The organism is Modestobacter sp. SYSU DS0290, assembly GCF_054050955.1.
This window is the reverse complement of the sequence record NZ_JBJHAI010000016.1, coordinates 1-96,930: the sequence shown is the minus strand read 5'-3', so window position 1 is coordinate 96,930 and position 96,930 is coordinate 1. Positions and strand designations below refer to the sequence as shown.

Annotated in this window: 91 protein-coding genes, 1 rRNA gene and 1 pseudogene; 46 read left to right on the top strand and 47 right to left on the bottom strand. The window is 75.0% G+C overall.

All coding sequences use genetic code 11. From position 1 onward, the window contains the following. Window positions 1–70: 70 nt before the first annotated feature. Together ACI795_RS14150 and ACI795_RS14145 are read right to left on the bottom strand one after the other, a co-directional pair. Window positions 71–610, bottom strand: a complete 540-nt coding sequence (locus ACI795_RS14150; RefSeq protein WP_457076175.1) for a DinB family protein — start codon at window positions 608–610, stop codon at window positions 71–73. A 30-nt stretch (window positions 611–640) separates the two neighbouring features. Next, on the bottom strand, window positions 641–1,189 hold the full coding sequence (locus tag ACI795_RS14145) for a DinB family protein (RefSeq protein ID WP_457076174.1): 549 nt from the start codon (window positions 1,187–1,189) through the stop codon (window positions 641–643). A 25-nt stretch (window positions 1,190–1,214) separates the two neighbouring features. On the opposite strand from ACI795_RS14145, the gene folP reads away from it, so the two are divergent. The 6 genes from folP to ACI795_RS14115 all read left to right on the top strand — a co-directional run bounded on the left by folP (window position 1,215) and on the right by ACI795_RS14115 (window position 7,761). Further along, window positions 1,215–2,075 carry a dihydropteroate synthase gene (gene folP, locus ACI795_RS14140; RefSeq protein ID WP_457076173.1) on the top strand — a complete coding sequence of 287 codons (861 nt, stop codon included), beginning with the start codon at window positions 1,215–1,217 and terminating at the stop codon, window positions 2,073–2,075. A 124-nt stretch (window positions 2,076–2,199) separates the two neighbouring features. Beyond that, entirely contained in the window at window positions 2,200–2,628 is a 429-nt protein-coding gene (locus ACI795_RS14135; protein ID WP_457076172.1) for a PaaI family thioesterase, read from the top strand. A gap of 84 nt (window positions 2,629–2,712) precedes the next feature. After that, complete coding sequence (locus ACI795_RS14130; protein ID WP_457076171.1) at window positions 2,713–4,308, top strand: 4-coumarate--CoA ligase family protein; 1,596 nt, start codon at window positions 2,713–2,715, stop codon at window positions 4,306–4,308. A gap of 226 nt (window positions 4,309–4,534) precedes the next feature. Next, window positions 4,535–6,004, top strand: a complete 1,470-nt coding sequence (locus ACI795_RS14125) for an ABC transporter permease (protein WP_457076170.1) — start codon at window positions 4,535–4,537, stop codon at window positions 6,002–6,004. 29 nt (window positions 6,005–6,033) lie between these two features. After that, window positions 6,034–6,723, top strand: a complete 690-nt coding sequence (locus ACI795_RS14120) for an ABC transporter ATP-binding protein (RefSeq protein ID WP_457076169.1) — start codon at window positions 6,034–6,036, stop codon at window positions 6,721–6,723. 45 nt (window positions 6,724–6,768) lie between these two features. Next, window positions 6,769–7,761, top strand: a complete 993-nt coding sequence (locus ACI795_RS14115) for an NAD(P)H-quinone oxidoreductase (RefSeq protein WP_457076168.1) — start codon at window positions 6,769–6,771, stop codon at window positions 7,759–7,761. Between the two features lie 6 nt (window positions 7,762–7,767). On the opposite strand, the gene ACI795_RS14110 is transcribed toward ACI795_RS14115, so the two are convergent. The 3 genes from ACI795_RS14110 to ACI795_RS14100 all read right to left on the bottom strand — a co-directional run bounded on the left by ACI795_RS14110 (window position 7,768) and on the right by ACI795_RS14100 (window position 12,279). After that, the gene (locus ACI795_RS14110; protein ID WP_457076167.1) at window positions 7,768–9,831 is read right to left on the bottom strand and encodes a SpoIIE family protein phosphatase; all 2,064 of its coding nucleotides are present in this window, start codon (window positions 9,829–9,831) and stop codon (window positions 7,768–7,770) included. Next, entirely contained in the window at window positions 9,828–10,991 is a 1,164-nt protein-coding gene (locus ACI795_RS14105; RefSeq protein WP_457076166.1) for an acyl-CoA dehydrogenase family protein, read from the bottom strand. Before ACI795_RS14105 ends, ACI795_RS14110 begins: the two co-directional genes overlap by 4 nt. A 70-nt stretch (window positions 10,992–11,061) precedes the next feature. After that, window positions 11,062–12,279, bottom strand: a complete 1,218-nt coding sequence (locus ACI795_RS14100) for a cysteine desulfurase-like protein (RefSeq protein WP_457076165.1) — start codon at window positions 12,277–12,279, stop codon at window positions 11,062–11,064. A gap of 87 nt (window positions 12,280–12,366) precedes the next feature. On the opposite strand from ACI795_RS14100, the gene ACI795_RS14095 reads away from it, so the two are divergent. Beyond that, complete coding sequence (locus ACI795_RS14095) at window positions 12,367–12,903, top strand: bacterial proteasome activator family protein (RefSeq protein ID WP_457076164.1); 537 nt, start codon at window positions 12,367–12,369, stop codon at window positions 12,901–12,903. Between the two features lie 98 nt (window positions 12,904–13,001). On the opposite strand, the gene ACI795_RS14090 is transcribed toward ACI795_RS14095, so the two are convergent. The 5 genes from ACI795_RS14090 to serS form a co-directional block, all read right to left on the bottom strand. After that, window positions 13,002–14,570 carry a methyl-accepting chemotaxis protein gene (locus tag ACI795_RS14090; protein WP_457076163.1) on the bottom strand — a complete coding sequence of 523 codons (1,569 nt, stop codon included), beginning with the start codon at window positions 14,568–14,570 and terminating at the stop codon, window positions 13,002–13,004. Between the two features lie 236 nt (window positions 14,571–14,806). Then, a complete protein-coding gene (locus ACI795_RS14085) occupies window positions 14,807–16,438 on the bottom strand; it encodes a methyl-accepting chemotaxis protein (protein ID WP_457076162.1) in 1,632 nt (543 codons plus the stop codon). A gap of 159 nt (window positions 16,439–16,597) precedes the next feature. Then, window positions 16,598–17,404 (bottom strand): HAD family hydrolase, encoded by an 807-nt coding sequence (locus tag ACI795_RS14080; RefSeq protein ID WP_457076161.1) that lies wholly within the window; start codon window positions 17,402–17,404, stop codon window positions 16,598–16,600. Beyond that, entirely contained in the window at window positions 17,397–18,350 is a 954-nt protein-coding gene (locus ACI795_RS14075; RefSeq protein WP_457076160.1) for an HAD family hydrolase, read from the bottom strand. Before ACI795_RS14075 ends, ACI795_RS14080 begins: the two co-directional genes overlap by 8 nt. Further along, window positions 18,347–19,648, bottom strand: a complete 1,302-nt coding sequence (serS, locus tag ACI795_RS14070) for a serine--tRNA ligase (protein WP_457076159.1) — start codon at window positions 19,646–19,648, stop codon at window positions 18,347–18,349. Before serS ends, ACI795_RS14075 begins: the two co-directional genes overlap by 4 nt. Window positions 19,649–19,744: 96 nt before the next feature. On the opposite strand from serS, the gene ACI795_RS14065 reads away from it, so the two are divergent. From ACI795_RS14065 to ACI795_RS14055, 3 genes are all read left to right on the top strand, one after another. Further along, a complete protein-coding gene (locus ACI795_RS14065; RefSeq protein WP_457076158.1) occupies window positions 19,745–21,178 on the top strand; it encodes a GuaB1 family IMP dehydrogenase-related protein in 1,434 nt (477 codons plus the stop codon). Further along, window positions 21,175–21,522 (top strand): metallopeptidase family protein, encoded by a 348-nt coding sequence (locus ACI795_RS14060; protein ID WP_457076157.1) that lies wholly within the window; start codon window positions 21,175–21,177, stop codon window positions 21,520–21,522. The genes ACI795_RS14065 and ACI795_RS14060 overlap by 4 nt, the downstream gene beginning before the upstream one ends. A 94-nt stretch (window positions 21,523–21,616) precedes the next feature. Continuing rightward, window positions 21,617–21,955, top strand: coding sequence for a GroES family chaperonin (locus ACI795_RS14055; RefSeq protein ID WP_457076156.1), 339 nt, complete (start codon window positions 21,617–21,619; stop codon window positions 21,953–21,955). A gap of 199 nt (window positions 21,956–22,154) precedes the next feature. Here the strand turns inward: ACI795_RS14055 and pheA are convergent, their stop codons facing one another. Then, on the bottom strand, window positions 22,155–23,111 hold the full coding sequence (gene pheA / locus ACI795_RS14050) for a prephenate dehydratase (protein WP_457076155.1): 957 nt from the start codon (window positions 23,109–23,111) through the stop codon (window positions 22,155–22,157). A 113-nt stretch (window positions 23,112–23,224) separates the two neighbouring features. On the opposite strand from pheA, the gene ACI795_RS14045 reads away from it, so the two are divergent. The 6 genes from ACI795_RS14045 to ACI795_RS14020 all read left to right on the top strand — a co-directional run bounded on the left by ACI795_RS14045 (window position 23,225) and on the right by ACI795_RS14020 (window position 31,369). Next, the gene (locus ACI795_RS14045) at window positions 23,225–25,030 is read left to right on the top strand and encodes a diguanylate cyclase (protein ID WP_457076154.1); all 1,806 of its coding nucleotides are present in this window, start codon (window positions 23,225–23,227) and stop codon (window positions 25,028–25,030) included. Further along, complete coding sequence (locus ACI795_RS14040; RefSeq protein WP_457076153.1) at window positions 25,027–27,846, top strand: diguanylate cyclase domain-containing protein; 2,820 nt, start codon at window positions 25,027–25,029, stop codon at window positions 27,844–27,846. The genes ACI795_RS14045 and ACI795_RS14040 overlap by 4 nt, the downstream gene beginning before the upstream one ends. Window positions 27,847–27,979: 133 nt before the next feature. Then, entirely contained in the window at window positions 27,980–29,194 is a 1,215-nt protein-coding gene (gene larC, locus ACI795_RS14035; RefSeq protein ID WP_457076152.1) for a nickel pincer cofactor biosynthesis protein LarC, read from the top strand. A 167-nt stretch (window positions 29,195–29,361) separates the two neighbouring features. Continuing rightward, window positions 29,362–29,958, top strand: a complete 597-nt coding sequence (locus ACI795_RS14030; protein WP_457076151.1) for a TMEM165/GDT1 family protein — start codon at window positions 29,362–29,364, stop codon at window positions 29,956–29,958. 47 nt (window positions 29,959–30,005) lie between these two features. Beyond that, window positions 30,006–30,650: a LysE family translocator gene (locus ACI795_RS14025; RefSeq protein WP_457076150.1), complete on the top strand. Its 645-nt coding sequence runs from the start codon at window positions 30,006–30,008 to the stop codon at window positions 30,648–30,650. Between the two features lie 131 nt (window positions 30,651–30,781). Beyond that, window positions 30,782–31,369 (top strand): GGDEF domain-containing protein, encoded by a 588-nt coding sequence (locus tag ACI795_RS14020; protein WP_457076149.1) that lies wholly within the window; start codon window positions 30,782–30,784, stop codon window positions 31,367–31,369. Between the two features lie 24 nt (window positions 31,370–31,393). On the opposite strand, the gene ACI795_RS14015 is transcribed toward ACI795_RS14020, so the two are convergent. Beyond that, entirely contained in the window at window positions 31,394–32,308 is a 915-nt protein-coding gene (locus ACI795_RS14015; protein WP_457076148.1) for a haloalkane dehalogenase, read from the bottom strand. A gap of 119 nt (window positions 32,309–32,427) precedes the next feature. Here ACI795_RS14015 and ACI795_RS14010 point away from each other — a divergent pair, with 119 nt between their 5' ends. From ACI795_RS14010 to ACI795_RS14000, 3 genes are all read left to right on the top strand, one after another. After that, a complete protein-coding gene (locus ACI795_RS14010) occupies window positions 32,428–33,186 on the top strand; it encodes a MerR family transcriptional regulator (protein ID WP_457076146.1) in 759 nt (252 codons plus the stop codon). A gap of 74 nt (window positions 33,187–33,260) precedes the next feature. Continuing rightward, entirely contained in the window at window positions 33,261–34,388 is a 1,128-nt protein-coding gene (locus ACI795_RS14005) for an FUSC family protein (RefSeq protein ID WP_457076145.1), read from the top strand. 82 nt (window positions 34,389–34,470) lie between these two features. Then, window positions 34,471–35,718: an MFS transporter gene (locus ACI795_RS14000; protein ID WP_457076144.1), complete on the top strand. Its 1,248-nt coding sequence runs from the start codon at window positions 34,471–34,473 to the stop codon at window positions 35,716–35,718. A 124-nt stretch (window positions 35,719–35,842) separates the two neighbouring features. Here the strand turns inward: ACI795_RS14000 and ACI795_RS13995 are convergent, their stop codons facing one another. Next, window positions 35,843–36,472: a hypothetical protein gene (locus ACI795_RS13995; protein WP_457076143.1), complete on the bottom strand. Its 630-nt coding sequence runs from the start codon at window positions 36,470–36,472 to the stop codon at window positions 35,843–35,845. Window positions 36,473–36,663: 191 nt separating this feature from the next. Then, window positions 36,664–37,587 (bottom strand): aldose 1-epimerase family protein, encoded by a 924-nt coding sequence (locus ACI795_RS13990; protein WP_457076141.1) that lies wholly within the window; start codon window positions 37,585–37,587, stop codon window positions 36,664–36,666. A 270-nt stretch (window positions 37,588–37,857) separates the two neighbouring features. On the opposite strand from ACI795_RS13990, the gene ACI795_RS13985 reads away from it, so the two are divergent. Together ACI795_RS13985 and ACI795_RS13980 are read left to right on the top strand one after the other, a co-directional pair. Continuing rightward, window positions 37,858–38,199, top strand: coding sequence for an STAS domain-containing protein (locus tag ACI795_RS13985; RefSeq protein ID WP_457076140.1), 342 nt, complete (start codon window positions 37,858–37,860; stop codon window positions 38,197–38,199). 68 nt (window positions 38,200–38,267) lie between these two features. Beyond that, on the top strand, window positions 38,268–38,696 hold the full coding sequence (locus ACI795_RS13980) for a hypothetical protein (protein ID WP_457076139.1): 429 nt from the start codon (window positions 38,268–38,270) through the stop codon (window positions 38,694–38,696). Window positions 38,697–38,712: 16 nt separating this feature from the next. Here the strand turns inward: ACI795_RS13980 and ACI795_RS13975 are convergent, their stop codons facing one another. Next, window positions 38,713–39,003 carry a DUF1540 domain-containing protein gene (locus ACI795_RS13975; protein WP_457076137.1) on the bottom strand — a complete coding sequence of 97 codons (291 nt, stop codon included), beginning with the start codon at window positions 39,001–39,003 and terminating at the stop codon, window positions 38,713–38,715. A 109-nt stretch (window positions 39,004–39,112) separates the two neighbouring features. After that, window positions 39,113–39,367, bottom strand: coding sequence for a hypothetical protein (locus tag ACI795_RS13970; protein ID WP_457076136.1), 255 nt, complete (start codon window positions 39,365–39,367; stop codon window positions 39,113–39,115). Between the two features lie 77 nt (window positions 39,368–39,444). On the opposite strand from ACI795_RS13970, the gene ACI795_RS13965 reads away from it, so the two are divergent. Continuing rightward, window positions 39,445–40,662, top strand: coding sequence for an arginine deiminase (locus tag ACI795_RS13965; RefSeq protein ID WP_457076135.1), 1,218 nt, complete (start codon window positions 39,445–39,447; stop codon window positions 40,660–40,662). A 12-nt stretch (window positions 40,663–40,674) separates the two neighbouring features. Here ACI795_RS13965 and ACI795_RS13960 read toward each other — a convergent pair whose 3' ends face one another. The 3 genes from ACI795_RS13960 to ACI795_RS13950 form a co-directional block, all read right to left on the bottom strand. After that, window positions 40,675–42,606 carry an alpha/beta hydrolase gene (locus tag ACI795_RS13960; protein ID WP_457076134.1) on the bottom strand — a complete coding sequence of 644 codons (1,932 nt, stop codon included), beginning with the start codon at window positions 42,604–42,606 and terminating at the stop codon, window positions 40,675–40,677. 32 nt (window positions 42,607–42,638) lie between these two features. After that, entirely contained in the window at window positions 42,639–43,895 is a 1,257-nt protein-coding gene (locus ACI795_RS13955) for an APC family permease (RefSeq protein ID WP_457076133.1), read from the bottom strand. Window positions 43,896–44,235: 340 nt separating this feature from the next. Then, entirely contained in the window at window positions 44,236–44,967 is a 732-nt protein-coding gene (locus ACI795_RS13950; protein WP_457076132.1) for a zf-HC2 domain-containing protein, read from the bottom strand. A gap of 39 nt (window positions 44,968–45,006) precedes the next feature. Between ACI795_RS13950 and ACI795_RS13945 the strand changes: the two genes are divergently transcribed. Next, window positions 45,007–45,561, top strand: a complete 555-nt coding sequence (locus ACI795_RS13945; RefSeq protein ID WP_457076131.1) for a sigma-70 family RNA polymerase sigma factor — start codon at window positions 45,007–45,009, stop codon at window positions 45,559–45,561. Between the two features lie 4 nt (window positions 45,562–45,565). Here the strand turns inward: ACI795_RS13945 and ACI795_RS13940 are convergent, their stop codons facing one another. From ACI795_RS13940 to ACI795_RS13930, 3 genes are all read right to left on the bottom strand, one after another. Next, a complete protein-coding gene (locus ACI795_RS13940) occupies window positions 45,566–46,354 on the bottom strand; it encodes a DUF4184 family protein (RefSeq protein ID WP_457076130.1) in 789 nt (262 codons plus the stop codon). A 49-nt stretch (window positions 46,355–46,403) separates the two neighbouring features. Beyond that, complete coding sequence (locus tag ACI795_RS13935; RefSeq protein ID WP_457076129.1) at window positions 46,404–47,381, bottom strand: cytochrome c oxidase assembly protein; 978 nt, start codon at window positions 47,379–47,381, stop codon at window positions 46,404–46,406. 86 nt (window positions 47,382–47,467) lie between these two features. Beyond that, entirely contained in the window at window positions 47,468–48,409 is a 942-nt protein-coding gene (locus tag ACI795_RS13930; protein WP_457076128.1) for a DUF5926 family protein, read from the bottom strand. Between the two features lie 51 nt (window positions 48,410–48,460). On the opposite strand from ACI795_RS13930, the gene ACI795_RS13925 reads away from it, so the two are divergent. Beyond that, window positions 48,461–49,669, top strand: coding sequence for a cytochrome P450 (locus ACI795_RS13925; protein ID WP_457076127.1), 1,209 nt, complete (start codon window positions 48,461–48,463; stop codon window positions 49,667–49,669). 92 nt (window positions 49,670–49,761) lie between these two features. Continuing rightward, complete coding sequence (locus ACI795_RS13920; RefSeq protein ID WP_457076126.1) at window positions 49,762–50,040, top strand: DUF1905 domain-containing protein; 279 nt, start codon at window positions 49,762–49,764, stop codon at window positions 50,038–50,040. A 99-nt stretch (window positions 50,041–50,139) separates the two neighbouring features. Here the strand turns inward: ACI795_RS13920 and araA are convergent, their stop codons facing one another. From araA to ACI795_RS13870, 10 genes are all read right to left on the bottom strand, one after another. Beyond that, window positions 50,140–51,642, bottom strand: a complete 1,503-nt coding sequence (gene araA / locus ACI795_RS13915) for an L-arabinose isomerase (protein ID WP_457076125.1) — start codon at window positions 51,640–51,642, stop codon at window positions 50,140–50,142. Between the two features lie 29 nt (window positions 51,643–51,671). Then, window positions 51,672–52,364, bottom strand: a complete 693-nt coding sequence (locus ACI795_RS13910) for an L-ribulose-5-phosphate 4-epimerase (protein ID WP_457076124.1) — start codon at window positions 52,362–52,364, stop codon at window positions 51,672–51,674. Next, window positions 52,361–54,025, bottom strand: a complete 1,665-nt coding sequence (locus ACI795_RS13905) for a xylulokinase (RefSeq protein WP_457076123.1) — start codon at window positions 54,023–54,025, stop codon at window positions 52,361–52,363. Before ACI795_RS13905 ends, ACI795_RS13910 begins: the two co-directional genes overlap by 4 nt. Window positions 54,026–54,152: 127 nt before the next feature. Then, window positions 54,153–55,148, bottom strand: coding sequence for a LacI family DNA-binding transcriptional regulator (locus ACI795_RS13900; RefSeq protein ID WP_457076122.1), 996 nt, complete (start codon window positions 55,146–55,148; stop codon window positions 54,153–54,155). A gap of 120 nt (window positions 55,149–55,268) precedes the next feature. Beyond that, on the bottom strand, window positions 55,269–56,534 hold the full coding sequence (gene mmsB / locus ACI795_RS13895; protein WP_457076120.1) for a multiple monosaccharide ABC transporter permease: 1,266 nt from the start codon (window positions 56,532–56,534) through the stop codon (window positions 55,269–55,271). Further along, window positions 56,531–58,069 (bottom strand): multiple monosaccharide ABC transporter ATP-binding protein, encoded by a 1,539-nt coding sequence (mmsA, locus tag ACI795_RS13890; RefSeq protein ID WP_457076119.1) that lies wholly within the window; start codon window positions 58,067–58,069, stop codon window positions 56,531–56,533. The genes mmsB and mmsA overlap by 4 nt, the downstream gene beginning before the upstream one ends. Window positions 58,070–58,236: 167 nt before the next feature. Then, window positions 58,237–59,376 carry a multiple monosaccharide ABC transporter substrate-binding protein gene (gene chvE / locus ACI795_RS13885; RefSeq protein WP_457076117.1) on the bottom strand — a complete coding sequence of 380 codons (1,140 nt, stop codon included), beginning with the start codon at window positions 59,374–59,376 and terminating at the stop codon, window positions 58,237–58,239. Window positions 59,377–59,595: 219 nt separating this feature from the next. Then, window positions 59,596–62,130, bottom strand: a complete 2,535-nt coding sequence (locus ACI795_RS13880; protein WP_457076116.1) for an ABC transporter permease — start codon at window positions 62,128–62,130, stop codon at window positions 59,596–59,598. Beyond that, window positions 62,127–62,948 (bottom strand): ABC transporter ATP-binding protein, encoded by an 822-nt coding sequence (locus ACI795_RS13875; protein ID WP_457076115.1) that lies wholly within the window; start codon window positions 62,946–62,948, stop codon window positions 62,127–62,129. Before ACI795_RS13875 ends, ACI795_RS13880 begins: the two co-directional genes overlap by 4 nt. Window positions 62,949–63,141: 193 nt before the next feature. Continuing rightward, window positions 63,142–64,530, bottom strand: a complete 1,389-nt coding sequence (locus tag ACI795_RS13870) for a glycoside hydrolase family 5 protein (protein WP_457076114.1) — start codon at window positions 64,528–64,530, stop codon at window positions 63,142–63,144. Between the two features lie 53 nt (window positions 64,531–64,583). Here ACI795_RS13870 and ACI795_RS13865 point away from each other — a divergent pair, with 53 nt between their 5' ends. Continuing rightward, complete coding sequence (locus tag ACI795_RS13865) at window positions 64,584–66,200, top strand: long-chain fatty acid--CoA ligase (protein WP_457076112.1); 1,617 nt, start codon at window positions 64,584–64,586, stop codon at window positions 66,198–66,200. A gap of 30 nt (window positions 66,201–66,230) precedes the next feature. Here the strand turns inward: ACI795_RS13865 and ACI795_RS13860 are convergent, their stop codons facing one another. After that, complete coding sequence (locus ACI795_RS13860) at window positions 66,231–66,560, bottom strand: rhodanese-like domain-containing protein (RefSeq protein WP_457076111.1); 330 nt, start codon at window positions 66,558–66,560, stop codon at window positions 66,231–66,233. Window positions 66,561–66,657: 97 nt separating this feature from the next. Between ACI795_RS13860 and ACI795_RS13855 the strand changes: the two genes are divergently transcribed. Both ACI795_RS13855 and ACI795_RS13850 read left to right on the top strand, forming a co-directional pair. Then, window positions 66,658–67,167, top strand: coding sequence for a PH domain-containing protein (locus ACI795_RS13855; protein WP_457076110.1), 510 nt, complete (start codon window positions 66,658–66,660; stop codon window positions 67,165–67,167). Continuing rightward, window positions 67,164–68,648, top strand: a complete 1,485-nt coding sequence (locus tag ACI795_RS13850; protein ID WP_457076108.1) for a PH domain-containing protein — start codon at window positions 67,164–67,166, stop codon at window positions 68,646–68,648. Before ACI795_RS13855 ends, ACI795_RS13850 begins: the two co-directional genes overlap by 4 nt. A gap of 7 nt (window positions 68,649–68,655) precedes the next feature. On the opposite strand, the gene ACI795_RS13845 is transcribed toward ACI795_RS13850, so the two are convergent. The 3 genes from ACI795_RS13845 to ACI795_RS13835 all read right to left on the bottom strand — a co-directional run bounded on the left by ACI795_RS13845 (window position 68,656) and on the right by ACI795_RS13835 (window position 71,840). Continuing rightward, the gene (locus ACI795_RS13845; protein ID WP_457076107.1) at window positions 68,656–69,960 is read right to left on the bottom strand and encodes a glutamate mutase L; all 1,305 of its coding nucleotides are present in this window, start codon (window positions 69,958–69,960) and stop codon (window positions 68,656–68,658) included. Then, complete coding sequence (locus ACI795_RS13840; RefSeq protein ID WP_457076106.1) at window positions 69,957–71,063, bottom strand: NAD(P)H-binding protein; 1,107 nt, start codon at window positions 71,061–71,063, stop codon at window positions 69,957–69,959. Before ACI795_RS13840 ends, ACI795_RS13845 begins: the two co-directional genes overlap by 4 nt. A 129-nt stretch (window positions 71,064–71,192) precedes the next feature. Then, the gene (locus ACI795_RS13835) at window positions 71,193–71,840 is read right to left on the bottom strand and encodes a response regulator (protein ID WP_457076105.1); all 648 of its coding nucleotides are present in this window, start codon (window positions 71,838–71,840) and stop codon (window positions 71,193–71,195) included. 101 nt (window positions 71,841–71,941) lie between these two features. On the opposite strand from ACI795_RS13835, the gene ACI795_RS13830 reads away from it, so the two are divergent. The 3 genes from ACI795_RS13830 (at window position 71,942) to ACI795_RS13820 (ending at window position 74,037) form a co-directional block, all read left to right on the top strand. Then, window positions 71,942–72,655, top strand: a complete 714-nt coding sequence (locus ACI795_RS13830) for a sensor histidine kinase (protein ID WP_457076104.1) — start codon at window positions 71,942–71,944, stop codon at window positions 72,653–72,655. A 117-nt stretch (window positions 72,656–72,772) separates the two neighbouring features. Next, on the top strand, window positions 72,773–73,636 hold the full coding sequence (locus ACI795_RS13825) for a manganese catalase family protein (protein ID WP_457076103.1): 864 nt from the start codon (window positions 72,773–72,775) through the stop codon (window positions 73,634–73,636). A gap of 47 nt (window positions 73,637–73,683) precedes the next feature. Further along, complete coding sequence (locus tag ACI795_RS13820; RefSeq protein ID WP_457076102.1) at window positions 73,684–74,037, top strand: hypothetical protein; 354 nt, start codon at window positions 73,684–73,686, stop codon at window positions 74,035–74,037. Window positions 74,038–74,257: 220 nt separating this feature from the next. On the opposite strand, the gene ACI795_RS13815 is transcribed toward ACI795_RS13820, so the two are convergent. Together ACI795_RS13815 and ACI795_RS13810 are read right to left on the bottom strand one after the other, a co-directional pair. Continuing rightward, window positions 74,258–75,871, bottom strand: coding sequence for a solute symporter family protein (locus ACI795_RS13815; RefSeq protein WP_457076101.1), 1,614 nt, complete (start codon window positions 75,869–75,871; stop codon window positions 74,258–74,260). Continuing rightward, complete coding sequence (locus ACI795_RS13810; RefSeq protein WP_457076100.1) at window positions 75,864–76,241, bottom strand: DUF485 domain-containing protein; 378 nt, start codon at window positions 76,239–76,241, stop codon at window positions 75,864–75,866. The genes ACI795_RS13815 and ACI795_RS13810 overlap by 8 nt, the downstream gene beginning before the upstream one ends. A gap of 266 nt (window positions 76,242–76,507) precedes the next feature. On the opposite strand from ACI795_RS13810, the gene ACI795_RS13805 reads away from it, so the two are divergent. From ACI795_RS13805 to ACI795_RS13785, 5 genes are all read left to right on the top strand, one after another. Continuing rightward, window positions 76,508–77,764 (top strand): Rieske 2Fe-2S domain-containing protein, encoded by a 1,257-nt coding sequence (locus tag ACI795_RS13805; RefSeq protein WP_457076099.1) that lies wholly within the window; start codon window positions 76,508–76,510, stop codon window positions 77,762–77,764. A gap of 36 nt (window positions 77,765–77,800) precedes the next feature. Then, entirely contained in the window at window positions 77,801–78,256 is a 456-nt protein-coding gene (locus ACI795_RS13800; protein WP_457076098.1) for a universal stress protein, read from the top strand. Further along, window positions 78,253–78,423 carry a hypothetical protein gene (locus tag ACI795_RS13795; RefSeq protein WP_457076097.1) on the top strand — a complete coding sequence of 57 codons (171 nt, stop codon included), beginning with the start codon at window positions 78,253–78,255 and terminating at the stop codon, window positions 78,421–78,423. Before ACI795_RS13800 ends, ACI795_RS13795 begins: the two co-directional genes overlap by 4 nt. Window positions 78,424–78,505: 82 nt before the next feature. Next, entirely contained in the window at window positions 78,506–79,687 is a 1,182-nt protein-coding gene (locus ACI795_RS13790; protein WP_457076096.1) for a sensor histidine kinase, read from the top strand. After that, window positions 79,684–80,406, top strand: coding sequence for a response regulator (locus ACI795_RS13785; protein ID WP_457076095.1), 723 nt, complete (start codon window positions 79,684–79,686; stop codon window positions 80,404–80,406). Before ACI795_RS13790 ends, ACI795_RS13785 begins: the two co-directional genes overlap by 4 nt. Before the next feature lies 1 nt (window position 80,407). On the opposite strand, the gene ACI795_RS13780 is transcribed toward ACI795_RS13785, so the two are convergent. Together ACI795_RS13780 and ACI795_RS13775 are read right to left on the bottom strand one after the other, a co-directional pair. Further along, a complete protein-coding gene (locus tag ACI795_RS13780) occupies window positions 80,408–80,884 on the bottom strand; it encodes a hypothetical protein (RefSeq protein WP_457076093.1) in 477 nt (158 codons plus the stop codon). Next, complete coding sequence (locus tag ACI795_RS13775; protein ID WP_457076092.1) at window positions 80,877–81,179, bottom strand: hypothetical protein; 303 nt, start codon at window positions 81,177–81,179, stop codon at window positions 80,877–80,879. The genes ACI795_RS13780 and ACI795_RS13775 overlap by 8 nt, the downstream gene beginning before the upstream one ends. A gap of 201 nt (window positions 81,180–81,380) precedes the next feature. Here ACI795_RS13775 and ACI795_RS13770 point away from each other — a divergent pair, with 201 nt between their 5' ends. The 3 genes from ACI795_RS13770 (at window position 81,381) to ACI795_RS13760 (ending at window position 85,942) form a co-directional block, all read left to right on the top strand. After that, a complete protein-coding gene (locus ACI795_RS13770; RefSeq protein WP_457076091.1) occupies window positions 81,381–82,154 on the top strand; it encodes an ABC transporter ATP-binding protein in 774 nt (257 codons plus the stop codon). A gap of 18 nt (window positions 82,155–82,172) precedes the next feature. Beyond that, complete coding sequence (locus ACI795_RS13765; RefSeq protein WP_457076089.1) at window positions 82,173–84,635, top strand: FtsX-like permease family protein; 2,463 nt, start codon at window positions 82,173–82,175, stop codon at window positions 84,633–84,635. 104 nt (window positions 84,636–84,739) lie between these two features. Further along, a complete protein-coding gene (locus tag ACI795_RS13760; RefSeq protein ID WP_457076088.1) occupies window positions 84,740–85,942 on the top strand; it encodes an MBL fold metallo-hydrolase in 1,203 nt (400 codons plus the stop codon). On the opposite strand, the gene ACI795_RS13755 is transcribed toward ACI795_RS13760, so the two are convergent. Both ACI795_RS13755 and ACI795_RS13750 read right to left on the bottom strand, forming a co-directional pair. After that, window positions 85,926–86,594 carry a haloacid dehalogenase gene (locus ACI795_RS13755; RefSeq protein ID WP_457076087.1) on the bottom strand — a complete coding sequence of 223 codons (669 nt, stop codon included), beginning with the start codon at window positions 86,592–86,594 and terminating at the stop codon, window positions 85,926–85,928. The genes ACI795_RS13760 and ACI795_RS13755 overlap by 17 nt on opposite strands. A 15-nt stretch (window positions 86,595–86,609) precedes the next feature. After that, window positions 86,610–87,482, bottom strand: a complete 873-nt coding sequence (locus ACI795_RS13750) for an Fpg/Nei family DNA glycosylase (protein ID WP_457076086.1) — start codon at window positions 87,480–87,482, stop codon at window positions 86,610–86,612. A gap of 136 nt (window positions 87,483–87,618) precedes the next feature. Here ACI795_RS13750 and ACI795_RS13745 point away from each other — a divergent pair, with 136 nt between their 5' ends. Next, entirely contained in the window at window positions 87,619–87,747 is a 129-nt protein-coding gene (locus ACI795_RS13745; RefSeq protein WP_457076085.1) for a hypothetical protein, read from the top strand. 15 nt (window positions 87,748–87,762) lie between these two features. Here the strand turns inward: ACI795_RS13745 and ACI795_RS13740 are convergent, their stop codons facing one another. The 3 genes from ACI795_RS13740 to ACI795_RS13730 are packed head-to-tail and all read right to left on the bottom strand — an operon-like array spanning window position 87,763 to window position 90,399. After that, complete coding sequence (locus ACI795_RS13740; protein WP_457076084.1) at window positions 87,763–88,944, bottom strand: MalY/PatB family protein; 1,182 nt, start codon at window positions 88,942–88,944, stop codon at window positions 87,763–87,765. Window positions 88,945–88,954: 10 nt separating this feature from the next. Beyond that, window positions 88,955–89,431, bottom strand: coding sequence for a DUF309 domain-containing protein (locus ACI795_RS13735; protein WP_457076083.1), 477 nt, complete (start codon window positions 89,429–89,431; stop codon window positions 88,955–88,957). Next, window positions 89,428–90,399 (bottom strand): anti-sigma factor RsbA family regulatory protein, encoded by a 972-nt coding sequence (locus tag ACI795_RS13730; protein WP_457076082.1) that lies wholly within the window; start codon window positions 90,397–90,399, stop codon window positions 89,428–89,430. The genes ACI795_RS13735 and ACI795_RS13730 overlap by 4 nt, the downstream gene beginning before the upstream one ends. 253 nt (window positions 90,400–90,652) lie before the next feature. Here ACI795_RS13730 and egtE point away from each other — a divergent pair, with 253 nt between their 5' ends. Then, a complete protein-coding gene (gene egtE / locus ACI795_RS13725) occupies window positions 90,653–91,807 on the top strand; it encodes an ergothioneine biosynthesis PLP-dependent enzyme EgtE (RefSeq protein WP_457076081.1) in 1,155 nt (384 codons plus the stop codon). Next, window positions 91,723–92,058 (top strand): annotated as a pseudogene (locus ACI795_RS13720) (anti-sigma factor); the annotation flags it as partial. The gene egtE and the pseudogene ACI795_RS13720, both read left to right, overlap by 85 nt. 46 nt (window positions 92,059–92,104) lie before the next feature. Here the strand turns inward: ACI795_RS13720 and ACI795_RS13715 are convergent. Further along, a complete protein-coding gene (locus ACI795_RS13715; RefSeq protein ID WP_457076080.1) occupies window positions 92,105–93,703 on the bottom strand; it encodes a methyl-accepting chemotaxis protein in 1,599 nt (532 codons plus the stop codon). 167 nt (window positions 93,704–93,870) lie between these two features. Here ACI795_RS13715 and ACI795_RS13710 point away from each other — a divergent pair, with 167 nt between their 5' ends. From ACI795_RS13710 to ACI795_RS13695, 4 genes are all read left to right on the top strand, one after another. Further along, window positions 93,871–94,032 (top strand): hypothetical protein, encoded by a 162-nt coding sequence (locus ACI795_RS13710; RefSeq protein ID WP_457076079.1) that lies wholly within the window; start codon window positions 93,871–93,873, stop codon window positions 94,030–94,032. A gap of 215 nt (window positions 94,033–94,247) precedes the next feature. Next, a complete protein-coding gene (locus ACI795_RS13705; protein WP_457076078.1) occupies window positions 94,248–94,610 on the top strand; it encodes a GntR family transcriptional regulator in 363 nt (120 codons plus the stop codon). Continuing rightward, a complete protein-coding gene (locus ACI795_RS13700) occupies window positions 94,607–95,521 on the top strand; it encodes an ABC transporter ATP-binding protein (RefSeq protein WP_457076077.1) in 915 nt (304 codons plus the stop codon). Before ACI795_RS13705 ends, ACI795_RS13700 begins: the two co-directional genes overlap by 4 nt. Beyond that, complete coding sequence (locus ACI795_RS13695; protein WP_457076076.1) at window positions 95,518–96,219, top strand: hypothetical protein; 702 nt, start codon at window positions 95,518–95,520, stop codon at window positions 96,217–96,219. The genes ACI795_RS13700 and ACI795_RS13695 overlap by 4 nt, the downstream gene beginning before the upstream one ends. Window positions 96,220–96,665: 446 nt before the next feature. On the opposite strand, the gene rrf is transcribed toward ACI795_RS13695, so the two are convergent. After that, window positions 96,666–96,782: ribosomal RNA gene (gene rrf, locus ACI795_RS13690) — 5S ribosomal RNA — on the bottom strand. Between the last annotated feature and the right edge of the window lie 148 nt (window positions 96,783–96,930).

Sequence of the window (96,930 nt, the reverse complement as noted above, 5' to 3'; positions counted from 1 at the left end):
GTGCGTGCTCCTGGCTCAGGGCAGGAGGTGAGCCAGGAGCACGCACGGTGAGCCAGGACGCCGGGGCACGTCAGTCGCCGGTGGCGCCGTCGATGCGCTCGCGGAGCAGGTCGGCGTGGCCGTTGTGCCGCGCGTACTCCTCGATCATGTGCAGGTACACCCAGCGCAGCGACACCCGCTCCCCATGGCGCAGCCCGGCGCTCAGCTCGTCCAGCGAGTGGTGCTGGGCGGCGACGGCGCGACTGGCCTCCAGCTCGGCGGTGAACGCGGCCAGCTCGGCGGGGACGGCGGTCACCGGGTCGTCGCCGTCGGCGCCCACCCCGTCGAAGTCGACCTCCCCGTCGGCCTCCCAGTAGATGGTTGGCGCCTCCCGGCCGGCGACCACGCGGGTGAACCAGTACCGCTCGACGTCCGTCAGGTGGCGCAGCAGGCCGCGCAGGCTCAGCCCCGACGGCGGCACCGAGCGCTCCCCCAGCTGCTCGGGAGTGAGGCCGGCGCACTTGTGCAGCAGCGTCGCGCGGTGGAACTCCAGCCAGGCCTCGACGGCGGCGCGCTCACCGTCCAGGAACGGCGGGTCGACGCGGCCGGGGGCGGGCGGGAACTCACTCACCCGGCACAGTCTGCCGGGCCGGCACGCGCCTCAGTCGCCGGTGGCGCCGTCGATGCGTTCGCGCAGCAGGTCGGCGTGGCCGTTGTGCCGGGCGTACTCCTCGATCATGTGCAGGTACACCCAGCGCAGCGACACCTGCTCGCCGCGGCGCAGGGTGCGCCCCACGCTCAGCGCGTCGAGCGACTCCCGGGCCGCGGCCACCTCCCGGCTCGCCTCGAGCGCGGCGGTGAACGCAGCGAGCTCCCCCGGAACGGCGGCCGCTGGGTCGTCGCCGTCCCGGCCCACCCCGTCGAAGTCGCCGTCCGGGTCGTCCGGGGAGCAGTAGAGGTCCTCGGCGTCCCGGCCGTCGATGACCCGCTGGAACCAGCTGCGCTCGACCTCGGTCATGTGCCGGAGCAGGCCGCGCAGGCTCAGGCTCGACGGCGGCACCGACCGCTCGCCGAGCTGCTCGGGGGTGAGGCCGGCGCACTTGCGCAGCAGCGTGGCGCGGTGGAACTCCAGCCAGGCGTCCAGGGCGGCGCGCTCGCCGTCCAGGTACGGCGGGTCGATGCGGTCGGGGGCGGGTGGGAACTCGATCACCCCGACAGTCTGCTGGGATGAGCTCGTGCTGCGCATCGGTGCCCTCGACGTGCCGGACGGCGGACTGGTCGTGATGGCGATCGTGAACCGCACCCCCGACTCCTTCTACGACCGCGGCTCGACCTACGAGCTGGACGCCGCCCTGGCCCGGGTCGAGCGGGTGGTGGCCGAGGGCGCGGACATGGTCGACGTCGGTGGGGTGAAGGCCGCGCCCGGCGAGGCGGTGTCCGCGGCGGAGGAGGTCCGGCGCACCGTCGACCTGGTCGCCGCGATCCGCGCCGCCCACCCGCAGCTGCCGATCTCCATCGACACCTGGCGCGCCGAGGTGGCCCGGGAGGCCCTGGCCGCGGGCGCCGACGTCGTCAACGACGCCTGGGGTGGGGTCGATCCGCAGCTCGCGCACGTCGCCGCCGCGGCCGGCGCCGGGATCGTCTGCACGCACGCGGGCGGACTGCCGCCGCGCACCCGGCCGCACCGGGTGGTCTACGACGACGTGCTGGCCGACGTCGTCGCGCGGACGACGGCGCTGGCCGAGGCGGCGGTTGCGGCGGGGGTGGACCCCGAGCGGGTGCTGGTCGACCCCGGGCACGACTTCGGCAAGAACACCCGGCACTCGCTGGAGGCCACCCGGCGGCTGGACGAGCTGGTGGCGACCGGGTGGCCGGTGCTGGTGGCGCTGTCGAACAAGGACTTCATCGGGGAGACCCTCGACGTCCCGGTCGACCAGCGGCTGACCGGCACGCTCGCGGCGACGGCGGTGAGCGCCTGGCTGGGCGCCCGGGTGTTCCGCGCGCACGACGTCGCCGCCACCCGGCAGGCCCTGGACATGGTCGCGTCGATCAAGGGCGACCGACCCCCGGTGCGCAGCATCCGCGGACTCGCCTGAGCGGCAGCAGCGCGGCGTCCTGGCTCACCGTGCGTGCTCCTGGCTCACCTCCTGCCGTGAGCCAGGAGCACGCATGATCAGGTGACCTGATCCCGGCGCCACCCAGGTGGATAGGTTCGCCGGCATGGCCGCCACCGGGTTCCACTCCGCCGCCGAGCTGAACGACCTGCTGCCGGGCACGCTGCCCGGGCTGCTCGGCATCGTCATCGACGACCACGAGCCGGGCCGGCTCGCCGCGCACCTCGACGTCCGGCCCGACCTGCTCGCGCCCAACGGCTACCTGCACGCGGCCAGCGTCGTCGCGCTGGCCGACACCGCCTGCGGGCTGGCCACCCGGGCGCTGCTGCCCGAGGGCGCCGGCGGGTTCACCACGATCGAGCTGAAGAGCAACCACCTGGGCACCGCGCGCGAGGGGCGGGTCGAGGTGGTCGCCACCAACGCGCACGCCGGGCGGACGACGCAGGTGTGGGACGCCGTGGTCACCGCGCCGGCCAGCGGGAAGACCCTCGCGCTGTTCCGCTGCACCCAGTCGGTGCTCTGGCCGCGGAGCTGACCGGTACCCACGGGTAACCCCGGGTGTGACGCGCGACACGCCCGGTGTGAGACTGGCGCCACACCCCGAGTCGAGGAGGACCCCGTGGCGCTGAGCAGTCGTTACCCGGACGTCGAGATCCCCGAGCTGTCCGTACCGGAGTTCGTGCTGGCCGGCACCGCCGAGCGCCGGGAGTCCCCGGCCCTGGTCGACGGCCTCTCCGGCGAGACGATCACCCACGGCGAGCTGACCTTCTACGTCCAGCGGATGGCCGCCGCGCTCGCCGCCCGCGGGCTGCGCAAGGGCGACGTCGTCGCCGTGTTCAGCCCGAACACCATCTGGTACCCGGTGGTCTTCCACGGCATCGCCGCGGCCGGCTGCGTCGTCTCCCCGATCAACGCGCTCTACACGCCCGACGAGATCGCCTTCCAGCTGAAGGACTCCGGCGCGAAGGTGCTGATCACCATCTCCGCGTTCCTGGACCGGGCGCAGGCCGCGGTGGCGCAGGCGCCGGTCGACGAGGTCGTGGTGATGGACGGCGCCGAGGGGCACGCCTCGCTGCGCGACCTGCTCACCACCGACGCCCCCGCCGTCGACGTGCAGATCGACCCGGCCACCGACCTGGTCACGCTGCCCTACTCCAGCGGCACGACCGGGCTGCCCAAGGGCGTCATGCTCACCCACCGCAACCTGGTGGCCAACGTGACCCAGTCGCGCCCGCTGGCCGGGGTCGAGGAGGGCAACGAACGGATCATCGCCGTCCTGCCGTTCTTCCACATCTACGGGCTGACGGTGCTGATGAACCAGGGCCTGCAGTGGGGCGGCACCGTGGTCACCCTGCCCCGGTTCGACCTCGAGCAGTTCCTGCGCGCGATCCAGGACCACCGGATCACCCGCGCGTTCGTCGCCCCGCCGATCGTGCTGGCGCTGGCCAAGCACCCGCTGGTCGACTCCTTCGACCTGTCCTCGCTGCGCAGCATCACCTCCGGCGCGGCGCCGCTGGACGAGTCGCTGGCCCAGGCCGCCCAGGACCGGCTGCGCAAGGGCGCGCCGGACGGGGTCAGCGTCGGGCAGGGCTACGGGATGACCGAGCTGTCCCCGGTCTCGCACACCACGCCCGAACCGGGGCTGGAGCCCGCGGGCGCCGGCCCCACCCCGAAGGGGACCGTGGGGTACGCGCTGCCCAACACCGAGTGCCGGCTGGTCGACCCGGCCACGGGCGAGGACTGCGCGCCCGGCGAGCGCGGTGAGCTGTGGGTGCGGGGCCCGCAGGTGATGGCCGGTTACCTGAACAACCCGCAGGCCACCGCCGACACCCTGGACGCCGAGGGCTGGCTGCACACCGGCGACGTCGCGATCGTCGACGAGCAGGGCCGCTACACCGTCGTCGACCGGGTCAAGGAGCTGATCAAGTACAAGGGCTACCAGGTCGCGCCGGCGGAGCTGGAGGCGGTGCTGCTGGGCCACCCGGAGGTCACCGACGCCGCGGTGATCGGCGTGCTGGACCGGGAGAGCGGCGACGAGCTGCCCAAGGCGTTCGTCGTCCGGGCGCCCGGCTCGGCGCTGAGCGAGGACGACGTCATGGCGTTCGTCGCCGACCGGGTGGCGCCGCACAAGAAGGTGCGCCTGGTGGAGTTCATCGAGCAGGTGCCCAAGTCGATGGCCGGCAAGATCCTGCGCAAGGAGCTCAAGGCGCGCTGACGCGGCTCCCCACCCCGGCGGGCAGCCCGGGGTGGGGGCGGAGGTGACACAGCCCACCCCCGGTCCCGCCCCTCACAGCGCAGCCCGCAGCGCGTGCACAGGTCTTCCTCAGGCCCGACCGGACGATGGCGTGCGGACCACATCCCGCACCCGTCGACCGCCCGGTCGGCGGGCATCACCCTGCCCGCCCCGGCTCCCACGAGCCGGCGGGAGCTGGAGGACGAGCATGCTGCTGACCTACGTGCGCCGCGAACTGAGAGGGCGGTTGCGGCAGACCGTCATCGTGGCCGTGGGCCTGGCCTTGGCCATCGCCCTCGTCCTCGTCGTCAACGCCGCCTCCGCGGGCGTCCGGAACGCCCAGGACGCCGTCCTGGAGTCCGTCTACGGCGTCGGCACCGACATCAAGGTCACCCAGGCCGCCGAGCCCGGAGCCGGCGGCGGCCGCGGGCAGTTCTCCTTCGGCGCCGACGACGGCACCACCAGCGACGACGGGTCGACCACCGTCGCCACCGACCAACTGACCATCGCCCGGGGCACCACGGCCATGAGCAGCGACGTCGTGAGCACCATCTCGGCCGCGGACGGCGTCTCCGACGTGACCGCCACCCTGGTGCTGACCGACCAGACCTTCAGCGGTGAGCTCCCCGACCCGGGCTCCACTCCGGCGGGCCCGCCGACCGGCGGTGGAGGGGGCGGCGGCGGCTTCGGCGGCGGCAACTTCGACGTCGACAGCTTCAGCGTCGAGGGCATCACCCCCGGCGCCACCGCGCTCGGCCCGCTGGCGGGCGCCGCCGTCGCCGACGGTCGCGGCTTCACCACCGCCGACGTGGGCGCGGACGTCGCGCTCATCTCGCAGAGCCACGCCGACAGCGCGGATCTGTCCGTCGGCAGCACGATCACCCTGACCGGGACCGCCGTCACCGTGGTGGGCATCCTGGCCAGCGACGACTCGGCCACCACGCTGTCCGACGTGTACCTGCCGATCGACGTGGCGCAGGAGCTGTCCGGGCTGACCGACCAGATCACCACCGTGTACGTGCAGGCCACCAGCGCGGACACCGTCGACACCGCCGCCGCCGCGATCACCGCCGCGCTGCCCGACGCCACCGTGACCACCCAGTCCGACCTGGCCGCCGGCGTCACCGGCTCGCTGTCCTCTGCGTCGTCGCTGGTGCAGAACCTGGGCAGGTGGCTGTCGATCGCGGTGCTGGCCGCCGCCTTCGGCCTCGCGGTGCTGTTCACCATCTCCGGCGTCACCCGCCGCACCCGCGACTTCGGCACCCTGAAGGCGCTGGGCTGGAGCAACGGCCGGATCGTCCGGCAGGTGGGCACCGAGTCCCTCGTGCAGGGCCTCATCGGCGGCGTCGCCGGCCTGGCCATCGGCGTCGGCGGGATCCTCGCCCTCAACGCGGCCGGGATCAGCCTGTCCGGCACGACCGGTGGCGGCACGGCGACGGCAGCGGCCGGAGGAGGGGCCGGGGGCCCCGGAGCCGGCGCGTTCGGCGGCAACATGCCCGGCGGGCTCGGCCAGGCGGCGAGCAGCACCGTCGAGACGGTCCTGCACGCGCCGATCGACGTGGCGTTCATCGCCACCGGGGTCGGCATCGCCCTGATCGGCGGCCTGCTCGCCGGGGTGATCGGTGGCTGGCGCGCTGCCCGCCTGCGCCCCGCCGCGGCCCTGCGCAGCCTCGACTGACCACCCCCGACAGACAGGAAGACACCGCCGTGTACACGCTCACCGACGTCAGCAAGACCTACCGGAACGGCAAGAAGGAGGTCGAGGCGCTCTCGCACGTCTCGCTGACCATCCCCGACGGGCAGATGGTCGCCATCCAGGGCCCCACCGGCGGCGGCAAGTCGACGCTGCTGCAGATGCTGGGGGCGCTCGACCGGCCCACCTCGGGCTCGGTGCTGCTCGGCACCGATGACCTGGCAGAGGTCTCCAACCAGCGGCTGACCCAGCTCCGGGCCCGGGAGATCGGCATCGTGTTCCAGGCGTTCAACCTCATCCCGACGCTCACCGCTCAGCAGAACGTGGAGACCGCGCTCGTCCCGCTCGGCGTGAAGGCGCGGGAGCGGGCCGAGCGGGCGGCCGCGGCGCTGGACTCCGTGGGTCTGGCCGAGCGCAGTGGCCACCTGCCGGCAGAGCTCTCCGGTGGTCAGCAGCAGCGCGTGGCGATCGCCCGGGCACTGGTCCGCCGGCCGAAGGTGCTGCTGGCCGACGAGCCCACCGGCAACCTGGACGAAGCCACCCGTGACGAGATCGTGGCGCTGCTGGAGCAGCTGTGGCGCGACCAGGGGCTGACGCTCATCATGGTCACCCACGACTCGTGGGTCGCGCGCCGCGCGCAACGGCGGCTGCGGATCGCCCGCGGCACGATCACCGACTCGGGGGTGCAGACCCCGGCCGCCTGACGCGGCGCGTGGTCCCGGGCCTGCCGCGCGCCTAGGGTCGGGGGCATGCGCGCGGTGACGATCAGCGAGCCCGGCGGCCCCGAGGTGCTCGGCTGGGGTGAGGTCCCCGACCCGGTGTGCGGGCCGGGTGAGGTCGTCGTCGACGTGGTCGCGGCCGCGGTCAACCGGGCCGACCTGATGCAGCGGCAGGGCTTCTACCCGCCCCCGCCGGGCGCAAGCGAGGTGCTGGGCCTGGAGTGCAGCGGCGTCGTCAGCGAGGTCGGGGACGGCGTCGAGGGCTGGTCGGTCGGCGACGAGGTCTGCGCGCTGCTGGCCGGCGGCGGGTACGCCGAGCGGGTCGCCGTCCCCGCCGGGCAGCTGCTGCCCCGGCCCGCGGGCGTCGAGCTCGCAAGCGCCGCCGCGCTGCCGGAGGTCACCTGCACGGTCTGGTCCAACGTCTTCCTGCTCGCCGGGCTGCGCGCCGGCGACGTCTTCCTGGTGCACGGCGGCTCCAGCGGCATCGGCACCATGGCGATCCAGCTCGCGGTGCGCGCCGGGGCCCGGGTGGCCACCACCGCCGGCAGCGAGCAGAAGCTCGCCGTCTGCCGGGAGCTGGGCGCCGACATCGTGGTCAACTACCGGGAGGAGGACTTCGTCGAGCGGGTGCGCGAGGCCACCGGGGGGCACGGCGCCGACGTCGTCCTGGACAACATGGGCGCCGCCTACCTGGCCCGCAACGTCGACGTCCTCGCCGACGGCGGCCGGCTGGTGGTCATCGGCATGCAGGGCGGTCGCAAGGCCGAGCTCGACCTGAGCCGGCTGCTCGCCAAGCGGGGCAGCGTGCACGCCACCGCGCTGCGCTCGCGGCCGGCCACCGGCCGCGGCGGCAAGGCGGAGATCGTCGCGGCGGTCCGGCACGAGGTGTGGCCCGACGTCGAGCGCGGCGTGGTGCGCCCGGTCATCGACCGCCGGCTGCCGATGTCCCGCGCCGCCGAGGCGCACGCCCTGCTGGAGGAGAGCACGCACATCGGCAAGGTGCTGCTGCTCCCCGACGCCTGAGCGGGCTCAGGGTTCCCCGGGGCGGTCACGCACCGCGGGCCGGACGGCGAGCATCGCGACGTCGTCTCCTCCCGGCTCGGGCACCATGCCGCTCAGCACCTGGTCGCAGAACGCGTCCAGGTCCGCGCCCGCGTGCTGCTCGACGGTGGCCACCAGCCGGTCCGTCCCCTCGTCCAGCGACTCCCCGCGGCGCTCGACCAGCCCGTCGGTGTAGAGCAGCAGCGTGGCGCCGGCCGGCAAGGTGGCCCACGCCGACGATCGCGGCGCAGCGGCATCCACCCCCAGCAGCAGGTCGGCCCTGCCGTCCCCCGAGGTGAGCAGGCGGGCCCGCCCCGAGGCGTCCAGCAGCACCGGCGGTGGGTGCCCGGCGTTGGACCACTGCAGCTCGAGCCCGCCAGCGCCCTCCCGGCCCGGCGTGCGCAGCTGGGCGACGACAGCCGTGGCGATCGTCGCGAGCTCCAGACCCTCGATCGCCTGGTCGACGCCGGTGAGCACCGAGCCGGGCGGGTCGGCGGTGCCGTGGCCGATGCCCCGCAGGACCCCGCGCAGCTGGCCCATCGCTGCCGCTGCACGCGTGTCGTGCCCCGCCACGTCCCCGATCACCACCATCAGGTCACCGTTGCGGCGGCGGAAGGCGTCGTACCAGTCACCCCCCACCTGCGCCTGCCGTCCGGCCGCGAGGTAGCGGACGGCGATGTCGGCGAAGGACGTGGCCGGCGGCGCCGTGAGCAGGCTCCGCTGCAGTTCGCTGGCGACGTGCCGCTGGCCGGCGTAGAGGAGCGCGTTGTCCAGCGCCACGCCGGCCCGGCGACCGACCTCCTCCGCGAGCGCGAGCTCCGGTGCCCCGAGGCGGTCCCGCCCGGGGGCGTCGACGAGCAGGATCGAGCCGAGGAACCGGTCCCGGCCGGTGATCGGGACGGCGACCGCGCTGCCCATGCCCAGCTGGGCGACGAGCGCGCGCAGTCCGGGGTCGGGGACCTGGCGGTCCAGCTCCTCCCGGGTGATCCGGGGCAGCAGGACCCGCTCCCCCGCCGCGGCCCGCCGGCTGGGCTGGGTGAAGCACTGGCGGGCCTCCTTCAGCTCCTCCGCCGCTCGGGCCACCGGGGCGAGCGCCGGGTCGCGGTGGCGCATGGCGACGTTGCGCAGCTGACCGTGCTCGTCGAGGACCTGGACGCTGATCCAGTCGGCCAACCCCGGGACGAGCACCTCCGCCAGCCGGGTCAGCGGCTCGCTGACGTCCAGCGGGCCCATCAGCGAGTCGGAGACGCGGGCCAGCAGCTGCACGTGGCCGGCCAGGCGGTCCCGGTCCCGCTCGGCCCGACGCTGGGCCGTCACGTCGGTGGCGAACACCAGCACCACCGACCGGCCGGCGTCGGTCTGGGTGGTCGCCGAGGTGAGCTCGAGCACCTTGCCCCCGAGGACCACGTGCGCCGGCCGGGAGCGGCCCGGGCGGGACAGGGTCGCCCGGGCACCGGGGGCGGCCTCGTCGATCGGGCGCCCCAGCACGGCCGGCCCGAGGCCGAGGAGGTCCTCGGCCTGGCGGTTCCAGCCCAGCAGCTCACCCGTCGGCTCGGCCACCAGGACCGGGATCGGCACGTGCTCCAGGAGAGCACCGACGGCCGTCGCCCCCGGCGCCCCCGGCCGGCCGGGCTCGGCCTGGTGCCGCGCGATCGCGGCCAGCACCCCGGCGTGCCGTCGCCGCTCCCGGCTGGCCTCGCTCAGCTCGCGCACCCGTGCGGGCAGGTCGGGGTCGTCCACCCCGGCCACCAGCAGGTCCACCGGCACCTCCGGCGCGAAGGCCGCCTGCCGGCGCACCGCGACCGGGTCCGTCGCCAGGACGACGACCGCGGCGCCCGGCGCCAGCCGGTGCGCGCGCTGGACCAGGGAGATCCCCGCTGCCGCGCGGGTGCCCACGACGACGAGGTCGACCGGCTCCCCGGCGGCGCCCAGGACCGCCTCGAGGTCGACGGCGGACACCTGCTCCAGACCGGGCACGCCCCCCAGCCGGTCCAGGTCCTGGGGCGTCCCGCCGACCAGCAGGCTGCGCCCGAGGGGACGCGCCGCGCTCACTCGCCCAGGAGCGGCAGGCCGAGCACCGCCCGGCCGGTCCAGGTGCGCAGGATGTCCGTCGTCGGGCTCATCACGTCCGCCGCCCGCGCGTCGCGCAGGTGCCGTTCCAGCGGGGAGCGGTCCCGGTAGCCGATGCCCCCGACCAGCGTCATCGCCTCGTTGGTCACCTGGACCGCGCACTGGGCGACCTCGGCCTTGGCCGCGGCGAGGCCGGGGAGGGCGTCCGGGCCACCGGCGTCCGCCTCCTCGGCGGCCCAGTGCACCAGCCGGCGGGTGCGCTGGACCTGGGCCCAGAGCTCGCCCAGCCGGTGCTGGAGCAGCGGCTCGGCCGCCAGCCGCCGGCCGGTGTGCGCGTGGGCCCGCCGGCCCAGGTGCGCCGCGGCCTCGTCCAGGGACGCCTGGGCGACCCCCAGGTAGGACCCGGCCATCGCCATCAGGAAGTAGGGGGCGACGACCTCGAAGACGTACCAGAGCTGGTCGCCCTCCGCCCCGAGGAGGTGGTCCGCGCCGAGACGCACCCCGGCCAGCCGCGCCCGCCGCGAGGAGTTGCCCCGCATGCCGATCCCGTCCCACCGGTCCGTCCAGCTGAGGCCCGGGGTGTCCCCGGGGACCAGCACGCAGGAGAACTGCCCCACCGGCGCACCGGGGTCGGCGGCGACCGTGCTGACCACGTACGAGTCGGCCTGGCCCCCGTTGGTCACGAACGACTTCTCGCCGTCCAGCCGGAGCTCCGCGCCGTCGCGCGTCATCCGCGTCTGCGGCAACCAGAAGTGCGCACCGGTGCCGGGCTCCGACAGGGCCAGCGTCGTCAGGTGCTCCCCGGCGACGATCGCGTCGAGGAACGCCTGGCGCTGCCGCGACGTCGGCTTGGCCGCGACCACCGCCGTCCCCACGCAGTGCATCCCGAAGCAGAGCGCCGTCGAGGCGCACACCCGGCCGAGTGCCTCGCAGACCGCGACGACCCCGCGCAGCCCCAGCCCGGACCCACCCAGTGGGCGGGCCGCGGCGAGGCCTCCGAGCCCGGCGGCCTGGAGAGCCCGCAGCGCCTCGGCGGGCCACACCCCCGAGTCGGTCCGGTCGACCAGCGGGCCGGCGACGCTGTCGGCCACCTCGGCGGCCCGCGCGGCGGCCTCCGCGACGCTCACCGGGGCCGCAGTCATGGCCAGAGCATAGGCAGGCCCGGCTCCGTCGGTGATCACGTGGGACACCTTCGGGCGCCGGGTCCGCTCCTCAGCGCAGGTCGTCGATGCACTCGACGAGCCGCTCGACCTCCTCGGCCGTGTTGTAGTGCATCAACCCGAGGCGGACGGCACCCCCGGCCTCGTTGACGCCGATCGCGTCGAACAGCTCGCGGGCGAAGAAGTCGCCGTCCCAGGCGCAGATCCCGCGGCGGGCCAGTTCACCGGCGGCCTGCCGCGGGCGCATGCCGGAGACGGTGAACGACAGCGTCGGGGTGCGCGGCCACGGCTCCCCGAGCACCTGCACGTGCGGCATCCGCCGCAGCGCGGTGTCCAGCCGGTCGAACAGCTCGCCCTCGTACCGGCCGACGGCGGCCATCGCGGTGACCAGCCGCTGGCGCCGCGTCCCGGTCGCCTCCGGGCACAGCGCGGCGAAGTGGTCGACGGCGGCCGCGACCCCGGCGTACAGCTCGAACGGCGGGGTGCCCGGCTCGAACCGGTCGGGCACCCGGTCCGACGCCGGCAGCAGCTTGTCCGGCCAGAGCTCCTCCCACAGGCCGGGGTGGGCGACGACGGCGCCCACGTGCGGACCGCACCACTTGTAGGCCGACACGGCGAGGAAGTCCGCGCCCTGCTGCTCGACGTCCAGCAGCAGGTGCGGGGCAGCGTGCGCGGCGTCGACGAAGACCAGCGCACCCACCTGGTGGGCGCGGCGGGTGATCGCGGCGACGTCCGGGCAGGTGCCGATGGCGTTGCTGGCCGCGGTGACCGCCACCAGGCGGGTGCGGTTGGTCAGCAGCTCGTCGTACTGCCAGTCCGGCAGCTCGCCGGTCTCGATGTCGACCTCGGCCCAGCGCACGACCATGCCCACCTGCTCGGCCACCTGCAGCCACGGGCGGACGTTGGCGTCGTGGTCCAGCCGGCTCACCACCAGCTCGTCCCCGGCCCGCCAGTGCTTGGCCAGGGCCCGGGCCACGGCGTAGGTCAGCGAGGTCACGTTCGGGCCCAGCACCACCCCGGCCGGCAGGCCGCCCACCAGGTCGGCGACGGCCGACCGCGCCCCGGAGACCAGTTGCTCGGCGCGCGCCGAGGAGGGGAACACCCCACCGCGGTTGGCGATCGGCACCCGCATCGCCTGGGAGACCGCGCGGACGACGCTCTCCGGCACCAGCGTGCCGCCCGGCCCGTCGGCGTGCACGAAGCCGTCGGACAGGCCCGGGAACAGGCCCCGGACGCGGGCGACGTCCAGCCGCCCGGCACCCGAAGACATGCCCGGAGCCTATGCGGGCGGAGGTGGCGGCGGTCACCTCGGGCGGCCCCGGGCACACGCCGCGCGGACGCGGGGCAGGATGGGGGCATGACTGCTCCTGGCACCGGTGAGCCCCACCCCCAGCAGGTCCTCGTCGTGGGTCCCGACGGTCAGCCGGTCGGCGCGATGGCGATGCCGCAGGACGGCGACGACGGCGCAACCGGCGTCGGCGACCTGGTCGAGCAGCCGGCCAAGGTGATGCGGATCGGCACGATGATCAAGCAGCTGCTCGAGGAGGTCCGGGCCGCGCCCCTGGACGACGCCAGCCGCAACCGGCTGCGCGACATCCACGCCTCCTCCATCCGCGAACTCGAGCAGGGCCTCGCGCCCGAGCTGCGGGAGGAGCTGGAGCGGATCACGCTGCCCTTCACCGAGGGCGAGACCCCCTCCGACGCCGAGCTGCGGATCGCCCAGGCCCAGCTGGTCGGCTGGCTGGAGGGCGTCTTCCACGGCATCCAGACCGCGCTGTTCGCCCAGCAGATGGCCGCCCGCGCACAGCTGGAGGAGATGCGCCGCAAGGCGCTCCCCGGCGGCGCCGGGGAGCGCGGTCCCGAGCCCCGGCACGGCGGCGGGCAGTACCTCTGACATCGCTGCCCTGCCGGGCAGCACCGCGGCCAGGAGCCGTACCCGGCCGGCGTTGAGCCGTCGCCCCAGCTCTCGCCGTCCGGGTACGGCCGTCCTGCCTACAGGATGAAGCGGCGGACGGCGGACTGGAGCTCGTCGCTCATCCGGGAGAGCTCGGCCGCCGACCGCTGGGTCTCGTCGACCCGCTGGTTGGTCTCCGCGGTGCCCGCGGCCAGCCCGCTGATCGCCGAGGCGATGCTCTGCGAGGACGACGCCGCCTCGAGCACGTTGCGGTTCATCTCGTTCGTGGTCGCCGTCTGCTCCTCCACCGCCGCGGCGATGGTGGCCTGGAAGTCGTTGATCTGCGCGATCACCGCGCCGATCTCGCCGATCGCCCCGACCGCGCCCGCGGTGTCGGCCTGGATGGCCTCCACGCGGCGGGCGATGTCCTCGGTGGCCCGCGCGGTCTCCTGCGCCAGCTCCTTGACCTCGGTGGCCACGACGGCGAAGCCCTTGCCCAGCTCCCCCGCCCGAGCGGCCTCGATCGTGGCGTTGAGCGCCAGCAGGTTGGTCTGCTCCGCGATCCCGGTGATCACCTTGATCACGTTGCCGATCTCCTGGGAGGAGTCGCCCAGCTTGCCGACCATCCGGTTGGTCTCCTCGGCGACCCCGACCGCCTGGTTGGCCACCCGGGACGCCTCGCTGGCGTTCTGGCTGATCTCCCGGATCGCCGCCTCCATCTGCTGCGAGCCGGTCGACACGGTGTCGACGCTGGTGGCCACCTCGCCGGCCGCGCCGACCACGACGTCGGCCTGACCGGCCGCGGTGCGGGCGTTCTCCGCCATCGCACCGGCGCTGGCGTTCAGCTGCTGGGAGGCAGCAGCCAGCTGCCCGGCCGAGTCGCTCACCAGTCGCAGCACGCCGCCCAGGGAGTCCAGGGTGCGGTCCAGCGACGCGGCGACCTCACCGATCTCCGCACCGCCGGTCTCCCCGGCACGAACGCTGAGGTCGCCGGCGGCGACCCGGTCCAGGACCTCGCGGACCCGCTGCACCGGTCGCATCACCGAGCGGACCACCAGCAGCGCCAGCGCGAAGGAGACGACCAGGCCGACCCCGACGATCAGCAGGGTGAGGGTGCGCGCGGAGGTGTAGGCCGCCCGCGCCTCCGCGGCGGTCGCCTTGGCGGCGGCGGCCTGGGTGTCGGCGGCGGCGGTGATCGACTCGGAGATCCCGCTCTCCTGCTCGTTCATCTGCCCGATGAGGGCCAGGGTCTCCTGCGGCGTCCGGGTCCCCTGGCCGCCGCTCAGCTGCTGGAGGAGCGCCAGGTACTGCTGGGTCCCCGCGGCGAAGCCCTCGAACGCGGTCCGCGCATCCGCGGCCAGCGGCAGGTCCGTGGTCGTCTCGGTGTGCTCCTGCAGGGCCTGCAGGTTCTCCCGGGACGCCTCCGCGAAGGCGGCCAGCGTCGCAGGGGGCAGGCCGGCCACGCTGGCCCGCGCGTTGTTCGCGGAGAACTGCCACCAGTCGGCCTGCAGCTGGCGCAGCGCGTCGAGCGGCACGGCGCCCTCGGCGTAGACCTGCTCGGCCTTGTCGCTGAGCACCGACATCCGCTGGACGCCGAACAGGCCGACCGACACGGTGGCCAGGGCCACCAGCGCCAGGGCCACGACCAGCCGTCCCCGCAGGCCCACGCGAGCAGCGAGCTGCCCGCCTCCTCGTGCACCATCCCCGGAAACCGGGGTCCCCACCGCAGCCATGTCCTGCCCTCTCCGCCTGCGGGGACCGTCCCGGCCCGCGCTCTCACACCCCCTATCGGCAGGTCACGGGATCGATTGAGCACAACGGATCGCGATGGTCCGGATCTCCCCCCCAAACGGAGGAGGGCCCGCCCGGCACGCGCCGGACGGGCCCCCTCCGTCGGGGTCGGCTACACGGTGAAGCGGTTGACGGCGGCCTGCAGCTCGCTGCTCATCCGGGACAGCTCCTCCGCCGAGCGCTGGGCCTCCTCGACCCGCTGGTTGGTCTCCGCCGTCCCCGCGGCCAGCCCGCTGATCGCCGAGGCGATGCCCTGCGACGACGAGGCCGCCTCGGACACGTTGCGGTTCATCTCGTTGGTCGTGGCGGTCTGCTCCTCCACGGCCGCGGCGATGGTCGCCTGGAAGTCGTTGATCTGGGCGATGACCGAGGAGATCTCGCCGATCGCGTCCACGGCGCCGGCGGTGTCGGCCTGGATGGCGTCCACCCGGCGGGCGATGTCCTCGGTGGCCCGCGCGGTCTCCTGGGCCAGCTCCTTGACCTCGTTGGCAACGACGGCGAAGCCCTTGCCTGCCTCACCGGCCCGCGCCGCCTCGATCGTGGCGTTCAGCGCCAGCAGGTTCGTCTGCTCCGCGATCGAGGTGATCGTCTTCACCACGTTGCCGATCTCCTGCGAGGAGTCACCCAGCTTCCCGACCGTGCGCGTCGTCGTCTCCGCCACGCTCACCGCCTGGTTCGCCACCCGCGACGCCTCGCTGGCGTTCTGGCTGATCTCCCGGATCGCCGCCTCCATCTGCTGCGAACCCGTCGACACCGTGTCCACGCTGGACGCGACCTCACCGGCGTTGGCCACCACCACGTCGGCCTGACCCGCCGCCGTCCGCGCGTTCGCCGACATCGCCTCAGCGCCCGCCGTCAGCTGCTGCGACGCCGCACCCAGCCGACCGGCCGAGTCACTCACCAGCGTGAGCACACCACCGAGGGAGTCCAGCGTCTGGTCCAGCGAACGGGCGACGTCGCCCAGCTCGGCACCGCCGACGTCCCCGGCGCGCACCCGCAGGTCGCCGGCGGCGACCTGCTCGAGGGTCTCCCGGATCCGCTGAACCGGGCGGGTGACGCTGCGCGCCATCAGCACGGCGAGGGCGACGGAGACGACCAGGCCGATCACGACGCCGATGATCGTGAGGGTGCGGGCGCCGGCGTAGGCGTCGCGGGCCTCCTGCACGGTGGCCGAGGTGACGGCGATCTGCGCGTCGCTGGCCGCGGTGAGCGCGTCGACGGCGTTGGTCTCCGCCTCGACCAGCGTGGGCAGCACCGAGAGCGGGTCACCACCGGCGGCGGCGATCTCGCCCATCTGGACGCTGGTGTCGTCGTAGAGCTGGATCGCGGCCTGAAAGTCCTGGAAGGCGCTCTCCGTGGCCGGGCCGAGGTCGACCTCGGTCAGGTCGGCACGCAGCTCGTCCAGCGTCTCGCGGATGGCGACCGTCTGCTCCTGCAGGCCGGCCACGAGGTCCGGCGCGAGGCCCGGGCTCATGCCCCGGGAGACCGTCGCCTGGTACTGCCAGTAGCTGGAGCGCAGCAGCAGGATGTCGCGCAGCGGGACCGCACCCTCGGTGTACACGTCCTCGGCCTGCTCGCTGAGCTCGCTCATGCGCGTCACGCCGAGCGTGCCGACGGCGAGCGTGGCCAGGGCGACCAGCAGGAAGGCCGCGAGCAGCCGGGCGCGCAGGCCCGTGCGCTGGACGAGACCCGGACGTCGGTCCGGGTCGGTGGGCGTGGCCTGGTGGGCCCGAGTGTCGGTCATGGCGTCCCTCTCCTGCGATGGACGCACCCTGGGCGCCCTTGTCAGCCGGAGATCGGCAGCGCACGACCGGTTCTGGAGCACAGCGCAGATGCGAAACCAGGAAGTCCGCTGGATCGGGTGACATCGTTCCCACGACGGGCCGGCGCGGCCGACCCGACCTCAGCTGCGCAGCGTGGCCAGGAAGGCCGCCACCCCGTCCGCGTCGTTGGCCACCGTGACGTCGGTGGCCACGGCGAGGACGTCGGGGTGCGCGTGGGCCATCGCCACCGCCCGGCCGCCGCCGTCCCGCACCCACTCGAAGGCGGCGATGTCGTTGGGCATGTCACCGAAGTAGACGACGTCGGCCGGCGTGAGCCCCCGCTCGGCGGACAGCCGGGCGAGTCCGGTCGCCTTCGTCACGCCGGGCGCCGAGATCTCCGCCATCGCGTCGGAGGAGGAGGTGGTGACGGTGGCGGTGTCCCCCACGACCTCGGCGACCAGCGCGACGAACTCGTCGCGGGACAGTCGCTCGTGCCGGGCGAGCAGCTTGGCCACCGGCTGGGCGACCATCTCCTCCAGCGTCGCCTCCGCGACGCCCGGCGCGTCCTTGTCCCAGCGTGGCCGGTAGATCGGCTCGTGCCGGAACTGGTCGCCGTACTCGACGGCGAACCAGGTGTCGGGCTGGCGCGCACGGAGCTGCCGGGTGATCTCCCGCAGCGCCTCGGGCTGCACGGGGTGCTCCTCGAGCACGACGAAGTCGGTGAGGTCGAGCAGCACGGCGCCGTTGCAGCAGATCGCCGTCCCCCCGCCCAGCCGGTCGCGCACCCCGAGCATCCAGCGCGGCGGCCGCCCGGTGGCGAGCACCAGCGGCACGCCCTCGGCATCCCACCAGCGCAGCTCGGCCAGCGTCGCGTCGCTGATCGTCTCGTCGCTGCGCAGCAGCGTGCCGTCCAGGTCGCTGACGATCAGCCGCGGCCGGTCAGCCACCGGTTCCCTCCAACTGCAGCAGGGTCTCCAGGTACTGCGCCACGCCGTCGGCCTCGTGGCCGCTGGTCCGGTCACCGGCGGCAGCCCGGACGGCGGGGTGGGCGTTGGCGACGGCGACCGCCCGGCCACCGCCGACCTGCACCGCCTCGATCATCGGCAGGTCGTTGGGCATGTCGCCGAAGACGAGCACGTCGCCGAAGCCCAGACCCAGGTCGCCCAGCACGACCGCCAACCCCGTTGCCTTGGTCACCCCGGGTGGCAGCACCTCGATGAAGCCCAGGCCGGCGTGGGTGAGCTCGGCCACCGAGGGGTCGACGACGGTGCGGGCCAGCTCGACCAGCTGGTCCTCGCCCAGGTGGGGGGAGCGCAGGAAGACCTTCAGCACCGCGCCGACCGGCAGCACCTGGTGCCGCGGCAGCAGGTGCGCGGGCTCGGGGTAGGGCCAGTCGAAGCCGTGCTGCACCCGCAGCGGCGCCATCGCCTCGGCCTGCTCGGCGGCGTCCTCGACCGCGACGATCAGCTCACCGGCGACGCCCTCGATCGCGGCGATGACCTCGGTGGCCACCTCACGGGTCATGCCGACCGTGCGAAGGACCTCGTCGGGCGCGCCGTCGGAGCCGAACCGGACCACGTAGCCGCCCTGGGCGAGGACCGCGATCCCCTGCCCGGCGAGGGCGGCGCGCACGCTCTCCAGCAGCCGCGGCCCCCGGCCGGTGGCGCCGACCACCGGGAGCCCGGCGGCCCGGCAGGCGGCGATGGCCGCCGCGGTGCGCGGGCTGACCTCGCCGTGCGCACCCAGCAGGGTGCCGTCCAGGTCGCTGACCACCAGGCGCGGGCGCCACCCACCCAGGCGCGCACCCAGGTCCCCGAGGTCGACCACCTCCCGGGCGGCCGCCGCGGCCGCGGGCGCGGTCAGCCCGCCGCCGTCGGGCCGGCCACCGCTCATGCGGCGGGGCCAGGGGCGACCGCCGTCAGCGCCATGCCGGGGGCGAGCACCGCGTGCCCGCCCAGCCACGGGCGCAGCGCCGCCGGCACGTGCACCGAGCCGTCGGCGCGCTGGTGCACCTCCAGCAGGCAGGCGATGGTGCGGGCGATCGCGCAGAGCGTGCCGTTGAGCGTCGCCGCGGGCTGCGGCCGGCCGTCGGCGTCCCGGTGCCGGATCTGCAGTCGGCGGGCCTGGAAGGTGGTGCAGTCCGAGGTGCTGGTCAGCTCCCGGTAGGTGCCCTGGCTGGGGAACCACGCCTCGATGTCGAACTTGCGGGCGGCGCTGGTGCCCAGGTCGCCGGCGGCGATGTCGACCACCCGGTAGGGCAGCTCCAGGGCCTGGAGGAACTCCTCCTCCCACTGCAGCAGCCGGCGGTGCTCGGCGGCGGCCTCCTCGGGCGCGCAGAAGCTGAACATCTCGACCTTGTCGAACCAGTGCACCCGGATGATGCCGCGGGTGTCCTTGCCGTAGGAGCCGGCCTCCCGGCGGAAGCAGGAGGACCAGCCCGCGTACCGCTTCGGGCCCGCGGAGAGGTCGAGCACCTCCTTGCTGTGCATGCCGGCCAGCGCGACCTCCGAGGTGCCGACCAGGTACAGGTCGTCGCGCTCGACCCGGTAGACCTCCTCGTCGTGCTCGCCGAGGAAACCGGTGCCCTCCATCGCCTCGGGCTTGACCAGCGCGGGGGCGACGACCGGGGTGAACCCGGCGGCGACGGCGCGGGTGATCGCCAGCTGGGCGAGGGCGAACTCCAGCAGCGCGCCCGGGCCGGTGAGGAAGTAGAAGCGGGCGCCGGAGACCTTGGCGCCGCGCTCCATGTCGATGGCGCCGAGGGCCTCCCCGATCTGCAGGTGGTCACGCACCTCGAAGTCGTAGGTCGGCACCTCGCCGACGGTCCGGATCTCCACCGCGTCGTCCTCGCCGCCGGGCGGGACGTCGTCGTGCACCAGGTTCGGGATGCGCAGGTGCAGCTCGTGCAGCGCGGCGTCCGCGGTGCGCTCGGCCTCCTCGGCCTCCTTCACCTGCGCGGCCAGCGCCTTCGCCCGCTCCAGGACGGCGGGGCGCTCCTCCTTGGAGGCGCCGCGGACCGCCTGCGACGCGGCCTTCTGCTCCGCGCGCAGGTCGTCGGCGGCCTTCACGGCGGCGCGCCGGTCGGCATCGGCGGCCAGCAGCCGGTCGACGAGGGACTCGTCGGCGCCCCGGGCGCGCTGGCTGGCCTTGACCCGCTCGGGGTCCTCACGCACGAGTCGCAGGTCGATCACACCGCTGATCGTAGGTGCCGGGTCCTGGCGCCACCGCACGGTTGCGGCCGCGCCGGACACGGGACGCCGCACCCCGAGGTGCGGGACACTGGGGTCATGCGCTTCCTCGGCGACCGCCGCCCGGACCACGACCTGACCTACAGCGACGTCTTCATGGTGCCGGCGCACTCCACGGTCGGTTCCCGCCTCGAGGTCGACCTGACCACCCCGGACGGGGTCGGCACGACCATCCCGCTCGTCGTCGCCAACATGACGGCGATCTCCGGCCGGCGGATGGCCGAGACCGTGGCCCGCCGCGGTGGCCTGGCGGTCCTGCCGCAGGACATCCCGATCGACGTCGTCGGCGAGGTCGTCTCCTGGGTCAAGGCCCGGCACACCGTCTACGACACCCCGATCACCCTGTCCCCCACCTCCACGGTGGCCGAGGCGCTCTCGCTGATGGGCAAGCGGGCGCACGGCGTCGTCGTGGTCGTGCAGGGCGGGCGGCCGGTCGGCGTCGTCACCGACGGCGCCTGCCAGGGCGTCGACCGGTTCACCCAGCTGTCGCAGGTGATGACCCCCGAGCCGCTGACCATCCCCGCCGGCACCGACCTGCCCAAGGTCTTCGACGTGCTCTCCGCCGAGCGGATCAGCGCCGCCCCGGTCGTCGACGGCGACCAGCTGGTCGGCCTGATCACCCGCAAGGGCGCCCTGCGCTCGGCCATCTACGCCCCGGCGCTCGACGCCGACGGCCGGTTGCTCACCTCCGCCGCCGTCGGCATCAACGGCGACGTCGCGGGCAAGGCCGAGGCGCTGCTCGCGCACGGGGTGGACGTGCTCGTCGTGGACACCGCCCACGGCCACCAGGAGAAGGCGGTCGAGGCGGTGCGCGCCGTCCGCGCCGTCGCCGGCACGACCCCGGTGGTCGCCGGCAACGTGGTGACCGCCGAGGGCACCCGTGAGCTGGTCCAGGCCGGGGCCGACGTCGTCAAGGTCGGCGTGGGGCCCGGCGCCATGTGCACCACCCGGATGATGACCGGCGTCGGCCGCCCGCAGTTCTCCGCCGTCGAGGAGTGCGCGGCCGCGGCACGGGCGCTGGGCAAGCACGTCTGGGCCGACGGCGGGGTGCGCCACCCCCGGGACATCGCGCTGGCGCTGGCCGCGGGTGCGGCGAACGTGATGATCGGCTCCTGGTTCGCCGGCACCTACGAGAGCGCGGGCGACCTCTACGACGACGGCACCGGCCGCCGCTACAAGGAGAGCTTCGGCATGGCGTCGGCGCGGGCGGTGAAGGCCCGCACCGCCACGCAGAGCGGCTTCGACCGGGCCCGGGCCGGGCTGTTCGAGGAGGGCATCAGCTCCTCCCGGATGTACCTGGACCCGGCCCGCCCCGGCGTCGAGGACCTCATCGACCAGATCGTCGCCGGCGTCCGCTCCTCGGCCACCTACGCCGGCGCGCGCACCGTGGACGAGCTGCACGAGCGGGCCGTGCTGGGCGTGCAGAGCGCGGCCGGCTACGAGGAGGGGCGCCCGCAGCCCACCAGCTGGTGACGCCGCTGCCGCTCGAGCGGTTCGAGGAGCTGGTCGCCGACGCACTGGACCAGGTGCCCGCCGAGCTGATGGCGCTGCTGGACAACGTCGTCGTCCTGGTCGAGGACCGCAACCCCGACGAGCCGGACCTGCTCGGGCTCTACGAGGGGTACGCGCTCACCGAGCGCGGCTGGGACTACGGCGGGGCACTGCCGGACCGGATCATGATCTACCGGCTGGCGATCTGCGACGTCTGCGAGGACGAGGAGCAGGTCGTCGAGGAGGTCACGATCACCGTCGTGCACGAGATCGCGCACCACTTCGGCATCGAGGAGGAGCGCCTGCACGCCCTCGGCTGGGGCTGAGGGAGGACCCCGTCCCCCGAACGCCTCGCACGCTCGGCGCGAGCCTCCGGGCAGGGCCGTTCCAGCGCGTCGCCTGCGGGTAGCGTTGTCCGACGTGCCCGAGGACGCCGACCGCACCGCCCCCCGCCTGCCGATCCAGATGCTGCACGACCGGCTGCTGGTCGCCCTCCGCAAGGAGGACGGCGACCGGCGCTCCACCGGCGGCATCCTGATCCCGGCCACCGCCCAGGTCGCCAAGCGGCTGGTGTGGGGCGAGGCCAAGGGCATCGGCCCCAACGTCCGGCAGATCAAGGTCGGCGACCAGGTGCTCTTCTCCCCCGAGGACCAGCACGAGGTCGAGGTGCACGGCGAGGACCTGATCATCCTGCGCGAGCGCGACGTGCACGCCGTCGCCGCTGCCCGGATCGACGAGAACACCGGTCTCTACCTGTAGCGGCAGGGCAGGCGGGCGCGGCGACCACCTCGGCGCTGCACTCCAGCGCAGGCGCCGGGCCGCACGCCCGGCGGGTACGACGACGGGCGCACCACGGCGGACGAGACGGAACGGTCCGGTTCCAAGGGGTGTGCAGCGCGTCCCTGAGCGCGCACACTGGGCGATCATGACGGCCGCGGTGAGTGCCCGGGGGGCGGGCTCACCCCTGCCCGGCGGTCCCGTTGCGCACCCGGGCCAGCCACTCCTCGGCAGCGGCGAACGCCGCGTCCGACACCCGTTGCTCCACCGGCTTGCCGGGCTGGCTGTCCGCGCGCGGGTACGAGCCCAGGAACCGCACCTCCTCGGCCTGCCGGTGCAGCGCGGCCAGCGCGTCGCCCACCCGGTGGTCGGCGACGTGCCCCTCGCAGTCGATGGAGAAGGAGTAGACGCCCAGCCGCTCGCGGGTGGGCCGGGACTCGATCCGGGTGAGGCTGATCCCCCGTACGGCGAACTCGGCCAGCAGGTCCAGCAGCGCACCGGTGCGGTCGGCCACCACGGCGGTGACCGTGGTCTTGTCCGCCCCGGTGGACGGCGGCAGCGCCCCCGGCCGCTCGACCAGCACGAACCGGGTGACCGCACCGGGGTGGTCGGCGACGTCGGTGGCCAGCGGCACCAGCCCGTACCGCTGGGCGGCGATCGCCGCGCAGACCGCGGCGTCGAACTCGCCGCCGGCGACCCGGCGGGCGGCGTCGGCGGTCGACCCGGCCGGGACGACGTCGGCCCCGGGCACCAGCTCGGCGATCCGGGCCCGGCACTGGGCGAGCGCGTGCGGGTGGCTGGCCACCGACCGCACCGCGGCGGCGTCGGTCCCCGGGCGCACCGCCAGCACGAAGGCCACCGGCAGGAACACCTCGCGGGTGATCACCAGCGGCGCCCCGTCGACCAGCCCGTCCATGGTGGCCGGCACCGAGCCCTCGACCGAGTTCTCCAGCGGCACCAGGGCCGCGTCGCGCTCCCCGGCGCGCACCGCGGCGAGCGCGGCGGCGACGCTGGGGGCGGGGCGGGCCGGCACGTCTGCGCCGGAGGTCAGCACGGCGAGGGCGGCCTCGGCGAAGGTACCCTCGGGTCCCAGATAGGCGAACCTCGTCGGCGCTGTGCGGGAGTCTGCGCGCGGCATCCGGTGAGGGTAGTGCGGCCGCGCCGGATCCAGGTCCCGGCGCGGGGGGAGCTGCCTCGTCACCGGCCGGGTACGTGCTCGTCACGTCCCCCGACAGCTGACAGGAGGTGCACGTGACCGCCGGGCCCGAGCCCCTCGAGCCGATGCTCGACACGGTCCGCTGGCGCCTCCTGGCGGCCAGCAGCGCCGAGGACGCCCGCGCCTTCACCGAGGAGCTGGCCGGTGCCGCCGTCGTCCTGGCCGCCACCCGGCAGCCCGCGTGGAACGCCTGGTCGCACGCCTTCGCCGCCCGGGCCCGCCTGCTGGACGGCGACACCGACGCCGCCGCCGACGCGGTGGCCGCCGCGCGCACCGCGCTGGAGCTCTGCCCGGCGTCCGCCGAACGGGCGCTGACCCTGGCCTACCTCGCACACGTCGAGGTGACCGCCGACCGGTACGACGCCGCCCTGCACCTGGCCGTCGACGCGAGCCTGCTGGCCGACCAGGCCGGCGAGCCCGGCAGCGCCACCCCTGGCCGGGCGCTGCACCAGGCCCACCACTGGCTGTCCCTGGCGCTGACCCGGCTGGACCTGGAGGAGCTCGCGGTCAGCCAGGCCCGGCGCGGCGCCTCCGTGGCCGAGCAGCTGCCCGACCTGGGCGACCGCTGGCAACTGCTGCGCCTGTGCGCCCAGCAGCACGCCGAGCTGGCCCAGACGGTGCACCGGCGGGGCGACCTCGCCCGCTCCCGGGAGCTGGCCGAGACGGCGCTGCGGTACGCCACCACCGCCCGCGAGCTCGCGTGGGAGCCCACCGACGCCGACGTCGACCTGCTCGACGTCGTCCAGGCCTGGGCGCTGGCGCTCACCGGTGACCTGGACTCCGCGCTCGGCCCGCTGCGACGGGTCCGCCGCCACCTCGCCGCGGGGGACGCCGGCCCCTGGCTCGCCGGCTACGCCGACCTGGCGCTGGCGCGGGTGCTGGCTCGGCTCTGCGGCCTGGAGGCCGCCGCCCGGCCGGTGCCCAGCGGCGCGGCCCCGCCCCCGGCGTCGGGCGAGGACTCGCTGCAGCTGCTGGTCTCGGCCACCGGCGCCTTCGCCGCCGCCGGGGACCGTCGCCGCTACCGCCAGTGCCTGCTGGAGCTGGGCCAGTCGACCGCGGGCATGGGCCTCACCGGCGAGGCGCTGCACTGGCTGGAGGCCTACCGGTCCGAGACCAGCCGGGCGCACCTGCGCAGCCGGGAGCTGTGGGCGGAGATGTTCGTCCGGCGCAGCCGGCTGCGGGAGGCCAAGCGACAGACCGCGGTGCTGCGGCGGCACGCGATGGAGGACACCCTGACCGGGCTGGGCAACCGGCGCAGCGCCGAGCGGCGGATGGCCGAGCTGCCCTTCGACCGCCAGCCGGTGTCGCTGGCCGTGGTCGACGTCGACGGCTTCAAGTCGATCAACGACGAGCACTCCCACCTGCACGGCGACGCGGTGCTGCGCACGGTCGCGGCGCTGCTGGAGGAGCACAGCCGCACCGGGGACGAGGTGTTCCGCTGGGCCGGCGACGAGTTCGTGGTGCTGCTGCCGGACACCACCGAGACGCAGGCGGTGGTCGCCATGGAGCGCCTGCGCGTCGCCGTCGCCGAGGCCGACTGGGCCGCGCTCGACGTCCCGGTGCCGCTGACGGTCAGCATCGGCGTGGCCACCACCCCGGCGGCCGGCGTCCCCGGGCCCCGGACCTGGCGCGAGCTCTTCGACTGCGCCGACCTGAACCTGTTCGCCGCCAAGCGCGGCGGCCGCAACCGGGTGCGCGCTCCCGCGAGCGGCGAGCTGGCGGCCGCGCCGACCCGTTCCCCCGCGGCCGGCTCCTCGGTCGACGACCTGGTCTCCCAGGTGCTCGGCAGCGCACCACGCCGACCCGGCTGGGCGTTCGAGGACGGCGAGGTGGCCCGGTGACGCTGCGCGTGGGCAGCGCCCGCGGCGACGACACCGCGCCCCGGGCCGACACCCCGGTGCGTGACACGCCCGGGGTCACCGTGCAGAGTGCCCTCGTGCCGCCCGGACTCCTGCACCAGCGGGTCAGCTCCGCGTTGGCCAACTGGGAGCTCGACCGGGCCGAGTCGCTCCTCGCCGAGGTCGAGGGCGAGCTGCCCGCCGCCCCGGCCGACGAGCGGAGTGCGGCACGGGCCTCGCTGGCCCGCGCCTGGGCCGACACGCTGCGCGCCGAGCTGCTGGTCCGCCGGCTGCGGCTGGCCGGCTGGTCGCTGCTGGGCGAGCCGCTCGTCGACGGCGGTCCCGAGCAGGAGCAGCCGCTGGACCTGCAGGGCACGGCTCCGGGCGACGACGAGCCGGTCGACCGGGAGACGCGCTCGGAGTCCGCCGAACGGGCCGCGCAGGCGATCGCGCTGGTGCGCTCGGCGCGCGCCGCGTTCGACGCCCAGGACGACGACCTGCAGCGGGCCGCCGGCCTGGTCCGGCACGCGCGGATCGAGCTGCTCTCCCGCCGGGTGGACGCCGCGATGGACGAGGCGGTGGAGGCGGCCAGCCTGCTGGACCCCGCGCTGCCCGCCGGCCCGCTGCTGGTGCACACGCTCAGCGCGCTGGCCGGGGTGCTCGCCGACCTGGAGCTGATGCCGCTGGCGCTGGACTACCAGCGCCGCGCCGCGGAGAGCGCCGCCGCGGCGGCCGCCGGAGCCGAGGACGGCGACGTCGCCCGGGCACTGGTGGGCGAGACCGCCACCCGGCTGGCCGCGCTGTGCGCCGAGCTCGGCGAGGGCGTGCTCGAGGACGGCGGCCTGGAGTCCGCGCACGCCTCCTTCGCCGAGGCCCGCCGGCTGGCCGAGCGCGCCCTGGAGGAGCTGCCCGCCGACGACCCCGCCGTGCTGGACGCGCAGGTCGTGCACGGCTGGGCGCTGGTGGGGCTGGGCGAGCACGCCGAGGCGCTGCCGCTGCTGCGCGCCGTCGCCGGCGCCGCCGAGCAGACCGGCGACCGGTCGCTGCTGGCGTCGGCGGAGCTGGGGCTGGGCCGGGCGCTGCGCCGGTCCGGCGAGCCGCGCCGCGCCGACGACCACCTGGCCTCCGCGCTGACCGTGGCCACCGAGCACGGGCTGGCCCGGCTGCGCCGGGCGGCGCTGCGGGAGCTGTGCACGCTGCACGCCGACCTCGACGACGCCGCGCGCGCGCTGCCCTACCTGCAGGCCTACCTCGCCGACGAGCTGGACCGGGTCGACGAGCGGCGCACCCGCTGGGTGGAGCTGTTCGGCCGGCGCAAGAGCCTGCTGGAGACCGAGCGGGCCGCCGGCCAGCTGCGCCGCCAGGCCTACGAGGACCCGCTGACCCACCTGCCCAACCGCCGGTACGCCGAGGCGCGGCTCGACGGTCTGCTCACCTCGGGTGCCGCCCCGGCCCTCGCGGTGGTCGACATCGACCGGTTCAAGGCGATCAACGACGCCGCCGGCCACCCCGGGGGCGACGCGGTGCTGCGGGCGGTCGGTCAGCTGCTGGTCGACGGCTGCCGGGACACCGACGAGGTGTGCCGCTGGGCCGGCGACGAGTTCGTGATCCTGCTGCCGGAGACCACGGCCGAGCAGGCGGAGCGGGCGATGGAGCGGATCCGCCGCTCGATCGCCACCCACGACTGGTCGGCGCTCGGCGTCGAGGTGCCGGTGCGGATCAGCGTGGGCATCGCCCAGGCCGCCCGCGGCGACGACCGCCGCACGCTGTTCGCCGCCGCTGACGGCGTCCTCTACGACGCCAAGCGAACCGGCCGCGACCGGGTCGTGCGGCTGTCCGGGGTGACCCAGACCCGGGCCGACGACGGGACCGATGGGGCCGGTGTGACGGCACCCGGCACGGCCTCCGGCGAGGTCCCGGGAGCGGGCGACGTGGCGCTTATCGTCGAGGACGTGAGCACCTCCCCGCTGGCCGACCACCCCGCCGACGACCAGCCGGAGAACGACCTCGACGGCTTCGCCTCCCTGCTGCTGGAGCCCCCGGTGCAGCCGGCCCGGCCGCGCAGCCCGCTGGACGAGCTCTTCGGCCCCGCACCGCGGGCCCGCCGTCCCCGGCCCGAGCCGCCGGCGGTCCAGGAGCCGGAGCCCGAGCCCGCTCCCACCCCCGCCCCCGCGCCGGCCGCCCGCGAGGTCGTGGCCCCCTCGGGGCCGGACGTCATCTGGGCCACCGGCCGCAGCACCGAGCAGGTGCTGACGCTGGTCCGCGAGGCCCGCCGCGAGCACCCCGACCACCCGGCCGTGGTGGTGCGGGCCAGCGCCGAGACCCTCGTCGCGCTGGCCAGCGAGCACGACGCGTACACGACGATGGACGGCGTGGCGATGGCCGCCGCCGTCGGCCCGGTCCCCGAGGCGGTGGGCCGGGTGGGCGTGCTGTGCGCCAGCAGCGGCGACACCCCGATCGCCGCCGAGGCGGCCTTCGTCGCCCGGGTCACCGGCACCGAGGTGGTGCGGGTGGAGGACGTCGGCGGCAGCCGGATCCGCCCGCTGCTGGCCGACCCGTCCCTGCTCTCCGACGTCGACTGCCTGGTCGTCGTCGCCGGCCTGGACGCGGCGCTGGCCAGCGTCGTCAGCGGGCTGACCGAGGTGCCGGTGGTCGCCGTCCCCACCTCGGCCGGGCAGGCCAACTCCTTCGGCGGGTTCAGCGCGCTGCTGACCATGCTGAACTCCGCGGCGCCCGGCGTCGTGGTGAGCAACATCGACAACGGCTGGTCCGCCGGCGTCTTCGCCGCCCGCATCGCCCGGCGCACCGCCCGCAGCTGACCCGGCCGGCCTGCGCGGCACCCCCCGATCGCGCGGTCCAGGGGGTGTCCGCAGGACGGGGAGCCCCGATGCGCGCGCACGGGGCATCGGGCGACCACTTGCCGGTGATCACCGGGGTCGGGTCTGATCGGGCGTGACCATCGGCTGGCTGGACCTGTCCGCGGGGGCGAGCGGGGACATGCTGCTCGGCGCCCTGGTCGACGCCGGGGTGCCGCTGCAGGTGCTCTCCGCGGCGGTCGCCGCGCTGCCGGTCGAGGCGGTGACCCTGACCGAGGAGTCCGTCACCCGGCACGGGCTGGGCGCCACCCGGGTGCACGTGCACACCTCTGCCAGCGACGTGCACCGCACCTGGGCCGACGTCCGCGCCCTGCTGACCACCGCCGCGCTGCCCGACCCGGTGCGCGACGGTGCCCTGGCGGTGTTCGAGCGGCTCGCGGTCGCCGAGGGGCGGGTGCACCGGGTGGCGCCCGACCGCGTGCACTTCCACGAGGTCGGGGCGCTGGACGCGCTCGCCGACGTCGTCGGGGTGGTCGCCGGGTTCGAGCACCTGGGGCTCACCGAGGTCACCGCCTCCCCCGTCGCCCTGGGCAGCGGCTCGGCCCGGGGCTCCCACGGCGTCGTACCGGTGCCCGGGCCCGCCGTCCTGGAGCTGCTGGCCGGGGTGCCGGTGCACGCGGGTCCGGTGCCGACGGAGTCCTGCACCCCCACGGGGGCGGCACTGCTGGCCGCCCGGGTGCACCGCTGGACGACGCTCCCGCCGATGCGGGTGACCCGGGTGGGCAGCGGCGCCGGTGGCCGTGACCCGGTCGAGCTGCCGAACGTCGTCCGGCTGGTGCTGGGCGAGCCGGCCGGGGCGCCGGCGGACCCCGGGACCGACGGGCTGCTGCTGGAGACCAACGTCGACGACCTGGACCCCCGGCTGTGGCCCGGGGTGCTGGCCGACCTGCTCGCCGCCGGGGCGTCGGACGCGTGGCTCACCCCGATCCTGATGAAGAAGGGCCGGCCCGCGCACACCCTGTCGGTGCTGTGCCGGCCCCCCGTGGTCGCCGCCGTGCAGGGCGTGGTGTTCGCGAGCACCTCCACCATCGGGCTGCGCGTGCAGCCGGTGGGCAAGGTGGTGCTGCAGCGGGTGTCCGGCAGCGTCGAGGTGCTGGGCGGCCGGGTCGGGGTGAAGGTCGCCGGCGGGGGTGGCCGGGTGCTCAACGTGAGCGTCGAGTTCGAGGACGTCGCCGCCCTGGCCCGCCGCACCGGGCTGCCGGTGAAGGAGGTGCTGCGGGCCGCCACCGCGGCCGCGCACGCCGCCCACCCGGGGGCATCGGCTACTGTCCTGGGCCGAGAAGGGGAGTAGCCCCCCGACCGCTGGTCGACATGCTGGCGCGTTCGCGCGCCCGGTCAGCGGGCCCGCGCCCGGCGCGGGTGGGCGAGACCTTCGGCCTCGCGGCCACCTGATGGTGCGCCGCTGGTCGAGGGCTGCCCCGCACCCCCGGCCGGCGGTGCTGAGCGGAAGAGAGCACTGTGGTCCCCTCGGTCGTCCTGGCCGCCTTCGTCCTGGTCCTCCCGGTCGAGCTGCCCGACAAGACGCTGTTCGCCACCCTGGTGCTGGCCACCCGCTTCCCCGCGCTGCCGGTGTTCGTCGGCGTCGGGACGGCGTTCGGCCTGCAGGTGGCGATCGCGGTCACCGCCGGCTCGCTGCTGTCGCTGCTGCCCGAGGCCCTGGTGAGCGCCGTCGTCGCCGTCCTGTTCGTGGTCGGCGCGGTGCTGCTGTGGCGCAGCGCGAGCGAGGGCCCCGAGGACGAGGAGTCCGCGCAGACCGCGGAGCAGACCTCGTTCCTGCGCGCGGCGGCGATCTCCTTCGGCGTGCTGTTCGCCGCCGAGTGGGGCGACCTCTCCCAGCTGGCCACCGCCGGGCTCGCCGCCCGCTACGACGAGCCGGTGTCGGTGTTCCTCGGCGCCTGGGCCGCGCTGCTGGTCGTCTCCGGCCTGGCCGCCTTCCTGGGCCGGAAGCTCGCCGACCGGCTGCCGGTGGCGCTGATCCGCCGAGTGGCTGCGGTGCTGTTCGCGGTGTTCGCCGTCGTCGCGGTGGTCGAGACCGTCCGCACCCTGGCCGGCTGAACGGCGCGCGCTAGGGTCACGGCCGGACCCGGGCGGAGGAGGACGACGTGGTCACCACCGCTGCCGTCGTCGGCGTCGCGCTCGTGGAACTGGGCCTGGTGCTGACGCCGGGGCCCAACATGATCTACCTGGTCTCCCGGTCGGTCACCCAGGGCCGCCGGGCCGGGCTGGTCTCCCTCCTGGGCGTCGCCGCCGGGTTCCTGGTCTACCTGGCTGCGGCCACGGCCGGCCTGGCGACCGTCTTCGTGGCGGTCCCGGCGGCGTACACGGTGCTCAAGCTCGCCGGCGCGGCCTACCTGCTGTACCTGGCGTGGCAGGCGCTCCGCCCGGGCGGCGTCAGCGCCTTCGCCCCGCGGGACCTCGAGCCCGACCGTCCTCGGACGTTGTTCCTGATGGGGCTGGTCACCAACCTGCTCAACCCCAAGATCGCCGTGCTCTACGTGTCGCTGCTGCCCCAGTTCATCGACCCGGAGCGCGGCTCGGTGGCGGTGCAGAGCCTGGTGCTCGGGCTGGTCCAGATCGCCATCGCACTCACCGTGAACGGGCTCATCGTCGTCTTCGCCGGGTCGCTAGCCGGCTTCCTCTCGACCCGGCCCACCTGGCTGCGCGTCCAGCGGTGGGTGATGGGTGGGGTCCTCGGGGCCCTCGCCGTCCGGCTCGCGCTGACCGGGCGGCCGCAGACCGCAGGCTGACCGGTCGGCGCACGGAGCCGCACTCCTCCGGGGGACCCCCGGGTCAGCCGGCCCTCAAGCCGGCGGGCACTCCTGCCGACTCCTGGGGTGACGGCCGAGACGCGGCCGCCCAGCGAACGGGAGCACCGACCATGGAGACCATCCGCTTCGAGCAGTCGCAGGACGTGCTGGTGCAGACGGCCGCCGTCGTGGCCGCGCAGCGGCAGTTCGCGCAGCGGCTGCGGCAGCGGACCGTCCCCGACCCGCTGACCGGCCTGCCGGTGCGCAGCCTGCTCATCGACCGGCTCGAGCTGGCGCTGGCCGCCGCCGGGCCGGACACCGGCCGGCTGGCGGTGCTCTCCTGCAACCTCGACGGCATCACCGCCGTGGAGGACACCCACGGCGGGCTGGTCGCCGACGCAGCACGCGCCGAGGCCGCGGGCCGGCTGGTCACCGCCGTCCGCCAGGGTGACGTCGTCGCCCGGATCAGCGCGCAGACCTTCGTGCTGCTGTGCCCCGGCATCACCGACCCCGCCGACGCGGAGGGGATCGCCCGCCGGGTCGCGACGGCCTTCGACGCACCGCTGCAGCCCACTCCCGAGGTGGCGCACCGGGTCCGGCTCAGCGTCGGCGTGGCGCTGTCCGGGCGGGCGTCGACCCCCGAGTCGCTGATCGCCGCGGCCAACGAGGCGATGACCCAGATCCGGCACGAGCGCCAGGGCAGCGGCCGGCACGGCTGAGCCGGCAGGCACAGGAGGCGGGGCTCAGCGCAGGGTCGGGATCCACTCGGCCAGCGCCCGGCCCAGCTCGTCGGGTGCGTCCTCCGGCACGAAGTGCGATGCGCGCACCGTCACCTCGGTCAACGCCGGCCAGCGCTTGCGGACCAGGTCGCGCAGCCGGCCGACCAGGATCGACCCGGGCTCGGCGTTGACGAACAGCTTGGGCACCTCGCTGGAGGCCAGCCACTGGCCGTACCGGTCGACGATGTCGTGCACGTCCGGCGGCTCGTGCGCGATCGGCAGCTGCCGCGGCCACTCCAGCGTCGGCCAGCGGTCGGCCCGGGCCCGGAACGGCGCCCGGTACCGCTCGTGCGCCTCCGGGGAGAGCCCGCGCAGCACCGAGGCGGGCAGGACCCGCTCGACGAACACGTTCTCGTCCAGCACCCGCTGCTCGCCGTCGGCGCCGCGCATCGCCTGGAAGACCCGCCGGGCGTCCTCGGGCCAGTCGGCCCACAGCATCGGGTTGACGATGGTCTCGGTGAAGGCGATGCCGTTGACCTTCTCCGGGTTCTTCCGGGCCCAGTCGAAGCCCAGCGCCCCGCCCCAGTCGTGGCCCACGATCGTGACCTGCTCGGCCACGCCGATCTCCCCGAGGAACGCGGCGAGGAACTGGGAGTGCCGGTCGAAGGAGTAGCTGCCCGGCCGCTGCACGGGCAGCTTGGTCGACTCCCCCATCCCGATCAGGTCCGGGGCGACCACGCGCCCCAGGTGCCGCACGTGCGGGATGACGTTGCGCCACAGGTAGGACGACGTCGGGTTGCCGTGCAGGAAGACGATCGGGTGGCCCTGACCGACGTCGACGTAGGCCATCTCCAGCTCGCGGTCACCCTCCCGCCCGAGGCGGACCCGGGAGCGCGGGAACGGGTCGTCGGCAGGGACGGGGCTGTGGTCGTCGGCCATGCCCTCAGGTCTCCCCGCCGACCCGCCGTCCGAACCGCCGAAGTGGCCATTTCGCCGATCCCGCTTGACCCTGACCCGACGTCAGGCTGTTCCGTCGTCGACGTCAGAGAGGAGGGGCGATGCGCTGGACGGTGGGAGAGCTGGCCCGGCTGGCCGGGGTCACGGTGCGCACGCTGCACCACTACGACCGGATCGGGCTGGTCCGGCCCAGCGAGCGGACGGCGGCGGGCTACCGCAGCTACGACGTCCGCGACCTGGACCGCCTGCAGCAGGTGCTGGTCTACCGCGAGCTCGGGTTCCCCCTCGAGGAGGTCGCGACCCTGCTGGACGACCCCGACGCCGACCCCGCGGCGCACCTGCGCCGGCAGCACCGGCTGCTGCGGGACCGGCTCGAGCGAACCCGGGCGATGGTCGCGGCCGTGGAGAAGGAGATGGAGGCACGGCAGATGGGGATCTCCCTGACCCCGGAGGAACGGTTCGAGGTGTTCGGCGACTGGCTCCCCGAGGAGTACGCCGCCGAGGCCGAGGAGCGGTGGGGCGACACCGAGGCGTGGGCGCAGTCCCAGCGCCGGACGACGGCGATGAGCAAGGAGGACTGGCTGCGGGTCAAGGCGGAGACCGACGACCTGGAACGCCGGTTCGCCGAGGCGCTGGCCGGCGGGGTGCCCGCCGACTCGACCGCGGCGATGGACCTCGCCGAGGAGCACCGACAGGCGATCACCCGGGACTTCTACGACTGCTCCCCGGAGGTGCACGCCGGGCTCGGCCGGATGTACGTCGAGGACGCGCGGTTCACCGCCCACTACGACCGGATCGCCCCCGGCCTGGCGCGGTACGTGAGCACCGCCGTCCAGGCCAACGCCGCCCGCCAGGGCTGAGCCGGCCGGGGTCGAGCCGGCCGGGGTCGAGCCGGCACCCCTCCCCCGGGAGGTGGACGTCACCGTCGATCCGCGTGCGCACCGCCGTGGGCGGCCCGCATGCTGACGGGGTGGGGTGGGCGATCGCGCGGCTGCAGCAGCCGTGGGTGCAACGGGCGGTACGGGCGGCGCTGGCCGCAGGGCTGGCCTGGCAGGCGGCGTTGCTGTTGCCGCCGTCGCTGGCCGCCTACGCCTACTACGCCCCGCTGGGCGCGGTCATCGCCGTCAGCCCGACGATCGCGGACTCCGCGTCGGCGGCCTGGCGCAGCATCGTCGCGATCCTGGTCGGCTTCGCCCTGGCCGTGGTCGTGTTCGAGGTGACCCGCGGGGTCTCGAACGCGATCACCATCGCGCTGATCGTCGCGATCGCGGTCGTGGTCGAGCAGTGGCGGTGGCTGTTCCGCGAGCAGGCCAGCTGGGTCAGCTTCGCCGCCGTCCTCATGCTCACCGTGGGGACGGCGGACCCGGCCGAGTACGCGGTGCGCTACGCCGGGCTGACCCTGCTGGGCGCCGCGATCGGCGTCCTGGTGACCAGCTTGCTGTTCCCGCCGCTGCAGCTGACCACCGCCGAGCAGCGGATCGCGCGGACCAGGACACTGCTGGCCGAGCACCTGGAGACGATCGCGGCGTCGCTGCGCAGCGGGCAGGTGCCCGAGCTCGGCGAGTGGGAGGTCCGCGGCGACGAGCTGGACCGCGCGCTGGACCGGATGCGCAGCGCCGAGGCGCAGGTGGAGCGCGCGCGGCGGGCCAACCCGCGGGCGCGGCGCTGGCAGGGCACCGCGACCAGCATCCGCGAGCAGTCCCGTGCGCTGGACCGGGTCGCGGTCCTGGTCGACGACCTCACCACGCTGGTCGTGGAGTTCCAGCCGCACCGGCGGGGCCTGGACCGGGTGGACGACGGCACGGGCTGGGTGCTCGCCGACGCGCTGGACGGCCTCGCCGGCGTCGTCCGCATCCCGTACCACGCCACCGACACCGAGCCCGACGAGCGGGACGCGGCCATCGCGACGGCGGTGACGGCAGCCGACCGGCTGACCGCACTGCTGCGCGGCTCGGGGATCGGCGACGACGAGGGCTTCTTCGCTCTCGCCGCGGTGACGATCGGGATGCACCGCTCGCTGCGGACCCTGGAGGCCCACGTCCGCTTCTCGCAGCCCGCGTGACCCGGGCCGGTTGCACGTGGAACGTCCGCCCTGGGAGAAACCCGACGACGCCGCTCCTGAGCACGGCTAAGGTCCGGTCCTCGTGAGCCGCATCGGTGAGGTCCTGGTCCCGGCGCGGCTCGGCTCCGGGTTCCGCTGGCTGCTGGCGTCGAGCTGGACCTCGAACCTGGGCGACGGGATCGCGCTGGCCGCCGGTCCCCTGCTGGTCGCCTCGCTCACCGCCGACCCGTTCCTCGTCGCCCTCGCCGCGACCGTGCAGTGGCTGCCGCCGCTGCTGTTCGGCCTGGTCGCCGGGGCACTGACCGACCGGCTGGACCGGCGGCTCATCGTCGTCGCCGTCGACCTCGCCCGCGCCGTCGTGCTGACCGTGCTGACCCTGGCGGTGGTCACCGACCGGGTGTCCATCGGCGCGGTCCTCGCCGCCCTGTTCCTGCTGGCCACCGCCGAGGTGTTCGCCGACAACAGCGCGCAGACGCTGGTGCCGGCACTGGTCGCCCGGGACGACCTGGCGGTGGCGAACTCCCGGCTGCAGACCGGCTTCATCACCGTCAACCAGCTCGCCGGCCCGCCGCTGGGTGCGGCCCTGTTCACCGCCGGCGCGGCCTGGGCACTGGGTGCACAGGCGGTGCTCGTGGCGCTCGGGGCGGTGCTGATCACCCGGGTCGTCCTCGCGGACCGGGGGCCGCGTGCGGAACGGCGGACGGCGATGCGGCAGGAGATCGCCGAGGGGCTGCGCTGGGTGCGGCACCACGCCGCCGTCCGCACCCTCGTGCTGACGATCACGATCTTCAACGTCACCTTCGGCGCCGCCTGGTCGGTGCTGGTGCTCTACGCCACCGAGCGGATCGGGCTCGGCGAGATCGGCTTCGGTCTGGTGACCACCGTCGGCGCCGCGGGTGGCATCGCCGGGGGCCTGGCCTACGGGTGGATCACCCGCCGGGTGAGCCTGGGCGACCTGATGCGGATCGGCCTGGTCGTCGAGACCCTCACCCACCTGGCGCTGGCGCTCACCTCCAGCCCCTGGGTCGCCCTGCCGGTCTTCTTCGCCTTCGGCGCGCACGCCTTCATCTGGGGGACGACGTCGGTCGCCGTCCGGCAGCGGGCGGTGCCGGACGCGCTGCAGGGCCGGGTGGGCAGCGTCAACACGGTCGGCGTCTTCGGCGGGCTGGTGCTCGGCTCAGGGATCGGCGGGGTGCTCGCCCAGCACTGGGGCGTGACCGCCCCGTTCTGGTTCGCCTTCGCCGGGTCGGCGGTCTTCGTGGTGCTCATCTGGCGCTCGCTCCGGCACATCGCGCACGCCGACGCGCAACCGGTGCCGGCAACCGCCTGAGGACGGCGCCCACCCGGCTTGCTGCCCGCACGACCCACGCCCGGGAGCTGGCCGACCGGGTACGCGCGGCGCGGTGACCGGAGGGGCAGCGCACCGTGCCGCACGCCGCCCGGTCAGTGGGGCGTCATTCCCAGGTGGTGGGGTTGTCAGCGGCGCGGACGACGGCGACCGCACCGAGGGCCTCCACCAGGAAACCCGACGCGGACAGCACCCCGGCCAGCGCGGCGTTCATCGTCTCCTGCACCGCGGCGTCGGTCTCCGGGCCGCGCACCCGCCCCACCGTCGTCCGGTCGTGCTGGGTCCAGGAGACCACCACACCGTCCCGCTCCGGGCTGGGCGTCAGGCAGACCCCGCCCAGCGCCCGGTCCGCCGTCCGGCCGGCGCAGTCGTGCAGCGGCAACCCCGCCTCGGCGACCGCAGCGGTGATCTCGCAGACCAGGCCGGTGAGCGGGTCGGCGTCGGAGATCAGCGGGTCCCAGTCGTCGGCCAGCCGGTCCAGCTGCGCGGAGAGGTACGCCAGCCAGGACCGGTCCTCCGGGGAGAACTGCCGCGTCAGCGTCCCGTCGGCCCGGCACGAGCCGTAGCCGGGCTCGGTGAACCAGCCGTCCGCCGACAGCCCGGCGACGGCGGCGTCCAGCTGACTGGGGAACGGCCCGGCCAGGACCACGGCGTCCTCGTCGACCAGCCACCAGGCGGCGGCGTCGGCACCCCGCTCCACCGCCGTCCTGGGCTGCTGCCCGTTCGACGCGCTCACAAAGAGACCCCCCGTGCTCGACCGACCGCGCCGGGGAAGTCGGCGCGCTCTGCAACTTCCATCGGCAGCCCCGGCACCGGACCGGTCGGCGATCGCCCGGGCTCCCTCCACGCGCACCGCGGACCCCAGCTCCCCCACCGTCTCCGGGCGTCCCGCCACCACCGGGTCGGCGTCGACCGAGCGCCGGGACCTCAGGCCGGGAGCAGCTCGATCCGCCACCAGGCGGAGTGCCGCTCGCCCGGGCCGAGGGTGACCAGGTCCTGCCCCGTGCGCAACGCGTCCGGTGGGCAGGTCATCGGCTCGACGGCGAGCCCCGCCCGGTCCAGCTCGGGCTCGGGACGGTCGGCGGTGTGCACCTGCACCCACGGCAGCGCGACCGGGTCCCACTCCACGGCGACGCCGGCGCCGTCGGCGGCGCGCAGCTCCGCCCGTGCCGTGCCGCCCACGCCGGCGCGGACGCCGGTGAAGGCGTGGTCCACCTGCACGTCCCCCAGACGGCGGCCGGCCCGGAAGTCGAAGGGCGTGCCCTCGACGGGGCGCTCGCCGATCGGCAGCAGCTGCTCGTCGTCGACCGCCAGCCAGCGCTCGGCGTCCAGACCGAACGTCCAGTCGTCCACCCGGCCGGGGCCGGCCACCAGGTAGGGGTGCACGGAGCAGCCGTAGGGCGCCGGCTCGGCGCCGGTGTTCACCGCGTCGATCTGCCAGCGCAGCCCCCCGGCCTCCACCGTGTAGCCGACCTGCACGTCCAGCCGGTGCGGGTAACCGGGCTGGGGCCAGACGCGCGCGGCGAGCACCACCGACCGCGGGGTGCGCTCCACCAGGGTCCAGGGCGTCCAGCACAGCAGACCGTGCAGTGCGGTGCGGCGGTCCGGCTCGGTGAGGGCCAGCTGCTGGTCCCGGCCCTGCCACCGGTAGCGGCCGTCGCCGACCCGGTTGGGCCACGGCACGAGCACCGAGCCCCGGTAGACCGGGCGCAGCTGGTCCGGACCGAACCCGGCCACCAGGTCCCGCCCGTCGACGCGGAGGGACCGCAGCCCGCCGCCCACCTCGGTGACGACGGCGTGGACCCCGTCGGCACGGAGGTCGTACTGCACGCCTGTCGGCTCGACGGACATCCCGCCCCCGCTCCCTGCCGCCGTCCACCCGCGGGCCCGGACGGGCCCGCCACCCACCGGCACGGACGGCGGCATCGGGGTGCCCTCCTGGTGGCGCGGCAGCATGGTAGCCACGACGGCCGGTCGCGCGGCCGGCGTCCCCAGGCCCGGCACCCCGCGGACACCGGGCCCGCGGCGACGGCGCACCGGTCCGGGCGTGTCACACCCGACTGACCTGCGCGTTGACCCCGGGCCACGTTTCAGCGACGGTCAGCGGGTACCCAGGTCGCCGTGACCACCGGCCCTGATCCCAGCGGATCGGGCGCCGTCGTCCTGGCGGAGGACGGCGCCGGCCCGCTGCTCCGATTCAGCGGGCAGATCGACCGGGAGACCGTGCGCCGGTTCCGCCGCGAGGTGCCTCCGGCGTCCTGGCCCGAGCGGGCCGACCTCGAGGCCGTGAGCACGCTGGAGGCGGCCGGCCTGGAGCTGCTGGTGCACCTGGCCCGCAAGCCACGCCGCCGGGGGGCCGAGCTGCGGCTGGTGCACCTGCCCGACCACCTGCACCCCGTCCTGGAGCGCGCCGGGCTGTCCTGGCTGCTGCCCCGCCCCGGCGATCGGACCGCACCCGCCTGACCGGTGCGCCTGGCGCCCGGGCCACCGGTCAGGTTAGCCTCGCCTCACTCGACGTGAGATGGGGTTCGATGGGTCTGCGACTGCCGGTCGGCGCCGTCACCGTGCTGCTGGGGCCGGTGCGGGCGCGCGCGGCCACCATGACCGCCCTGGACCCGGGCAGCGCCCGGTGCGCCGCGGGGCACGCCACCCTGCCGGTGGTGCGCCTGACCGCCGCGCCCGGCGACGACGTGCAGCACCGGCTGGACGCCGTCGAGCAGGCACGCACCGGAGCGGCCGCCGTCGTCCTGGCCGACCACCTCACCGACGGTCTGGCCGCACGGGACCGGCACGCGGTGCTCGCCGCGCTGCGAGAGGTCGCGTCGCCGGGCCGCGCCGTCCTGGTCGACGACGGCGACCCGGTCGCCGCGCTGTCGGTGGCCGACGGCGCGCTGCGCACGCCGGGCCTGGACCTCGAGCCGGTGCCCGACCTCGACCAGCTGGAGCAGCTGGTCGGCTGAGCGGGCCCGGCTGGGGTCAGCGCGCCGTGTAGGTGAGGCAGTCGGCCGCGTCGGCGCCCGAACCCACCTGCACGGCGGACGCGCGGCACTCCAGCGACTCGTTGTGCACGCAGTCCGAGCGGTGGCAGGCGCCGACGACGCCGGTGCGCTCGAGCCCCGCGCGGAACGAGATCTCCACGAAGGTGCCGCAGTGGGCGTGGTCGCCGCCGACGGTGATCGCGCCGGCGTGGCAGGTGTGCTCGGCGTTGTACGAACAGCTGTCGACCGAGCAGTCCTGCACCTGGGGCATGTCCAGCATCTGGGTCATGCCCCGAGGCTGACAGCCTCCGCCTGCACCCGCCAGCCAGGAGAGGCTGCCCTGACCCGGGGGCAGGCGGCTGATCTGCGGCTTCGTGCAGGGGTGGGCGACACGCCGGTCAGCTGCGCGGGCGCCGGCCCACCGGCGGCAGCCGGGTCGCCAGTGCCCGGGTGGCGTAGCCGCCGGCGACGGCGGCCGCGATCAGCACCAGCAGCAGCCCGAGCAGGCCGATCTCCTCGACGCCGACCAGCTGCAGCAGGAGCAGCAGCACTGCACCCACGAGCAGGGACAGCCCCGCGGCGAGCAGCACGACCAGCCAGCGGGGCTGGCCCCCGGGCGTGGGCGGCGGCGGGGGTGGGTCGACCGGCGTCACACCGGTAGTGGACCACGACGGGTGGATCACCCGTTCCGGGCTGGCCGCGGGCGGCCCGATCGGCGAGGCTCGACCGCATGACCGCCCCCTGCTCGGTGACCAGCGAGGTCGGCCGGCTGCGCACCGTGCTGCTGCACCGGCCGGGCGCGGAGCTGCGCCGGCTCACCCCGCGCAACAACGACGAGCTGCTCTTCGACGGAGTGCCGTGGGTGGCCCGCGCGCAGGAGGAGCACGACGCGTTCGCCGCGGCGCTGACCGAGCGCGGGGTGGAGGTGCTGCACCTGCACCGGTTGCTCACCGAGGTGATGGCGCTGCCCGCCGCGCGCGAGGAGGTGATCGCCGCCGCCGTCGACGACCCGCGGCTGGGCGCCACGCTGCAGCACGCGACCACCGCCCACCTCGCCGGGTTGGCTCCCGAGGACCTGGCGCAGGCGCTGATCGCCGGGGTGGCGCACGACGAGCTGCACGGCCGGGGCCTGGCCTACCAGCTGATGGGCCGCGGGGACTTCGTCGTGCCGCCGCTGCCCAACCTGATGTTCACCCGCGACTCGTCGGTGTGGGTGGGTGGCCAGGTGGCCGTGACCTCCCTGGCCATGCCGGCCCGGGCCCGGGAGAGCGCGCTGACCACGGCGCTCTACACCCACCACCCGCGCTTCGCCGGGGCAGAGCAGCTCTACGGCGCGCACCTGGAGCACCTGGAGGGCGGCGACGTGCTGCTGCTGGCCCCCGGGGTGCTGGCCGTCGGCGTCGGCGAGCGGACGACGCCGGGCGGGGCGGAGCGGCTGGCGCGGCGGGTGTTCGCCCGGGGGCTGGCGCACACCGTCCTCGTCGTCCCGATCGCCCAGGAGCGGGCGACGATGCACCTGGACACCATCGCCACGATGGTCGACGTCGACGCCATGGTCATGTACCCGGCGGTCGCCGACTCGCTGCAGGCCTGGACGGTGACCAGCGACGAGCTCCCGGACGACGCGGACACGGTGGAGCTGTCGGTGCGCGGGCCACGCCCGTTCCTGGAGGCCGCGGCCGAGGCGATGGGCATCGACCGGCTGCGGGTGATCGACACCGGGCTCGACCCGGTCACCGCCGAGCGCGAGCAGTGGGACGACGGCAACAACACCCTGGCGCTGGCGCCGCGGCTGGCGGTGGCCTACGAGCGGAACACCGTCACCAACGCCGCGCTGGAGAAGGCCGGCATCGAGGTGCTGGCGATCGCCGGGTCGGAGCTGGGCAGCGGCCGCGGCGGCCCGCGGTGCATGTCCTGCCCGGTGCTCCGCGACCCCGTCCCGGCGTAGGACGGGCGGCGGTCAGGAGCCCGGGTCGAACGCCTCGACGGCCGGGAGGAAGACCTGCTCCCGGTAGACGTCGCTGCGCTCCGGGCTCGCGGTCAGCTGCACCACGGCGAGGCCGGCCGGTGTCTCGGCCAGCGCCAGGTCGACCCGCTGGCCGAGGTCGTCGAGCCGGTACAGGTCCCAGGTGAGCGCCCCGCTCTCGAGCCGGTCCGCCGGCTCCAGCGGCTCGCCGGTGCCCAGCTGCGCGGCCAGCTGCTGGAGCACCTGGTCGGCCGTGGCCCCGGGGGCCACCTGCTGCACCAGCGTGACCAGCGGGGACTGCTGGAACGCCCCCGGGAGCACCTCGGGCCACCCCTCGGGGCGGACGCCGCTGGTGCCGAGCTCATCGCTCTCCCAGTCCGCCATCTCCACCTGCACGCCCTCGGCGGTGAACGCCGGCACCTCGACGTCGTCGACGCAGGAGGTGTCCGGCTCGCTGTCCGGGTCGGCGAGGAAGTCGCGGGTCAGCTGCGCCGCGCACTCGTGCGTGCCCACCGAGCCGTGCCCGGTGGCGGGGAACTCGACGAGCACGCTGCTGCTGAGCCCCTCGGCGACCTGCTCGCCCCACCGGGGCGGGGTGATCGGGTCCAACTCACCGGCGAGCACCAGGGTGGGCAGGTCGCTGGTCAGCGCCTCGTCCTCCCCCTCGCCGGGCTCCCCGGCACCCCAGGTGGCGCAGACGTCGAAGATGCCCGGCCCCATCGTGGGCGTGCTGGCGAAGAAGCTCTCGACCAGCGGGTGCTCGGCGGCCGCGTCCGCCACCGCGTCCGGGTCGCTGAAGCTGACCTCCTCCTCGCACTGCACGGCCAGCTGCTGGCCGACGCTGACCAGGTCCAGCTGCTGGGTGAAGGCGCTGAGCAGCAGGCCGATGGTGCCGAACTCGCCGTTCGCCGCGGCCTCGACCACCTCCGGGAGGAACGGGATCAGCTCTGTCGAGTACATGCTCTGGAACAGGAACCCGGCGAAGCCGGCGCCGTCGAGCGGGCTCTGCACCCGCTCGCCGGTCGTCGGGTCGAGCACCGTGACCGAGGCGGGGGCGGCGTCCAGCTGCGCGACGAGGTCGGTGACGGTCTGCTCGAGGTCGGGGTGCCGCTCGGCGCACCCGGCGTCGGCCGCGCAGGCGGCGAACAGCGCCTCGATCGCCCGGGCGGCGTTGCCGGGCGTCTCCTCGTAGAGGTCGACGTCGATCGGGTAGGAGGCGTCGAGCACCACCGCCCGGATGCCCTCGGGGTGGTCACGCATGGCGGTCTGCGCCAGCCGGGTGCCGTAGGAGACCCCGTAGAGGTTCCACTGCTCGTGGCCCAGCGCCCGGCGCAGGTCGTCGAGGTCGGCGGCGGAGGCCGCGCTGTCGTAGTCGGCGAAGTCGACCCCCTCGTCGACCAGCCGCTGCCGGCACTCCTCCAACGCGGCGGCGGCCTGGTCGGCCAGCTCCTCGACCGGCTCCGCCGACCCCAGCGACTCCCGCACCCAGGAGCTGTACTCGGCGCAGGCCAGCGACGGTTCGGTGAGCCCGGTCCCGCGCTGGTCGAGGACGATCAGGTCGCGGTCCTGGGCGAGCGGCTCGTACAGCTGCCCGAACGCCGCGGGCACCAGCTCCAGCGCGCCCTGGCCCGGCCCGCCGGAGAGGTAGACGAGCGGGTCCTCGGCCGGGTCGTCGTCCGCGGCGGCGACCACGCCGAAGGCCAGGCTGATCGTGCCCGAGTCCGGGTCCGCCCGGTCCGCCGGTACCTCGAGCGTGCCGCACTCGAGGTCGACCCCGGCCGGCACGTCGAAGTCGCAGGCCCCCCACTCGACCTCCCGGGCCGGGGCACCCGACGCCGCCGTGGCGTCCTCGTCCTCCCCGGAGCCGGTGCAGCCGGCCAGCAGGAGCAGGAGCGCGAGCGGCACGGCGGCCGGACGACTGTTCACGGGGTCACCCAACCAGGTCCGGCCGGTCGGGATCATGCGGCGCGTCGTGCCCGGGACAGCCGCACCAGCCGGCCGAGGACGCCGACGGCGAGGACCGCGACCCCGACGGCGACGGCGCTCGGCGGCAGCGTGGCCACCAGGACGACGCAGCCCACGGCGCCGAAGACCTGCAGCGCGCGGGGGAACCGGCGGTGCGCGCGGTCCTGGGTGAACGCCGAGACGTTGGCGACCAGGTAGTAGAGCAGGACGCCGAACGAGGAGAACCCGATCGCGCCGCGCAGGTCGACGGTGAGCACCAGCACGCAGACCATGACGGCCAGCGCCACCTCGGCCCGGTGCGGGACCGCGAACCGCGGGTGCACGGCGGCCAGCCAGCCCGGCAGGTCCCGCTCGCGGGCCATCGCCAGGCTGGTGCGGCCGATGCCGGCGATCAGCGCGAGCAGGGCACCCAGCGCCGCGGCCGCACCGCCGATCCGGACCACCGGCGCCGCCTCCGACCAGCTCCCGGCGTCGACCGCGGCCGCCAGTGGTTCCGCCGTCGCCGCCGTCCCGTCCGGGCCGAGCACCGCGAGCAGGGTGACGGCGACGACCGCGTAGACGGCGACGGCCAGGCCCAGGGCCAGCTGGATCGCCCGCGGGATGGTGCGCGCGGGATCGCGCACCTCCTCCCCCATCGTCGCGATCCGCGCGTAGCCGGCGAAGGCGAAGAACAGCAGCCCGGCCGACTGCAGCACGCCGTACCAACCGCCGTCCGCGCCGTTCCACGGGCTGACCTGCGACCACGTCGGCGACCCACCGGCCAGGCTGGCCAGGACGACGACGGTCAGCGCGGCGAGCACCACGGCGACGATGACCCGGGTCAGCCGGGCGGTGCGGGTGACGCCGCGGTAGTTGACCGCGGCCAGCGCGGCGACCGCGGCCACCCCGACCGGGCGCTCCCAGCCGTCGGGCGCCGCGTAGGCGGCGAAGGTCAGCGCCATCGCCGCGCAGCTCGCCGTCTTGCCGATGACGAAGCCCCACCCGGCGAGGAACCCGGGCCAGGGACCGAGCCGCTCCCGGCCGTAGACGTAGGTGCCGCCCGAGGCCGGGTACTGGGCGGCGAGCTGCGCCGAGGCGGTGGCGTTGGCGTAGGCGACCAGCGCGGCGATCAGCAGCCCGACCAGCAGCCCGGCGCCGGCGGCCTGCGCGGCGGGGGCGAACGCGGCGAAGACCCCGGCGCCGATCATCGAGCCCAGGCCGATGACGACGGCGTCGCCGGTGCCGAGCCGGCGGGCGAGCGCACCGGTCACCGGCGGGGCTCGATCCGGGTCAGCCACATGGTCCGGGGATCGTAGGGACGCCGGGTGAACCGCCGGTGTCGCGCCGCCCGGTGATCAGTCCGGCGAAGACGGGGCCGGTGATCACCACGGGCTCAGCGCGGTCTCCACGCCGTCATGACCTCGCCCAGCCCGCGGTGATCATGGCCAGCAGCCGACCCGACTGAGGCCGCCAGGTCGACGATCCCGACCGCGACGAGCCAGGACGGCCAGGACGACCAGTAGGACAGCCCGCCACGGGCGCACCCATCCACCCTCTCGAGCGGCCCTCCGTGCCGTGCCCCCTGCCTGTGCTGATCACCGCACCGCGGGATCAGGCGGCGCGCTGCTCGGCGACCGGGTCGGCCGGCAGGGGACGCGCGGGGGCGCGGTGCACCGTCGTCCCCACCCCCTCGGCACCGGCGCGGGAGGTGAGCCGGCCGGTCCACGCGCGGACCGCCCCCAGCGGCCCGCGGCCCGGGGTGCGGCCGCGCAGCGCCAGTGCACTGACCAGGACGGCGCCGCCGACCAGCACCAGGTGCGCCCCGGCCCGGGCCGCGTGCACGTGCCCGGCGCCCAGGTCGGCGAGGGTCACCCAGCCGAGCACCGCGGTGAAGGACAGCAGGAAGGGCAGCGCCCCGGCGGCCAGCCGGGGGCGGGCGGCGACCACCAGGAAACAGGCGGCCAGCCCGAGGTTCCAGGCACCGGTCTCGTGCGCCAGGTGCACCGGGGCGGTGCCACCCGCGCCCAGGAACGCCGGCAGGCTCACCGCCAGCTGCCCGGCGCCGACGGCGAGCAGCGCCAGCCGCAGCGCGGCGTCCACCCAGCCCCGGCGCACCCGGGCCGCCGGCAGCCGGCCGAGCACCGCCGCCGTCACGTCGGGCACCGCGGCGGCGGGCACCAGCCGGGCCCGCCGGGTCACCTCCGCAGCCGCCTCCGCCCAGCCGCGGCACGCCGCGCAGCCGGCCAGGTGCTCGTCGACCCAGGCCTGGGGCATGCCGGGGTCCTCGCCGTCCAGACCCGCCGAGATCGCCTCGCGAAAGGGAACGCACCGCACGACTGGCATAGTCGTCGCCGGCAGTCGCAGGGTTCCCGGAGGGTGGTCGTGGAGCAGCTGGAACGGCTCGCGGCCCGGGCGGCCGCGGGCGACGGCGCCGCGCAGGCCGCGTTCGTGCGCGAGACGCAGGCCGAGGTGTGGCGGCTGTGCGCCCACCTCGCCGACCGGCAGGTCGCCGAGGACCTCACCCAGGAGACCTACCTGCGGGCGCTGCCGGCGCTGGCCCGGTTCGAGGGCCGCTCGAGCGTGCGCACCTGGCTGCTGTCGATCGCCCGCCGGGTCTGCGCCGACCACCTGCGCTCCAAGAAGCGCCGCCGGCTGGTGCTGGTCGACGACGACGCCGACCTGGGCGACCTGGCGCGCGACGCCCCGGCCGACGAGGTGGGCGGCACGGTCGCCGCGCAGGACGTGCTCGACCGGCTCGACCCCGAGCGGCGCGAGGCGTTCGTCCTCACCCAGCTGATCGGGCTGCCCTACGCCGAGGCCGCCGAGGTCGTCGGCTGCCCGGTGGGCACCATCCGCTCCCGGGTCGCGCGGGCCCGCGCCGACCTGGTCGAGGCGCTGGTCGCCGCCGACCACCCGCGCACCCGCCGCCCCTCCTGACCGCTCAGGAGTCCTGGGCGGCGGGCTCGGGAGCGGAGCGCAGCCGGCACAGGTGCCAGGCGACGGCGTACAGCACCAGCGCCACCAGGAGCGCCGTCCCGCCGTCGACGAGGAACGTCCGCAGCTCCGCCTCGGCCACCCCGGCCCAGTCCACAGCGCCCTCCAGCCGGTAGGCCTCCCGGAACTCCGGCAGCATCCGGAACCCCGAGACCGCCCCGGCCAGCACCGCCACCACCCCGAGCAGCGCCGGGACGACGACGCGCACCCTCCGGGGCAGCAGCACGGCGGCCGGGACGGGCGACGGCCGGGCCGCGCGCCACCAGCGGACCAGCCACCACAGCAGCGCCCCGCCGCCGAGCACGGTGAACGCGACCTCCAGTCGCAGCGACCACGGGGCCCCGGGGGCGCGGGTCACGTCGTCCCACAGCACGTGGCTGGCCGCCCCGACCACGAGCGAGACGGCGATCGAGGCCAGCGCCACCGGGCTGCGCCAGCGGAACCCGCGTGCGGCGGGGACGGCACGTCCCGCGGCGGCCGGCGGCAGCAGCGCCAGGAGCGGGCGCTTCACCACCACCTGGAACGCGGCGAGCAGCACCAGCCCGATCAGCGGGTCGAGCCACAGCACCGAGGACAGCTCGTGGGTCAGCGTGAGGTTGTAGTCCCCGCCGAGCCACTGCAGGGACGCGTAGTAGGGCAGGTCCGGCGCCACCGACCCGGCGACCAGCGCGGAGGGCACCAGCGGGGTGCGCAGCAGCGGCAGGACGACGGCGGGGTGGGCCAGGGTGAACGGCACACGCGCACCCTAGGGTCGGCGCCACCCGGCGGCCCGCAAGCGGACGGGCTCAGGGACGCTGGGCGGCGAGCCGGCGCAGGCGCTCGTTGTAGGCGACCAGCTCCGGGTCGTCGCCGCTCTCCCCGCGGGCGATGGCCCGGTCCCGGGCCCGGTCGGCGGCACGGTTGGACCGCTCCTCCGACTTCGTCCACTGGAAGAACACGACGGCGAGCACCAGCACGGTCGGGAACTCCCCGAACGACCAGGCGATGCCGCCGGCCGCGCCCTGGTCGTAGAGCGGGTCGACGCCCCAGGACTCCGGCGGGTTCGCGTAGCTGGTCAGCAGCAGGCCGCTGCTCATCATCACGATCACGCCGAAGAAGGCGTGGAACGGCGCGGGCAGCAGCAGCTCCAGCATCCGGCCGCCGTGCCCGGAGCGGCGCGGCCACGGGTCGATCGCGAGGATCGGCCCGAAGAACAGCAGCCCGGTGACCAGGAAGTGCAGCAGCATGAAGGTGTGCCCGACCGTGGTCGCCATGAGGTCGTCGAACAGCGGGGTGAAGTAGACGCCGTAGAGGCTGGCGATGAACAGCGGCACGGTGAACAGCGGGTGCGAGACCGCCTGCCCGAGCCGGCTGTGCAGCGCGGTCAGCAGCAGCCGCCGCGGCATCCCGGCGGTGCCCGGGGACGCCGGCAGGGCGCGCAATGCGAGGGTGACCGGCGCGCCCAGCAGGAGGAACAGCGGGCTGATCATGCTGAGCACCATGTGCTGGACCATGTGCAGGCTGAACAGCCCCATGCCGTAGGTCTGCAGCCCGCTGGCGCAGACGTGGAAGGTGACGGCGCAGCCGGCCAACCAGGACGCCGTGCGCAGCGGCGACCACCGGACGCCGCGGGCGTGCAGCCGCCACAGCCCGACGCCGTAGGCCACCGCGAGCAGGACGGCCAGCCAGGCCAGCGGGGAGGCCGCCCCCAGGTCCAGCGCCAGCACCCGGCCGACGGTCGGCGGCAGCTCCGGCAGGTGCATGCCGCCGTGCTCGTGTCCCACGTCCAGTCCTCCTCAGCCCTACAGTGCGGACACCACGGTAGGCCCCTCGGATGCCGCCACGGTCGCGGGCCGCGGCGGCACCCGGGTCAACGGAGGGTGACCTGGCGGGAGAGGAGCCCCGCCCGGGCGCGCCGCTCGTCGGCGGTCAGCGGGGTGTCGACGGCGAGCGCCGCCTCCAGCCGCGCCTGCAGCTCGGCGGCCGGGGCCGCCCAGTCGGCGCCGGGGACGTCGGCAGGGACGTCCCACACCGGGACGACGAGGCCGAGCGCGCGGAAGGCACCGGCGTACCGGGTGTCCTCCCCCAGACCCAGCTCACCCGCCGCCGAGAGCCGGGCGAGCGCGTCCAGCAGCGGCTCCTCGGCCTCCGGGCGGACCCAGCGCACGTGCGCCCGGTCGACCGAGGGGCGGCACCAGTAGGCGGCCTCCAGCCCCTCGAGCCGGACGGTCGGCATGAGCATCTCGTTGGCCTGCTGCAGACCGGCCTGCGCGGCCGGGTTGGGCTGGGCGCCCTCCAGCCAGAAGCCGAAGTCGTCCTGGACGGTGACCTCCAGGGGTGCGCTGGTGTCCAGCAGCTCCTGCAGCCGCGGGCCGGCGGAACCCGCGGCGCCGATCGGGCCCGGGTCGACCGGGGCGCCCGCGGGGGCCTCCAGCGCGGCGGCCAGCGCCGTCCCCAGGTCGCGGCTGACGTCGTCGGAGGAGGTGGGCAGCTGGACGCCGAGCATGATCTCGCCGTTGGCGCGCACCAGCGCGGGCGTGCCGCCGGGCAGCACGCTGGCCAGCGTCACGTCCTGGCCGCCGGTGGTGCGCAGCTTCGCCGTCGCGGCGGGCACCAGCTCACGCAGCGCGACCCAGTCGGCCTCGCCCGCCAGCCCCTCGAAGGGACGGCGCACCGGCGCGGCGTAGCCGGAGCCGTGGCAGTGCTTGTAGCGGCGGCCCGAGCCGCACGGGCAGGGGGCCTTCGGGTTGATCTCGCCGTCGGTGGCCGGGGTGGTGGCGGCAGGACGGCGGCGGGATGCGGAACGGGCCATGGGTGCGAGGGTAGGAGACTCGCTCGACGACATCTCGCTAGAGTCGTTCCAGTGACGCTGGCTGCTGCTCCCCTCGACCTGACCGACCCCGCGGTGGTCGCCGACCCGTACCCCACCTTCGCGCGGGCGCGGGCCGAGGCGCCGGTGCAGTGGGACGCCGGCCTGGGCATGTGGCTGGCGTTCAGCCACGCCGAGGCCAACGCGGTGCTGCGGGACCGCCGGCTGGGCCGGATCTGGCGGGACAAGGAGCCGGCCGAGCGGTTCGGCCAGTTCAACCTGATCCACCGCAACGCGATCCTGGAGATGGAGCCGCCGGAGCACACCCGGCTGCGCCGGCTGATCAGCGCCGCGTTCGCCCGCGGGCACGTCGAGCGGCTCCGCCCGTGGGTGCAGGAGCTCGCGGACTCCCTCGTCGACGGGCTGGTCGAGCGCTCCGGCGGGACGGCCCCGGTCGACGTCCTGTCCGGGATGAGCGAGGAGCTGCCGGTCGCGGTGATCGCCGAGCTGCTCGGCGTCCCGGCCGCCGACCGGCCGCTGCTGCGGCCGTGGTCGAACGCGATCGTGAAGATGTACGAGTACGGCCGGACCGCGGCCGTCGAGGACGACGCCGAGCGGGCCGCCGCCGAGTTCGTCGCCTACCTGCGCGAGCTGGCCGCCGAGCGCCGCCGCGCTCCGGGCGAGGACCTGCTCACCCACCTGGTCACCGTGCGCGACTCCGAGGGCGACCGGCTCACCGAGGACGAGCTGGTCACCACCTGCATCCTGCTGCTCAACGCCGGCCACGAGGCGACGGTGAACGTCAGCGGCAACGGCCTGCTGGCCCTGCTGGAGCACCCGGCGCAGCTGGCGCGGCTGCGGACGGACCCGGCGCTGCTGCCCACCGCGATCGAGGAGCTGATGCGCTTCGACTCGCCGCTGCAGCTGTTCGAGCGCACCGCCACCGCCGACGTCGAGATCGGCGGGGTCACCGTCGAGCAGGGGCAGAGGATCGCCGCCCTGCTGGGCAGCGCCAACCGTGACCCCGCCGTCTTCGCCGACCCGGACACCCTCGACGTCGGGCGCACCGACAACCCGCACATCTCCTTCGGCGCCGGCGTCCACTTCTGCATCGGCGCACCGCTGGCCCGGGTCGAGCTGCAGGCCTCCTTCGGTGCGCTGCTGTCCCGCACCTCGTCGCTGGAGCTGGGCGCGCGGCCGCAGCGCCGTCCGGAGTTCGTGATGCGCGGGCTGGCCGACCTGCCCGTCGTGCTCACCGCCTGACCGCTCCGCCCGCGGTGCCGTGGCTGCCGCGATGAGTTCCGGCGCCGCTCCCGGTCTCCCCTGCTGACCCGACCGCCCGCTGGAGGAGAGCCATGCCCGCAGGACCGCTCGACCACTCGTTCACCGCGCCGCTGGAGAAGGACGGCGCCTTCCCCACGTTCGTGACGGTGCCGGACTCCGCCGAGCTGCTCGGCACCCGACGGGCGGTCAAGGTCGCCGGGACCATCGACGGCCACCCGTTCACCGCCACGCTGATGCCGTCCGGCGCCGGCCCGCACTGGCTGCCGGTGCGCCGGGAACTGTGCCGGGCCATCGGCAGGTCGGAGGCCGGCGCCGAGGTGAGCTTCCACCTGACCGAGCGGTTCAGCTGACGCGACGACGCCCCACCCGGTCTCGCCGGGTGGGGCGTCGGTCGTGGAGCCCGGCCACCCGCCGCCGCACGGGGGAACGGCGACGAGCGGCCGGGGGTCTCAGAGGCGCTGGTTCAGCCGGTGGTAGGCCGCGCTCCAGCGCAGCTCCTTGGCCAGCGAGCGCCGGGTGGTGTCGGCGTCGATGAGCACCAGCTCGGTGCCGAACACCTCCGCCAGGTCGGTCAGCTCGTCGGCGCCCAGCTGGGTGGTGAGCACCGTGTGGTGCGGTCCACCCGCGGTGAGCCAGCCCTCGGTCGCCGTCTCGAAGTCCGGCCGCGGTGCCCAGACGGCCCGGGCGACGGGCAGGTTGGGCAGCGCCTCCGCGGGCTCGACGACGTCGATCTCGTTGGCCACCCAGCGGAACCGGTCGCCCAGGTCCGACCAGCCGATGGTGACCCCGGCGCCGGGAGCGGCGGTGAACACCAGGCGGGCCGGGTCCTCGCGGCCGCCGATGCCCAGCGGGTGCACCTCCAGCCGCGGCTTCTCCCCGGAGATCGTCGGGCAGACCTCGAGCATGTGCGCCCCGAGGATGGTGGGCCGGTCGGCCGCCAGGTCGTAGGTGTAGTCCTCCATGAAGGAGGTCCCACCGGGCAGCCCGGCGCCGGCGACCTTGAGCACCCGCAGCAGGGCCGAGGTCTTCCAGTCGCCCTCACCGCCGAAGCCGTACCCGTCGGCCATCAGCCGCTGGACGGCGAGGCCGGGGAGCTGGCGCAGCCCGCCGAGGTCCTCGAAGTTGGTGGTGAACGCCCCGAAGCCGCCCTCGGTGAGGAACTGCCGCAGTGCCACCTCGATCCGGGCCTGGTAGCGGACGCTGTGGTGCCGGTCGCCACCGGGGCGCAGGTCGGCGTCCATCTCGTACAGGTCGGCGTACTCGGCGATCACCGCGTCCACGGCCGGCTCGGCCACCCGCTCGACGGCCGCCACCAGGTCGTTGACGCCCCAGGTGTTCACCGACATGCCGAAGCGGATCTCCGCCTCGACCTTGTCGCCCTCGGTCACCGCGACGTTCCGCATGTTGTCGCCGAACCGGGCGAGCTTGAGTCCGCGGGCCTCGGCCGCACCGGCAGCGGCGCGCGCCCAGGAGCCCACCCGGCGGGCGACCCGGGGGTTGCTGACGTGCCCGGCGACGGTGGTCCGCGGCGTGCGCAACCGGGTGAGCATGAACCCGTACTCCCGGTCGCCGTGGGCGGCCTGGTTGAGGTTCATGAAGTCCATGTCGATCGTCGCCCACGGCAGGGCGGCGTCGGCCTGGGTGTGCAGGTGCAGCAGCGGCTTGCGCAGCGCGTCCAGCCCGGAGATCCACATCTTCGCCGGGGAGAAGGTGTGCATCCAGGTGATGACGCCGATGCAGGACGGCGTCTCGTTGGCCTCGCCCATCACCCGGCGGATGGCGCCGGCGTCGGTGAGCACCGGCTTCCAGACCACCCGGACCGGGACGTCGGACGACCCGTCGAGGGCGGCCGCCACCCGCTGGGACTGCTCGGCCACCTGCTGCAGGGTCTCCTCGCCGTACAGCCCCTGGCTGCCGGTGAGGAACCAGACCTCGTTGTCCTCGAATGCCACGTACAGGTCCTTACCTCGGGGCCGGCGCGTCAGCGCTGGCCGTAGACGTTCTGGTAGCGCGCGTACAGCGAGTCGATGTCCGCCTGCGCGATCGGGACGGGCTCACCCAGCTGGCGGGAGAGGTGCACGGTGCGGGCGACGTCCTCGGTCATGACCGCCGCCTTCACCGCGGCCTTCGCCGAGGGGCCGATGGTGAAGACGCCGTGGTTCTTCATCAGCACCGCCGGCGAGCGGTGCCCCTGCAGCGTCGCGACGATGCCCTGGCCGATGGAGTCGTCGCCGATCAGCGCGAACGGCCCGACCGGGATCGGTCCGCCGAACTCGTCGGCCATCGCGGTGAGCACGCAGGGGATCTCCTCGTGCCGCGCCGCCCAGGCCGCGGCGTAGGTGCTGTGCGTGTGCACCTGGCCGTTGACCTCGGGCATGTTGCGGTAGACGTAGGCGTGCGCGTCGGTGTCCGACGACGGCGCCTTCACCCCGTCGACGGCGTTGCCGTCGAGGTCGCAGACGGTGATGCCCTCCCAGGTCAGCTCGTCGTACTCCACCCCGCTGCCCTTGATCACGAACAGGTCCTCACCCGGCACCCGCTCGGAGACGTTGCCCGAGGTCCAGGTGACCAGCTCGTAGCGGGTGAGGTACGAGTGCAGGTGGGCGACGTGCTCGCGCTGGGCGCGGTGGGTGCCCCGCTCCGTGCGGGCCTGCGGGTCGGCGGTGGCGGTCATGCCGGCTGCTCCTCGGTCAGGGGTGCGGAGGTGGTGTCGGACGGCGCGGCCGGCCGGGAGCCGGTGGCCACGTGCTGGACGGCGGCGCGCTCGACCGGCAGGCCGGCGACGTAGCGCTGCATGAAGGCGTCGAAGCCGGCGACGTCGACCGGGTCGGGCTCGGCGGTCAGCAGCTCCGTCCCGGCGAAGACCGCGGTGTCCAGGTAGTCGGGCAGGCTCTGGCCCGGGGCGCGGCCGGTGGCGAAGGCGGCCAGGACGGCGATGCCCCAGGCACCGCCCTCCGCGGCGACGTCCCCGACGGAGACCGGCGTGTCGATCGCCGCGGCCAGGAAGCGCTGGGCGACGCCCGCGGTCTTGAACATGCCGCCGTGCGCGAACATCCGGTCCAGCCGCACGCCCTCGGCCTTCTGCAGCACGTCCATCCCGATCCGCAGCGTCGCCAGGGACGAGAACAGGTGGGTGCGCATGAAGGTGCCGAGGTCGAGCCGGCTGTCCGGGGACCGCAGGAACAGCGGTCGCCCCTCCTCGAAGTCGGTGATCGGCTCCCCGGAGAGGTAGTTGTAGGCGAGCATCCCGCCGCAGTCGCTCGCCCCGTCCAGCGCAGCCGTGAACAGGGTGGCGAAGACCTGCGACGGGTCGGCCGGCGCGCCCAGCGCCCGGGCGAACTCGGTGAACAGCCCCGCCCAGGCGTCCAGCTCGCTCGCCCCGTTGTTGCAGTGCACCATCGCCACCGGGTCGCCGGCCGGGGTGGTGACCAGGTCGAGCTCGCGGTGCACCCCGGCGAGTTCCTGCTCGAGCACCACCATGGCGAAGATCGACGTGCCGGCGGAGACGTTGCCGGTGCGCGGCGCGACCGAGTTGGTGGCGACCATCCCCGTCCCCGCGTCACCCTCCGGGGGGCAGAGCGGGACGCCGGGACGCAGCCGCCCGGACGGGTCGAGCAGCTCGGCGCCCGCCGCGGTCAGCGTGCCGGCCGGCTGCCCGGCGACCGCGATGGCCGGCAGCAGCTCCGCGAGGGTGAGCTCCACCCCGGCCTCGGCGGCCAGCTGGTCGAACCGGGCCAGCATCGTGGCGTCGTAGCCGCCGGTGGCGGCGTCGATCGGGAACATGCCGCTGGCGTCCCCGACGCCGAGGACCTTCTCGCCGGTGAGCTGCCAGTGCACGTACCCGGCGAGGGTCGTCAGGTGGGCCAGCCGGCCGAGGTGCTCCTCGCCGTCCAGCACCGCCTGGTACAGGTGGGCGACGCTCCACCGGTGCGGGATGTTGACCCCGAACTCGGCACTGAGCCGCTCGGTCGCGCGACCGGTGTTCGTGTTGCGCCAGGTGCGGAACGGCGTGAGCAGCGCACCGTCGGCGTCGAACGCGAGGTAGCCGTGCATCATCGCCGACACACCGAGCGCGCCGACGCCGGCGAGCTCGACCCCGTGGCGCTGCCGCACGTCGTCGGCGAGGGCCGAGACGCTCTGCTGCACACCCGCCCAGACGGCGTCCAGCGAGTAGGTCCACAGCCCGTCGACCAGCTGGTTCTCCCAGTCGGAGGCCCCGACGGCGAGCGGCGCGTGGTCCGGGCCGATCAGCACGGCCTTGATCCGGGTCGAGCCGAACTCGATGCCCAGCGCCGTGCGACCCGAGGTGATCGCTGCAACAGCGTCCGACGTCATGCGAGGAGCCCCTTCCGCCCACCGGTGACCGGCCTGGTCCCAGCGACCCAGGCGCCCGCGGCGGGCGGCACCAGGCGCTGATTGTTAGCGCTAACAACATCCCCGGTCAAGCCGGGGTCGAGCGAGGTCACACCCGGCGGACCGGCCCGGTCGTCTCGCGGACGACCAGCGCCGGGAGCACCGGCTGGGACTCGCTCTGCTCCCCCCGCAGCCGGGACAGCACCAGCTGCACACCCCGACGGCCCAGCTCCGCGAAGTCCTGGCGGACCGTGGTCAGCGGCGGGATGAAGTACGCCGCCTCCGGGATGTCGTCGAAACCGATGACGCTCACGTCGCCGGGGACCGACAGCCCCGCCTGGTGCAGGGCGTTGAGCAGCCCGAGCGCCATCTGGTCGTTGGCCACGAAGACCGCGGTGACCTCCTCGCCGGACCGTGCCCGCCGGGCCAGCTCCTGCCCGGCGGCGTGGCCGGAGGAGGCCAGCCAGTTGCCGTGCAGCAGCGCCGGCACCGGCGCCCCGACCTTCTCCAGCTCCGTCTGCCAGCCGATCACCCGGCCCCGGGCCTCCAGGGAGTCGGCGGGACCGGTCACGTGGTGCACCGTGCGGTGCCCGAGCGACAGCAGGTGCCGGGTGGCCAGGGCCGCACCGACCTGCTGGTCGACCCAGACGGTCGGCCGGCTCTCGTCCCGGCCGACCTGGACCGCGATCAGCGGCACCGGCGACTCGAAGCGCCGGAGTGCGTCGACCGCCCGGCCGTAGGTGGACAGCGCGACGACGGCGTCGACCGACTGGGCCACGAAGCGGTCGACCGCCTCGCGCATCGCCGCCTCGCTGTCCTCGTCCAGGATGGCGACGCCGAGCGAGTACCCGGCTGCACGCGCGGCCTTCTCCAGGCCCAGCAGCGTCTGCGCCGGGCCGTACTGGTTGATGTGCGAGGTGACCAGACCCAGCGTGCGGGTCGACCCGGTCACCAGGGCGCGGGCAGCGGTGTTGGGCCGGTAGCCCAGCTCCGCGATCGCCTGCAGGACCCGCGCCCTGGTGGTGGGTGCGACGTTGGGATGGCCGTTGACCACCCGGGACACCGTCTGGTGGGAGACCCCCGCGTGCGCTGCCACGTCGGACATCGCCCGCGCTCGTGCCGGACCTTGCGTGAGCACCGTCTCCCCTCCCGTGGGGATGGCTCCGCTGCCATCCCCGGTCGCGGTCGGCCTCACCCCGGTGGCGCCGGGGCGAGGCCTCCGGCGTCAGCGCGCGGCGCCCGCCCGGCGCTTGTTGTACACGTCGAAGGCGACGGCGAGGAGCAGGACGAGCCCCTTGACCACCGACTGGATCGACTGGTCGATGCCCATGAGCTGCATGCCGTTGCTCATGACGGCCATGATCAGACCACCGACCATGGCGCCCACGACGGTGCCGACACCGCCGGTGACGGCGGCGCCACCGATGAACGCGGCGGCGATGGCGTCGAGCTCGAACATGTTGCCGGCGTTGGGCTGGGCACCGTTGGAGCGGGAGGAGAACACGACCCCGGCCACGCCGGCCAGGAAGCCCATGTTGACGAAGATCCAGAAGTTGACGGCCTTGACCTTCACCCCGGACAGCGTCGCGGCGGCCAGGTTGCCGCCGATCGCGTAGACCTGCCGGCCGAACACCGACCGCTTGGTGACCACGCCGTAGACCAGGATCAGCACGGCCAGGATGACCAGCACGTACGGCAGGCCGCGGGCGTTGGCCAGCTGCCAGGCGAAGGCCATGACCACGAGGCCGACGGCGACGATCTTGGCGATGAACAGCGGGGTCGACTCGACCGGCTGGTTGTAGGCCAGCCGGGCGCGGCGGGTACGGAACTGGCCGAACGCGTAGCCGGCGACGGCGACCGCGCCGATGAGCAGCGTGAAGGCGTCATAGCCGTTGCCACCGATCAGGCCGTTGGAGAAGCCATTGGCGATCCGGGCGTACTCCGACGGGAACGGCGAGAGCGAGATGTTGTCCAGCACCTGCAGGGTCAGGCCGCGGAACAGCAGCATGCCCGCCAGGGTCACGATGAAGGCGGGGATGCCCACGTACGCGACCCAGAACCCGTGCCAGGCCCCCACCAGCAGGCCGACGGCGATCGCCGCCAGCGCACCGGCCCACCAGGGCGCCCCCTCGCGGATCACCAGCACCGCGGAGACCGCACCGGTCAGGGCGACCACCGAGCCGACCGACAGGTCGATGTGCCCGGCGATGATCACGATGACCATGCCGATGGCCAGGATCAGGATGTAGGAGTACTGCAGGATGATGTTGGTGATGTTGCCGGGGCTCAGCGACGTGCCACCGGTGAGGATCGCGAACAGGGCGACGATCGCCACGAACGCGATGTAGATGCCGCTCTGCCGCAGGTTGCGGCTGAACAGCGCACGGAGGTCACCGGTCCCGGTGCCCGCAGCGACGGCGGGGGCCACGTCCTTGCGCGAGGTCGCCGTCTGCGCTTCCGGCTCCGACGACGGAGGCACGGTCCTGGTCATGCTGCGAGCTCCTTGTCCTTGGTCATGAGGACCATCAAGTTCTCCTGGGTGGCCTCGGCCACCGGCAACTCACCGGTGATCCGCCCGGCCGAGAGGGTGTAGATGCGGTCGCAGATGCCGAGCAGCTCGGGCAGCTCCGACGAGATGACGACGACGGCCTTGCCGGCGGCCACCAGGCGGTTGATGATCGTGTAGATCTCGTACTTGGCGCCGACGTCGATGCCGCGCGTGGGCTCGTCGAGGATCAGCACGTCGGGGTCGGTGAACAGCCACTTGGACAGCACGACCTTCTGCTGATTGCCGCCCGAGAGCTTGCCGACGACCGAGGAGACGGTCGGCGCCTTGATGTTCATGCTGCGCCGGCTCTCCTCGGCGACCTTGGTCTCCTCGTTGGCGTTGACCCAGCCGCCCCGGGCGAGCTTGCCCAGCGCCGCCGCGGAGACGTTGCGCCGGATGTCGTCGATGAGGTTCAGCCCGTAGCGCTTGCGGTCCTCGGTGGCGTAGGCGATCCCGTTGTCGATCGCCTCGGCCACGCTGCGGGCCTTGACCTCACGGCCGTGCATGAAGATGCGCCCGGTGATGTCCCGGCCGTAGGACCGGCCGAAGATGCTCATGGCGAGCTCGGTGCGGCCGGCACCCATGAGGCCGGCGATGCCGATGACCTCGCCCGCCCGGACCGAGAAGCTCGCGGAGTCGACGACCAGACGGTCCTGGGTCGGGTGCTTGACGGTCCAGTCCTCGACCCGGAGGACCTCCGCACCCGGGTGCGACTCGCGCTCCGGGTAGTAGGACTCCAGGTCGCGCCCGACCATGCCGCGGATGATCCGGTCGGTGTCCACCGACGGGTCGGCCATGTCCAGGGTCTCGACCGTCTGGCCGTCCCGGATGATCGTCGTGCTGTCGGCGATCGCGGCGATCTCGTTCAGCTTGTGCGAGATGATGATCGAGGTGATGCCGCGGTCGCGCAGCTGCCGGATCAGGCCCAGCAGGTGCTCGGAGTCGGTGTCGTTGAGCGCGGCGGTGGGCTCGTCGAGGATGAGCAGCTTGACGTCCTTGGAGAGCGCCTTGGCGATCTCCACCAGCTGCTGCTTGCCCACGCCGAGCTGGCCGACCGGGGTGGTCGGGTTCTCCGCCAGGCCCACCTGGCGCAGCAGGTCGGCGGCCTCGGCGTTCGCCTTGTTCCAGTCGATGAGCCGGGTGCGGCCGCGCCGCTCGTTGCCGAGGAAGATGTTCTCGGCGATGGAGAGGTAGGGCACCAGGGCGAGCTCCTGGTGGATGATCACGATGCCCGCGTGCTCGCTGTCCCGGATGCCGGAGAACCGGCTGACCTCGCCGTCGAAGACGATCTCGCCGTCGTAGCTGCCGGCCGGGTAGACGCCGGAGAGCACCTTCATCAGCGTCGACTTGCCGGCGCCGTTCTCGCCGCAGATGGCGTGCACCTCGCCGCGTCGCACGGCCAGGGTGACCTCCGAGAGCGCCTTGACGCCGGGGAAGGTCTTGGTGATGGAGCGCATCTCCAGGATGTGGTCGTCCATTGGGACTCCGTCGTCCTCGTCTTCCGCGCGATGAGAGCCGCGGTCGCGCGGCTCGGGGATGGCCTCACGGGCGCTGTGCCCGCGGGGAGTGTCCGGCCCAGGTGGCCGGGATGGTGCGGGTGGGCCCGGCAGCTCGCGCTGCCGGGCCCACCCCGGCCGAACGGGTGTCAGCCCGCCTGGCCGCTGGCGACCTCGTCGGCCGTCCAGTAGCCGGAGTCGATCAGCACGGACTGGATGTTGTCGGCGTACACCGTCTCGACCGGCAGCAGGTACGAGGGGACGACCTTCTCACCGTTGTCGTAGGTCTCGGTGTCGTTCGCCTCGGGCTTGTCGCCCTCCAGGAACGCCTCGGCCGCGGTGACGGCCTGCTCGGCCAGCAGCCGGGTGTCCTTGAAGATGGTCGAGCTCTGCACGCCGTCGGCGATGAGCTTGATCGAGGCGATCTCGGCGTCCTGACCGGTGATCACCGGCATCGGCTTGGCGTCGGTGCCGTAGCCGGCGTTCTGCAGCGCGGTGATGATGCCGCGGGAGATGCCGTCGTACGGCGAGAGGACGCCATTGACGACCGAGCCGTCGTTGTAGCTGGAGGTCAGCAGGTTCTCCATGCGCTGCTGGGCGGTCTCCTGCTGCCAGCGCAGGATGGCGGCCTGCTCGATGTCGGTCTGGCCGGACTTGACGACCAGGGTGCCGTCCTCGATGTAGGGCTGCAGGACGTCCATCGCGCCGTCCCAGAAGAAGTGCGCGTTGTTGTCGTCCAGCGAGCCGGCGAACAGCTCGACGTTGAACGGCCCGGTGGCGCCGGCCGGGTTGCCGTCGCGGTCGGTGACGCCGAGGCCGGCCAGCAGCGCGGTGCCCTGGGCCTGGCCGACCTTGAAGTTGTCGAAGCTGACGTAGAAGTCGACGTTCTCGGTGCCGCGGATCAGCCGGTCGTAGCTGATGACCGGGATGCCCTGGTCGGCCGCGTTCTGCAGCTGGCTGCTCAGCGCGGTGCCGTCGATGGCGGCGACGATCAGCAGGTCGGCACCCTGGGTGATCATCTGGTCGATCTGCTGGGCCTGGGTCGGGATGTCGTCACCCGCGTACTGCAGGTCCACCTGGTAGTCCTGGGCCTCGAGCTGGTCCCTGACCGAGTTGCCGTCGGCGATCCACCGCTCCGAGGTCTGGGTCGGCATCGAGACGCCGATCGTGAGGTCCTCCGGGTCGGCGTTCGCGGTGTCGTTGCCCCCGCCCGCACCACTGCCACCACACGCCACCACACCGAAGGCCAACGCCGCCCCCAGGGCGGTCAGCTTGAGCTCCTTGCGCACTTCATCTCCTCCTCGAGACGCTGCCACCACCCATGGGGCGGCAGGCCCGCGCCTGTGCGAGCCGGAACAGTGTGAGCGCTAACAACCGGGGTACGTCAAGTCTGGTGACCCGATCGTTGTCACGGTCGGGTCACGGTTCGTTCATCAGCCCGTTCCAGCAGGTCGGGCCGGACCTCCGCCCTGGCAGGGGCGAGGGCTCGGCCGGTCGACACGCCGTGGTCAGTCGGTGACGGTGCGCGGAGCGCGCAGCACCGCCCGGCTGGGCAGCCAGGTGCACAGCAGGGCGACGGCGGCGACGCCGACCACGATGCCCGTCCCCACCGGCCAGGGCAGGTACGGCCCGGCGCCGGTCGCCCCGCGGACCGAGGGCTGCAGCGTGCCCCAGGCGATCCCCCCGCCCAGCAGCAGGCCGGCGCCGGCCACCACCAGCGCCTCCAGCCGGGCGGTGCGCAGCACCTGCCGACGGGTGGCCCCGATCATCCGCAGCAGCCCCACCTCCCGCCGCCGGGAGAGCGCGATCATCACCAGCGTGTTGGCCGCCGCGATGGTGGCGAAGCCGGCCAGCCCGGCGGCGACGACGTCGTTGAGCCAGCTCCCCTGGTCGGTGGCCGCCTGCCGCTGCTCCGCCACCACCGCGGCGTCGACCGCCTCGGTGCCGGGTCCGGCGGCGGCGCGGAGGTCGGCCAGCGCGGAGTCGGTGACCGGTCCGTCGTGCCGCACCAGCAGCTGGCCCAGCAGCGGCGCGGCCGCGTGCTGGCGCACCGTCTCCACCGGGAGCAGCGCGGACGCCACGCCCAGGCCACGGGAGTAGACCGCGACCACCTCGGGCTCCAGGGGCGTGCCGTCGGCGGCGAAGACCGCGACCCGGTCGCCCACGCCGGCGTCCAGCGAGTCGGCCAGCAGCGTGTCCAGCGCGATGGTCCCGTCGGCTGCCAGCCCGGTGAGGTCCCCGTCGCGCAGCCCGACGTCCAGGGTGCGCGGCAGTCCGGCGAGGTCTCCGACGACGCCGGCGGCGGTGGCGGGCAGCAGCTCACCGGCGGAGGTGGTGATCACCTCGGTGGGCACCAGTCCGGTCGCGGCGTCGACGCCGGGCACGGCGGCGACGTCGTCGACCACGCCGAGCGGGAGCCCGGCCCCGGGTGTGGTGAGCACCGTGTCGGCGACCAGGGCAGCCCTCGCCTGCTCGTCGGCGGCGCGCTCGGTGCTCGCCTGCAGCAGCAGCATCGTCCCGGCGAAGGCGACCGCCAGCACGACCGGCGTGATCGCCGCACCGAGCCGCCGGGTGTTCGCCAGCCCGTTGCCCGCGGCCAGCCGGCCGGGCGCGCCGAACCGGTTCAGCACCGGCTGGGCCACCCGGGCCACGACCGCGGCCACCACTGGTCCGAGCAGCCCGACGGCGAGCAGCAGGGTGAGCACCACGGTCGCGGCCAGGCCCATGCCCAGGTCCCCGGGGGCGGTGGCCGAGACGACCATCAGCGGCACGCTGCCGGCCAGGGCGAGCAGGCCGAGGACCCAGCGCAGCGGGCCGATCCGGCCACCGGCGAGGGTGACCTCGCGCAGCGCCTCCGCCGGGCGCACGCGGGCCGGGCGGCGGGCCGCCAGCAGGCCGGCCAGCAACGCCGCGCCGGCGACGACCGCCACGGTGACCACCAGCGCCAGGGGCCCGGTGTCCACCGTCACGCCCTGCGCCAGGAGCCCACGGTCGGCCATCGCACCGACCAGCCAGCGGGTGAGCAGCACGCCGGGCACCAGGCCCAGCGGCGCGGCGAGCAGCGCCACCAGCCCGGCCTCCACCGCGACGGTCCGGCGCAGCTGCCGCGGGGTGGCGCCGATCGCGCGCAGCAGGGCCAGCTCCCGGCCCCGCTGCTCGACGGCGAGGGAGGTCGTGGACATGACCACGAAGACCGCCACCATCAGCAGCACCCCGCCCAGCGAGCCGCCGATGGCCAGCAGGAGCTCGCGCGAGGCGCTGACCTGGGTGTCCTCGACCTGGCCCCGTTCGTCGCCGGTGGCGACCACCAGGCCGGTCACCGGCTCGGGCGCGCCGGCGAGCGCGTCCTCGACCGCCGTCGCCAGCTCGGTCGGGTCCGTCCCGGCGGCGGGGAGGACGGCCAGTGCGTCGACCCGGCCGGGGTGGCCGGCCAGCGCGGGTGCCTGCGCGTCGGCGAACCAGACGGCGGGGTACCCGGCGTCGACCAGGCCGGCGACGGTGAACGTCGCCGTGCCGTCCGGGGTGGTCAGGGGCATCCGGTCCCCGGCCGCGACCCCGGCCGCCCGGGCGGTGGCCCGGTCCAGCACGACCGCACCCGGCGCCGGGGCCTCGCCGTCCGGGCCGCCCGGCTGCAGGACGGTGCTGCTCCAGCCGCGGCCGACCCAGTCGGGGCCGGTGGCGGCCAGCACGGCGTCGTCGGCCGGGAGCACCGGGACGGCGACGTCGACCACGACCTCCCCCACCTCGGGGAGCCCGCTCAGCCGGCCGGCCAGCGCGGCGTCGACGGGGGGCCGCTGCGCGAGCAGCTGGGTCGCGGTCCAGCCGTCACCCTGCCGCTGGGCCACCTCACCGCCGGCGGCGACCACCACCGGGGCGGCGGCGTAGCGGTCCGGTGGTGACCCGAGGGTCACCCCGGTCTGCAGCAGCAGCGCACCGGCGGCGACGGTGGCCGAGGCGAACAGCAGCGCGACGAAGGCGCCGACGAACGTCGCCGGCCTGGCCCGCACCGAGGCGCGGGCCAGGCCGTTCGGGCGCAGGCTCATCGCTGCGCACCGGCGGCGGCCGGCGTCCCCCGGGTCAGCTCGACCATCCGGTCGGCGACCTGCTGCGCGGAGGGTCGCTCCAGCTGCGAGACGAGCCGGCCGTCGGCGAGGAACAGCACCCGGTCGGCGGTGGAGGCGGCCAGCGGGTCGTGGGTGACCATGACGACGGTGGCCGAGAGCTCGTCGACGACGCTGCGCAGCAGCGCCAGCACGTCGGCCGCCGCGCCGCTGTCCAGCGCTCCGGTCGGCTCGTCACCGAAGACGACGTCGGGCGCGGTGACCAGCGCCCGGGCGATCGCCACCCGCTGCTGCTGTCCGCCGGAGAGCTCGGCCGGGCGGCGCCGGGCGTGGTCACCGAGGCCCACCCGGGCCAGCGCTTCGCGCGCCGCCGACTGCCGGGCCGGGCGCCCGGCCAGCCGCAGCGGGAGCAGCACGTTGTCCGCGGCGTCGAGGGAGGGCAGCAGGTTGAACGACTGGAACACGAAGCCGATCCGCTCGCGGCGGAGCCGGGTCAGCTCCTCCTCGCTGAGCGTCGTCAGCTCGGTGCCGCCCAGCCGCACCGACCCCGAGGTCGGCCGGTCCAGGCCCGCGGCGGTCTGCAGCAGCGTGCTCTTGCCCGACCCCGAGGGGCCCATGACCGCGGTGAACGAGCCACGGGCCATCCCCACGGTCACCCCGCGCAGCGCGTGCACGGTGGAGTCGCCCTTCCCGTAGGTCCGGGCGACGTCGGTCAGCGACACCACGTCGCCGAGGTCTGCCGGGGGCGGCGCCGCCGGCTGGTCGACACTGCTGGTCCGTCTCCGTCTGGTGATGCTCACCGGTCGCCTCTCGCTCACAGGTCTGCTGGGACGTCGACGACGGTGTCGCGTAGAGACTGGCGTGGGAGCGGTCTCATGACCAGACCCCTGCGCTCGCCGGTCCCCGGTCACCAGCGTCGTCGCGCGACAGGGCGAGGACGATCCCGCTGGCCGGCGTCCCCGGGTCGGGCTGACCCGACCCCCCGGAGACCGGTCAGGCGGAGGCGCGCAGCAGCTCGGCCAGTGGTTCCCGCACGACGCAGCGGTCGAAGGCGAACGCCCCGGCCAGCTCCGCTGCCTCCGCGGGCGTCACGCCCTCGAACGCCCGTCCGAAGTCCCCGACCATCGCCTCGGCGAGCACCACGTGCCGGATGATCCCGTGCAGCCACCGGTGCTGACCCCACGGATAGGGCTGGAAGTCGGGGAACTCGCGGGCGAACAGCGCCTCGATCGGCTCGAGCACCTCGCGTACACCGGCGTCCGTGGAGCCCCACGAGTCGACGCCCAGCCGGGCCTTCTTCTCCAGCACCGGCGCGATCCGCTGCAGGTAGGACGAGGTGGGCGGGACGGTGACCAGGCCCTGCAGCCCGATGTCCTTGTAGGTCCACAGCGCCCAGCTCGCCCCGTGCTCGCGGTAGAGCTCCAGCTGGTCGCGGAGCAGCTGGTACCGCTGGGCGTCGCGCTCGGGGTCGCCGGTGTAGACCGGGCCGAACTCCCCGACCCAGATCGGCGTCCCGGTCTCGCGCATGTACGCCGTCCGCTCCAGGAAGGTCTGCTCGACCACCGCCCGGTCGACGAACCTCCCCCGGCTCACCCCCGGGTAGGGGCCACCGTCGACGAAGCCCGGCAGCGCGTAGTCGTGCGCGGTGTAGACCGTGTTGGGCAGCGGGTCGCCCAGCTGGTCGAACTGGGTGGAGTAGCGGTTGCCGTCCAGGAACAGCACGTGGTCGGGGTCGACGGCGCGGATCGCGGCCTCCAGGCGCCGGTAGAACGGGCCGATCGCCTCGCCGACGGCGTCGCCGGGCTCGTTGACCGGGTTGTAGCCGGCCACCCACGGGTTGCCGCGGTAGTGCTCGGCGAGCGCCTCCCAGAGCCCGACGACGCGGTCCTGGAAGTGCCGGTGGGTCCAGAAGTGCGCCCAGTGCGTGGGGTTGTCGCTGTGCCAGTGCTGGTTCTGCGCGCCGGGGACGGCGTGCAGGTCGAGGATCGCGAAGATGCCGGCGCGGGCGCAGGCGTCCACCGCCTGGTCCAGCCGGCGGAAGCCCTCCGCCTTCAGCTCACCGGGACGCAGATCGTCCTCGAAGTGCCGGTAGTTGAACGGGATCCGCACGCAGTTCAGGCCGAGGGAGGCGAGGTACTGGGCGTCGGCGTCGGTGAAGAAGTCGTCCAGGAACCGGTCGAAGAACCGCCGGTACCCCTCCTCGCCCAGCGCCGCCCGCAGCGCGCGGCGCTGCTGGGACTCCGTCCCCGGGTAGCCGGTGATGAAGTTCTCCATGTTCAGCCAGCCGCCCAGCCCCAGGCCACGGAGCACCACCGTGCTGCCGTCGGGCCCGACGAGCCGGTCGCCGTCGACGCGGATGACCTGCTGCGGGGATTCCGTCACGGGCCGATCCTGCACCAGTGGATCGTGAGCGGCGTCACTGGCACCATGCCGCCATGCGTGGGCTGATGCAGGACGTCCCCCTCACGATCGACACGATCTTCCGGCACGCCGAGCAGCACCACGGCGACGTCCCGATCGTCACCAACGGCCCGCGGGGCAGGGTCCGCACGACGTACGCCGAGTGGGCGCAGCGCACCCGGCGGCTGGGTGGGGTGCTCGATGCCCTGGGGGTCAGCGCCGACGGCCGGGTGGGCACGTTCGCCTGGAACTCCGCCCGCCACCTGGAGCTCTACTTCGCCGCCCCGTGCACCGGTCGGGTGCTGCACACGCTCAACGTGCGGCTCTTCCCCGAGCAGCTGACCTACATCGCCAACCACGCCGAGGACGAGGTCGTCTTCGTCGACCGCACCGTGCTGCCGCTGCTGTGGCCGCTGGTCGACACCATGACGACCGTCCGCCACGTGGTGGTGATGGACGACGGTGGGGACGCCGAGGTGCCCGACGACCCGCGGGTGCACGACTACGAGGAGCTGCTCTCGGCCGCCCAGCCGGTCGAGTTCGCCGTCCGGGACGAGCTGTCGGCCGCCGCGATGTGCTACACGAGCGGCACCACCGGCAACCCCAAGGGCGTCGTCTACTCCCACCGCTCGACGGTGCTGCACACGATGGCGGTGATCGCGCCGAACGGCTTCGGCATCGGCGTCGACGACGTCGCGATGCCCGTCGTGCCGATGTTCCACGCCAACGCCTGGGGCATCGCGCAGGCGGCGCCCGCGGCCGGGGCGGCGATGGTGTTCCCCGGGCCGATGATGCAGCCGGAGGCGCTGGCCGACCTGATCGTCGACGAGGGCGTCACCTTCACCGCCGGGGTGCCCACGATCTGGCAGGGGATGCTGCCGCACCTGGCCGGGCGTCCGCACCGGCTGCGGAAGATCGGCTGCGGCGGCTCCGCCGTCCCCGCCGCGCTGTCGCAGGCCTACGAGGAGCAGGTCGGGCTGCCGATCTACCAGGCCTGGGGCATGACCGAGACCCATCCGGTGGCCTCCGGCGGCGTCCTGGCCCGGCGGTACGCCGGCGCGGACCCGGCGACCGTCACCGCCCAGCGTGCGCGGCAGGGCATCCCGCTGTTCGGCGTGGAGGCCCGCATCGTCGAGGCCGGCACCACCGACGAGCTGCCCTGGGACGACGTCGCCACCGGTGAGCTGCAGGTGCGCGGGCCGTGGTGCGCGCAGGAGTACCACCGACCCGACGCCGGCAGCGAGCTCAGCACTCCCGACGGGTGGATGAAGACCGGGGACGTCGCGGCGATGGACGCCTTCGGCAGCATCCGGATCGCCGACCGCACCAAGGACCTGATCAAGTCCGGCGGCGAGTGGATCTCCTCCGTCGAGCTGGAGAACGCGATCATGAGCCACCCCGCGGTCGCCGAGGCCGCGGTCGTCGCGGTCCCCAGCCCGAAGTGGGGCGAGCGACCGCTGGCCTGCGTCGTCCTCAAGCCCGGCGAGAGCGCGACCGGGCAGGAGATCCTCGACCACGTGCGGCCCCAGGTGGCCAGCTGGTGGCTGCCCGACACGGTCGAGTTCATCGACGAGGTGCCCAAGACCAGCGTCGGCAAGTTCTCCAAGAAGGACCTGCGCGCCCGCTTCGCCGAGTTCCCCGCGACCACCTGAGGGCAGAGATGGCCATCTCTGCCCTCAGGTTCACACCACGTAGGGCGGGCGGCCGGTCTCGCTGACCATCGGCCGGCCGGCGGCGTCCCACTCACCCATGCCGCCGCCGACGTTCACCGCGTCGTAGCCGTTCTGGTTGAGCCACGCCGCCACCCGGGCTGAGCGCCCGCCGCTGCGGCAGGTGACGTACACCGGGTCACCCTCGGGGACCTCGTCCAGCCGCGCCGGCACGTCGCCCATCCGGATGTGGGTGGCCCCCTCGATGTGGCCGGCGGCCCACTCGTCGTCCTCGCGGACGTCCAGCACGACGGCGTCCTCGGGGACCTCGGCAGCCGCCACGGTCGGGACCTGCTGAGGCATCATCCCTCCATCGTGGCACGGCGTGCCATCGTTGCGCCGCCCGTTCCCAGGCGCCGGAACGCGGGCCGGGCACGGGACCCTGCGAGGATGGACGGCGATGTCCGCTCCCCCGCCTGCCCGGGACCCCGCCTGGCCGCTGTCCCGTTCGGCCATCGGCCTGTGGACCGTGCAGGGGGTGCTGGGCGTCCTCTTCTGGGCCGCGGCCGTCGCCGCCTTCTGGCTGTTCGTGCCGCCGGACGCCGGGGCGTGGGTGCAGGTGGTGCGCTGGCTCGCGGTCGCCCTGCTCGTCGTCGACGCCGTCCTGGCGATCGGGGTCCAGCCGCGGCTGCGCTGGCGGGTGCACCGGTGGGAGGTCACCGACGAGGCGGTCTACACCCTCACCGGCTGGCTCAACCGCACCTGGACCCTGGTGCCGATCTCGCGCATCCAGACCGTCGACGTCAACCGCGGCCTGCTGCAGACGATGTTCGGGCTGGCGACGGTCGCGGTCCTCACCGCGTCGTCGCAGGGGACGGTGCGGATCTGGCACCTCGAGGTCGAGGTGGCCCGGCAGGTCGCCGAGGACCTCGCCCGCCGGGCCGAGCAGGTGCGGGACGTCGCGACGTGACCGCACCGCCCCCGCCGGAGGCGCCGGTCGGCCGGCGCACGTCCCCTCGGGTGCTCCTGGTCCACACCGTCACGTTCAAGCAGGCCCGCTCGCTGGTGCCGGTGGCGTTGGCGGTCGCGGCGGGGCGGGGGCTGGAGGGCGGCCCCTGGGCGGCCGTGCTGCTCGTGGTCGGGGTGACGGTGCTGTCGCTGGCCTGGGCCGCGCTCACCTGGTGGCGGTTCAGCTACGCCGCGGGTGAGACCTCGGTCGTCGTCACCCGCGGGCTGGTGTCCCGCTCCACCCGCACGGTGCCGATCGACCGGATCCGCGGCGTGGAGGTCGAGACCCCGCTGCTGCACCGGCTGTTCGGCCTGGTCCGGGTGCGGATCGACGCCGCCGCCGGCGCCGCGGGGAACGACGAGGAGCTCGTCGTGGACGGCGTCCCCCGCGCCGAGGGCGACCGGCTGCGGGAACACCTGCTCTCCCATCGGCACGCCACCCCCGCAGTGGCGACCGGACGGCACTCCGCGCCGGAGCCGGCCGAGGAGGAGCTGCTGCAGCTGCGCTCCCGGTGGCTGCTGTACGCCCCGCTGGTCGGCACCTACCTGGTGGTGCCGCTGGCCGCGGTCGGCGCGCTGTTCCGACTGGTCGACGAGCTGCCCGACGGCTTCCTGCCCGAGCTCACCCCCGGCGTCGAGCAGCTCGACGCCGTCGACGGCTGGCTCATCGCCGCAGTGGCGGCCGGTGGGCTGGTGCTGCTCGCCGCCGGCTCGGTGCTCGGCGCCGCGGTGGTCAACTGGCGGTTCCGGCTGGTCCGCCGCGGCGGGTCGCTGGTGGCCGAGCGGGGCCTGCTCACCCGGCGGCACACCGACCTGGAGGTCGACCGGATCCGCGGGTGCGCGGTCAGCGACGGCCTCGGGATGCGCCTGGTCGGGGCCGCGCGGGCGACCGCACTGGTCACCGGCCTGGGCGACGCCGCCCGGCGCGGCCAGCTGCTGCCGCTCGGCCCGCGCGGTCAGGCCTGGCTGCTGACCGACCAGCTCGCCCCCAGCCCCGGCCCGCTGCGCCGGCACCCGCCGGCCGCGCTGCGCCGCCGGGTGCTCCGCGCGCTCGCGCCCGGCGCCGTCGTCCTGGTGGCCGGGGTGGTGCTCACCCTGCGGTCAGGCTGGTGGCCGCTGCTGGCCGCCGGCCTCGTGCTGACCGTGCTGGCGGTCCCGGTCGGGTACGCCCGGTACACCTCGCTCGGGCACGTGGCCGGCGGCCCGACGCTGGCGGTGCGGTCGGGCTGGCTGGTCCGCGAGCACGTCGTCCTGCAGCGGCGGGCCGTCGTCGGCTGGCAGGTCCGGCAGACCTTCTTCCAGCGGCGGGCCGGGCTGGCCACCGTGCAGGCGTGCGTGGGGGCGGGCAGCGGCGGTTACGCGGCCGTCGACATGGCCGCCGACGAGGCCGCGGGCTTCGCCGTCGTCGCCTCCGGCCCCTGGGCCGGCACCCTCGCCCGCTGACCGGCCCTCAGCCGGGCAGCAGCGCGCCCAGCAGGCCGGCCGCCGCGGCGGGCTCGTCGCCGGCGAGCAGCCCCGCAGCGGCCAGCACGTACCGGGTGTCGACGACGACGTCCGCGGCCCCGCCCAGCACGCTGCCGGCGCCCCCGCGGTCGGCGGCGACCCGGGCCACGACCGCCGCGACGTCGCCGGGCGCCGCGTGCCGGAACACCCCACCGGAGAGGACGACGAGCCCCACCCCGCGCGCGCTGGCCCCACCGGGGCCGTAGGCGGCCTCGCTCCGCAGGTGCCGGCGCAGCGCCACGACGGCCGCGGCCTCGCCCAGCGCCAGCGACTCCTCCCCCGGGTCGGCGAGCCCCTCCGCGCGGGCGGCGGCCCGCAGCGCGCCGGCGCTGGCGTGCACCCCGAGGTCGCCCTCCACGGTGCGCCGCCGGGCCGGCACGCCGACCGCGGCGCGCTGCAGCCCGGCCTGCTCGGCGTCGGCGGCGGGCACGCAGTGGACGTCGGTGGTCGCCCCGCCGACGTCGACCACGAGCACCCCCGGCCGGTCGGCGTCCGCCCGGAGCTCGGCGAGGGCCGCCACGCCCTCGAGAACGGCGTCCGGGGTCACCGCGCGCACCCACCGGCGCAGCCGCTCGTCGGCAGAGAGCCGGTCACCGCCGATGACGTGGGCCAGGAAGACCTCGCGGATCGCGGCGCGGGCCGAGTCCGGGGCCAGCAGGCCGATGTCGGGCAGCACGTTGCCGGCCACGGTCACCGGGGTGCCGGCGGCGGTGAGCACCGCGGACACCTCGTCCCGCACCGCGGCGTTGCCGGCCAGCACGACCGGGACGGCAGGAAGGACCCCCCTGCCCCCCGGCACTCGCCCGCTCGCACCGGACCCCTGCAGGGGGGCCGAGCCAGCGAGGGCCGCCGCGTTGTGCCGCAGCACGGCGGCGTCCCCGCCGTCGGTGCCGCCGACCAGCAGGAGCACGTCGGGCTCGGCAGCGGCGAGCGCGGCCAGCGCGCCGTCGTCGAGCCGGCCGGCGGCCACGTGCACCACCCGGGCGCCGGCGGAGAGCGCGGCCCGGTGCCCCGCCTCGGCGCTGATCAGCTCCTCGTAGCCGACCACCGCCAGCCGCAGTCCACCACCGGCGCTGGAGCAGGCCCGCACCTCGGCGTCCCACCCTTCCGTGGCGACGAGCACCCCGGCGACGACGTCGTCCGGGGTGGTCGGCGCCTGCCGGGTGTCCAGCAGCCGCCCGCCCGGCAGCTCGACCAGCGCCGCCTTGGTCCAGGTGGAGCCGATGTCGACGCAGGCCAGCCGGGTGGTCACCGCCGGACGAGGCCGGCCGTGGCGGCACCGGCGGTGAGCTCCTCCAGCCCGAACGCCTGCACCGGCCCGAGGGCGCCGGCCCCGGTCACGCCACCGGCGGCGCCGCGGACCGCGCCCCAGGCGAGCAGGTCGGCGGTCATCGCGTAGGGGTCGGGGCCGGTCAGCTCGACCCGGGCCACCCGGGTGCCCCGGGCGTCGCGCACCTCGGCGACGACGGCGGTGCGCACGTCCCCGGCCTCCGACGGCGCCTCCGCGAACCGCCCGGCGACCAGGTCGGTGAGCCGGGCCAGGCCGGTCTGCGCGCCGGGCACCCGCCGCACCCAGGGCGCGAGCGGCGCGAGCCGGTGCGCGACCGGGGTCGCCGGCCCGAACCAGTCCAGGCTGACGCCGACCTCCTGCAGCGTCGCGGCGAGCCCGGGCAGCGCCAGGTGCTCCGAGCCGCCGACGGACAAGCCCTCGCGGCGGCGCCCGGCCGCGTCGAAGACCCAGGTGTGCGCGCCGGCCGGCTCGTCGACCAGCCGGCCGCCGGTGAAGGCGTGCCCCTCCTCCAGCACCACCCCGGCCAGCGAGCTGAACGTCCCCCGGGAGAACGCCTGCCCCCGGACCCCGTCCAGGGCGTAGCCGACGTCGACCCGGTGCGCCCGCGGTCCGGCATCAGCCAGGGCGAGCGCGGCGGCGAGGTTGCCGGGGACGTAGTCGTGACCGAACGCGGTGAGCAGTGCGGCGCCGGTCGCCTCGGCCCGGGGGCCGTGCTGCTCGAACACCCGGCGGAGGAAGGGCGGCTCGCCGGTGGAGTCCAGGTAGACCGCGCCGGCCTCGACCGCGGCGGTCACGGCCGCCTCCCCCAGCCGGAGGAACGGGCCGACCGTGCTGACCAGGACGTCGCCCGGGCCGATGAGGGCGCGCACCGACGCCGGGTCGGTGACGTCGGCGGTCGCGGTCTCCAGCGGCCCGCCGTCGGCCCCGAGCCGGCCGGCCAGGTCCGTCAGCCGCTGCGGGTCACGACCAGCGAGCACCGGGCGGGCACCGCGGGCGACCAGCGCCTCCGCCGTCCGCCCGCCGGTGTGGCCGGTGGCGCCGAGCAGCACGATCCGGGGAGCCATGGGGGAACGGTAGGCGACCAGCTGATGACGGTCAGCTCGTGCACAACGGAACTGTCCGGTCCGCGCGTGCGGTCCGGTGCGCCGGGTAGATCGCGGGCGATGGAGACCAGCGCCGTGCCCACCGGGGTGTCAGGCCGCGCCGTCCTGCCCGAGCCCGATGCGGCCGGCCAGCGCAGCGGCCTCCACCCGGGTGGAGACCTTCAGCTGGCGCAGCAGGTTGGCCACCAGCCGCTTCACCGTGCGCTCGGAGACGTGCAACGTCGTGGCGATGTCCACCGTGCTCGTCCCGGCGGCGATCAGCCGCCACAGCCGCCGGTCGTCGGCGGACAGCTGCGCGGCGATGCCCTGCTCGGCCGAGGGGGTGGCGTCGTCGAGCAGCTGGCGCAGCAGCGACTCGGGGATGACCGACCAGCCGTCGAGGACCGCCAGCAGCGGCCGCACCAGCGCCTCGGGGCTGGCCGTCTTGGGCAGGAAGCCGCTCGCGCCGGCGCGCAGCGCCTCCAGCGCGGCGTCGGCCTCGGCCAGCCCGGACAGCGCCACGATGCGCACCATCGGGTCGGCCCGGCGGATCGCCGCGATCGCCCGGGTGCCGCCGGGGGGTGGCATGTGCAGGTCGACGACGGCGACGTCCGCGTGGTGCCGGCGCACCAGCGCGGCGCCGGCGGAGGCGTCGTCCGTCGTACCCACCACACGGACCCGGCCACCGCTCTCCGGGGGGAGCAGCAGCTCCAGGCCCCGGCTGAACAACGGGTGGTCGTCGATGACGACCACGTCCACGGGGGGACGGCGCTCAGCTCCGGCTTCGGATCCCTCCACGTCACTCCCACTCGGTCTGCTGCGCCCGACGCGGCTGACCGGACGCAACCCCGGAGGTGCCCGTGACCCTCGCTGCCGACACACGACCCTCGTCACTGCCCGCCCTGGTCACCGACCTGGTCCGGACGGTGCGCAGCCACCTGCCCACCGGTCAGGAGGGGGTGAGCACCGGCGACGCGCTGGTGCGCGCCCTCTGCCACGACATGCGCAGCCCGCTGGCCGCGCTGGAGTCGGTGCTCGACCGGCTGGACGGCGACGCCGTCGGCCGACCGGAGCTGCTCCAGCTCGCGCGCGACCAGGCCCGCCACCTGTCCTCCATGCTGCGCACGGCGAACGCCACCGGCGGGGCACCCGAGCGGCGGGGGGTGCGCCGGCTCGCCGAGGTGGTCCGGGCCTCCGTGGGCGCCTCGGGCCTGCCGGAGCACCAGCTGCGGCTGGAGCTGTCGCCGGACGCCGGCGACGTCGCGGTGGCCGACGCGCGGGTGCAGCGGATCCTCACCAACCTGTTGGAGAACGCCCACCGGCACGGCCGGGGCGAGGAGGTCCGGCTCGTCGTCCGCCGCCGCGGCAGCTGGGTCGAGCTCGCGCTGACCCAGCACGGCGTCCCCGCCGAGCGGGTGCTCGGGCACCTCAGCCAGCCCACCCCGCCGGTCGACCTGACCGGGCTGGGGCTGTGGTCGGTGCAGCGGCAGACCCGCGAGCTGGGCGGGCGGCTGGCCTGGTGCCGGGCCGAGGACGGCGCCTTCACCCTGGTGGTGCGCCTCCCCGACCGCTGAGCAGGTCGGCCCCTACGGGCCACCGGACGGCACGGGGGTGTCACCGGGCGCGGGCATCTGGAGTGTGTCGCCCCGAGCGGGGCGGCACGGCGAACGGCTCGACCAGAGGAGACGCCCGTGTTCACGCACACCCACGCCCTGCAGTACGAGGCCAAGCCCGACGGCCCGGACCCGGACTTCGCCCGCAAGCTCCAGGAGCTGCTCGGCGGTCAGTGGGGCGAGATGACCGTCGCGATGCAGTACCTGCTGCAGGGCTGGAACTGCCGGCTGCCCGGCAAGTACAAGGACATGCTCCTGGCCATCGGCACCGAGGAGCTCGCGCACGTCGAGATGATCGTGACGATGATCGACCGGCTGCTGGACCACGTCCCGCTGAAGCCGGACGCCTCCGACCGCAGCAAGGAGGCCGCCGCGGGCTACGGGCAGCACAACCCGCAGCACGCCATCGTCAACGGCGCCGGCGCCTACTTCCGGGACAGCATGGGCCTGCCCTGGAGCGGCGGGTACGTGACCGCCAGCGGCAACCTGATGGCGGACTTCCACTACAACGCCACCGCCGAGATGCAGGGCCGCCTGCAGGCCGCGCGCCTGTTCAACATGACCGACGACCACGGCGTCAAGGACATGCTCCGGTTCAACCTCGCCCGTGACCACTACCACCAGCAGCAGTGGCTGGCCGCGATCGAGGAGCTCAAGGCCGACGGCCTCGAGGGCATCCCGGTGCCCGAGGCCTTCCCGGTGGAGGAGGAGCTCCCCGAGTTCGCCTACACCTTCATCGACGCCTCGGACGGCCCCGAGGCCGCCAGCGGCCGCTGGGCCAGCGGCCCGGCTCTGGACGGCACGGACAACCAGTTCTCCGCCGCCCCGATCTCGGCCAACGCCGACGCGCCGATCCTCCCGCCGGGCGACCCGCGGCTGTACCCGACGCCGCAGACGAAGATGAACACCCTGATCCAGAAGGCGAAGGACGCCCTGAAGTAAGCGTCCCCTCGCGCCGCCGCCGTGCCGGCGCCCCGGCCCACCTGCGGGTGGACGGGACGCCGGCGCGGCGGGCGCCCGACCTGCTGGAGGTCCTCGTGCACCTGTCCGTGCCCACCCCGCACCTGCCGGCCGTCCACCTGCCCGCGCTCCGGGTCCCCGCCCGGCTGACCGCGGCCTCGGTGCTGCTGACGGTCGTCTACCTGGCCGCGCTGGCCGTGGCGGCCACCGCCCCGGCCGAGCAGGCCCTGGCCGGCGCTCTCGTGCTCGCCGGGCTGGTCAGCCGCTGGGCCGTCCGCCGGCGCCGCTCCGCCACCGCGGCGGTCCCCGTCGCGACGGACGCCGTCGACACGCTGCTGCCGGCGCCCGCACTCGCCGAGGAACCGGCCCGCGCCACCGCCTGAACCAGCACCGCCTGAACCAGCACCGTCCGGTCGGCGTCCGCACCGCCGGCCGGAACGACGCGAGGCCCGCCCCCTCCCGGGGACGGGCCTCGCGCCAGGTGCTGGAACGGCCCCGCTGCAGGGCCCCGCCGCGAGCCTGCGAGTGGTGGGTCAGGCCTCGCTGCAGGGTCCCATGGCGAGCTTGCGAGTCATGGGGGGCAGCGAGGCCCTTCCGCCTTCCTCAGTGCGCGACCGCCTTCTCGGCGCCGATGCCGGTCAGCGACCGGACCTCGAGCTCCGCGTACTTGTCCACGTCCGGCCGGTCCTTGGAGACCTTGGTGCCGATGTAGCCGAGGAGGAAGGACAGCGGGATGGAGACCAGGCCGGGGTTCCGCAGCGGGAACCAGGCGAAGTCGACACCCGGGAACATCGCCGTCTCCGAGCCGGAGACGACCGGGGAGAAGACGATCAGCGTCAGGCAGATCGCCAGACCGCCGTAGATCGACCACAGCGCGCCCTGGGTGGTGAAGTTCTTCCAGAACAGCGTGTAGAGGATCGTCGGCAGGTTCGCCGAGGCCGCCACCGCGAAGGCCAGCGCCACCAGGAAGGCGATGTTGAGCCCGGCGCGCAGCGCCAGGATGCCCAGCCCGATCGCGACCGCGCCGATCACGATCGCGGTGATCCGGGCGACCCGGACCTCCGCGTTCGGCGAGACCTGCCCCTTCTTGAGCACCGACGCGTACACGTCGTGGGCGAAGGACGCCGATGCGGTGATCGTCAGGCCCGCGACGACCGCGAGGATGGTCGCGAAGGCGACACCGGCGATGATGCCCAGCAGCACCGTCCCGCCCAGCTCGAAGGCGAGCAGCGGCGCCGCTGCGTTCACCCCGCCCGGGGCCGCGAGGATGTCCTCGGCGCCCACCATGGCCCCGGCGCCGTAGCCGATCACCAGGCTGAACAGGTAGAAGATGCCGATCAGCCAGATCGCCCAGACCACCGAGCGACGGGCGTCCTTGGCCGTCGGCACGGTGTAGAAGCGCATCAGCACGTGCGGCAGGCCGGCGGTGCCCAGCACCAGGGCCAGGGCGAGGCTGATGAAGTCCAGCTTCGTGGCGCCGCTGAGGCCGTACTGCGCACCCGGGTCGAGGACCTGGGCCCCCACCTGGTCGGCGGCGCCGCCCAGCAGCCCGGACAGGTTGAAGCCGTACTCGGCGAGCACCCACAGCGTCATCACCAGCGCGCCGGCGATGAGCAGCGTCGCCTTGATCATCTGCACGTACGTCGTGCCGCGCATGCCGCCGACGAGCACGTAGAAGATCATCAGCGCGCCGACGATGATGACCACCGCGGCCTCCGCCACCGGGCCGCTCACGCCGAGCAGCAGGGCCACCAGGCCACCGGCGCCGGCCATCTGGGCCAGCAGGTAGAACAGCGAGACGGCCAGCGTCGAGATCGCGGCCGCGGTGCGCACCGGCCCCTGCCGCATCCGGAAGGCCAGCACGTCGGCCATGGTGAAGCGAGCGGTGTTGCGCATCAGCTCGGCGACCAGCAGCAGCGCGACCAGCCACGCCACCAGGAAGCCGATCGAGTACAGGAAGCCGTCGTAGCCGTAGATCGCGATGGCACCCGCGATGCCCAGGAACGATGCTGCGGACAGGTAGTCACCTGCGATCGCCAGGCCGTTCTGCGTGCCGGTGATGTTGCGCCCGGCGGCGTAGTAGTCGGCGGCGCTCTTGTTGTTCCGGCTCGCCCGGAAGGTGATCGCCAGCGTGATCACCACGAACGCGCCGAAGATCGAGATGTTGATCGCCGGGTTGCCGATGGTCGCGCTCTCGGCGGCCAGCACGTCAGCCACGGGTGGTCTCCTCGCTACGGGTGCCGGGGGCGTACTCGTGGGCCTCGAGGCGCTCACGCATCTCGTCGGCGATGGGGTCGGTCTTCTTGCTCGCGTGCACCACGTACAGCTGGGTGATGACGAAGGTCGAGACGAACTGCCCCAGGCCCAGCAGGATGCCGAGGTTGACGTTGCCGAACACCTGGGTGGACATGAGGTCCGGGGCGTACGTCGAGAGCAGCACGAACAGCAGGTACCAGACCAGGAAGGCCACCGTCATCGGTACGGCGAAGCTGCGGAAACGGCGCCGCAGCTCGGTGAACTCCGGTGAGTCCTGCGCTTGCCGGTACTCCTCCGGGGTCAGCAGCCTGCGGTCATTCGGTGTGGTCACGGCACACCTCTCTGTGCGTCGCCTGGGTCGTGATCGCGGTCACCATAGGCGGACCGACCTGGACATGGGGAAGATCACGTGGCGACACGTTGCAGAAAAGTTGCGACAACGTCCGCATCTGCTGCAGAACTCCACCCAGGGGCAACGCCGGGGTAACCCACCCCTGCTGACATGGGTGCATGGCGTTCTCCTGGGCTGGCGGCACTCGGGGCACGGACACGCGGACGGCGACGGGATCCGATCCCGAGGGCACCGGCTGGTACCCGGTGGCACGCTCGGCCGACGTCGGGACCACACCCGTCCCCGTGGGCGCCGGCGGCCGGCCGTTCGTCGTCGTCCGGCTGGCCCCCGGCGCCGAGGTGACCGCCGTGGGTGCCCGCTGCCCGCACCGGCTGGTGCCGCTGACCACGGCCTCCGTCGTCGACGGCCGACTGCAGTGCGGCTACCACGGCTGGCAGTTCAACGCCGAGGGCCGGTGCACCTCCATCCCCGCGCTCGGCCCGCACGGCACGCCCCCGCCCCGCGCCGACCTGTCGGTGCCGTGGGCGGTCGAGGAGCGCGACGGCTGGGTGTGGCTGGCCCCCGACCGCACGCCGGTCGCCCGGCCGCCCGGGGCCGGCGGTTCCCGCCCGGCGCCCGACCCGGAGCCGGTGCCCGAGCTGCCCGAGCCGGCCGGCCCGGTCCTCGGCAACCTCGACCCCGCGCTGGAGCACGCCTGGCACCCGGTGGCGCTCGCCGGCGAACTGCGGGACGGCGGGTACGTCCAGGTGCGGCTGCTGGGCCGGAACTGGACCGTGCACCGGCGGGGCGGCGCGCTGGACGCCGATCCGCCGGCGTGGGGGGTGACCGAACGGCTCGGGCTGGTCTGGCTGGCCCCCGAGGAGCCGCTGGACCGGCCCCTGCCGGTGCCCGAGGTCGACGACCCCCGGTTCACCGCCGCGTGGCTGACCCCGGCCCGGACCCCCGCGCCGGCCGGCCCGCTGGCCGACGCCTTCCTCGACGCCGCCCGTGCGCCGGTCGTGCACGCCACGGCGGCCGGCCTCGATGCGGAGGTGCCCGACCGTCCGGTCACCCGGGAGCCCGGCGGGTTCTGCAGCAGTCAGGCGCTGGCCGTCGAGGACGGTGCGCTGCAGGCCACCCACGTGTACCGGGCGCCGTTCCAGCTGCTGCTGCGGCTCACCGCGCCCGACGGCGCGGGGACCACCGTCCTCACCCTCCTGCAGCCGGAGGACGGTGACTCGACGCGGGTCTTCACCTGCCTCTTCCTCGCCGGCGCCGACGGGCAGCCGGTCCCGGCGGAGGTGGTGGCGGCCGAGGTGTCCGCGGAGCAGGTCGCGCGGGCCGAGGACCTGCGCCTGGTGGCAGGCACCGCGAGCACCGGCCTGCCACTCCTGCTGCGCGACGAGCTCCACCTGCGCTCCGACCGGCTGGGGGTGGCGCTGCGACGGGCCCTCGCGGACTTCGCCGCCGCAGGTGCCGCCCTGGACCGGGCCGCCGAGCTGGAGCACCGCGCCAGCGCCTGACCCCCACCGTCCCGGCCGGTGCGCTTGGATGGCGGCGTGACCGAGGTGGGGCCCTTCGAGCGGGGGACCGACGGCCCGCGGGTGATCCTGGTGGGCGTCGACGGTTCGCCGACGTCGCTGCGGGCCGCGTCCTACGCCGCGGGGCTCGCGCGGCGGCAGCGGTCCCGGCTGGTCGCGGTGTTCGTGACCGAGGCGGCGCCACCGATGGCGGGGTGGGTGCCGAGCGCGCAGGCGCTGGTCCGGGACGCGGCGGCCGAGGTGGACGCCGAGCTGCGGGCCGAGCTGGGACGGGCGGCCGACCAGCTCGGGGTGGACGCGGAGTACCGCACCGCGCACGGGGACCCGGTGGCCGAGCTGACCCGGATCGCCGACCAGCTGCCGGCCGACGCCGTCGTCATCGGCGCCTCGGAGCAGGCCGGGCACCGGGTGGTCGGCTCGGTCGCGGTGCGGCTGGTGCGCCTGGGCCGCTGGCCGGTGACCGTCGTCCCGTGACGCGGCCGGGCAGCGCAGGGCTGGCCGCCCGGCTCGCGGGCTCGGGGCTGCCCCGACCCCGGCAGATCGTCACCGTCGACGACGTCGCGCACGGCAAGCCGGCCCCCGACCCGGCGCACGTCCGGTTCACCGTCGGCCCGGCCGGGATCACCGTCTCGCCCGCCTGAGCCCCGGTCCGACCACGGGCGGACGCGCGGCTCACCCCGCGGGACGACGACGACACGCCGTCCGCTGCCTACTGTCGGCAGCATGGACCCCACGGCTCTCGAGCGCCTCGCGGCCTGGCTGCGCCGGCACCCGTTCGCCGTCGACAGCGCGCTCGCGGCCCTCTTCTTCCTGTTCACCACCGCCCTCGGCGCGGGGTACGCAGGCGACGCGGGGCTCGTCCTCGGCTTCCTGCTGAGCGTCCCGCTGGCCTGGCGCCGCCGGGCGCCGGTGCCGGCTGCCGCGGCCGTCGTCGTCCTCTGCCTCATCCAGCTGCTGACCTACTCCACCGACCTGCTCGCCGCGGACCTCGCCGCGCTGGTGATGGTCTACGCGCTGGCGGCCTACGCACCCCGCTGGGCGTCGAAGGCAGGGCTGGCCATCGGGCTGGTCGGCGCCGTCCTCGCCGCGCTGCGGTACTACACCGGTTCGTTCGACCCGCAGTCCCTGATCATCATCTCCGGCTCCATCGGCGTCTCCGTGGTCGCCGCGTGGGCGCTGGGCGACCTGCGCCGGGCACGGATGCTCCGGATGACCGGCCTGGAGGAGCGCGCCCGGCTGCTGGAGCTGGAGCACGAGCAGGAGATGCGGCTGGCGGCCCAGGCCGAACGCGCCCGGATCGCCCGGGAGATGCACGACGTCGTCGCCCACTCCCTGTCAGTGGTGATCGCCCAGGCCGACGGCGGGCGGTACGCCGGGCAGGCCGACCCGGCGGCGGCCACCGAGGCGCTGGAGCAGATCTCGGCGACCGGCCGGCAGGCCCTCACCGACATGCGCAAGCTGCTCGGCGTGCTGCGCGAGGGCGACGGACAGGAGTTCGCCCCGCAGCCCGACGTCGCGGCGATCGACCACCTGGTCTCCGACGTCGCCGCCAGCGGGCTGGACGTCGACCTGCTGGTGGAGGGCTCCCCGCAGCCGATCCCGGCCGGCGCGCAGCTGGCCGCCTACCGGATCGTGCAGGAGTCGCTGACCAACGTCCTCAAGCACGCCGGCCCGGCCGGGAAGGCGTGGGTGCGGCTGCACTGGCGCCCGGACTCCCTGGAGCTGTCGGTGCTGGACGACGGCCGGGGCGCCGCCGCCGCGATCGCCGTCTCCGACGGACAGGGGCAGGGCCTGCTGGGCATGCGTGAGCGCGCCGAGCTGCACGGTGGCCGGCTGACCGCCGGGCCGCGACACGGCGGTGGGTTCGGCGTGCACGCCGTCCTGCCCTACCGTTCGGCCCGATGAGCAGCACATCCCCCACCGGCCCGGTCCGCGTCGTCCTCGTCGACGACCAGCAGCTGGTGCGCGCCGGGTTCCGCATGGTGATCGACTCCCAGCCCGACCTCACGGTCGTGGGCGAGGCCGGCGACGGGGCCGCGGCGGTGGACCTGCTGCGGTCGACGCCGGCCGACGTCGTCCTGATGGACATCCGCATGCCCGGCACGGACGGCATCACGGCGACCGAGCAGGTCACCGCGCTCCCCGACCCGCCCAAGGTGGTCGTGCTGACCACCTTCGACCTCGACGAGTACGTGATGTCGGCGATCGGGGCCGGAGCCAGCGGCTTCCTGCTCAAGGACGCCCCGCCGGAGGAGATGCTCACCGCGGTCCGCACGGTGCACGCCGGTGACTCGGTGATCGCCGCCAGCTCCACCCGGCGGCTGCTGCAGCACGTCGCCCCGATGCTGCGCGGGGCCGGGTCTGCGGGCGCCGCCCAGCCGCACGACGACCGGGCGCTGGCGGAGCTGACCCCCCGGGAGAAGGAGGTGCTGGTGCTGATGGCCTACGGCGCCACCAACACCGAGGTCGCCGCGCAGCTGTTCGTCAGCGAGGCGACGGTCAAGACGCACGTGGGCCGGGTGCTGGCCAAGACCGGCAGCCGCGACCGGGTGCAGGCCGTGGTGCTCGCCTACCGCACCGGCCTGGTCGCCCCCGCCGACCTGCTGCGCGACGCCCCCGCCTGAGTCACCCGCCGGGGCACCGGGTGTCGCCGCCGCTGTGCTCCTGGCAGACCGGCGGCCGGTTGTCCGGCACCGGCGCCGGCGCTTCGGACGGCGACACCAGCCGGAGCAGGGTGAACCCACCGGCCAGGCCCGCGGCCGCGGCGATCCCCGAGACCGCGACCAGCGCACCGCGGCGCCAGACCAGCCCGAGCACCACCCCGACCAGCGGCACCCCGGCCCCCACCACCGTCGCCCAGACCGCCCGCTCGTGGGCCACCGCCTGCTCGTGCCAGGTGGTGTTCCCGGCGAACGGCAGCGACCCGGCCCAGCTGACCGCGTCCCAGGCGATGCCCAGCACGAGGACCGTGGGCACGACCACCCACGCGAGGGCGAGCAGGCCCAGCAGGACGCCGGCACCGGGCGGCAGGCGCCGCGGCGGGGACCCGGCGCCCTGCCCCGGCCGGGGCGTCCGCCCCTCGTCCCCCGGCCCCTCAGTCATGGGCCAGTGCGTACAGCACGCCGGAGAACGCGGCAGCGACCAGCGCACCGGTCAGGAGCAGCGCCGTGGTCACCCGCATCCGGTTCCAGGCGGCGACGACGGCGGCCAGCACGGGGAGCGTCACCCCGACCACCCCGGCGTCCCGGGCCCGGGAGACCCCCTCGGCCACCTGGTCGGGCGTCGGCACCTCACCCCACCCGGCCCACGGGGTGCGCAAGGCGAACAGCACCGCGTTCGGCCAGGCCAGCACCCAGAGGCAGACCAGGACCGTCACCGCGGCGGTCGCCCACCGCACCGGCCTCCGCGCGGGCGCGGCTCCGTCCTGCCCTGTCCCAGCCACCGCCCCGCCTCCCCGATCAGCCCGCAGGATGACACCGCGTCCCCCTGCGGGAGCAGCGGCACGCTCACCGAGACCAGCCTCGGCGACGACGCGCGGTGACGGGCCGGGACGAGAACGTGGTCACCGTCAACGACCGCGTCCGTCCGGAGGCCCGAAGTGTCCGTCCCCGTCCTGTCCGTCCCCGGCGAGCCGCCGGCTGCCGGCTACACCGCCGCCGCCCGCGCCCGCGGGCTGCGCAAGACCTACGGCGCCGGCGAGACCGCGGTGCACGCGCTCGCGGGGGTCGACGTCGACTTCGAGCGCGGCGCCTTCTCCGCGATCATGGGCCCCTCCGGCTCGGGCAAGTCCACGCTCATGCACTGCCTCGCCGGGCTCGACGCCGCCACCGGCGGTCAGGTCTGGCTGGGCGACACCGAGCTGACCAGCCTGCGCGACGAGCAGCTGACCAAGCTGCGCCGCGAGCGGATCGGCTTCGTCTTCCAGGCGTTCAACCTGCTGCCGGTGCTCGATGCGCAGGAGAACATGCTGCTGCCGATGCAGCTGGCCGGGCAGCGCCCCGACCAGGCCTGGATGGACGATGTCGTGGCCCGGCTGGGCCTGCGCGACCGCCTGCACCACCGCCCGCACGAGCTCTCCGGCGGCCAGCAGCAGCGGGTCGCCGTCGCCCGGGCGCTGCTCCCCCGCCCCGACGTCGTCTTCGCCGACGAGCCGACCGGCAACCTGGACTCCCGCTCCGGCGCGGAGGTGCTCGACCTGCTGCGCTCCAGCGTGCGGGAGACCGGGCAGACCGTCGTCATGGTCACCCACGACCCGATGGCCGCCTCCTACGCCGACCGCGTGGTGCTGCTCGCCGACGGCCGGCTGGCCGGGGAGCTGCAGCAGCCCACCGTCGACTCGGTCATCAGCGCGCTGCGCGGGCTGGGGGACTGACCGATGCGCACCGGGGCCATGTCCACAGTCACCAGGGCGAGCATCCGCGCCCACGCGGGCCGGCTGGTCGCCTCCACCCTGGCGATCGTCATCGCCGTCGGTTTCGTCGTCGCCACGCTGGTGCTCAACGAGACCACCCGCGCGACCGTGCTGGAGGCGGCGGGCGCGCAGTACGTCGACACCGCCGTCGTCGTCACCTCGGAGACCTACGAGGGACTGGCCGGCGCCACCGACCGGATCGCCGCCGTCGACGGCGTGCAGGCGGTCGACCCCACCTGGGAGACCTCCGCGCAGATCGTCCCGCCGGGGCGCACCGGCGCCCAGTACGCGCAGGTCGAGTCGGTCGCCGGCGAGCCCTCGCTGCGCTGGCAGCACCTGACCTCCGGCGCCCTGCCGGTCCGCCCGGGTGAGGTCGCGGTGAGCGAGCGGGTGGGCGCCGAGGTCGGCGACGTCCTGCCGGTCACCGTCTACGACGCCGAGGGCACCGCGACGACCGTCGACGCCACCGTCACCGGCGTCGTCGACCTGCGCGGCGACCCCACGGCCGGCGTCTACGGGCGGCTCTGGGCCACCCCGGACCAGACGCAGGCCTGGGGCGCCACCGAGCCGACGGAGCTGCGGGTCGCCGCCACCACCGGCACCGACCCGGCCGCCCTGGCCGACCGCGTCCGCGCCGCGCTGACCGACGACGCATTCACCGTCCGCACCGGCACGGAGCAGGCCGAGCACGCCGCCGCGGCCATCACCGGCGACGCCGAGTTCCTCACCACGATCCTGCTGGTCTTCGGCACCGTGGCCGTGCTGGTCGCCGGGCTGGTCATCGCCAACACCTTCGCCGTGCTGCTGGCCCAGCGCACCCGGGACCTGGCGCTGCTGCGCTGCGTCGGCGCCACCGCGCGGCAGATCCGCCGCAGCGTGCTGGGTGAGGCCGCGGTGACCGGGCTGGCCGCCTCGGTGCTCGGGGTGCTCGCCGGTGTCGGGCTGGCCACGCTGGTCTCCGCGATCGTCGGCTCCACCGACTCGCCCATCCCGCTGTCGGGGGTCTCGGTGCCGCTCTACGCGGTGCTCGCCGGCCTCGCCGTCGGCACCCTGACCACCCTGCTGGCCGCCATCGCCCCCGCGCGGGCCGCCACCCGGGTGGCGCCGCTGGCCGCGCTGCGGCCCACCGACCCGGCGCCGCTGCGCTCCCGGGGCGGCGTGGTGCGGCTGGTCCTCGGACTGCTGCTCGTCGTGCCCGGTGTGGCGCTCATGGTGTACGGCGTCAGCGACGCGGAGATCCTGATCACGCTGCCCGGCGGGGTGCTCAGCGCCCTCGGCGGGCTGCTGCTGGCCCAGCGCGCGGTGCCCCCGGTGGTCGCGGCGGCCGGCCGGCTGCTCGGCCGCGCCGGCGGGCTGCCCGGCCGGCTCGCCGCCGGCAACGCCTCGCGCAACCCGCGCCGGACGGCGGCCACCGCGACCGCGCTGATCATCGGTGTCACGCTGACCACGGCGATGGTGGTCGGCGCCTCGTCCACCCGGGCGACGGCGCAGGCGGGCCTGGCCGCGGAATACCCGACCGACGTGATCGTCCAGGGCGGGGGCACCGAGCTGCCCGCGTCGCTGTCGGGGCAGCTGGAGGCGGTGGACGGCGTGGTCGCCACGACCACCCTGGCCGGGGGCACGGTCACCGGCCCGGCCGGCTGGGAGACCTGGGCCCTCGGGGTCGACCCCGAGCAGGCGCTGCCGGTGCTGCGTTCCACCGCGGACACGACGCTGCCCGCCCTGGGTGAGGTCGCCCTGTCCCGCTGGACCCGGGAGAGCTGGGGCACGGGGGTGGGCGACCGCGTGACCCTGACCGCCGGCGACCGGTCGCGGGAGCTGGCGGTGGTGGCCGGCGACGGCGACAACCCGCTGCTCAACGACGCGGACCTGCGCGCCCTGGTGCCGGACGCCGTCCAGGACACCGTCTGGCTGCGGCTGGCCGACGACGCCGACCAGACCACGGCCATCGACGACGTGACCGACCTGGCCGGTGCCGCCGTCCCCACCGCGTGGGTCACCGGCCTGGCCAGCGAGCGGGCGGCGATCGACCAGGTGGTCGACGTGCTGCTGCTGGTGGTCACCGGGCTGCTCGGGGTCGCCGTGCTCATCGCGCTGATCGGCGTGGGCAACACGCTGGCCCTCTCGGTGGTCGAGCGGCGGCAGGAGAGCGGGCTGCTCCGCGCCCTCGGGCTCACCCGGCGCCAGCTGCGTGCGCTGCTGGCCTGGGAGGCGGTGCTGGTCGCCGGCGTGGCCGCGGTGATCGGGGTGCTCGTCGGTGGCGCCTTCGGCGCGGCCGGTGCGGCCTCGGCGCTCGGCGAGGTCGGCGAGGTCGTGGTCAGCGTGCCGTGGCTGCAGGTGGCGGCGGTCGTCGTCGTCGCCACGGTGGCCGGGCTGCTCGCCTCGGTGCTGCCCGCCCGGCGCGCGGCGAAGACCCCGCCGGTGGCGGCGATCGCCGGCTGAACCGCGAGCAGGCCGGGCCCTGTCCACCTCCTGGTGGGCAGGGCCCGGCGTCGTCTGCGCCACTTCCCGGGCGACACCCAGCCGGGTCGGGGATGCTGGAGGGCGTGCCGAGACTCCGCCGTACCGCCGCCCTCACCGCCGCCGCTGCCCTCACCGGCGGGGTCGGCTGGCTGGCCCGGGCCGCCTGGGGCCTGCCGACGGCGCTGGGCGCCAGCCAGCGCCGGCTGCGCCCCACCGTCACCGGCTCCCCGCAGTTCGCCGAGGGCAAGTTCCACAACAGCATGCCGACCCCCGCGCTGGAGCCGGCCAACGCCCGCAACGGCCTGCTGCGCCAGTGGCACGAGGACCGGCACAAGGGCCTGCCCGGCGCCCCGATCCCCCTGGCCACCCCCGAGGTGCCCGAGCAGGCCGGCGACCTGGCGGTCACCTGGTACGGCCACTCGAGCGCGCTGCTGGAGATCGATGGCCGGCGGGTGCTGGTCGACCCGGTGTGGGGCGAGCGGGTGTCGCCGTCCCCGGTGTTCGGACCGGCCCGGCTGCACCCCGCGCCGGCGCCGATCGCCAGCCTGCCGGCGGTGGACGCGATCCTGATCAGCCACGACCACTACGACCACCTCGACCTCCCCTCGGTGCGCGCGCTGGTGCGCACCCAGTCCGCGCCCTTCGTCGTCCCGCTGGGCATCGGCGCCCACCTGCGCGGCTGGGGCGTCCCCGAGGAGCGGGTGGTGGAGCTGGACTGGGACCAGTCGACGACGGTCGCCGGGCTGACCCTCACCTGCACCGAGGCCCGGCACTTCTCCGGCCGCTTCTTCGCCCGGGACACCACGCTGTGGTCGTCCTGGGTGGTCACCGGACCGCGGCGGCGGGTCTTCTTCGGTGGCGACACCGGCTACACCCCGGCCTTCGCCGGGATCGGCGCCCGGCTGGGCCCCTTCGACCTCACCCTGCAGCCGATCGGCGCCTACAACGACGCCTGGCACGCCATCCACATGGACCCGGAGGAGGCGGTCCGGGCGCACGGCGACCTGGGCGGCCGGGTGCTGCTGCCGATCCACTGGGCCACGTTCAACCTGGCCTTCCACCGGTGGGCCGAGCCCGTGCAGCGGCTGCTGACCGCCGCCGGGGAGCGCGACGTGCAGCTCGTCGTCCCGCGGCCGGGCGAGCGGGTCGACGTGCTCGACCCGCCGCCGCTGACCGACTGGTGGAGCGCGGTCGGGTCCGCCGAGGTCGAAGCCGGTCCGGAGACCGGGCTGGTCGGCACCGTGGCCGCGCGGGCGCGACGGGGCAGGCTCAGCCCCCGGCGGTGATCCGGGCGAGGAGGGCGGGGAGCTCCGTCAGGTCCTCGACCTCGTACTGCGGCTGCGGGCCGTCGGGGTCGACCCGGTGCCCGGGGCGGCGCACCCGCACCACCGTCATCCCGGCCTCCAGGGCCCCGCGGGTGTCCCGGGCCGAGGCCGGCACGTGCACGTCCACCCCGGCGGCGGCCGCGCGCCGGTAGAGCTCCGGGTGCGGCTTGTAGGCGCTGAGCCGTTCACTGGTGAGCACGGCGTCGTCGGCGACGAGGGCGGCGGCCCGGGTACGGCGGAACAGCACGTCGTCGACGTTGGAGAGCACCCCGACCGTGTGCTGCTCGGCCACCAGCGGCAGCGCCCGGCCGACCTCGGGCCACAGCGGCCAGTCCGGCAGCGACTCCAGCAGGGCCAGGACGTCGGCGGTCGGATCGGCGACCAGGCCGCGGGCGGCGTAGGTGGCGGACAGCGCTCGGCGGCAGTGCTCGGCGAAGGGCACCCACTCGGCCGTGTCCTTCTGCGACGCCTTGTTGCGGGCGTCCCAGTCGTCGTAGAGGTCCTCCCCGTGGAGGTCCCAGCCGTGGCCGGCGGCGAGCGCTTCCAGGGCCGCCGATCCGCCCGCCCGGGAGTCGATGAGCGCGCTGAAGAGGTCGAACGTCACCAAGGCCATGGGGCCATCCTGCGCTCAGCGCAGCAGCTTGGACATCCGCCGGTCCGCCAGCGGCTTGCCGCCGGTCTGGCAGGTCGGGCAGTACTGCAGCGAGGTGTCGGCGAAGGAGACCTCGCGCACCGTGTCCCCACAGACCGGGCACGGCAGCCCGGTGCGGGCGTGCACCTGCAGACCGGCCCGCTTCTCGCCCTTCATGGTGGCCGCGCGCTGGCCGAGCTGGCGGTCCAGGGCGCCGGTGAGCACCTCCCGCAGGGCGGCGTGCAGGCGGATCAGCTCGTCGTCGGTGAGCTTGTCGGCCATCTTGAACGGGGAGAGCCGGGCAGCGTGCAGGATCTCGTCGGAGTAGGCGTTGCCGACCCCGGCGACCACCGTCTGGTCGGTGAGCGTGCCCTTGAGCTGGGCGCGCCTGCCGGCCAGCAGCGCCCCGAGCTGCTCGGTGCCCAGCTCCAGCGCGTCCGGGCCGAGCCGGGCGATGCCGGGCACCTCCGACGGCGAGCGGACGACATACACCGCCAGGCCCTTGCGCGTGCCCTGCTCGGTGAGGTCGAAGCCCGGGGCCGGTGGGTCGTCGTCGAGAGGCGCCAGGTGGACCCGCAGCGCCAGCGGGCCCTTGCCGGGCTTGGGCGGTGCGGGAGGCAGGTCCTCCCGCCAGTGCAGCCAGCCGGCCCGGGCCAGGTGCACCACCAGGTGCAGGCCGGAGACGTCGAGGTCGAGGAACTTGCCGTGCCGGACGGCGCCGGTGACCTCCAGCCCGGCGAGCGAGGACAGCGGCGGGTCGAAGGTCTTGATCGCCTGCACCGCGGCCAGGTCGACGCGCGTCACGGTCCGGCCGACGGCGTTCTCCCGCAGGAACGCCGCCAGCGCCTCCACCTCGGGCAACTCGGGCACGCCCCCATGATCCACACACCCGCCACCCCGAGGGGCGGTCAGCGGGTCGGCCGCAAGGGTCGCCGCGGGGCGGCCCCGGGCCCGGCTGAACCGGGCGATCGTGAGCCTGCGGGCCGGAGAGGGGGTGCCCCGGGCGATGGCCGCCGCCGGCTTCAGCACCCGGCACGGCCTGCTCGAGGCGCTGAGCCGGGAGTGCGGCATCCCCCTGGACCGGCTGCTCACCGACCCGGCCGCCCCGTTCGTCGCGGCATCCGCCGCGGCCTGACCGGGAGCCGGGCGGTCAGCCGAGAGCGGTGGCCAGGCGCTGGACGATCGTGCGCAGCACCGGCCGCGGTGTGGCCAGGGTGAGCCGCACGTGCCCCGCTCCCGCGGCGCCGCACTCGGTGCCGTCGACCAGCGCCACCCCGGCCTCGCGGAGGAGGAACTCCCCCAGCGGCTCCGCGATGCCCAGCTCCCGGCAGTCGAGCCAGGCCAGGTAGGTGCCCTCCGGCGGCGTGTACCGCACCCGCGGCAGGTGCTCGGCGAGCAGGTCGCCGAGCAGCCGACGGCTGCCGTCGAGGTGGCCGAGGACGCCGTCCAGCCAGGCACCGCCCGCGGTGTAGGCGACGGTGTTCGCGATCGCGCCGAGGGTCGAGCAGCCGTGCTCGGCCCGCTCGCCCACCCGGGCCCAGTGCGCGGCGTCGGCGTCGCTCGAGAGCACCAGCTGCGCGCACTTGAGGCCGGGCAGGTTCCACGCCTTGGACGCCGACGTCGCGGTGACCGTGTGCGCGGCGGTGAGCGGCGACAGCGACGCGTAGGGCCGGTGCACCTGCCCCGGGTACACCAGCGGGGCGTGGATCTCGTCGGCGAACACCCGCGCCCCGCGCCGCGCGACCACCTCGGCCAGCTCGAGCTGCTCGGCCTCGGTGAACACCCGGCCCAGCGGGTTGTGCGGGTTCACGTGCACGAACAGCCCGCCGTCGGCCAGCGCCCGGTCGATCCCGGCCAGGTCGTAGGTCAGCCGGCCGTCGGCGCCGGGCACCATCGGCACCTGCACGACCTCGCGGCCGCGCTCACCGGGCACCCGCAGGAACGGCATGTACGCCGGGGTCGGCAGCACCACCGGCGCGCCGGGCGGGGTGAAGTGGTCGATCGCTGCGGTGAGCCCCGCGACGACGTCGGCCAGCGGCGCCACCCGCTCGGCGGGCACCGTCCAGCCGTACCGCTCGGCCTGCCACCCGGCGCAGGCCCGGGCCAGGTCCTGCTGGACGGCGGCCGGCAGGTAGCCGAGAGCGGCGGCGTCGACCGCCTCGTGCAGCGCCCGGGTCACCACCGGCGCCGTGCCGACGTCCATCTCGGCCACGAACGCACCGATCGCGGTGCCGTACCTGGTCCACTTCAGGCTGCCGGCGGCGCGCAGCGAGTCCTCGCTCAGCGCGTCGAAGGAGGCCGCATCGAATGAGGCCGGGAGGTCGTCGCTCACCGGACCACCCTCACCCGGCGCGGAGCCGGGGTGCGGCGAGGTCCAGCGGCCGGCCGGCCGCGGCGTCCGCCTCGAGGCGGGTGGCCCAGGCGGCCAGGCCGGCGTCGTCCACCCCGTGCCGGCGGGCCGCCTCCTGCGCCGTGGACAGCGAGCGCACCCCGCGGCCGAGCAGCGTCGCCGCCCCCGTCGCGTTGCCGCGCGCGGCGTGGGTGAGGCCGACGGCGAGCTGGGCCAGCCCCCGCCAGAGGTCCCGCTCGTCCTCCGGGCCGGACTTCCAGGCGTCCTCCAGCACCTCGTGGGCGTGGAAGGGCCGGCCGGCATCGAGCAGCTGCTGGGCCTCGGCCAGCGTCTGCGCCGGGGCCCGGACGACGCCCTCGGGCGCCCGCGGCTCCCCCACGGCGCCGTGGGGCAGCGGCCGGCCGAGGGCGTCCCGGGGCCGGGCGTTGCGGGCCCGCCCCGCCTCGTCGCGGTCCCGCCCGGCGCTCATCGCAGGACCGTGGTCAGCCGCACCCGCACGCCGTCGTCGGTGGGGGTGATGTCGACGTGGTCGCACAGCTGCCGGGCCAGCCACAGCCCCATCCCGCCCAGGGAGAGGTCGTCGCCGTGCGCCGGCCCGTAGCCGATGAAGGGGTCCTGCAGCCCGGCACCCCGGTCGGTGACGGTGCAGACCAGCCGCTCCGGGCCGATCCACAGCCGCAGGTCGACCGGGGGACGGCCGTGCCGCAGCGCGTTGGTGGTCATCTCGTCGACCGCGAGCAGGAAGTCCTCCAGCGCCGGCTCCGACCCCGGCGGCAGACCCGCCCCGGCGGCGCGGGCGGCCAGGTCGCGGCGGAGCCCGCGCAGGTCGCGGACGCCGTCGGCGCGCACCAGCGGCTCGGTCTCCTCCAGCGGTTCGGGCGGGATCGGCAGCGAGGTCAGGTAGTCGGCGGGGTCGACGTGGTCCGGGTTGCGCCGCACCTCGCCGTCGACGACGACGTACGGGTGGGTGGCGACGGCGGCGGCCACGAGCGGCTCGGGCACGCGGCGGGTGTCGACCAGGCACAGCACGACCAGCCCGTCGTCCCCCAGCTCGGCGGCCTCGGTGAGCGTGTGGTCGAGCACCGCGTCGTAGCGCTGCCACTCCCGCCAGGTGTCCGGGTCGGGGCCGGGCCGCGGCTCGAGGACCACCCGGACGACGCCGCCGCCGTCGCGGTGCTGCTCACCGAGCCGGCGGACGGCGGTGATCGCCGCGGCTGGGCCGTTGCCGTACACGTCGGCCCAGGCCGCCCAGTCGATCCCCGGCCGGTTCCCGAGCTCCTTCTCCAGCAGCGCCGCGGTGGGGTCGGTGCTGACGACCACGACCGGCTGACCGGCGGCCAGACCGGCGACGACGAAGGCGACCGCGCCGTCGACCAGCTCCGCGTCGGAGGAGGCCACGAGCGCACGGTGCACCCCGGGCTCTGCTGCCCCGTCCATGCGTGCTGTTCTCCGTCCTGCCGATCCTCTGCCACCCCGCGTGTCGGCAGCGTGCCCGAGGGCTCCCTACCCGGCCGTGACGCGGCCAGTCCTCGACCCGGGCGCCCCACCCCTGCGGGGGAGGCGCGGCGCGCGCCTGCCGCACTCTGCCGGATGGAACCAGACGACGCCGGGTCGCGCTCCCCGAGTCCGGCGGCAGTGGCCTGCCGGTGGACCGGTCACCGGCCTCCGCGGCTCACCTAGCGTCCAGGGGGTGAGCGCCCTCTCCCCCGACCTCCCCCACGACGACCTCGGCGACGCCTGGCGCGCGGCGCGCCCCCGCGCGGCCGGCGTGCACCTGGACAGCGCGGCGTGCAGCCGGCAGAGCACCGCGGTCCTCGACGCGGTGGCCCGGCACGCCCGGCACGAGGCCGAGCTCGGCGGCTACGTGGCCGAGGCGGCCGCCGAGGGGCTGCTGCAGCAGGGCCGGTCGGTGCTGGGCGGGCTGGTCGGCATGGCCGCCGCCGACGTCGCGTTCACCGAGAGCGCCCTGGACTCGCTGCGCACGCTGCTGGCCGGGTGGCGGCTGCCGGCCGGCAGCACCGTCGGGCTGTTCCCCAACGAGTACTGGCACAACGTCACCGCCTTCACCGCAGCCGGGTTGATCCCGGTGCTCCTGCCCACCGACGACCTGGGCCGGGCCGACGTCGAGGGGGTCGAACGCGCGCTGCGCGCGGCCCCGCCCGCGCTGGTCCACCTCACCGTGGTGGCCAGCCACCGCGGCGTCGTCCAGCCGGCCCGCGAGCTCGCGGCGGTCTGCCGGGCCGTCGGCGTCCCGCTGGTGCTCGACCTGGCCCAGGCGCTGGGCCAGGTCGATTGCGACCTGCCCGTCGACGTCGCCTACGGCACCTCGCGCAAGTGGCTGGCCGGCCCGCGGGGCGTCGGGTTCCTGGCAGTGCGGCCGTCGGTCACCGCACGGATGACCCCGCAGACCGCCCCCTCGTGGTACGACGACGGCGGCGCGGGCGTCGACCACGCCCGGTGGTACGAGTCCCGCGAGGCGCACATCGCCGGACGCATCGGGCTGGTGCTGGCGATCGGCGAGCACCTGGCCGCGGGTCCGCACCGGGTCCGCGAGCGGCTGGCGGCGCTGGGCCGTGCCACCCGGGAGCGGCTGGACGGCCGGGGCGGGTGGCAGGTGGCCGAGCCGCTGGAGGAGCCCACCGCGATCACCACGCTGCGCCCACCGGCCGGCGTCGACGTCCGGGAGACCGTCCAGCGGCTGCGGCTGGAGCACGGCGTCGTCGTCACCGCCGTCGGCCGGGAGCGGGCCCGGCCCGAGCTGAACGGCCCGGTGCTGCGGGTCTCGCCGCACCTGGACGCGGCCCCGGCGGACCTCGACGCGCTGGCCCGCGCGCTGGCCGGCTGACGGAAGTCCGGCGGTACTGCATCCAGGCCCGGGCGGCGCTGACCGACGGCTACGACGAGGTGTGGCTGCTGCGGCCCGCCGTCTCGGGCATGGTGCAGGTCGGCGTCCTCACCGAGGGCGCGACGTCGCTGCCGCTGCCCGACGCGCTCGACCTGGCCGCGTACCCGCTGGTCGACGTCTCGGTCGAGCCGCTGGACGGCGACCCGACGCACTCCGGTCTCTCGGTCGCGCGGGGCGAGCTGAGCCGCTGACCACCACGGGGCCCCGGCAGCACCGGGGCCCCGTGGCGGTCAGGTGTCAGACGACGAACTGCGCGACCCGGGTCTCCAGGTCCGCCGCCCGGCCGGCCAGCTGGTCGGCGATGCTGCGGGTGGACTCGATCCGCTGCGCGCTGGTCTCCGCCGAGCCGGTGACCGATGCGGCGGCGGAGGCGATGTCCCGGCTGCCGTCGGCGGCGACGCCGATGTTCCGGTCGATCTCCGCGGCCGCGGCGGTCTGCTCCTCCACCGCTGCCGCGATGGTCGCCTGCAGCTCGTTGATCTGCCCGACCGTGTCGCCGATCCGGGCGATCGCCTGCACCGCCTGGCCGGAGTCGGCCTGGATGGCCTGGATCCGCATCGAGACGTCCTCGGTGGCCTTGGCCGTCTCCTGGGCCAGCTCCTTGACCTCGGTGGCGACGACAGCGAAGCCCTTGCCCAGCTCACCGGCGCGGGCCGCCTCGATGGTGGCGTTGAGCGCGAGCAGGTTGGTCTGCTCGGCGATGCCGGTGATCACCTTGATGACGTTGCCGATCTCGGCGGAGGAGTTGCCGAGCTGGTTGAGCGTGTCGTTGGTGCTCGCGACGATCCGCACGGCGTCGTCGGCGACGGCCGCGGCCTGCTGCGCGGAGCGGGAGATCTCGCGGATCGAGGCGGTCATCTCCTCGGCGCCGGTGGCCAGCTGCGCGACGTTGCCGGAGACCGACTGGGCGGTCCCGGAGACCGAGTGCGCGTGGCCCACGCCGGTGCGCGAGGCCTCGACGACGTCCGCCGTGGCGGTGGTCAGCTCGCGGACCAGCCCGGTCATCGACCCGGCCGAGCCGATCACGTCGGCCACCATCTCGCGGATCCGGGCCATGCCCTGGGACAGCGCGCCGCTCAGCTGGCCGAGCTCGTCCTCGGAGGTGCGATCGATCTGGTACGTCAGGTCGCCTCGGGCCAGCGCGTCAGCGGCCGCCCGGACCGGCTCGATGCGGCTGCGGATGTCGCGGGCGATGAACCAGCCCAGGCCGACCGCGAGCAGCACGCCCGCGGCCAGCAGGACCAGCGTGAGCGTCTCCGCGGAGGAGAAGCTGTCCCCGATCGTCTCCCGGCTGGCCTCCTCGTCGGCGACCAGGACGTCGGCGAGCTCACCGACCTGCTGCTGCAGCTCGAGGTACGCCCCCGTGGCGATGTCGCCGAGTTCCTTGGCGTTGGGGAGCCCGGCCTGGAGCCCGGCCTGGTAGGCGGCGTCGGTGTCCACCATCTCGACCCACTGGTCGCTCAGCGCCTCGGCCTGCGCCCGGAACTCCGCCGGGACCGTCTCGACGACGGCGGCGACCGAGGCGTCGGTGGCGGCCTTCGCCTCGACCTGCAGCCCGCCCTGCATCTGGGCGGTGGCGAGGTCGCCGGTGGCAGCGCTCAGACCGGCGACCAGGCCGTGCACCGAGTAGGACTGGTAGTCGTCGGTCAGCTGCTGGAGGTGCGCCAGCGGCGTGACGTCGCGGGCCGAGAGGTCCTCCACCTGACCGTGGATGGAGGCCATCTGCCCGACGTTGGTCAGACCGAGCGCGACCATGACGGCGGCGACGCCGAGGAACGCGGCGATGAGCTTCGTGCGCACGCTGCGGCGCAGGAAGGAGGGGGTCAGCGACGACACCGTGGTTGCTCCCGGGATCAGATTTGTTGGTCCTCCTCTCATCGGCCGATTTCGAGCCGTTCTGGAGCTGACGCGCGGTTTCCGCATGTGATGTTCGTCGTCGGGCGTTCCCGTGGCGCCGCCGGGTAGGGCCTGCGAGGAACACCCGCCCGCTCCCAGGAGGTCCCATGACCAGCCCCGATGACGATCTGAAGGCCCGCGCGAAGCAGCACGTCGAGCAGTTGCCGGCCGAGACCGCGCTGGGCAACGCCGACCCGGCCGGCGGGGTCGACGACGACCCGCGAGTGCTCGACCAGGCCGCTCGCGAAGAAGGCGAACAGCAGAGCTGACACCACCGCCCCCTCGGTCGCCCGGCGGCCGAGGGGGCGCGCACCACCCGGCAGCTCGGCCGCGACCCGACCGCCGCACACATCCGCCCCCGCGCCGTCCGCGCGCCCGGGGCGCACCTCCCCTCTTGCCCGGCGGCCACGACTGCCTCTACGGTTCGTTACATGAGTAATGAACCAGCGAGCCGCCGGGCTCGTCTCGTTGCTACCGGGACGACGTGAACGAGGACGCCGGCCCGATCTTCCGGCAGATCGCGACCCAGCTGGAGGACGCGATCGTCGACGGCTCCCTCCCCGAGGAGAGCCAGGCCCCCTCGTCCAACGAGCTGGCCGCGTTCCACCGCATCAACCCCGCCACCGCCGCCAAGGGCTTGAACCAGTTGGTCGCCGACGGGGTTCTCTACAAGAGACGAGGAGTGGGGATGTTCGTCGCCACCGGCGCCCGCGAGCAGCTGCTGAAGCGGCGGCGCAGCGAGTTCGCCGACCAGTACCTGACCCCCTTGCTGGTCGAGGCCGCCAAGGTCGGGATCAGCGTGCCCGAGATCGCCGCAATGCTGCAGGAACGGACGGACGGGGCATGACCGCCGCCACCCTGCACGGGGTCACCCTGCGCTTCCGGGGCCACACCGCCCTGAACGACGTCTCCGTCGGCTTCCCGGCCGACACCATCACCGGGCTGCTCGGGCGCAACGGCGCGGGCAAGACGACGCTCATGCAGCTGCTCAGCGGGCACCGCGTGCCGACGTCGGGCCGGGTGGAGGTGCTCGGCGCCCGCCCCTACGAGAACGACTACGTGCTCAGCCGGATCTGCTTCATCAAGGAGGGGCAGCGGTACCCCGACCACTTCCGCGTGCGGGACGCCGTGGCCGTCGCCGGGACGCTCTACCCGAACTGGGACCGGGACCTGGCCGAGCAGCTGCTGAACGACTTCGACCTGCCCCGCAAGCGGGCGATCAAGAAGCTCTCCCGCGGCATGACCTCCGCCGTCGGGGTCGTCATCGGACTGGCGTCGCGCGCACCGGTGACGCTGTTCGACGAGCCCTACCTCGGCCTGGACGCGGTCGCCCGGCAGCTGTTCTACGACCGCCTGCTGGCCGACTACGCCGAGCAGCCCAGGACCGTGGTGCTCTCCACCCACCTCATCGAGGAGATCAGCGACCTGCTCGAACACGTCGTGCTGATCGACCAGGGCCGAGTGCTCCTGGACTCCGACGCCGAGGCGCTGCGGGGAACCGCGCTCACGGTGTCCGGCCCCGCGCCGGCGGTGACCGCGTTCACCGCCGCGCACCGGGTCCTGCGCACCGAGTCCCTGGCAGGGCACGCCCGGACGATCGTCCAGGTGGGCTCGGTGACCGACCGCGATGCCGCGACCCGGGCGGGCCTCACCGTGGAACCGACGTCGATCCAGCAGCTGGTGGTCGCCCTGAGCCAGGCGGCGACCGGCGGCCAGGCGCATGCCGCGGACCGGACCCTCGAGGAGGTGGCCCGATGAACCGGGTGCTGGCCACCGCGCGGATGCACCTGGCCCACCCCCTGGTGATCCTGGGTGTGCCGTGGCTGGTCGTGACGATCAGCTTCGTGATCAACCTGGGCATCTGGGGCCTGGGGGACGTCGCCGCCAAGGAGCCCGACGGCGGGCTCGCCGGCGGGCTCGTCTCCCTCTACATCACCGTGCTCATCGTCTTCGTGCAGGCGGTGACCCAGATGTTCCCCTTCGCGTTGGGGGTGAGCCTCAGCCGGCGCACCTTCTACCTGGGCACGGCACTGGTGGCTGCGGTGCAGGCGTTGGCCTACGGCGTCGCGCTCACGGCGCTCAGTGCGATCGAGCGAGCCACGGACGGTTGGGGGGTCGGTCTCCGCTTCTGGGCACCAGGGCCGCTGGACGTGGGCAGCCCCGCACTGCAGGTCCTCGTCCACGGCCTGCCGATGCTCGCCTGCGCCTTCCTCGGCATGGCCATCGGCGTCGTCCACAAGCGGTGGGGGGCACCCGGTCTGTGGACGCTCGGCATCGGCGTGCTCGTGCTGTTCGGCGGCCTCACCGTCCTGATCACCGGCCTCGACACATGGGGCGCCGTCGGACGCTGGCTGGTCGAGCAGAGCGTGTACGCCTACACACTGCTGCTGCCAGCGGTGGCAGCAGCGGTCCTCGCCGGCCTGTCGTGGACGGGACTGCGCCGCGCCGTCCCCTGACGCACGTCATCCGAGTGGCCGGTCACCAGCGAGTGGCCGGCCACTCGCACGTCCCCGAGCGGCGTTGCGTCACGTGACGCGAACCGGGCATGGGCGCAGGCACCCTGAGCCGCCGGCGACGGACGCAACCGGCTGCCGCCGAGCCACCAGCCGTTTGGCGCGGACAGCGCGCGCCGGCCCCCGGGAGCAACGCTCCGCCAGACCCAGCCGGCACCCCGCTGTTCGATGTCGACGTGACCCGGGACGTCGCTTGATCCGGAGTCACCGCGCTTTCTGTACCGAAAGCTGCCGCGCTTTCGGTGCAGCAAACGCTGGAGCTCTCGGTGCAGCAAACGCACGCGCGCTGAAGCCCGAAGGGCCCGGGGAATCGGCGCGGGGCACACTGCCCCGGAAACGCCGAAACGGGGCCCCAGCCAAGTGACTGGAACCCCGTCTCGGGAAAGATTGTCCGGCGGCGTCCTACTCTCCCACCCGGTCCCCCGGGCAGTACCATCGGCGCTGAAAGGCTTAGCTTCCGGGTTCGGAATGAGACCGGGCGTTTCCCTTTCGCCATGACCGCCGTAACTCTGTGAAACTGTCGACCACCCACCACACGGTGGAATAGTTCGTCGTTTCAGAGCTGCACAGTGGACGCGACACTTCCTGCAAAGAGGCTGGATGGTGTGTGTGATCAAGCCCTCGGCCTATTAGTACCGGTCAGCTCCACGACTC

Excerpts from the sequence above, each read along its gene's own strand:
- pheA (WP_457076155.1), bottom strand. The coding sequence starts at position 23,111 with ATGCCGCGCGCAGACTCCCGCACAGCGCCGACGAGGTTCGCCTATCTG.
- ACI795_RS13980 (WP_457076139.1), top strand. The coding sequence starts at position 38,268 with ATGGGTCTGCGACTGCCGGTCGGCGCCGTCACCGTGCTGCTGGGGCCG.
- ACI795_RS13905 (WP_457076123.1), bottom strand. The coding sequence starts at position 54,025 with ATGACGTCGGACGCTGTTGCAGCGATCACCTCGGGTCGCACGGCGCTG.
- ACI795_RS13920 (WP_457076126.1), top strand. The coding sequence starts at position 49,762 with ATGCCCGCAGGACCGCTCGACCACTCGTTCACCGCGCCGCTGGAGAAG.
- ACI795_RS14095 (WP_457076164.1), top strand. The coding sequence starts at position 12,367 with ATGACTGCTCCTGGCACCGGTGAGCCCCACCCCCAGCAGGTCCTCGTC.
- ACI795_RS14020 (WP_457076149.1), top strand. The coding sequence starts at position 30,782 with ATGGAGACCATCCGCTTCGAGCAGTCGCAGGACGTGCTGGTGCAGACG.
- ACI795_RS14065 (WP_457076158.1), top strand. The coding sequence starts at position 19,745 with ATGCGCTTCCTCGGCGACCGCCGCCCGGACCACGACCTGACCTACAGC.
- mmsA (WP_457076119.1), bottom strand. The coding sequence starts at position 58,069 with ATGGACGACCACATCCTGGAGATGCGCTCCATCACCAAGACCTTCCCC.
- ACI795_RS14010 (WP_457076146.1), top strand. The coding sequence starts at position 32,428 with ATGCGCTGGACGGTGGGAGAGCTGGCCCGGCTGGCCGGGGTCACGGTG.
- ACI795_RS13950 (WP_457076132.1), bottom strand. The coding sequence starts at position 44,967 with ATGCCAGTCGTGCGGTGCGTTCCCTTTCGCGAGGCGATCTCGGCGGGT.
- ACI795_RS14125 (WP_457076170.1), top strand. The coding sequence starts at position 4,535 with ATGCTGCTGACCTACGTGCGCCGCGAACTGAGAGGGCGGTTGCGGCAG.
- ACI795_RS13765 (WP_457076089.1), top strand. The coding sequence starts at position 82,173 with ATGTCCACAGTCACCAGGGCGAGCATCCGCGCCCACGCGGGCCGGCTG.
- ACI795_RS13700 (WP_457076077.1), top strand. The coding sequence starts at position 94,607 with ATGACCGCCGCCACCCTGCACGGGGTCACCCTGCGCTTCCGGGGCCAC.
- ACI795_RS13910 (WP_457076124.1), bottom strand. The coding sequence starts at position 52,364 with ATGACCGCCACCGCCGACCCGCAGGCCCGCACGGAGCGGGGCACCCAC.
- mmsB (WP_457076120.1), bottom strand. The coding sequence starts at position 56,534 with ATGACCAGGACCGTGCCTCCGTCGTCGGAGCCGGAAGCGCAGACGGCG.
- ACI795_RS13860 (WP_457076111.1), bottom strand. The coding sequence starts at position 66,560 with ATGCCTCAGCAGGTCCCGACCGTGGCGGCTGCCGAGGTCCCCGAGGAC.
- ACI795_RS14105 (WP_457076166.1), bottom strand. The coding sequence starts at position 10,991 with ATGACTGCGGCCCCGGTGAGCGTCGCGGAGGCCGCCGCGCGGGCCGCC.
- ACI795_RS14100 (WP_457076165.1), bottom strand. The coding sequence starts at position 12,279 with ATGTCTTCGGGTGCCGGGCGGCTGGACGTCGCCCGCGTCCGGGGCCTG.
- ACI795_RS13930 (WP_457076128.1), bottom strand. The coding sequence starts at position 48,409 with ATGGCCCGTTCCGCATCCCGCCGCCGTCCTGCCGCCACCACCCCGGCC.
- ACI795_RS13735 (WP_457076083.1), bottom strand. The coding sequence starts at position 89,431 with ATGAGCGCCGGGCGGGACCGCGACGAGGCGGGGCGGGCCCGCAACGCC.
- ACI795_RS13880 (WP_457076116.1), bottom strand. The coding sequence starts at position 62,130 with ATGAGCCTGCGCCCGAACGGCCTGGCCCGCGCCTCGGTGCGGGCCAGG.
- ACI795_RS14135 (WP_457076172.1), top strand. The coding sequence starts at position 2,200 with ATGGCCGCCACCGGGTTCCACTCCGCCGCCGAGCTGAACGACCTGCTG.
- ACI795_RS13785 (WP_457076095.1), top strand. The coding sequence starts at position 79,684 with ATGAGCAGCACATCCCCCACCGGCCCGGTCCGCGTCGTCCTCGTCGAC.
- ACI795_RS13730 (WP_457076082.1), bottom strand. The coding sequence starts at position 90,399 with ATGGACGGGGCAGCAGAGCCCGGGGTGCACCGTGCGCTCGTGGCCTCC.
- ACI795_RS13865 (WP_457076112.1), top strand. The coding sequence starts at position 64,584 with ATGCGTGGGCTGATGCAGGACGTCCCCCTCACGATCGACACGATCTTC.
- ACI795_RS13710 (WP_457076079.1), top strand. The coding sequence starts at position 93,871 with ATGACCAGCCCCGATGACGATCTGAAGGCCCGCGCGAAGCAGCACGTC.
- ACI795_RS14015 (WP_457076148.1), bottom strand. The coding sequence starts at position 32,308 with ATGGCCGACGACCACAGCCCCGTCCCTGCCGACGACCCGTTCCCGCGC.
- ACI795_RS13965 (WP_457076135.1), top strand. The coding sequence starts at position 39,445 with ATGACCGCCCCCTGCTCGGTGACCAGCGAGGTCGGCCGGCTGCGCACC.
- ACI795_RS13855 (WP_457076110.1), top strand. The coding sequence starts at position 66,658 with ATGTCCGCTCCCCCGCCTGCCCGGGACCCCGCCTGGCCGCTGTCCCGT.
- ACI795_RS14115 (WP_457076168.1), top strand. The coding sequence starts at position 6,769 with ATGCGCGCGGTGACGATCAGCGAGCCCGGCGGCCCCGAGGTGCTCGGC.
- ACI795_RS14085 (WP_457076162.1), bottom strand. The coding sequence starts at position 16,438 with ATGACCGACACTCGGGCCCACCAGGCCACGCCCACCGACCCGGACCGA.
- ACI795_RS14075 (WP_457076160.1), bottom strand. The coding sequence starts at position 18,350 with ATGAGCGGTGGCCGGCCCGACGGCGGCGGGCTGACCGCGCCCGCGGCC.
- ACI795_RS13990 (WP_457076141.1), bottom strand. The coding sequence starts at position 37,587 with ATGTCCGTCGAGCCGACAGGCGTGCAGTACGACCTCCGTGCCGACGGG.
- ACI795_RS13695 (WP_457076076.1), top strand. The coding sequence starts at position 95,518 with ATGAACCGGGTGCTGGCCACCGCGCGGATGCACCTGGCCCACCCCCTG.
- ACI795_RS13840 (WP_457076106.1), bottom strand. The coding sequence starts at position 71,063 with ATGGCTCCCCGGATCGTGCTGCTCGGCGCCACCGGCCACACCGGCGGG.
- ACI795_RS13745 (WP_457076085.1), top strand. The coding sequence starts at position 87,619 with ATGGCCGCCGCCGGCTTCAGCACCCGGCACGGCCTGCTCGAGGCGCTG.
- ACI795_RS13900 (WP_457076122.1), bottom strand. The coding sequence starts at position 55,148 with ATGTCCGACGTGGCAGCGCACGCGGGGGTCTCCCACCAGACGGTGTCC.
- ACI795_RS13755 (WP_457076087.1), bottom strand. The coding sequence starts at position 86,594 with ATGGCCTTGGTGACGTTCGACCTCTTCAGCGCGCTCATCGACTCCCGG.
- ACI795_RS13790 (WP_457076096.1), top strand. The coding sequence starts at position 78,506 with ATGGACCCCACGGCTCTCGAGCGCCTCGCGGCCTGGCTGCGCCGGCAC.
- ACI795_RS13975 (WP_457076137.1), bottom strand. The coding sequence starts at position 39,003 with ATGACCCAGATGCTGGACATGCCCCAGGTGCAGGACTGCTCGGTCGAC.
- ACI795_RS13780 (WP_457076093.1), bottom strand. The coding sequence starts at position 80,884 with ATGACTGAGGGGCCGGGGGACGAGGGGCGGACGCCCCGGCCGGGGCAG.